Here is a 115,343-nt window from a genome sequence, read left to right on the forward strand (position 1 = left end):
CTATGAGTCGATGCCGAAAGCGGGTGGGTGGCTGCGTTATGGAATCCCCGAATATCGCTTACCTAAATCTATTCTCGACCAAGAAATAGAACTCATGTGTCGTAATGGTATGGCTATTGAATGCAATAAAAAACTTGGCGTTGATTTTTCACTCACGAGCCTGTCGCAAGACTTCGATGCCGTTTGTTTGGCGGTTGGCGCTTCTAGTGCTGTCGAGATGAACTACGTCGGCAGTGACTTAGAGGGCTGTTATCTGGGTGTCGATTACCTTAAAGATTTCGTCACGGAACAAACCTATACCACGGGCAAAAAGGTCGCTGTAATCGGTGGTGGTAACACCGCGATTGATTGCGCGAGAACCGCAGTCAGAGCCGGTGCGGACACAACGTTAATCTATCGCCGTACACGCGATGAAATGCCCGCTGAAGATTATGAAATTGAAGAAGCGGAGCATGAAGGCGTTAAGTTCCATTTCTTGACCAATCCGGCCGAAAACATTGCCAATGAAAGTGGTCGTGTAAACGCGATACGCTTGGAGCGAATGGAGTTAGGTCCACCAGATGCATCAGGGCGACGTAGCCCAAAAGCAACCGGAGAGTTTTTCACAGAAGCATTTGATACCGTAATTGCGGCAGTCTCTCAAAAGCCTGATTTGAGCTTTATGGATAACGAGTCATTAGAGATTCCACTTACTCGCTGGAATACGGCGGACGCGGATCCTGACACCATGCATACGGGGATTGGTAACATCTTTAGTATTGGTGATTTTAGAAGAGGCCCAGCGACAGCGGTTGAAGCGGTTGGCGATGGCCGGATTGTTGCGGAGGCGATAGACCGATACTTTGATGGCACCATGTCTCAAATACCAGTGAAACCTTTTAATTCACGGAAAGAGAAACAACTAAAACAGGTTGAGCGCGAACAGTATCAAGCCATTGCGCGTGTGGCTCGTAAGATCATGCCAGAACTCAGCACAGAGCAGCGAGAGCAGAGCTTTGATGAAGTGGAGTTGGGTTTCAGTAATCTTGATGCGATTGAAGAGGCTAAGCGCTGTTTGGAGTGTGGCTGCCAAGCTAACAGCCAATGTGACCTGCGAGACTACGCAACGGAATATCAAGCCGTTCAATCTTTCCCTGAATACAAACTTGATGTGTTTGACGATGCGGTTTGGCAGGCAGTCAAAGCTAAACAAAGCAGTGCCTGTGAACCAAGACATAAATATGAAGTGGATGCGAGCTCTGAGTTTATTGTTTTTGACGCCAACCGCTGCATCAGTTGTGGTCAATGCATCCAAGCGTGTCGTGAGCAAAATGTTCATGGTGTACTCAGCTTCATGAATGCCGAAAATGGCAAGCCGGTTTCGCGTCCAGAGCTTAGACCAAACTTCGGCCCCAATCAGACCTTAATGGGCGACTCTAACTGTGTTCAATGTGGCGCATGTGTTCAAGCATGCCCAACGGGAGCCATGGTCGATGCCCGCTACAAGCAACAAGGCTCTGCGGATAACTTGAAGAAAGTGGATACCATCTGCACCTATTGCGGCGTGGGTTGTAAGCTAACGATGCATGTGGATGAATCGGCGAATAGGATTCGTTATGTCGAAGGTGCCAATTCGCCAGTCAATGAGGGCATGCTATGTGTCAAAGGTCGCTTCGGATTTGATTTTGTAGGCAGTGATGAGCGCTTAACCACACCTTTAATTCGTAAGGACGGGTGGTTACAGCCCGCCAGTTGGGAAGAGGCCATCAAATTGGTAGCGGATAAATTCTCTGCTATTAAACATGGGGTGGGCAGTCAGGCACTTGCTGGTTTCTCCTCTGCTAAAACCACCAACGAAGATAATTACGCCTTCCAGAAGTTTATCAGACGTGAACTTGGTACTAACAACGTCGATCACTGTGCTCGGCTTTGTCACGCCTCGACGGTGACGGGGCTAGAAGCTTCTCTGGGCAGTGGTGCGATGACCAATGACATTCCAAGTATCAAGCATTCAGATGTTATCTTTATTATCGGTTCCGATACCACAGCAGCGCACCCAATCATTGGATCGCATATCAAACAAGCCGTAAGGCATGGGGGCGCACGCTTGATCGTAGCGGATCCGAAACGTATTGATATTGCGGACCATGCTGAACTTTACCTAGCGCATAGGCCGGGTACCGACGTGATGTTACTCAATGGTGTCATGCAGCAGATCATTAAACACGGTTGGTACGATCAAGAATATATTGAAGAACGTGTCGATGGCTTCGATACCTTACTGCAAGAGGTTATGTCACCGAGTTATTCCCTTGATAAGGTAGAGTTAGTCACCGGTGTCAAAGCGGAAGACATTTTCGCAATGGCACGATTAATCGGGACAGCTGAGCGCACCGCAGTTTATTACTCTATGGGGATAACTCAGCACACGACAGGGCATGATAATGTTCGTTCGATCGCTAACCTGCAATTATTGTGCGGAAACATCGGTATTGAAGGTGGCGGTATCAACCCACTGCGTGGTCAATCTAATGTACAAGGTGCTTGTGATATGGGCGCTTTGCCCAACAATCTACCTGGGTATCAAAAGGTCTACAATCCACTGGTTCGCAAGAAATTTGAGATGGAATGGGAAGTAGCTGAATTACCTGCTGAGAGTGGCCTGACTCTAACGGAAATCATAGACGGAGCGTGTAAGCGAGAAGTACGTGGGTTGTATGTGATGGGTGAAAACCCTGTACTGAGTGACCCGAACCAAGCGCACGTGATTGAGGGGCTTGAAGCGCTCGATTTCTTGGTTGTGCAAGATATCTTCCTTACGGAAACTGCTCAATTTGCAGATGTGGTGCTACCGTCATGTTCGTTTGCTGAAAAGTCTGGGCATTTTACCAACACTGAACGTCGTGTTCAGCGTATCAACCCAGCGGTAATGCCTCCCGGTGAAGCAAAAGAAGATTGGGCGATCATTCAGATGATTGCGAATGCGATGGGAAGTGACTGGAGTTATCAAGCGGTTGCGGATATTACCAATGAAATAGCCCGCGTTACTCCTCAATATGGCGGCTTACGCTGGGAAAACATCACCCTAAATGGTGTTCAATGGCCAAGTAACAAAAACAATCCAGACGGCACCCGTATTATGCACCAAACTCAATTTACGCGTGGGCGAGGGCAGATGGAGGCGATTCCATTTAGATACGCCGCTGAGCTACCAGATGAAGAGTATCCACTGGTATTGACGACAGGGCGTATCCTTGAGCAGTTCCATACTGGGACTATGACTCGCAAAACTAAAGGATTGGATAATCTAGCAGGCCCAAGGGCTATGGTGAGCGTGCATGATGCAGAAGCATTAGGCATCACGAACGGACAGATGCTTAAGGTGTCGACTCGTCGTGGAGAAATAGAGATCGCAGCGTTTGTAACCAAGCGTATGCAAAAGGGCGTGGTGTTCATTCCGTTTCACTTTGTTGAGTCACCAGTGAACCGACTCACAACAACAGCAACCGATCCCCATGCAAAAATCCCTGAGTTTAAAGTTGCTGCAGTGAATATTGTTCCAATCGTCGAAGAGCAAAGTGTTTCCGCGTAGTAATTGAAACTACGTGAAAATGCACGAGTAACAAAGCAAAAGGTTACGAAGAAAAGCGCTACCAAGTACAAAAAAGCCGCATAGTCTGACTATGCGGCTTTCGTTTTATTAATGGTACAAGTGTCGATGTCACTAATACCTATGGCTAGCCCTATTCAGTGTGTACACCAAACTGCTTGGCTGCGTATGCAACTCGCTCTGCCGGTTTTGGGTACTCCGCAGGCGTGCCCAGGTTTTCAATATGGTGAAGACGAGGCAATAATCCTGCACCGTTAGCAATTTGAATTGCCAATCCCGGACGAGCATTGAGCTCAAGTACCATTGGGCCTTCTTCTTCATCAAGTACCATGTCAGTACCCATGTAACCAAGGCCAGTCATCTCCCAAGCGCTTGATGCTAGGGTTAGAAGTTTCTCCCAGTGCGGTACTTGCAGTAGAGCAAGCTCTTTGCCGGTATCTGGATGGTGAGTGACGGGTTGGTCAAACTGAACGGCTCGCACGGCCTTACCGGTGGCAATATCAATGCCTACGCCTACTGCGCCTTGGTGAAGGTTAGCTTTACCATCTGAAGCAGATGTTGATAGACGCATCATGGCCATTACAGGGTAGCCCTTGAATACGATAATACGTACGTCAGGCACACCTTCGTAACTGAAGCCATCAAAGCAACTGTCGAACTTAATTAAGTTCTCAACTACCGCTACATCGTTTTTACCACCAAGCGAGAACAGACCCGCCAGTGCATTACTGATGTGGCGCTCAACGTCTTCTTTGCCGATCGTTGAGCCGGACGGTTTAGTATAAACACCATCTTTGTGAGAGGTGATAACCAAGATACCTTTACCACCACTGCCTTGCGCAGGTTTGATTACAAAACCAGGCCAGTTTTCTACCATTTTGTGAATGGTTTTCACCTCAGCTTGGTGGCCAATGACACCGATCAGTTTTGGTACAGTGGCGCCTGCTTGCTCAGCGATGATTTTGGTTTTTAGCTTGTCATCCACCAAAGGGTATTTGGAGCGATCATTGTAGCGACCAATGTAGCTATGGTTACGCTTGTTCATCCCCATGATGCCTTTGTCTTTCAACTTAAACGGCGATGTAAACTGTTCAAACATAACTTAATCCTCCGCTAGCGGTTTAAAGCGACGTAGCTCAGTTAAGCGGTAACCAGTGTAAGTACCTAGTAGTAAGATGCCGCCTAGGACAATAAGTTGTAGACCAATAAAGTTAAATGTTAAGTGCTGAATGAATGGGTTTGTCATTGCTAAGTAAACGAGTACTGCGGTTAATAGTGAACCACCACCTTGCAACACAACCTCTTTCGCGCCTTCTTCTTCCCAAAGGATAGACATACGTTCGATAGTCCAAGAAAGAATGATCATTGGGAAGAACGTAATAGACAGGCCTTCAGTCAAACCAACCTTGAATGCAACAACCGTGAAGACGGAAATAATCATGATTACGGTGATGATCACCGCTGATATCCGCGCAACCAGAAGTAGGTTGAGTTTAGATAGATAACTACGAATCACCAGACCCGTACCAACGATCAGTAGGAAACCCACGATACCTGTTACCAGTTGCGTCTGTACGAAGGCTACTGCAATCAGTACTGGCATGAAGGTACCTGATGTCTTCAGGCCGACGATAACACGTAAGAACACAACGATAAGCGCACCAATTGGAATCAGCATGATGGTCTTAAACATCGCTTGTTCTTCCAGAGGCAAGCTATGAATCGATAGGTTTAGTAGTTGGTCAGCTGAAATCTTACTGTTGGTTGCTTCAGTTGGAGACACCTCTTGAGCAATCATAGAGAAGTGAACTTTACTGTTTTGGCCACCGACAACGTCAAGCAGTGACACGTTTGATTCATCCCAGATTAATAGGTTTGGCTGAACTTGTTGTTGGCTAGATTCAGGAGAGAAAAGTACCCACTGGTTTTTATCCCAAACTTGAATCATATGTTGGATAGATTGACGACGACGACCGTCTTCTAACTCGATAACACCAACAACTTTGTTATGGATTTCAGCAAAAGAAAGTAGCTTGTGTGCTGCTTCCACTTTGTTCATGTTGTTTAAGATAAGTGCTGAGTTTTGACTGTCTGGATCGTTAAGCGTTTTGATAAGCTCACGAGTAAAGGTCAGGTTGTCTGCTGAGCGCTGTGTTGCGCGGTCGATAAGGGCTTTTGCGGCCGCTTCTTCTGGGCCATCGAAACTTGGCGTGGCGACTTCGCCTTCTGGCGGAACGGCGTTTACCTGAGCTTGAGGGTCAACGAGAAATTGGGTTTTGTAGTAAATGGTTTGCGCACCACTTGCATGGCGGATAGACCACTCTGCGCGGCGACCTGTATCAGTATTTACGTAAGAGATACCGTAACCAGGTGAAGATGCAGACTCTCCGATGAGCGTGTAATTTGATTGTGTGTGAGGTGCGGCCAGTGAAACTTTTGCTTCTTGATCCATTGCGTTGAACTCGATTCGAGCCTCAACGTCCCACACTTGTCTGGTTTCCCCTGGCGTCCATGGCACGCCGTAGGTCGTGTGTCTGAATACACTCAATGCAATGCCGGCTACGATGAGTAGCACGATCGAAATATAAAATGGGATTCTTGACGTCATAGCTTACCCTACTATTGTTATTTATCTTCCGTTTGTACGTACTTTTTACTTACATCCACTAGAGCGATATCTTTAATGAACTCACGCCCTAGTAATACAGGGTGACTCATTTGAGAGCGATCCGCCAATGTAAATTGCGCTTTTTCATGGATTTTTCCAACTTTCACCCATAATTCGATCACAGCTCGACGTTCTGTCTCGTCACTGGTCGATTGGCGAATCTTCACGTATCGTACAACGGGTGCTTCAATCCACTTTTGTTCTTCTGCAGGTTGCGATTTATCGGCTAGGTGAAATTTCACCCAGTTCTTGCCATTGCGTTCGAATTCTTTGATATCAACCGCATTCAATGATGACGTTGTCGCGCCAGTATCAACGCGTGCATCGAACTTCTGTTTAATCGATTCAATCGTCACTTTTTCAATGGCACCAAGAATGGTTTGCTGATCATTTGAAATAGCAGGGGCTTTAGTGACAACCACTTCTTCCTCTTCGATTTCTTCGACTTGTTGCTTTTCGAGGGTAGTGAGGTGGACTTCAACTTCATTGGACAGGGCAATGATTTCTTCTTCTAGACTCTCGATGTAGTCACTTTGATTACTAAGTTGAAGCTCTAAGTTTTGAACTTTATTTGCGATGTTTGTCTCTGATTTAGCGATAGCATCCAGAGTTTCTTGATGATAAGCCGCGCCATTAGTGAGAGTACAGCCAGAGAGCAAACCAACCGCCAGAATAGGCGATAATCGCTTAAACATATAAAAACCTTTGAAATTAGAAAATAGTTCAGACTATTGAATAGTTTAGCCCACAAAAAAGGATGCGTGAAGCATCCTTATGTTAGCGTCCGGTCATATTGACAGGCTATGTGAGCCAAGCGCCAATTATCATTCGACGAAATAGCTCATTCATTGAGCATGCAGTGGATTTTATCCGACCTTTAGGCTGCTTTCGTCAAATGCTTGTCAGCGTCTTGGCTTTTTCAACGCTTATGCTCGCGTCGTAATCAAAACGCTTATGGTTTTGTTGCAACTAGAACGGCACGACGTGGTGCAGGATGCCCCTCAACCGTTTTGCTTGGGTCATTCGGATCCAAGTAGTCAGGCAGTGAGTTATGAGTCATCCACTCGGTTGTGCGTTGTTCGCCTACTGTGGTTACGTTTTCGTCGACAATACGCACATCTTTGAAGCCCACTTGCTCGAGCCAGCGCTTTAGAGCACGAGCAGACGGGAAGAAGTACACGTTGCGCATTTGTGCATAACGGTCAACTGGCACCAGCACTGCATTTTCATCGCCTTCGATAACCAGAGTTTCAAGTACCAATTCGCCGCCTGAAACAAGCTGATCTTTCAGCTGGATTAGGTGATCAAGAGGAGAGCGACGGTGATATAACACACCCATGCTAAATACCGTATCGAACGCTTCCAGTTTTGGTAGTTGCTCAATACCGAGTGGCAATAAATGTGCACGTTGATCGTCACCCATCAGCTTACGAATCGCTTCGAACTGAATCAGAAACAGATGTGAAGGGTCGATACCTACAGTCAGTCGAGCACCTTCGCCCAACATACGCCACATGTGGTAGCCATTACCGCAACCAACATCGAGAACTGAGCGGTTTTTCAATGGTGTGATGTGTGGAAGAACACGATCCCATTTCCAGTCACTGCGCCACTCTGTATCAATGTGAATACCGTGAACCGTGTACGGACCTTTACGCCATGGATGGAATGTTTTCAGCAGGTTTTCCAGCTTTTTCAGTTCACCTTCATGAAAAGGAGTATCGTTCGTCAGTGTTACAGAGTTCTTAAGGTCAACTTGATCCGGTGCACCTTGTGGGATCTTGTTTAAAGCTCGAACCCAGCGGTCGAAATCACCATGTTCTGCATTTTGCCAATCCGTTAACTGTTGAGGAAGGATATTCAGCCAAGGTTGCAGGCGCGTATCTTGAGCGATGAGTTGATAAAAATTGGCAAAATTAAACATAGTTTTTCACTGAGTTAATTAGGGTCGATAACCCTAAAGTAAAAATTAAATTCGTCATTCCCTACAGTGAGGGGCGAACATGATAGGGAATCTCGGTTATATCGTATCGGGTTTGAGATCCCCAACTCGCTCGTTCCTCGCTCTTGAGGATGACGCTTTGATACGAGTTATTTGTGTTGTGCTTTCAAAATTGTAGCGCCAAATAGACAACTATTTAACCGCAAACATTGAGCCGAAGTTAAAGCATTGGAACCAAACTTCGTGGCTAGAGAAACCAATCTTATCAAAACGCTCTTTGTGGGTTTTAATAGAGTCTGGACGCATGACATTCTCGATGGCACTGCGTTTTTGGCTCACTTCTAGCTCGCTGTAACCATTTGCTCGCTTAAAGTCATGGTGCAAGTCAATGAGTAGCTCGTTGGCATTTTCATCTTCGAATACATACTTTTCAGACAAAATAAGCACGCCACCTGGACGAAGGCCTGCATAAATCTTTTCAAGCAGCGCAAAGCGATCTTCTGGAGACAAAAACTGCAGCGTAAAGTTGAGTACAACCACTGATGCGTCAGTAATGTCGATTTCACGAATATCCGCTTCGATAACTTCGACCGGAGTATCGCTGCGGTAAGCATTAACATGAAGCTTACAACGCTCTACCATGGCTTCGGAGTTGTCTACTGCGTAGATAGTGCAACCTTCTTGCTGAATATGACGACGCATAGACAGTGTCGCTGCACCCAAAGAGCAACCTAAGTCATAGATGTTTGAATGCGGTTTAACGAAACGCTCTGCCATCATGCCGATCGCCGAAATGATGTTGCTGTAGCCAGGAACGGAGCGTTGGATCATATCTGGGAATACTTCAGCAACCCTTGCGTCAAAGGTGAAATCACCAATTTTATCAATAGGAGCGGAAAAGATAGTGTCTTTGTTGCTCATAACGTTTTCTCTCGACAGTCAGCAAATTAGCGCGATTTAGCGTGCTAAATAAAAGGGGGCATATTTTACGTAAAAAATGTCACTGTGTCACGAAAACTCAGGTTTCACTATGAAGCAACGGAGCAATCCTCTTAGCTCAAGTGAGTTAGAACATGCTGATTTGTGTATCGCCTTTGCTGGCTGGGAATTCGGAGAGTGCTGGCAACTCGATGTTATGGAGCTGGTGACACTGTTCGATGAGTTGTTTATATATCGTTGCTGCCAGTTCAGGGGCGTGGTCGTTGTCAGGCGTATGAATCATCAAATAGGGCTGTTTTCCTTCTGCAATCCATGTGGGTAGCTTAGATAACCAAGGCTTGAAGAACGCAAGGTTAGGTTGCTCGTCGTGCTGACCGATAAAACGAATCATAGGGTTATCAGATGTCGCAATGGCATGAACGGGTACGCGAGGCTTCTTCTTATGCGCATCAACGATCGCTTCTGTGGTTGGTGCGGCGGCAAACACAGGGCGACTGTCCATAATGATGCGATTGATGTTCTCTTCGACCAACCATTGATTAAAGCGCTTTTCGTCGTCGCCTTTATCAAAAAATCCAAGGTGACGCACTTCAACACCAAGCTTCATCTCTTTGGGGAAAAGCTTACAAAATTGTTGCAGTACGGGCAGTGATTCTGGCTCAAATTGATGGGGCAGTTGAATCGTCCATTGACCAATTCGTTCGTGCAGTGGAGACATGATTTGCAGGAACTCTTTTAGCTCTGCTTGACAGTGCCTCAACTGTTGCTGATGAGTAATGAATTTAGGCAACTTAAACGTAAATCGAAAATCATCGTGACTTGCGCTGCGCCAGTTGGTTACAGTGGTGATAGAAGGTGTTGCGTAAAAGGTGGTATTGCCCTCAACAGTATGAAAAACATGACAATATTTCTCTAGCCTTTCAGCTGGTTTGGTTCCTTTTCCATAGAATTGGCTCTGCCACTCTGAGTGCGACCACATAGTCAGTCCGAGTCTTAAAGGTAGTCTTGTCATGGTATCTAAAAGTGCTTTGGTTGTTTGAGTCAAAAACACTCTACGAGACTTTTGCTGACTTGGGTACTTTCAATATATAATTAGCGCAATTTTTTCAGTGTTGATGAATATTTGTTCGAGAATTGTGCCGCTTTGGCTGTTTCGTGAGCTATAAAGCGTCAAGGCTGAATAAAACACAACAAATAGGCGTGGGAAAGGTCGATTTTAGACAAGTTTCCGCGTATAAATGGATCTTTGAATTGTAATTAGATTCGGTCTAGTTACAGCATAGAAATTAGTAATTATTAAGAGATTGGGAAATTCATTATGCGTACCCATTACTGTGGTAACCTGAACAAGTCCCTGGCGGGACAAACTGTAGAACTTTGCGGCTGGGTAAACCGTCGTCGTGATTTGGGCGGTCTTATTTTCATCGATATGCGAGATCGTGAAGGTATCGTTCAGGTAGTTGTAGACCCAGATATGGCAGATGCGTACGAAGTAGCTAACACACTTCGTAATGAATTCTGTATCAAACTAACGGGTGAAGTACGCGTTCGTCCAGACAGCCAAGTAAACAAAGACATGGCAACGGGTGAAGTTGAGATCATCGCTAAAGGCCTTGAAATCATCAACCGTGCTGACGTTCTGCCACTAGACTTCAACCAGAAGAACTCAGAAGAGCAGCGTCTAAAGTACCGTTACCTAGATCTACGTCGTCCAGAGATGAGCGACCGCATCAAGCTACGTGCTAAAGCTTCTAGCTTTGTTCGTCGTTTCCTAGATGACAACGGTTTCCTAGATATCGAAACACCAGTACTAACAAAAGCGACACCAGAAGGTGCACGTGACTACCTAGTACCTAGCCGTGTTCATAAAGGTTCGTTCTACGCGCTTCCTCAGTCTCCACAGCTATTCAAACAGCTGCTAATGATGTCTGGTTTTGACCGTTACTACCAAATCGTTAAGTGTTTCCGTGATGAAGACTTGCGTGCTGACCGTCAACCAGAATTCACTCAAATCGATATCGAAACATCGTTCATGAGCGCGGAAGAAGTACGTGCAACAACTGAGAAGATGGTTCGTAACATGTGGCAAGAGCTTCTAGATGTAGATCTAGGTGAGTTCCCAATCATGCCATTCTCTGAAGCGATGCGTCGTTTCGGTTCTGACAAGCCAGACCTACGCAACCCACTAGAGCTAGTTGACGTTGCTGACCTAGTGAAAGACGTTGAGTTCAAAGTATTCTCTGGCCCTGCAAACGACGAGAAAGGTCGCGTTGCAGTAATCCGCGTACCAGGTGGCGCTAAGCTGACTCGTAAGCAGATTGACAGCTACGGTGAGTTCGTTGGTATCTACGGTGCGAAAGGTCTAGCATGGATGAAGGTTAACGACCGTGCTGCAGGCATGGAAGGTATCCAATCTCCAGTTGCTAAGTTCCTAAACGAAGACGTGATCAACGGTATTCTTGAGCGTACTGGCGCAGAGACTGGCGACATCATCCTATTCGGTGCTGACAAAGCAAACACAGTGTCTGAAGCAATGGGTGCACTACGTCTGAAACTGGGTACAGATCTAGAACTAACAGACGAGTCTGCATGGGCTCCGCTATGGGTTGTTGATTTCCCAATGTTCGAAGAAGACGACGAAGGCAACCTACACGCTATGCACCACCCATTCACATCGCCTCTAGGTGTGACTGCGGAAGAGCTAAAAGCGAACCCAGCGGCTGCTAACTCAAACGCATACGATATGGTTCTGAACGGCTACGAAGTGGGCGGCGGTTCTGTACGTATCCACAACGCTGAAATGCAATCAGCAGTATTCGATATCCTAGGTATCGAAGCAGACGAGCAACAAGCTAAGTTTGGCTTCCTACTAGACGCGCTTAAGTTCGGTACTCCACCGCATGCAGGTCTGGCATTCGGTCTTGACCGCCTAGTGATGCTGCTATGTGGTACTGAGAACATTCGTGACGTTATCGCATTCCCGAAAACAACGAACGCTTCTTGTCTACTAACAGACGCTCCAAGCCTAGCAAACCCTGCTGCACTTGAAGAGCTAGCGATTGCGGTTAAAGCTGCAGAGAAAAAAGAAGAATCAGCTGAATAAGCAAATTCCACTTTGCTTTAAATGACTCTTTCTTTTGAGTGACTTTTTGTTTATGTAAATTGAAATGCCCGTTAATTTAACGGGCATTTTTTTTATGCTTCTATATACTAAGCTCATAAATAAAAGTATGTATAAATAATCAGTATTTTAAGTTATGTCTATTATTCTTGGGATTGATCCCGGCTCTCGCATCACTGGTTATGGTGTTATTCGTCAAAATGGCCGTCACCTACAATATTTAGGCAGTGGCTGTATTCGTATGTCAGAAAAAGAGCTTCCAGGCCGCTTGAAGCAAATTTATGCGGGGGTGAGTGAGATCATCACTCAGTTTCAGCCAGACGTGTTTGCGATTGAGCAGGTGTTTATGGCGAAAAATGCTGACTCGGCTCTTAAGCTCGGTCAGGCTCGTGGTAGCGCGATTGTAGCGGCGGTGAATGCAGATCTTCCTGTACACGAGTACGCAGCGCGTTTAATCAAGCAAGCGGTAACAGGCAACGGCGGCGCAGATAAATCACTGGTTCAGAATATGGTGATGAGCATGCTCAAGCTTCCAGCCAAGCCACAAGCAGATGCTGCCGATGCACTGGGTGTGGCGATCTGTCATGCTAATACCAACAAAACACTCATCGCGCTCGCAGGTAAAGCCACGACGGCGAGACGTGGCCGTTACCGCTAACTCCTTCACCTACAATCGAATCACCATCAATCACTTATCTTTGATATGAAATGAGACTTCGAAAACAGTTTTTGTTAAATGGATTCGCATTCTATTTAACATTTAACTAACATTGGTCGGAGGTCTTACAAGTCAATCAAGGATGATTATCGATGAACCCAATTACATGGTGGCGATCGCTCTTTCTACCCAAAACTCATCGTTGGGGAAGTAATGAGTCGCGACAGGCGGACATTTTACTACTGTTTACTTTCATTGCGTTTATCGTTGGGCTGTACAGCCTGATTAAATGGAGCAAGCATGGCGAGCAATTGCTGATTGCAACCTCTATTTTCCTCATTGTCCTTGAACTGGTTTCTGCCGTTGTCTTAAAACTGTCGAAAAATCCAATTTTGGCTCTTAATTTCGGTTTTGTTGGTATGGCGGTTCATGCGCTAAATATCATTTACCAGAGTGGTGGGGTAGTGGACTCTACTCAAGCTTATTGGGTTCCCTTGCTGGTGGTCGCTTTCTTCTTATCGGGCACCCGAATCATTGCTCTTACATGGAGTGCTATGGTGATAGGCGTCGCAGTAGTGATGACTTCTATGCACCTTAACGGCGCAGTATTTCCAAATATTGCTTTGAACGAACAGGCTATGGTTGTAGAGACATGGTCTGGTGTCGTAATGCCTTTAGTCGTGATCTGTATTGCTCAAGCCTTTACCGCAAAGCAAAAAGAGGTTGCGATTGAACAAGCGGAATTAGCGCGAACTCAGAGCCAAAGTGTGGCAGCGCAGGCAACGCAGAGTGAGGCGCAATTGTCCGTGGTACTGGAGCAAGCAAATACAAACTCACAGAGTTTACAAGGCGTATCTGTTCAACTCGATCAACAATCGAATGACCTCCATTCACAAGTAGAAGTGCTCAATATGAACTGTGAATCACAGGCCAGTGCTGCCGAACAGATGAGCCAACAACTGCACCAAATGACGGAAGGGTTAGAAGAGTCCAATTCGTTTGTGAATGAGCTTAAAGAACGCAGCGAAGCGGTGGGAGTTAAAGCCCAGAAAAGCTCTGAGTCTTTGGAGGCGTCGACCAATGCCATCAGCCAGATTATTCAAAGCAACCAAGAGATCATGAAAGTCGCCGATCTTATTACGTCGGTGGCTGAACAGACCAATCTACTGGCACTCAATGCTGCGATAGAAGCGGCGAGAGCAGGAGAGCAGGGCAGAGGCTTTGCTGTAGTGGCTGATCAAGTACGTGAGCTATCAGCCAAGAGTAGCCACTCAGCGATTGAGATCCGAACACTGCTTGATCGTAGTAAGGAAGAAGTTGAGCATGGGCGCACCATCATTGAAACCACGGAAGCTGAAATGAATGGCATTATTTCCGAGGTTCAGACCATCTCTTCAGACGTTAATCAGCTAACTGACATCATGACCATGCAGATGGGATCTTTGCATGAGCTTGATCAGGCGAGTACCGAAGTGGCAAAGAGTGTCGCAGAGACCAAAACCGTATCTGGGCAAGTCGCGTCAAATGGTATCCAACTGAATCAGCAAGTCGACCTTGTTAAGCAATTAGTCACAAGTCTGAACAGCGCCGTCTCAAACGCCAAACACGCCTAATTAATTCCTCAATCAAATAGAAAGAACTGGATAAGCATCCAGTTCTTTTATATTCTGTCCATCAAATAATTTTCCATCAAGAGAGTAAGTTGTGATCGGACGTCTTCGCGGTATTTTAATTGAAAAACAGCCACCAGAATTATTAATTGAAGTGAGTGGCGTTGGCTATGAAGTACAAATGCCAATGAGTTGTTTCTATGAACTACCTGCAGTAGGCGAAGAAGCGATTATCTATACTCATTTTGTTGTGCGTGAAGATGCCCAGCTACTTTATGGCTTTAACACCGTTAAAGAGCGTGCACTTTTCCGTGAAGTCATTAAGGCAAATGGTGTTGGTCCTAAACTTGGCCTTGGTATCCTTTCGGGTATGACAGCAAGCCAGTTTGTTCAGAGTGTAGAGCGAGAAGACATTTCAACGTTGGTTAAACTACCGGGCGTGGGTAAGAAAACCGCAGAGCGTTTGGTTGTTGAAATGAAAGACCGACTTAAAGGTTGGGGTGCCGGTGACCTGTTTACTCCAGCAACGGATGCAGCACCTATCGACTCAACACCGAATGCACACGATGCAGAAGAAGAGGCAGTAAGCGCGCTTCTGGCTCTTGGCTATAAACCGACTCAAGCATCGAAAGTTGTGTCACAAATTGCGAAAGACGGCATGACAAGTGAGCAGCTGATTCGTGAAGCACTGAAATCGATGGTCTAAGTCGATATAGTTATTTAGATAAACAACACTCTACAACGCTTAGCTTTAGGCTAAATATTGGAGAGTGAAATACAAAATTAAATAGATTAAGAGCTCGTCACTCTTAAGTTGGAATGACCTATGATTGAAGCGGATCGCCTAATAGCGCCGGATAACCCAGTATTTAAAGATGAAGACGTCATCGACCGTGCGATAAGACCAAAAGCGTTATCGGATTACCAGGGTCAAGATCACGTACGTGATCAGATGGAGATCTTCATCAAAGCTGCGCAATTGCGTAATGAAGCGCTAGACCATCTATTGATTTTTGGTCCACCGGGCTTGGGTAAAACCACACTTGCGAACATCGTGGCTAACGAAATGGATGTGAATATCCGAACCACTTCTGGTCCTGTGTTAGAGAAAGCCGGTGATCTAGCGGCTCTGTTAACCAATCTTGAAGAGAACGATGTACTTTTCATTGATGAGATTCACCGATTAAGCCCAATGGTTGAAGAGGTGCTGTATCCCGCGATGGAAGATTACCAGTTGGATATTATGATTGGTGAGGGCCCTGCGGCTCGCTCGATCAAAATCGACCTACCTCCGTTTACTTTAATTGGTGCGACAACCCGAGCGGGTTCTTTAACCTCGCCGTTACGTGACCGTTTTGGTATTACCCAGCGCCTTGAATACTACAAGGTGGACGATTTACAGAACATTGTTCAACGTAGCGCTGACTGTTTGGGGCTCTCTATGGACCCTGAGGGGGCACTTGAAGTGGCGCGTCGTGCTCGTGGTACACCTCGTATTGCTAACCGCCTTCTACGTCGCGTACGTGACTTTGCTGAAGTGAAGGGGAACGGTCATATTTGTGCGGATGTTGCCGACAAGGCTCTGAATATGCTCGATGTTGATGCCAAGGGCTTTGACTACATGGACAGAAAGCTACTGTTGGCGATCATGGAGAAATTTGGTGGCGGTCCGGTTGGTATCGACAATATGGCGGCAGCCATTGGTGAAGAGCGTGACACTATTGAAGATGTGTTAGAGCCGTATCTGATTCAGCAAGGTTATCTACAGCGTACTCCAAGAGGAAGAATTGCGACAGATCGTGCATATCTTCATTTTGGTATCGATAAGCCAAGTTAGCCTTTTGATGTTGCAAACGTGAAATTAGGTCACCCATTTTTGAGTACTTTTGTACTCGAGACGAAAAGGTGACTACATTGATATAAATGTAAGCAAATTCATCATCGAATTTTATAAACCCTGGTTGCATAAGCGCCGGGGTTTTTAGTTTTTTATAGAATAACAACTCTTTGAGCGAATCGATATTAGCTGTCGATATGCTACTTCAAAAATGAAAACATTGATTTCAAATTTGACGTCGATAACAAAAATTGAAATAAGTCTTCATATTTCTTGTTAATACTTTATGGGTATTTGTAATTCAAATGTTGAGTGAGTGATAGCGGCATGTCACAGATATCATGTGTCGTTATCACCAAACCGAGAATTGGTGTGATTTTAATCATAATTGGTTAAAAATAACCCTAAATTGCTCGTAGAAATTTGATACAAATCAACGCAGGGTTCTCCTATAAACCTTTTGAAACATACTGATTTTACCAGTAATATTAGCGCCAGCTATATTAGCTCATGCTTAACAATAATCTAACTATAACGGTACGTTTTTGCTACAAAATTCAACTTGTAATAACAATCACGTTAATTGTTTTAACATGGATTTTTGCGGTGAATAATCACACAAGTGTCATTCAGCCGACACAAAGGAGTTACCATGATTGATGTTGTTGATCTGTCGCGATTGCAGTTTGCATTGACAGCGATGTATCACTTCTTATTTGTTCCACTGACTTTAGGTATGGCATTCCTACTTGCCATAATGGAGTCTGTTTATGTAATGACTGGCAAGCAAATTTACAAGGACATGACCAAGTTCTGGGGTAAATTGTTTGGTATTAACTTTGCCCTTGGTGTAGCGACAGGCTTAACCATGGAGTTCCAGTTTGGTACTAACTGGTCTTACTATTCTCACTATGTTGGCGACATCTTTGGTGCTCCGCTAGCTATCGAAGCGCTTGTTGCATTCTTCCTAGAGTCTACTTTTGTTGGCCTTTTCTTCTTCGGTTGGGATAGATTGTCAAAGCGTCAGCACTTAGCGGTAACATGGTTAGTCGCATTAGGCTCTAACTTCTCAGCGCTATGGATTCTGGTTGCTAACGGCTGGATGCAAAACCCAGTGGGTGCTGAATTTAACTTCGAAACAATGCGTATGGAAATGGTGAGCTTCGCAGAAGTTGTCCTAAACCCAGTAGCGCAAGTTAAATTCGTACACACAGTGGCGTCTGGTTACACAACGGGTGCAATGTTCATCCTTGGTATCAGCTCATACTACATTCTTAAAGGTCGTGACCTTGCCTTTGCTCGTCGTTCTTTCGCGATTGCAGCATCATTTGGTATGGCGGCGATTCTATCTGTAATCGTTCTAGGTGACGAATCAGGTTACGAGCTAGGTGAAGTTCAGAAAGTGAAGCTAGCAGCGGTAGAAGCTGAATGGCACACAGAAGAAGCACCAGCAGCATTTACTGTGTTTGGTATTCCAAACCAAGAAACAATGCACACTGACTACGCAATTAAGATCCCTTACGTAATGGGTATCATTGCAACGCGTTCTTTCGACAAAGAAGTAACAGGCCTACGTGACCTACGTGATGAACACGTTGATCGTGTCCGCACGGGTATGTACGCATACGAACTTCTAGAAAAACTGCGTGCAGGCGATAAGTCTGAAGAAAACATGACAGCATTTGATGAAGTGAAAGGTGACCTAGGTTACGGCTTACTTCTTAAGCGCTACACAGAGAACGTGGTTGACGCAACAGAAGAGCAAATCCAAATGGCAGCGGATGATTCTATCCCGACTGTTTGGCCTCTATTCTGGTCGTTCCGTATCATGGTTGCGTGTGGCTTCATCATGCTATTCGTATTTGGTGCTGCGTTTGTACAAACATGTCGCCAGAAAATCGAACAGAAACCATGGATTCTTAAAGCGGCTCTATTCTCAATCCCACTTCCTTGGATTGCGATTGAAGCAGGTTGGTTCGTAGCAGAATACGGTCGTCAGCCTTGGGCAGTAGGTGAAATCCTACCGACCAACGTTGCTGCTTCTGCACTAACTCTTGAACAGCTGTGGACTTCTCTATTCGCTATCCTTGCACTGTACACAGTGTTCTTGATTGCAGAAGTTTACCTAATGCTTAAATTTGCTCGCAAAGGCCCAAGTAGCCTTAAGACAGGCCGTTACCACTTCGAACAAAACGACAACTCTGTTGAAGACAAAGTTAGCCGTTCAGTAGAAGTATAAGTGAGGGAATATTATGTTTGATTACGAAAGCTTACGACTTATTTGGTGGGTTCTAATCGGTGTTCTACTGGTAGGTTTCGCCGTGACTGATGGCTTCGATATGGGTGTTGCTGCTCTGTCTCCTGTTATCGGTAAGAGCGACACTGAACGTCGTATTATGCTGAACACCATTGCTCCTCACTGGGATGGTAACCAAGTTTGGTTAATCACAGCTGGTGGTGCTCTGTTTGCTGCATGGCCTCTAGTTTACGCAACGTCGTTTTCTGGATTCTATCTAGCAATGTACGTAACACTAGCCGCACTTTGGCTACGTCCACTTGCGTTAGACTACCGTTCTAAGATTGAAGAGCCAAAATGGCGTAAAGCTTGGGACTACGCACTTTGCTTCAGTGGCACAGTTCCACCAATCATTTTTGGTGTTGCTTTTGGTAACCTACTACAAGGTGTTCCATTTGAACTAAACAGCCTGCTGATGTCTGAGTACAAAGGTTCGTTCTTCGCTCTGTTGAACCCATTTGCTCTACTGTGTGGCGTACTAAGCCTGATGCTGTTTGTTATGCAAGGCGCTACTTGGCTACAAATGAAGACCACTGAGTCACTACACGAGCGTGCTCGCGGTGTTGCTCAAATCACAGGTCTAATTGCTGTTGCGCTATTCGTAGCCGGTGGTTTCTGGGTTCAATCTATCGATGGCTACGTGATTACAAGTACGCTAGATACAATGGCGGATTCAAACCCACTAAACAAAGAAGTCGCTGTTCAAGCGGGTGCTTGGATGACAAACTTTGAAACTTACCCAGCAATGTGGGCAGCACCTGTCTTAGGTGTGGTAATGCCATTGCTAGCGGTTGTCGCGTCTCGTTTGGAGCGTGGTGGCTTTGCATTCTTGTTCTCAAGCTTGTCGAACGCAGGTGTTATCCTAACGGCTGGTTTTGCGATGTTCCCATTCGTGATGCCATCAAGCCTAATCCCAAGCCACAGCTTAACAATGTGGGATTCAACGGCGAGTGAATTAACACTTGGCCTGATGACTGCGGTAGCGGCGGTAATGGTACCTGTGATTCTTGCTTACACGACTTGGACTTACTACAAAATGTTTGGTCGTCTAGATAAGAAACACATCGAAGATAACGACGTTTCAGCTTACTAAGCTAGAAGTTAAATAACTTAGGAGAAATTTTATGTGGTATTTCGCATGGATTTTGGGTGTACTTCTAGCATGTGCATTCGGCATCATTAATGCTCTTTGGTTAGAGCACTCTGAAATGATGGATAAAGACAGTGAGTAATCTCACTGAGCAAGTGACTAAGCTGCACCAACCTATGGACAAGACTCTTCTGCGAGTTTTGTCCCTAGTACTGGGTTTCGTGCATGTTGGCTTGGTTATGTGGGATCCTGAAGCCTACGCTGAAAGCATTGGCGGTTTTAATGCCGTTATTGGCCCAATGTTGATTTGGGCAGTATGTTCAAGCATGGTTTTCGGGGTTGGTTTTAAGCCTAGAGCATGGATATGGCAGTTGCTGTTTAGCCCTTATGCTTCACTCACAATTTTGCTCTACCTAACAGTGTTAAGGTTCATATAGTGGCGTCAATGCCCGTGAATACTGGCTTTATAGCATTGTTTGGTTTTTAGCCGAAAAGAGGTCATCTTATACAGATGGCCTTTTTTTTCACCACACAAATCAAATATTTCATGCCGTTATACTATTAATGTCAAAGAGTTGAGTTATAGTGATATCTTTAACGTTTTTGTATTGTGGTATGAGTTTGCAGGGATCATCTAAGCCATTTACGTGGCCTGTTACCGTCTATTATGAAGACACAGATGCAGGTGGCGTTGTCTATCATTCCAACTACCTGAAGTTTTTTGAACGCGCTCGAACCGAGATGCTGCGCTCAATTGGGGTATCTCAGCAAGTCCTTTTAGAACAAAACATCGGTTTTGTTGTCCGACACATGGATATCGATTTTATCCAAGGTGCGCGCCTTGATGATGCTTTACAAGTCATTACAAAGATTTATGAACTGAAACGTGCTTCCTTAGTATTCTGTCAGGAGATCGTAAATCCTGATGGCAAAGCATTGTGTAAAGCAATGGTTAAGGTAGCATGTATCGACAATCAGAAAATGAAACCTAAGGCTATGCCGACTTTTATTCTTACGGAGCTGACAAACAGTGACTGCTGAAATCTCAATTTTAGGCCTTATTTTAGAAGCCAGCTTACTGGTTAAACTGGTAATGCTTACCCTAATGGGTATGTCGGTCGTCTCTTGGGCGATGATCATAAAAAGAAGTAAAGTGCTTTCTCAAGCAGCGAAACATACGGAGACCTTTGAAGATAAATTCTGGTCAGGTGTTGATCTGTCTAAGCTCTATCAAGAAAGCAACAAGCGTAAAGATGAACTGTCGGGCACAGAAGAGATCTTTTACGCTGGTTTCACCGAATTCGCACGCTTGCGTAAATCTAACGCGGCGTCACCAGATTTCATTATGGAAGGAACAGGCCGTGCGATGCGTGTTGCCGTTGCTCGTGAAGTCGATGAACTTGAAACCAACTTGCCGTTTCTTGCAACGGTTGGCTCAATCAGTCCATACATTGGCCTTTTTGGTACCGTTTGGGGGATCATGCACTCATTCATCGCGCTAGGTGAAGTGAAGCAAGCTACATTAGCAATGGTTGCTCCAGGTATCGCAGAAGCACTTATCGCAACCGCGATGGGCCTATTTGCGGCAATTCCAGCAGTAATGGCGTACAACCGCTTCAGTAGCCGTGTAAGTAAGCTTGAGCACAACTATGCGACATTCTCGGAAGAGTTCCACAGCATTCTTCACCGTCAAGCGATGGCTGGCAGGGAATAATCAATGGCAGGATACCAACCTAAAAAACGCAAAATGACCGCAGAGATTAACGTTGTACCTTACATCGACGTTATGCTGGTTTTGCTGATTATTTTTATGGTGACCTCTCCGTTCGTTACTCAAGGTGTGGACGTAGAGTTGCCACAAGCATCAACGGCTAAATCGGCTCAAGATCTTCTTGGTGACGACAACGCCAGCTTTATCATCGTTGAGGTGAATAAAGAGGGCGAACTCGGTTTAAGCGTGAACAATGAAGAAGTTCAACGTGGCTTATCACTAGAAGAGATCATTGTGCGAGTGAAAGCGGAACTTTCGATTAAACCAAACTCACCAGTGGCTGTTGGTGGCGATGCTGCAACGCCTTATGCTGAAGTTGTTTTACTACTTGATGAATTGAGCCGAGCAGGGGTGCCTAAGGTTGGCCTACTGACGGACATAAGGGAATAACTCCGTAGCATTCATGAAAACAAAAAAGACTAAATCGAATAGCTTAAGTACACCACTTATCGTGTCGCTCGCGCTGCACGTGGTGTTATTCGTTGTGCTGATTGTGGGTGCAGATTTTACCATGTCTGAGCCCGAGCCAAGTGGCCAAATGGTTCAAGCGGTTGTTATTGATCCACAATTGGTTCGCCAACAAGCGCAGCAGATTCGTCAACAGCGTGAAGCTGCGAGTAAAAAAGAGCAAGAACGTCTTGATAAATTGCGCCGTGAAAGTGAACGCCTAGAGCGTAACCGTAAGGCGGAAGAAGAGAACATTCGCAAGCTGAAAGAGAAGCAAGCCAAAGAGGCAAAAGCCGCTCGTGAAGCGGAGAAGCGACGCGTTGAACAAGAGAAGCAGCGCAAAGCGGAAGAAGTTCGACTTAAGCAAGAGAAAGAGCGCGCTGCCAAAGCTGAAGCGGATCGTAAGCTTAAGGAAGCTGCCTTAGTAAAAGCGGAACAAGAGCGTAAAGCGAAAGAAGAGGCGATTGCTAAAGCAGAACAGGAACGCTTGGCAAAAGAGCAGGCTGCTAAAGAAGCCGCTGAAAAAGCACGTAAAGAGAAAGAAGCCGCTGAACGAGCTGAAAAAGAGCGTTTAGCAAAAGAGAAAGCGGCAAAAGAAGCGGCAGAGAAAGCTCGTAAAGAGCAAGAGCGTTTAAGACGACTTGAAGAAGAGCGTAAGCAGCAAGAAGCCGCACTCAACGATATTTTTGCAGGTCTTGAAACTGAAGCTTCACAAAACTCTTCAGCAAGACAACAATTTATTGGTGATGAAGTTCAGCGATATGGAGCGATTTACACCCAGCTAATACAGCAAAACCTGCTGTTGGAGGATAGCTTTAGGGGAAAGTCGTGTAGGGTTAACCTTAAACTGATTCCTACGGGATCAAACGCGATTTTAGGTAGTCTTTCGATTTTAGAGGGTGACAGCCGTCTGTGTGCTGCGACAAAACGAGCAGTGGCACAAGTGCAATCTTACCCATTACCGAAAGACCCAGACATCGTAAGCTCGTTGAAAAACATTAACCTAACAGTATCACCAGAGTAAAAGGACGAACCCGTGTTAAAGAAACTATTACTGAGTTTTATGTTTGTAATAGCGACCAGCAGTCAGCTTGCGCACGCTGCTTTGGAGCTCGTTATTACCGATGGTATCAACTCGGCACGACCAATTGCGATTGTGCCATTTAAATGGGAAGGCAAAGAGAAACTGCCACACGATGTTTCTGCTGTTATCGCATCAGACTTACAGCGCAGTGGTAAATTCAGCCCAGTAGCAACTAGCAAAATGCCACAAACGCCGTACAACGAAGCGAATGTAGACTTCGATGCGTGGACAAACCTAGGTGTTGATTCTCTGCTGACCGGTAGCATTACTCAGGATGCGCAAGGTCAGTACGTAGTGAACTACCAACTGGTTGATATTGTTCGTGGTCAGCTAACTAACGGCCAAAGCCGCGCTTTGAGCGATGAAGGTCAGCTGGTTCTTTCGAAAGACCACGTTCTTTTCAATAAGAAAGCAACTGTACCAGGTCCGCGTTTACGTGAATACGCACACCGTATTTCAGACCTTGTTTATGAAGAACTAACGGGTGAAAAAGGCGCATTCCTGACACGTATTTCTTACGTTGTGGTGAATGACAAAGACAAGTACCCGTACCAACTGCGCGTAGCGGATTACGATGGTTACAACGAGCGCTTAGTGTTGCGTTCTAAGCAGCCTCTTATGTCACCAGCTTGGTCGCCAGACGGTAAGAAACTCGCCTATGTGAGCTTCCAGAACGGTCAAGCGGAAATCTTCATCATGAACATCTACACCGGTGAACGTGAAAAGGTGACGTCATACCCTCGTCATAATGGTGCGCCAAGATTCTCTCCTGATGGTAAGAAACTTGCGCTCGTGTTGTCGAAGACAGGCAGCCTTCAGGTTTATACGCTTGATCTACAAACTCGCAAATTGACGCAAATTACGCGCGGACGTGCCAACAATACAGAACCTTTCTGGCATCCGGATGGCAAGTCTCTCATTTTTACGTCTGATCGCGGTGGTAAACCCCAGATTTATAATGTAAATTTGTCAAATAATTCTACCCAACGAATTACATGGCAAGGCAGCCAGAACTTAGGTGGTCAAATTACCCCTGACGGTCGATTCCTAATTATGGTGAATCGCAGCAACTCTGGATTTAACTTGGCTAAGCAAGATTTGGAAACCGGCGCAGTACAGGTACTAACAAAGACCTTACTGGACGAGTCTCCAAGTATCGCTCCAAATGGAGGTATGGTTATCTATAGCTCTATTTACAACCAAACAAATGTACTGTCGATGGTTTCAATCGATGGTCGTTTTAAAGCTAGATTACCGGCAACTAACGGACGCGTAAGAGCGCCAGCCTGGTCGCCGTTTCTGTAGCCACGCTTAAAATTAGCTATTGATAGTAATCACTATTGTAGCAAGTAACTATCTATAGCAATTTATCGGCTGTAGAAACTAAGTTTGATAACGTAAGGAAAATAAGATGCAACTTAATAAAGTTCTTAAAGGCTTGATGATTGCACTACCAGTGATGGCAGTAACAGCATGTAGCTCAAGTGATGATGCAACATCTGCGACTTCTGGTACTGAAACTAACCAAGCAACTTCAGGTACAGAAAACAACGTAGACACAACTGTTGTGACACCAATTGACGCGAACGGTCAACTGTCAGAGCAAGAGCTTAAAGAGCAAGCACTACGCGAAACTCAAACTATCTACTTCGCATTCGACAACTCTACAATCGCGGGTGATTACGAAGAGATGCTAGCAGCTCACGCAGCTTACCTAAGCAAAAACGTTGACATGAAAGTGACTATCGAAGGTCACGCTGACGAACGCGGTACTCCAGAGTACAACATCGCTCTAGGTGAGCGTCGTGCACAAGCTGTAGCTAAGTACCTACAAGCGCTAGGTGTTCAAGCTGACCAAATCTCTATCGTAAGCTACGGTGAAGAGAAGCCACTTCTTCTAGGTCAATCTGAAGATGTGTACGCTAAAAACCGTCGTGCAGTACTAGTTTACTAATTAGTAGACTTTTTAATTGAGGAATAGCCTCATGTTCAGTAACAAAAAGCGTGTCATTATGCTTTCGTTACTGGCAAGTGCAGCGAGCACCGCGCTCGCTGCACCAGCTCCAGTATCCGATCTTAATAGCACCGTAACCAATTCAACTTCCTCTTCTACTCGAGCGGCTTCAAACGAATCCGATATCGAGCGTCTAGAGCGCTTGCTACAAAACCGCAATCGCGTTCAACTTCAAATGCAGCAACAAATGGATGACATGGCTCTTGAAATCAGTGAGCTACGTGGCCAACTTGAGCGCAACAGCTACGACATGAAACAGATGTTAGAGCGTCAGCGCGAGTTGTTTATTGAGCTTGATAAAGTACGAAGTGAAGTGAAAACATCAGGGTCTGCTGCCGCTGCAGTTCCAGCAGCCGAAGCGAAGGGCGCTGAAGGTACTTTCAGTACTGATGTTGATGAGCAAACTGCTTATCAGAACGCTGTGGATATGATCCTAAAACAGCGAGACTACACGGGTGCAATCTCTGCATTCCAGAAGTTTCAAACAGACTTCCCAGATTCTACGTTCACACCTAATTCACACTATTGGTTAGGTCAGCTCTATTTTGCTAAGAAGCAAGATAAAGAGGCAGTGAAGAGTTTCGCAGCTGTTGTGTCTTACAAAGACTCAAACAAGCGCGCTGATGCGTTAGTGAAGCTTGGTGATATTGCTGCACGTAATAACAACTCTGCGCAAGCGAAAAAGTACTACGAACAAGTGGTTGCCGAATACCCGAACAGTGCATCGGCAAAAGTAGCCAAGACTCATTTATAGTTCTTTAGTAAAAGAGGCGCATCAGCGCCTTTTTTTATGTCCAATCCTTTTTGATCCCAATCGTTGTACTGTGTAGAATGCTCTAATTCTCGGAAGAAGTTGCGTAGAGCAAGAGCAATGAGCCATATATTAGATAAAATCGACACTGTTTACCCATTCCCACCGAAGCCAGTTCCATTGAACGATGCTCAAAAGCAGGCTCACATAGCGAACATCAAAAAGCTATTAAAAGAAAAAGATGCTGTTTTGATCGCTCACTATTACACGGACCCTGAAATCCAAGCTCTTGCAGAAGAGACGGGTGGTTTCGTAGGTGATTCGCTAGAGATGGCTAAGTTTGGTAACCGTCACCCAGCGAGCACACTGATCATCGGTGGTGTTCGATTCATGGGTGAATCTGCGAAAATTCTGACACCTGAAAAGCGCATCTTAATGCCGACATTAGAGGCAGAGTGTTCACTGGATCTAGGTTGTCCGGCCGATAAATTCACAGAGTTCTGTGATGCACACCCAGACCATACTGTTGTTGTTTATGCCAACACATCTGCGGCAGTAAAAGCACGCGCCGATTGGGTTGTAACATCGAGTATTGCACTTGAGATTGTTGAAAGCCTAGATGCTGAAGGCAAGCCGATCATCTGGGGTCCAGACCGTCACTTAGGCTCATACATTGCTAACCAAACTGGTGCAGACATGCTTCTGTGGCAAGGTGAGTGTATCGTACACGATGAGTTCTCTGCTGACGCCTTGAGAAAAATGAAGTCTGTTTACCCGGAAGCTGCAATTCTTGTGCACCCAGAATCTCCAGCAAGTGTGGTTGAGTTAGCGGATGCGGTTGGTTCTACAAGCCAACTGATTAAAAAAGCTAAAGAGTTACCACACCCACAAATGATTGTGGCGACCGATAAAGGTATCTTCTTCAAGATGCAGCAATTGGTTCCTGAGAAAGAGCTAATTGAAGCTCCAACAGCGGGTGCTGGCGCAACATGTCGTAGCTGCGCACACTGTCCTTGGATGGCGATGAACGGTCTAGAAGCGATTGAGAACGCACTAGAGAACGGCGGTGAGCAACATGAAATCTTCGTTTCTGACGAGCTACGTGTGAAGTCTCTTATCCCACTGAACCGTATGCTTGATTTCGCAGAGCAGCTGAACATGCAAGTGAAAGGCAACGCGTAAGCAAGTCCTTCACTTTAATTTTTAAAACCAGCATTCGTGCTGGTTTTTTTGTACCTATTCCTCGGGTTTTGCACCAGATATCTTGTTGATAAGGCAAATTTTTCCTAGCATGTAATTAACAAAATAGTTAATTGAGGTGCCGATGGTTATCTGGTTACAACTCAAGCGTTGGCTTCAGGCGAACTTATTCGTACTAGATGGCAAGAATTTGTTGTTCGCTTTTGCTGGGTACGTGGTAACGGCATGGCTGCTGTTACTCATAGCGGGCGAGCACGATTTGACTTCTTCCTTGACGACTTTCGCGTATTACTTGGTCGTGACGGCGTCTACGGTGGGCTATGGTGATCTGTCGCCAACCACTGAGTTTGGGCAGTGGGTTGTGATTCTATTTGTGATCCCTGGAGGTTTAAGTTTGTTTGCTGCTCTATTGGGTAAAGTGGCGACTGAGGGGGTTGAGTATTGGCGTGCTGGTCTATTGGGCAAAAGGAGAATTCGAGTGGAAAACCACATTTTAATGCTAGGTTGGAATGAGCAAAGAACAATTCATCTCATAAGAATGCTGCAACACGAAGAGACGGGTAAGCGCCCAATTGTGTTGTGTACTCGTTCAGATATCGAAAACCCACTTCCAGGCGAGATTAACTTCGTTAGAGTGAACAGTTACACCGATGGCAAAGAGATGGAAAAGACAGGCATCGAATCGGCAAGCTGTATTTTGATTGATAACCCAGAAGATGACATTACGCTTTCTGCGGCCCTTTATTGTGCAAACCGAAACCCTGATGCCCACTTATTGGTTTACTTTAAAGACGAAGCCTTGAGTGACCTGCTCCATAAACATTGTCCAAATTCAGAGTGTATTCCGGCCGTAGGAGCGGAAATGCTGGCTAAAGCGGCGGTTGACCCGGGCTCAAGTGCCTTGCACCAAGAGTTGCTTAGTTCGACACGTGGTATGACTCAGTATTCGACCTATTACCCAGAGGGTGCAGAGCCGATAACGGTAGCGCCGATCTTTAGTGTTTTCAAAGAGCGTTATCAAGCGACGTTGATCGCTATCGATCATGGTAAAGGGCAGGGGATTGAGCTTAACCCTGAGTTAGATGTTGAAGTCGCTGGAGGATCAAAACTCTTTTATATCGCGGATGAGCGAATCCCAGAGTTTAACTGGGCAACCATCAGTGACCGATAACGGTTTCTCGCTTACATTCTTTTCTAAAGAGATCAAAAAAGGCTTCCGATGGGAAGCCTTTAACTTTTTCGTTCAGGGTGTCATCAAGTGATGCATGAACGAAGAAGAGCCTACTGAACTTCAGCCAGTGCAATACCACGCTGTGTTAAGCCACATAGCATCACAGGTACAGCATTGAAGATCTCTTCAAACTGCTCTAACCCCTCAACGCCTTGTTCCGCTAATGTCGCGATAGACGTCTCTGGATCATAAAGCATGCTGATTGATAGGAGAACGCCGCCAACTAGTGCATTGTCTTCACTGTTTTCAGGCATCAAGGTTTCCCAATCATCGCGAGCAATCTGCCAGCCTTGCAGTAGGCCTTCACAGAAGTCACGAGTTGCTTCGTTCACTACTTCTTCTTCATCGAGTTGGCAAGCCTCAGGCCAAGTCCAGTTGCCTTCCATTAAATCTGGGCGTGTTTCATTCCACAGAGCAATGATTGCTTCAATGTAGCTTTCGAGTTGTTCGCCATCAGCGAAAGGAGCAACTTCTTCACCACCCCATAAGAATGGAAGCCATTCGTGCGGCGTTAACACGTTTGGCGCAGCTGCCATTGCAGTTACAAAGCCAAGAGTTTTGTGTTCTGTGATGAGTTTTCCTTCCAACTCAGGAAGCGCAAGAATTTCTTGTAGTGTCAAACTGAAGTACCGTAGTAGGTGAAACAAATTGACGCTTATAGTACCAATGTTGTTGCCGCAATCAAAACCCAATCTAAAAAGGCTTGATGTAACTGAATATAATCGCTAGCTTAAATAAAAAAGCAACAACACAATAATATGCAGATACGTTCATCTCTTAAGAAAAAAAGTAAGGTTGCACTTGGATTGTACCTTGCCACCTTCATTGCCATTATTGGTAGTGTGACCTATTTCGTTGTTGAATCCCCGGTACGTGCAAAGCTCCAACAAAATTTGGACTTACGAGCAGAGATCCTTTCTTCATTGATTGAAGCGCCGCTCAATAGCTCTGAGGGCTTCTTGCATAGTATTGTTGGCCTAGCACAAGCTCAACCCGACTCCAATTTACTTGCTCGCCATTTTAAGTCGGTTCTGGCAACTAGTGACGAGACCATTATCAGTGCTGGTATTTGGCCGGAACCTTATGTATATGGGGCCGACCGAGAACGAGACAGTTATTTCTTTAATAAAGCTGATGATGGAAAAATAGATCAGCTTTTCTCTTACAATAACCCTAAGTCTATGCTGTACCACCAAGAGGCTTGGTATACGTCCGTTGTCGATAAACCTATTGGCACAGTGTCTTGGAGTGATGTCTACCTTGATCCATACACACACATTCAAATGATCACGGCCTCAGCCCCGTTTTATTTGGACGGTAAGTTCTCGGGCGTCGCGACCGTCGATCTGTCCTTAACTGAGCTACTCAACTTTATTAAGAGCCACGCAGAAGAGTACGATCTAGGTATTACACTGCGAGATCAGCATCAGCAAATTTTAGTGTCGCATAACTTTAACTTGGTTGAAGGTATCTACATCAGTAACCATAAATTTGGCCAGTTTGATTGGCAGGTTGATGTGGTTAACTCTAAGTTGTTAGTGTCTGATGAAGTGTTTAGGCAGGTGATGAGTATTGAAGGGGGGATTGTCCCGTTTCTACTTTTGTGTGTCATGGCCGGTTACTACCTTCTGAATCGGTATCTCATTAGCCCAATTACGACCATCGCAGCCAAGGTCGACGGCTCGAAAGCGGGCGGTATTATCGATGTTAATTATCATAGCCAAGATGAAATAGGGCACCTGATAAAAGCCTTCAATGAAAAAACGGTATACCTTGAAGCGGAAAAAGTGAAGGCGCAGGCTTCGACTAATGCGAAGACGGCATTCTTAGCGACACTTTCTCACGAGATAAGAACGCCAATGAATGGGGTTTTGGGAACTGCGCAGATCCTATTAAAAACACCATTAAACAAAGAGCAAGAGAAACACCTGCGCAGCTTATATGAATCGGGTGATCATATGATGACCTTGCTTAATGAGATTTTGGACTTCTCGAAAATAGAGCAGGGCAAGTTGGACTTAGATAACACCCGTTTCCCACTCGATTCTCTAATCGGCAGCATTAACAGTGTCTATTACACACTCTCTACTGAGAAAGGCCTTCAGTTCAAGGTTTATACAGAAGTGCCTGCAGGTCGCTGGTATTTCTCTGATAAAGCGCGCCTGCGTCAAGTACTGTTCAACTTACTTAATAACGCCGTTAAGTTTACGTCTCGTGGTTTTGTTGAGGTGTATTTCAAAGAGATAAACCAAAATGGTCACACCTACTTGAACATTCGAGTCCGTGATACGGGTATTGGTATCTCTAAAGAAGCTCAGAAGCGAATCTTCAACCCATTTGAGCAAGCGGAATCTTCAACGACGCGACGTTTTGGTGGTACTGGCCTTGGGTTAGCGATAGTCAAAAAAATCACTGAGTTAATGGAGGGCGATATTCAGGTAACCAGTGAAGAGGGTATTGGCACCAGTTTTGACGTGAATTTGAGAATTGAGCCAACAGAGCCCGGAGAGATAGAGAGCTTACCTCACTCCAAGCTAAACTATTCGGGGTTAAAAGTGCTCATTGTTGAAGATAACCGCACCAATACCGTAATTATTGAAACCTTTATGAATAATAAAGGCTTCAGTTGTAAGAGCGTGGAAAACGGTGAGCTTGCTATTCAAGCCGTGGCATCAGAGCGCTTTGATTTAATTCTGATGGATAACCACATGCCTGTCATGGATGGCGTAGAGTCAACAACCGCGATACGCGCTCTGGCTGATGAGATGTCCTCAGTGCTTATTTTTGGTTGTACTGCAGACGTCTTTAAAGAGACTCGAGAGCGAATGGCTGGGGCAGGGGTCGATTACATCATCGCTAAGCCAATTGACGAGCGAGAGCTCGATGACGCCCTGTTTAGATTCTCGAATAAGCTATACCAATACCATGATTCTCAGCCGGAAGCGAATAAAGAGCCTGTGATTAAAGCACCAGACAACGCTGAGGAATTACTGGTGACCTTGTATATCGCTCTTGAGGATCAGAGTATTGAATTGGCGACATTTGCGCTAGAGAACCTACTGATTCACATTGAACCGACGGATGATTCTTTGCTTCCATCGTTACTGACCCAAGCTATCCAAGAGCTTTCTAAAGGGCGTTTCCCTTCGCAAGAGCTCATCAATTCAATAACCGTCAATATTCCCGTAGAGTAGCTGTATTTTAATTACAGTAAGTAAAGTACGATTTGGGTAAAATTTGAACTTGATCTGCTTTTCTGGTGGAAGTAACTGGTTTTACTGTAAATTCTGGTTGTAAATTTACAACTTCATTTTAAATTTGAAATCTATCACTGCAAGTCTTGTGGTTTAATAGTGGCATAATCTGGATGGGTAAGGATTTACCCTTTTTATATGTTACTAAATCGCTGGATTGGCAGTGATATATTTTGAGTTTTAATCAATGAAATCTCGTGGACCATTCTGTATCCGTAACGCAGCAGCGGACACTTTTGCTATGGTAGTTTTCTGTTTTATTTCTGGCATGATCGTTGAGATCTTTATCTCGGGCATGTCTTTTGAACAGTCTCTTGCATCACGAACGCTCTCTATTCCTGTCAATATTGCAATCGCATGGCCTTACGGTGTTTTTCGTGATTGGGTTTTGCGTAATGGCGCAAAGCTATCAGACAGTTCATTGGCGAAAAATCTTTCTGATCTAGTTGCATATGTTCTGTTTCAGTCTCCGGTTTATGCGGGTATCTTGTTCGCGGTAGGTGCGTCAACGGATCAAATCATTACAGCGGTAACCAGTAATGCCGTAATTTCATGCGGTATGGGCGTGCTATATGGCTACTTCTTAGATATGTGCCGCAAGTGGTTCCGTGTACCGGGTTACTATCAACAAGCGTAACCCTGTTGATATTTGGTCTGTTTTCAAACGAATGAGTTAATTTGTAAGCGAACAGACCAGTTAAGCTAACTTTTTTGACAATGCCCCTTGACCAGAGCAAGCAGAATCAATAAAGTAGCGCCTCGTTGAGCAACATAGCTTAACAACAAAATTTGGTGAGGTGTCCGAGTGGCCGAAGGAGCACGCCTGGAAAGTGTGTATACGGAAACGTATCGAGGGTTCGAATCCCTCCCTCACCGCCATATTCTAGAAAGCCTAGCAGCAATGCTAGGCTTTCGTCGTTTTAGGCCGTTCTGAAAGACGAATTTAGAATTGTGTTAGCCAAAATCCAACGTCAACAGTAGTCGATTCTCTTGAGCAGAAACCATTGGTGATCTATGTACTAATGCTGTTTCTTCATTGCCAATCCACGCTCCACCTTTTAACAACGCTACGTCGCCGCACGACAACTGTTGAACATCACTTTCATCTTGGTATAAGCCTGATAGATGGTCAGGTTGCCCGTTACTACCGTGACCAAGCTTAGATCGATCCAATACATGATTAGGTAGCCATTGTGTTGCTGTTCCGTAGAAGGTGGTGACTAATCGACATGGAACGCGATCTACGTGGAAGCGTGGGCACATGGCGCGGTCTAACGTGGCAAGGCGCACACCCGCATCTTTGAGATCGAATAAACAACAGAACATATCGACAAGCTCTGCAATATTCTGAACTAAAGCTGGCGGCAAGTCGTCGAGTGTTCTCTGTAACTCTTGATAAGCGCTTTCAGAAGACACATTCACTGACTTGCTGAAATCAGGGTTATTGGCAACAAACTCCTCGATAGCTTGTGTTAACTCATCACTGAATGTGCGCTCCCAAACCACCATATTGATATGGTCTTGATAGATATCTGTCAGCACTGTTGACGATTCCCCTGTGCTGTACGAAGGTGTATTGCTCGTTTCGGTAGCCGCAGAAAGTCGTTCAGTAGTCGCAGTGTTCATGGTGTCATCCCCAGTGTCTAAATCCGTTAAAGCGTGTATTGCATCTCGCAGTATTAATACAAAGCTAGCAATGAAACGTTATATCATAACAATTGTTGCAATCAAAATGCTGCGATTGAATAGAGTTGGAAACGCTTTGGGATAGGAATAGAGATAGGTGATTTCAAGCACAGATTTTCCACCTTACATCAATAACAGGAATATTTGTCGAGATTAGGTAGCAGTATGTATGAGACCCTTAGCGAATAGCTGTAGTACAAGGATTAGTTATGCATCATTTCAATATACGCGCTTTGGAGTACCTCAACGGACTGTCGAAATACGGTTCATTACGTAAGGCCGCGAAAATGCTCAATGTCGACCCAGCCGCTATGAGTCGTATGTTGGGGCAACTGGAAGCTCAGGTTGAAATGAAAGTGTGGGAGCGTAATAACCGTCAATCGTATTTGACTGAGGCTGGCAATGAGTTGCTCAATCACTATCGCAACATAATTCGAAGTGAAGCGGCGGTACTTTCTCAGCTAACGAAATTGAAAAACTTAACGGGTGGTAGTGTTAGTATCGCAATCGGAGAGGGCTTCATTACGAACTTGGTTTCTAAGCCGATGGAAACCTTTATGACTCGTTACCCAGATATTAACCTATCGATTGAAATCGCTGGCGCACTAGACGCAGTTAAACTTCTTGAAGATCAGCAGATCGATTTTGCTATAACGTACGCTGCTGCACCACATCCCAAGTTACATACTCATGTTGAGCGAAGTCACCCATTAGAGCTCATTGTTCCCAAGGGACACCTATTAACTTTAAAAGATGAACCGACAACACTGCAAGATCTGCAAGCTTTACCTCTAGCGCTCATCGATAATTCGACCGGTATGGGGAGGCTTGTCCATCACGCGCAACAGGTGTCTCACGTGAGCCTATCACCAAAGCTACAGACTAATTCAGTGAGTGCATTGAAGAACTTTGTATCAGCTGGGCTGGGTGTCACGTTTATGCCTAAGCTAACGGTTTTAGATGAGGTTGAATCGGGTGAGATTGAGGTCGTGCCAACTGATCTTGAGATTTTGTCTAAAGCTCGAGTTAAAGTTCAGTCACTAAAAGGTCGAGCGTTAAGCCCTCAAGCGAGTACACTGCTTGATTTCTTAGTTGAAAACACCCACTTCCTTCGAAGCGATGCAAGTGGGTTGGTCCGATAGTATCTAAGCTGAAGTTGTGTCTTCGATGAGGTGCACGCTTAGTTCTTCTGGAAGATTACGATTATTGGTATAGACGCGATCAAAGCTATCTAGAGATGCGACTTTTAGAGCTGCGCAGCGGTCCCATTTGCTTGCATCGGCCACTAGCCAGCTTTCACGACAGTTGGTGATAATGGCTTTGGAAAGATCTGCCTCTACTTGCTCATGCTCCATCGCATAGTGGCTACTTGTTATAGAGCCACAACCACAGATGCCAATGTCGGCTTCAAAATCTGAGAAGAATTTAACCACACTACTGCCAACCAAGTCTTGATGCTCTCGTCGCAAAAGTCCGCCTGCCAAGTACACTTCAATCTGCTCATTGGCTTCTAATATACGTGCAACTTGCAGGTTGTTGGTAATAACACGCAGTGAGGGCTTAGCAAGCAAATATTGAGCAATTCGGGTGACCGTTGTTCCAATGCCCATCATTATGGTAGCGCCTTCCGGAATCGCTTTAGCGACAGCCATCGCGATGCTGTCTTTACTCTCTGATTCGACACCAGTACGGAAACGATAACTGGTATTGGTGAGTGCTGTTGGGAGGCTCACACCACCATGAACACGTCGCGCTAACCCTTGCTCACAAAGTTGGTTTACATCGCGTCTAATCGTTTGTGTCGTGACTTCAAACTGCTCCGCAAGATGGTCAATCTGAACATCTTGATTGGTTTTAAGAGTGGCAAGTATCAGTTTTTGGCGCTGGTTTAATTCCATATCGTTTCACTAAAATTGGTTTGGCATGTCGGTAATGATGTTATCGACACCCATCTCATAGAATCCTTTCGCTTTTGATGGCTCGTTGAGTGTCCATATCTTTAGAATTATACCCGATTCTTTTATCTCATTGGCGATAGAAATATCGAGTAGATGGTGGTCGATATGAATACTATAAAGCTCCAAACTTAAAAGGTTATTTAGGCTTTGTTGATCCCATTTATCGCAGATAAAACCACGTCTTACTTCGGGATAGTGTGTTTTACATTGTGCCAATACGTCCTGATTGAAACTAGAAAACAGCAATTTGCCTAACGGATAATTGATACGTTCAACGGTCGCAAGTACTTCATCGGTTAGAGCTTGAGTTGAGTGTTGGTTATAGACTTTTAATTCAAGGTTTAAAGTTACTTCAAGCTCCATACACTTGAGCATGGCTTCTTCCAAAGTGGGGATGGTGGTTCCCACAAACTCGCTATCAAACCAACTACCTGCGTCTAACTTCTTAATTTCGTCTAGTGTGAGGTCCGAAAGCTTACCCTCGCCATCGGTACAACGGTCAACGGTTTCATCATGGATAACGACTGGGATTTTATCGGCGGTTAGTTGCGTATCAATTTCTATCCACTTTGCACCTGCTTGAGCTGCGCGTTCAATACTGATGATTGTATTTTCCGGTGCTAAAAGGGCTGCACCTCGATGGCCAGTGATCATATCAATGTCTAATTGTTCATTTGAAATTTGAGTGAACATTATCGTTCTCTCGTTACAGATTTATTACTATCCAGATGAAATTTCGAACACAAAAGTCGCATTTTATGGACAAGATCATATTTCCTGCAATGTTCAAATAAACATTTTTATGTTCATATGAATGTAATAATTGAATCGCATACTCAACCAAAATTTAGCCTTCTATACTCAATTGAAGTAACACATCCAAAACAAAGGATTCAAAATGAAAAAGCTAATAGGAACAGTAATGACGGCTGCAGCGCTTCTTGTCGGTTGTGGTCAAGCAGATGAAGCCACAACAGAAGCAAAGCTTGAACCGATTGATATCAATATGAGCTTGGTGTTCACACAGAATGAGCTTCTAACGCAGGAGCTAGTAAAGGTAACGGACAAAATTCGTGAGCGTACGGATGGGTCGGTTAACATTAAAGTCTTCCCTGGAGGCCAACTGCCAGTTTACAAAGATAACTTGGAGCAAGTCGTCAACGGCGCGAACTGGATTGCTGTTGAAGATCTGACTTATCTTGGTGACTACGTTCCTGACTTTGCGGCACTTGCTGGCCCGATGTTGTACAACTCTTACGATGAATACCTAGCGATGATGGACACCGAGTATGTAGCAGGCCTTAAACAGAAAGCTGAAGAGAAGGGCATCAAGGTATTAAACGCGGACTATATGTTTGGTTTCCGTCATATGATCACGAATAAAGAGATCGTTAATTCTGCAGACATGGCGGGGATGCGTATTCGCGTACCACAAAGTCAACTGTTCATTAGTACACTCTCAGCAATGGGGGCAGCACCTGCTTCTCTTCCTTTCCCAGAAACATACGCTGGTGTTCAACAAGGCGTGGTTGATGGTCTAGAAGGTTCTATTCTGACGATGTACTCAACGAAGATCTACGAAGTTGCTAAGAACATGTCGCTCACTAAGCACTTCCTTGGCTCTGTTGGCATCTACATTTCCCCAACTTTGTGGGACAAGTTTACGCCAGAGCAACAAGCGATTATCAACGAAGAGCTAGAAGCGGGTGTTGAATCTAATACTCAAGAACTGGTTAAGCTTGATGAAGAGTATAAGCAGAAACTGGAAGAACTGGGTGTGACGTTCAATGAGGTGAACTCTGAAGAGTTTAACCAGCTGACGGCAGACGTTTACAACCAGTTCCCAACTTGGAGTGAAGGCGTTCACGCGACCATCATGAAAGAACTTGAGACGATTCGTGCGGCTCAATAACGACTAGAATTCCATTTGTTAATACTAGCGCCCTAATGGTTTGGGGCGCTTTATTCCTGTGTGCTCGTAGTATTTATGGTGAGCATATCTAGGAGGGGCTTTTGTTTTTATTAAGAAACCTTGAAGAAATCTTAGCGTCGATCTCCATTTCAATCACAGTGCTTGTGGTGATTGTAAACGTAGTTTTGCGTTATGGATTCGGCTTTGTTGTACCTTGGAGCGAAGAGCTCTCAGTGATCTGTTTTATCTGGGCTGTGTATCTAGGCATCAGCTCATGCTACAAGCACAAACTTCACATGGGCGTAGATGTCATAGTCGCCATGTTACCTACGCGACCTAAGCGCATTTTTAAGTTGGGAGTCTCTGTATTTCTATTAGGTATCAACATTTTAATGTCAGTGCTTAGTTACCAGTATTTGATGCTTTCTAGCAAAGTGACGCCAGTGATGGGCATGTCTTACTTTGCAATCAATGGGGTATTAGTGCTCAGTTTTTCCTTGATGGCTATCCACACAGTTAAGTTTATTGTGGACGATGTAGCTTCTCTAAAAAGTTCTAAGCAGTAGGTAATCTCAATGGAAAGCTATCTTCCAATTATTATTCTTTTTGTTCTTTTCCTACTAAATATTCCAATTGCATTTTCTTTGATATCGTCGGCAATGGTTTATTTCTTGTTTATCAACAACTCGATTCCCGTAACCTTGGTAATGCAAAGGTTCATCAGTTCGGCGGAGTCGTTTCCACTGTTGGCGATCCCTTTTTTCATCATGGTGGGATCGGTGATGAACTACGCGGGTATCAGCAAAAGTTTACTCGCGTTTGCCGACTCAATGATTGGCCATAAGACGGGCGGCTTGGCTCAGGTTAACGTGGCATTGAGTACGCTGATGGGTGGTATTTCCGGTTCTGCGAACGCCGATGCCGCAATGCAGTCAAAAATCTTAGCACCTGAGATGACCAAGCGCGGCTACGACTTACCGTTTACTGCGGCTGTGACCGCCGCATCTTCAAGTATTAGCCCAGTGATTCCACCTGGTATCAACTTGATTATTTTCGCGCTGTTGGCGAACGTTTCGGTTCATCAAATGTTTATCGCAGGTTATGTCCCCGCGTTTTTGATGGCTCTGTCTTTGATGGTCACGATTTGGTTTATTTCTCGTAAGCGCAACTACAAACCTTCACGCTCGAAACCAGCGACAGCAAAAGAACGTCTTCATTACTTCTTTAAGGCTGTACCCGCTCTGTTGATCCCGTTCGGCATCATTCTTGGTATGCGCTTTGGACTCTTTACACCGACGGAAGCTGGCGCTATTGCGGTTCTACTTTGCGTCATCATTGGTGCATTTATCTACCGTGAGTTGAGCTTCAAACACATTCCACAAATTATGCGAGAGACGGTTCAAGGCACCAGTAGTGTAATGTTCATCATCATTGGTGCGATGGTCTTTGGCTATTACATGACGCTGGAGCAAATCCCACATAACGTCGCATCGGCATTGATAGAGCTAACAGATAACAAACTGGTACTGCTGCTATTGATCAACGTGTTGCTGCTGGTGGTCGGTATGTTCATCGAAGGCGGTGCAGCAATGATTATCCTGACGCCTTTATTACTTCCTGCTGTATTGAATCTGGGGGTGAATCCGGTTCACTTCGGCATTATCGTGATCGTGAACATTATGATCGGTGGTGTAACTCCGCCATTCGGCTCCATGATGTTTACGGTGTGCTCGATATTGAAAGTCCGTATGGTCGACTTCGTTAAAGAAGTGGCTCCCCTGTTGCTAGCACTATTAGCGGTATTGATGTTACTGACGTTCTCTGAGAGCGTGGTGATGTTCCTGCCGAATTTGCTTTAACACTGTTTCGTTAATCATTATTTAGAGGTGTAAAAATGAATTCGGTCACGAATGAATTAAACCAGAGTTGGAAAGATGTAGATTGGGTTTTGACAGATGTCGATGACACATTGACGTGGAAAGGCGAACTGCCGCCAGAAACCCTCATCGCACTAAAAAAGCTTCGAGATTCGGGAAAAAAAGTGGTTGCTGTAACCGGTGCCTGCGCAGGGTGGTGCGATCATATTGCACAGCTTTGGCCTGTCGATGCGGTGCTTGGTGAAAACGGCGCGTTCATTATGGAAAAGAAGGGGGGGTATTTAACACTGCGCTCAGATGTTCCAATGACAGTCATCAGTGAGAAACAACAACAACTGAAGCAACAAGTTTTGGACATATTGAAAGACTACCCAGACTTGGAATTAACATTGGATCAGTCTTATCGATTGTGTGAAGTAGCAATTGACATTGGTCAGAATAGAGCGCGTGTCAGTGAGTGTGTTATTGAAGACGTCGTTGCCAAAATCCATGCATTAGGAGCGCATGCCACCGCTAGCTCGATACATATCAATGCCTGGTATGGCGAACACTCTAAAAAAGCGACCGCGACGGCTTTCCTCAAGCAGAAAGGGCTGTCAGCCGAGGAGATACTCAAACACAGCTGTTATGTGGGAGATTCTATGAACGACCAATACATGTTTGAAGCCTTACCAAACAGCGTCGGTGTCGCAAATATTCAACACTATTGGCAACGCCTTGAACATCATCCTGTCGTTGTGATGACTCAACCTGGCGGTTATGGTTTTGCGGAGTTTACGGACAAGTTACTCGCGCTAAAATAGTAGATAGACATGCTCACCCCTTCATAGGCAAAAGTAAAACTACCCTTAAGGTGGTATCTGTAATTTCTGTCTATGAAGGAATATTTAGCTGAAAAGTTCATTTTCTATTGGTGTTTTACCAGGTTGCTTGTCTCGATTTAAATAGAACTTACTGATGATTAACCTTCTCACAAGAACCATATTCCCTTCTAAATTTATTATTACGCATACTTATTTTAAATGTCATTTGGTTTGATATTAATTTCATTTATATCATTAATAGGTCAAAAAATAGACATCACGTTCTCATAAAACCCACCACACCAATTATTTATAAAGTTGTAAGTAGTGATGTTTTTTTAAACATTATCGTGTTCATGTTGATCATTATTTTAATCAATGGTGCCAAATCAGCTGTCAATAGCTAAGTTGTTATTGAGTTGTATGTCTCATTTTAATTGAATAAATATCACGTATTTAGTTAAAAATATGTGATTTTTCTGAACTGATATTCAATTTTTTTAAGACTTTGTTCACGTTTTTATCAATGAAAATTAAAGGGTTATTGTGTGATTTATAATTTAAACTAACTGTTTCAAAATCAAGACTTTGTATTGTTTGTTTTATTAATTACTGGAAATTTTGTGTGTTTTTGATACTGAAAATCTATAAAAAATAAACATATTTCGCTTGAAAATGAATCGAAATATAAATTTGGTCATTTGAATGTTTAATTTTGTAGATATAACATTGCGACAAAATTTTTCGATATTGGTTCCAAATGTCTTCAAATAAAAAAATAGTTCGCTTTTTCATAGCGCTATTCGCGTTGCTTGTTCTTTCTGGCTGTCAATCGACAAAGCCTGAGTGGTACCTGAAGCCTCAGGCTGACAGTGGCGAGTACATTTATGCGGTTTCTCAAGCGCGAACTCTGTCTCATGCCAAGAAAATTGCTGTAAACAACATCAACGAAAAGTTATGGACCCAAGTTGAGTCATCTTTCTACATGAGAGACACAGTTCGAGAAACCAACGGTAAGGGTTTTTCAAATAGCCTAGTTGACAACAAAGTTAATACTAAGACTGAGTCATTGACGCTTAACGGTATTGAATATGTACAAATGGAAGAGAACGATCTTGGTGCATTTGTCGAAGTGCGTGTTAAACGTTCTCTCGTAACTCAACAGTTGATTCGCGAAATCAATGATCTTAACCGTAAGGCTCAAATAGAGCTTGATGCGCTCTCTCACGAAGATAAATTACTTTGGTGGTTAGACAACCGTAGTGTTTATCAAACCGAGCACGATGCTTCAGTGCGTATTGCAATGCTTTCATCTCTGAAGCCTAGTTATAAAGCTGACATCAACGCAATTGAACAGCTGACTATTACGCACCAAAAGCTAAGCAGTCAAATTAACATCCGCCTCTCGTCTGACAGAGAGTCAAGAAAAGCAATTGAACTTTTAGGGAATCAACTATCAGAGTTCAACATTGCGACATCTACTTCAAAGAACAAAAACCAAACGCATGTGTTGAAAGTGGATTCTGAGCGTCGAAGAAACAAAGTCGGTGATGCTTATATTTCAACCTTGGTCTCTAATATCAAAATTGTAAATAAGAAATCCAAAACAGTGTCACGTAGTGAAATTATCTCTACGGGTAACTCTGTTACTAGCTACAAATATGCCGACGAAGGGGCAGCTCGCCACTTTGATGAGCAAATAAAAGAGAAAGGGATTTGGACTGCGCTAGGCTTACTCAAATAGCGATCTTCTAGTCCTAGAAAAATAAATAAAATAAATATATTCGGAGCGAATAGATGTTAAAGAAAACGTTAATGGCTAGTGCAATAATTACTGGTTTGAGTGGCTGTGTTATTAAGGAGGATGTTGTTTGTACTCCTGACACGCGCGTTGAGATTGAAACTGCGGAAATCCAGTTACCGTCTTCAGATAACTTGAAGGTTGTTGTGCTTCCTGTTGATCTTGAATTTAAGAACTCTGCATCGAAAAAAATGCAGTCTGCTATGCGTAATGCATTAGAGACACAAATTGATGAAACAGGTGCAAACCTTGTTGATCGTAAAATTGCCAATAAAGCGAAAAGCGAGATTAAATTGGCTGAACAGAGCGGTCGTATGAGTACCAAAGGTGTGCCAATTGCTGATTTCGCGATTATTACCGAGATTACTCACGCTGACTTAACTACGAAATTCAGTGAGCGCGATACCTATAAAAATAAAGACGGTGAAACTAAAGAAATTCCACCGTCATGTAGCTACGACTTTGATGTTGAAGCTGTAGCAAAAGTTGTGGCACTGCCTAGTATGGAAGTGATGAAACGCATCAAACTAGAGGGCGACTTTTACTCATCAACAGAGACTAGTAACTCTCGCTGTCCTGTGAGCGAATCAGGTTATGGTTCGATGGCGGCTAAAGCTGCAGCGGAAGCGGTAAATCACTCGACTGAACTTAACAAAATGTTAGCTGCAAGTGCTCCGGTTTTAGAGATGCGCCAATGTGAAGTGGGTACTCAGGTACGCATTGCGATGGGTAAGCAGCACAAAATTAAACCAGGTGCAGATATTATATTCTCAAACGCTGTTAAGTCTTTAGAAGGTGAAACAGAGATTTACCCAATTGGTGAAGGCTACGTTGTAAACAACGAAATCAATGCTGTAACTGACAAGTATTCTTGGGTAATGATTGATGAAGAAGTCTCACTAAAAGTTAAGAGAGGCACAATGAGTAAGGTGGATGCATCAAGTCTTCAATGCGATATCACTGATTTAGAGTGTCATGAACAAAACCTTAGGAATAGCTTTTAATTTATGAAAAAACTACTTATTGCAACCTCATTGGTAACAGTACTGGCTGGTTGTCAGAGCAACAATGCAACGGTTAAAGAAGCGCAAAACTTTGCACCATGTACTTTCCCAGATGCTCCTACCGTATCAGCACCGGGTTGGATCTGTGATGTAATTCCTAGTGATATCGCTGTTGCCGCTAAAGGGTACTCTAAGAAGAGTGCTGCAGGCATGAGCGTAATGCGCAAAATTGCTGTGAATGATGCTCGCGTAAACCTAGCTGCCGAGTTTGAAACTGACGTGAGTAACCTATTCCAAGCAGCGACTGAAGGTGTGACTTCTACATCAGCTGCAGAAGGTGTAACGCTAGTGACTGAAGATGTTCAAGAGACATTCGAAAATATCACTAAGACAGTCGTGAATAAAACGCTAACTAACAGTCGTGTTATCGTAAGTCAAGCAAGCCCAACCGGTGGTTTATACGTTCTAGTGGGTATGGACCAAGCCGCATACGACGCGAACATGAATAAAGTAATCGATGAAGTTGGTGGTGAAGATTCTGCTCTTTGGGATCAATTCAACAACGAAAAAGCGGCAGCGGACCTTGCTGCAGCGTTCGATGCATTGAAAAAATAACCGCGAACGGAACCGCGATTAGTATTAGTGAAAAAGGCCGCCATTTGTGTGGCCTTTTGTCTCTATACACTCTGGGAGTGAACTATGTATAAAATGATCAATAAGACTGTTTTAGCTGTCGTTATCTCAGCAGCTATCAGCTCTCAAGCATTTGCTGTATCAGAAGATCAAAAGCAGCAGCTAAACAGCGCTATTGCTAAGGCGAGCCAGTCTCAAGAAGACAAGATCAAAGAGTTTCATGCTTACGTTAATGCCTACTTGGATGAATACGAAGCGTGGCGTGATGAATACACCAATAATCTTGATGAACGTCGAAGCGATCTCATCAAGACATGGGGTGAGGGGGAAGTTTCATCTCAAACTAAACAGGTGGATTATTCTCAAGACGATCAAGTAAAAACGGCTGTCGATTACGAAACCAATACAGCAACAGTCTCTGTGTTGGTGGATGAAGATAGTACTCCGGAAGAGATCGAAGCACTGGTAAAAAATATCCCTGTTGAGGTTGCGGGTCAAAATGTTGAACTCGCCAAACTCAAGGCGGAAGACCACGCCGTGCTTTATTCGTTGGAGAAAGAGCAAGAAGAGAAAAATTTCGTTATCCAGCAGACGCAGAGCCAGATGAATGAGCTGGATGTGCAAGCTGAGCGACTGATTTTGTCTGATACCGGCATTCCTGATTCTTTCATTTACCAGCGTGCTCACAACAAGAAAATGGCACTACTGGCAAAAGCTCAGGAGCGTATTGCTGCGCAAACCAAACTGTATGATGAAATGCGTGCAAAACATGGTATTGAAGTGAAGCGACCAGAGCCGGCCGTTGAGTTGGTGAAACCCGTTGAAAAAGTCGAAGTACCAAAAGAGGTCGCCAAGCTAGAGCCAACGCCTACAGAAAAGCAGCCAACGAAAGTAGTTGAAAAGGTCGTTGAAAAATCGCCACAGCCAGAAGTTGTAAAACCTAAACCTATTGTTGAAGTTGCAGCAGCTCCGGTTAAACCGAAAAAAGTCATCAGCTATAAAGTTAAGCTTCCTGAAAACAGCCTTAAGGCACGTGCGAGCAAGTACAGCACCTTAGCAGAGAAAGAGAGTAAAAACTGGGAGATTGATGCGGCGTTGATCATGGCAATCATGCACTCGGAATCGGCTTTCCGTCCGGATGCTAAATCACATGTGCCTGCGTTTGGTTTGATGCAAGTAGTCCCGACGAGTGCTGGTCACGACGTGAATAAACAAGTTCGCAACATCGATGCGCCGATGAAAGTGGCAGACCTATATCAGCCGGTTATCAACGTAGAAACGGGTACGGCTTACTTAGATATCTTGAACAGTAAGTATCTTCGCAAGATCAAGAATGACGAGAGTCGTTTGTATTGTGTCATTGCGGCTTACAACACTGGTGCGGGTAATGTAGCAAGAGCGTTTAACAAAGACCGTTCTACCAGTATTGGCAAAGCTTCGAAGGTCATCAACCAGATGACTCCTCAACAAGTTTATGACCATCTCGTGGTGAATCTACCGTACGACGAAACCAAAAATTACTTGAAGAAAGTAAACAGTCGTATCGCGTTATATAAGTAATAAATCAGGTAAGTAAAACAACAAGGTACATGTCACCCGGCATGTACTTTGTCTACCATTTAAGAATTGAGAGTAACAATGTTTAAAATTTTCGCTTTAGTATTTATCTGTTTCGGCATTTATTTAGGTCTTAATTACAGCGATGAAATTGAAAGTATCATGGATACCGATGCGTTTGAGCGAGTACAAGAGAAAGCTGAAGACGGTACAGATGCGTTAATGGACAAAATCGATGAGATCAAAGGTTAAAAATGTCTGAAGAACAAAACAAGGAAATTCAAAAAGATATTCAGGAAGAGTTACAAGAGCTTCAAGACACTCAAGAGTCTCTGTTGGAAGAGCAGAAGAAGGGCGGTATAGCTCGCACTATTGGTCTAGTGTCGGTGATTTCCATTGCTTTGGGCGGCTTCAATGACAGTTTTGATGCATTGGAGAAGATGTTCGATTTTGGTCTGTCTCAAATGACAGATATCCCGTCACATAGAAAGCTAGATAAAATTTATATTCGTTCATCTGCTGAGACGTTAGATCAAACATTTGGTGCGCCAGTTTATATTAAACGAGCGTCAACGGATGACGTCATCAAGTACTACCAAGACGATAATTTCATCCTTTCTGCCATTACCCGAGACAATGCGATCGTCGCTTATCTTGTTTTCCCAAATGAAGGCTTCGCGCCAGAAACGCTAGAGCATGCGGGTGGTTCGGAGTTCTTTGCTAAAACGTTTAGTTCAATCGAGAGTGTGAATGAGATCCGCGCATCGTTTGCAAGAACAGGTAACTACTACATTGAAGAGAATAATGGTGGCGAATTTGGCTACTTGTATTCTTCTATCAGTGGTGCAAGTGAGTTTATCTCACCTATGTCACAAGAAAACAGGAAGTTACTTTCTGAAGTGGTGGATGCACTGACAATGGATGATAACATTGTCGAAAGCGTACAATCTTTGCGCAAAAATGCGAAGCCGAATTTTTATGGATACAGCACCTTAGGTGTGGGTGCTTTAGAAGAAGCAATTCTATCTAATACTGAGTACCGACTAATTCATAAGATTTAGAACCTCTTATTTTCTCTAGCCTCTTCTGAGGCTAGTTTTCAATGGGCGATTTCAAAATGGCAAATATTGAATTTGAAGCTTTCTTAGACAAGCTGAAAGCGAATAAAAGAGTGATTGTGCAGGCTCATGATTTTCCAGACCATGACGCGATCTCCTCTGCTTATGCGCTGGCTTACCTGCTTAAAAACCAAGGCTTGAATCCGTTCATCACCTTTAAAGGGCACATCGATAGAGTGTCACTGAGAAATCTTATCGATTGGCTCGAAATACCAGTATATAAACCCGAAGATCTACGTTTGAAGCCGGACGATAAAATCATTGTGGTTGATGGTTGTATTGGTGAGAAGAACATTACTGATTTCACTGGTGAGGAAGTCGGTGTTATCGACCATCATCAGGTGGAAGCGCCGGAGTCGGTTTGGTATAGCGATATTCGATCTAATTATGGTGCTACTGCCACTATCATGGTTGAGTACTATCAATATTTTTCCATTGATATGCCTAAGCGTGTGGCGACTGCATTGTTGGTCGGTTTGAGTTTTGATACCGCCAACTTCACCCGAAGCGTAGGGGCTTCAGATCTTAAGGCGCTTGCGTACCTGCAAGCCAAAGCCGACAACGCGATCGTGAATAAGATTTGTCGAAACCAAGTTCAATTTGAAGAGCTGAAGCTGTTCAATTCAATGCTTGCCGGTATGCGTCGCGAGAAAAATGCTGCTTTTGCTGTACTTCCTGAAGGATGTCCTAAAAACATGCTAGGTGTACTGGGTGACTTTCTTTTGAGCGTTGATGAGCTTGATATTATTGTGCTTACCGCGAGAACGAGCGATAAAACGTTTATTTCACTTCGCTCGGAGTGCTCTGAAAATAATGTCGCCAAGGTTATTCAAAAAGCCTTGAATGAAAAAGGCATTGGTTTTGGTGGTGGACATCCACATATGGCTGCGGGGATGATTCCAAGGAAGTTTCGAACAGGAGAAGAGCTTGATTGCCTGTATGAGCTAATTCGTCCGAGCCTTGTTCTGGATGCCGCTAAAGCATCATAATTTTACGTTCTTTACCGTCTTTATTGTTACCTTACTAAGTTTGTTGACACCGCTGATAACATAAACTTCAGCGGTGTTTTTGTATTCTGAAACCGTAATTTTGCGTAGGAAAAAGCCACATAATCAGTGTATTAGGTGGTTAAGATCTCTAAATGACTTTTAGTCAACGCTCTCAAGCTTGTCAAGTCAACACCTGATTCATAAAGTGTCCCCAAGTTACGAAAATGTTGCTAAAACAGGGGCAGGGCAATGGAAGTGATTGTAATTGGTAGTGGTGTAATTGGATTGACCAGTGCTTGGTACTTGGCCAAAGAAGGGCACAAGGTAACGGTGATCGATCGTCAAGATAGCAGTGGTAAAGAGACCAGTTTTGCCAATGCAGGTCAAATCTCTTATGGCTATTCTTCTCCTTGGGCTGCACCTGGGATTCCCGTTAAGGCTCTCAAATGGTTGACGCAAGAGCATGCACCGCTGAAAGTGAAACCTTCACTCTCGCCCGCTTTGATTCAATGGGCAACTCAGATGTTGTCCAACTGCAGCCCAGCCAAATATGCGATCAATAAAGCTCGCATGTTACGCATTGCGAATTACAGTCGAGATTGTTTAACTGAGCTGCGTGAAACTGAAAACCTTGACTATGAAGGCCGTCAGCAAGGAACGCTGCAAGTGTTCCGTGATGCTAAGCAGCTAGAAGCGATTCAACAAGACATGAAACTGCTCAAAGAGAGCGGCATTGAGCACTCTTTGTTAAGTGTTGAGGAGTGCATTAAGGTCGAACCGGGGCTTGAATCCGTTAAAGATAAGCTTGTAGGTGGGTTGTATTTACCGGGAGATGAAACGGGTGATTGCCACAAGTTTTGTATTGAGCTGACTGAAAAAGCCAAAGCCTTGGGTGTTGAATTTAAGTTTGATACTGAAGTGCACTCGCTGAACCGTCAAGGCTCATCGTTAACCAGCATTAACACCAGTGCTGGCGAGTTGAAAGCGGATGCTTTTGTTTTGGCGACGGGAAGCTATTCGACCGAGCTTTTGAAACAGATCGATATTGATGTGCCTGTTTACCCTGTGAAAGGTTATTCGTTAACACTGCCGATCATCAACGCAGACAAAGCGCCAACCTCAACCGTGATGGATGAAACCTACAAAGTCGCGATGACACGCTTTGATGATCGCATTCGTATTGCAGGGACTGCCGAGCTGGCTGGTTTCAACTTCGATATACCAGAGAAACGTAAAGCCACCATTGATATGGTTATTAAAGATCTCTTTCCAGAGGCTGGCGATCACGCGAAAGCCGAATACTGGACTGGGTTAAGACCTATGACGCCAGATGGCACGCCAATCATAGGTAAGACGCCGGTAGGCAACCTGTACACCAACACCGGTCATGGGACTTTGGGTTGGACCATGGCATGTGGTTCAGGAAAAATTCTTGCGAGTGTGGTGAGTGGAAAAGTACCAGAAGTTGAAAGTGGCGATCTGAGTGTATCTCGATATCAGTAAAATCTTGTAGATACGCGATTCGAAAAACTCGGTGAAACAATGAGATATAAAAAGCGCCTTCAATATATTTGAAGGCGCTTTTCGTATTTTGGGGCTCTTTAATTGAGTTATTGTGTAGCGGAAGCAAGCACTTCGGTAAAGCGAGCCCAAGACTTTTGGTCGGCTTCGAGCTGATAGTTCATAGAGCCAAACACTGTGAATGCATGAGGAGCGCCGCTGTACGTCAGCATTTCATGTTCGACATTCGCCGATTCCAGTTGCTCAGCCAGATTTCCGAAATCCGCCATTGAGATCATAGCATCCGCAGTTCCATGGAAAATGACAACCTGAGATGGTGTTTGGGAGTAGTCTTGTCCCTCGGGTGTTGATAGCCCACCATGAAAAGAGACATAAGCCTTAGATGGAATGGCGGCTCGGGCAGCTTCTAATACAGCAGCACCTCCAAAACAGTACCCCATCATGACATTGTTATCGAGGTTGCCACCTAGTTTCTCTGCTTGAGCGGCCGCACCAATGAGCAATGAACGCATCTTTTCACGGTCTTTGTAGAGCTCACCTGTGTGTTGTTTCTTGTCTTTCACTTCGGTAGGACGAATGCCTTTGCCGAAAAGGTCTACAGCAAATACGTTGTAACCAAGTTCATTGAGCATCTCTGCTCGCTTTTTTTCATAGTCAGTCAAGCCATCCCAATCATGCACAAGTAGCACCAATGGTGCGTTGTCACTGGATTCACTCCAATAGCCTTCGTATTCAAGACCATCCACCGTATAAGGTATATTTTCTCCGGCCATTAGAGGGGCACAAAGAGCTGCACTGAGTAAAGATAGAGCGGTTCGAATTTGCATAGTTCCTTCCTGTCGGTATTTTCCTATTGGAAAGTATAGGAAAGAACTATATTGCTGCATGAAGGATGAGATAAAAACGAGATATTACTTCTACCGCTAAGCCTAGAACGACTACCAATCTAGCGTCTGACTGGCCGTGATATCTGGGTATTTACGCTGATAGCGGGGCAACATAGATTCATTGCCGAGCAAGCCGCCTTGATGAATATAGATAAGTGTTTTTTCTGGATTGTTTTGTTGCCACTGTTCCAAACATTGCCACATCAAAGGGTCGTAGAGTAGATCAAACTCCACATCGGTCTCTTCTAGAAGGTCGAGCCACATTTGGTAATCTCGTTGATAGAGTTTTCCAAAGTGATGTTTAGATTCTAAAGGTAGAATCTCAGGATGGTCGTCTTCACCTAACTCGTCAAACTGTTTTGTCAGGTAGTCATTACCGCCAACACAAGCACAAGTGATGACCGGAATATTGTGTACTTTAAGGTGTTTATGAAGATAAAGGGCAGTACTCCCAGTACCAGCTGGTAGCGCAACGACAAAATCGTGTTTCGGCTCGAAGCGTGTCCAACTTAAGATCTCCATAGCGAGCTGTTTGACGCCATATTCAGACATTTTGCTGCGTCCGCCTTCTGGCAATACGATACATTCAGGTCCTGGCTGTCTGATTTGCTCGATGTACGCTCTTGGATGAAGATCGCTAGCGACCACTTGCATGCTGATCACTTTGGCACCAAGGTCTAATGCACCTCGGTAGTTTCCTATCGGTTTATCAATGAGCCATTGGGGTAAATGGTCAACGTAAAACTCCAGCTTCCACCCCTTAATTTTCGCTAATGCCGCCAACGATAATAGCGAGTTTGCTTGCGCTGAACCGTAACAGATCAAGGTATCTATGTTTGAGTGCTCTTCTTCGAGTAATTGCATGAATTTGCGAGCTTTGTTGCCGCAGAAATGTGAGTGCAATTGGTCATCACGCTTTAAGAAGAAAGTGCGGCCATTAAACTGGTGTTGGGTGATAGGGCTGTTGTTGAGTTTCATGTTGAGTAGGTGCCAAGGGACACTTGTTGAACATTTGGGACGCGCAGTATCCGGCAACTGATTGAGCAAGTAAACCGATTGAATCAAAGTTTGGGTGGATGAGCTACCCAAACATTGAAACTTGTGTTTATTCTAAGTGAGACGAGGTGTTCGCAGGTTGGTCAAACACTACCAGTGCCACACAGCCACCGTTTTGATGATTGATGAGTTCAAAGTCCCAGTTGTATCGACTACATAAATCATCGACGATCAGTAGACCTAGGCCATGTCCACTTGGGTTGTATTGTTCGGTGAGACCTTCTCCTTGGTCATGGATACTGATCAAATGTTGGGTCAGAGTGATTGTAACTTTGCCATGGTTGGTGGCAGCAATGGCATTTCTCAGCAGATTGCCAATCAACATGTTAAGAATCGCACTGGTGGCACGAACACTCGGTTCGCCTTCCACTTCTAGTTCAACATTAATTTGTTTTTCATTCGCTTGTGCGGAGTTTTTAGCGATGATCTGCTCTAACTCTTGCTGAGTAAAGAGTCGAATTGGTGCGTCATCCTGATTGCGTTCATAGCGTACCAACCCTAAAAGGGCGTCGACCATTTCTGACATCTGAGCAACGGCATCGTCAACGCGTTTTACTTGGCGATGTTGGAACTCAGTCATTTGGCTGCGTAGAAGTAGTTTGTTAGAGCCTCGCGCAACCGTAAGCGGCGTGCGCAATTCGTGGCTAGAGTAGCGAGCAAAAGCTTGTTCTCGTTTTACTAGTGCATTGATTTCACTTCGATAATCATTAAGTTGATTGGTGAGCTGACGAAACTCAATGGCTGCACTGTCTTGAACTTTAAACTCTTGGTTTAGGTTACTCTTGTTGCTCTCTAGTTGTCTTGCCAAAGAGTTGAAGGGCTCAATGAGACGTTGAGACAGTCGGTATAAAAGAGCGCCGAAGCTGAAGATCAAAACCGCTAACAAGGTGAGAACAAGAGTGGTTGCATAAAATAACTCTGTGACATCAAATTCAATACGATCAATCTCTGAGAGTAATATAAGAGGGTAGGTAACGCCTTCATGCGAATACTCGCCCACATAGACCATACGCGAATGGGGTTCGTCACCCACTTCACCAAGAAATGTATCTTTATCTCCGATAAAACGCTGATAGCGTTCAGGAATGAGACTGCGGTCATTGTAAGCAATGGTTAGGTCGTCAATGCGTATTTTTCCATTCGCTCCCGCTTCAAATAAACTCACTGCATAATTACGGTCAATTAGGATACGTCGTTCACCAACGCGGTCTTCCGATTGGTACATAGCAACAAGAAAAACCGCATAGACGAAGGCGGTGATGATTACGGCCATCAACCCAAAGAAAAGCGCTAAACGACCAGTTAGACTTTTGGTGCTATTGAGTACATTGAGGATCACGAATTCGACTCCAATCTAAAACCGACTTTAGGCACGGTAATCAGCATTTGTTGGTCAAAGGGTTTGTCTAACTGATTTCTTAATTGGTAGATGTGGCTACGCAGTACGTCATTGTTTGGCTCGTCTTCTTCCCAAAGTTTATAAGAGATGTCTTCGCGAGTAACGACATCCGGTGCACGCTTACACAGCATCTCAAGGATGGTGTAAGTGGTTGGATTGAGGGCTAATAATTTGTCCTGTCGATAAGCTTTACGTGTCTTTTGATCAATGCTGATTTCACCAAATACCAACTTGCTGGATGCCACCGTGCCGTGGTACCTGCGAACCAAGGCTTTCATTCTCGCTTCAAGAATATCGAGGTCGAACGGTTTGGTGAGGTAATCATCGGCCCCATGTTCAAAACCTGCGAGCATATCGTCTCGGCTGTCTAGGGCTGTCAGCATTAGAATCGGGGTCGTGTTTCCGTTCTCACGCAGTTTATTACATACGGTTAGGCCATCCATGCGCGGTAACATCAGGTCTAGGATAATGATGTCGAACGAGTTATCTGTGGCGAGTTGTAATCCAAGCTCACCGTTATCGGCGTAATCGAGCTCCATACCAATGCACTCAAAATAGTCGAACAGCACACCAGCGATTTCACGGTTATCTTCAACCAACAGAACACGTTTCATTTTATTACCCATAAGCACTTATTTTGTTATAGCGATCATCCTGAATTGACGTGAAAAATATGTCAACAACATAACTTTCATGGATGGGAAGCTAGTCTGCTACGGAATCAAAAAATAGAAGACCGTATTATGACTGAACTTCATATCAACTCGCGCCGCTCACGCGAGCCTCAAATTAGCCCAGCAATTTCGCTGTCTATTATTGTGCCTTTCTTCAATGAAGAGGAAGTGTTGCCCGAATTCCACTCACGCTTAACCAGAGTGCTTGATGAGTTACCTATCTCTAGCGAGATTGTTTATGTCGATGATGGCAGCAAAGACAATAGCTTGGCTCTGGTGGAGTCGTTCAAGTCAATTGCGAGCTCGATTTCAGTGATCGGTTTATCACGTAACTTTGGTAAAGAGTCGGCGATGAGTGCAGGTTTAGAACACTGTCGTGGCCAAGCGGTAATTTTATTGGATGCGGATCTACAAGACCCACCGGAACTGATTCCAGATATGGTTTCTAAATGGCGAGAAGGCTATGACGTGGTCAATATGCAGCGCAGTCAACGTGACGGCGAAACCTGGTTTAAGAAGTTTTCTGCAGCAAGCTTTTATCGTGTCATGAATGCCGCAGCGAAGATCGATGTTCCTGAAAATGTTGGCGATTTTCGTTTACTAAGCCGTGAGGTTGTTGACCATATTAATCAACTACCAGAGCGTAATCGATACATGAAAGGTATTTTCTCGTGGCCAGGATTCAAGCAAACCACCGTCCAATTTAAACGTGATGCGCGCTTTTGTGGTGAGACCAAGTGGAACTATCTCAAGCTACTTGGCTTGGCAATGGATGGCATTACCTCATTTTCAATTCGACCACTGCGCATTGCAACCGCGCTCGGCAGCATGGTCGCTCTGAGTGCCTTTGTTTACGGCATGTTTATCATCTTTAAAACATTGATGTTTGGTGAGCCGATTACTGGTTACCCGTCGATGATGGTTGTCCAACTTGCACTTGGCGGTATCCAGCTTCTTAGTATCGGTCTTATGGGTGAATACATTGGCCGTATCTTCATCGAAACCAAGAATCGTCCTTTGTATCTCATCCAATCTGTTGTCGATAAACCGGCACTGAAAACAACGTATAAATTAGAGGAATCAGCATGAGCCTGAACAGAACGCACCTGTGGTATTTATTAGCCTTTGCGCTAATTCTTAGGTTGCTGTCACTGGCGACGTATCCGTTGATGGATACCACCGAGGCACGCTACGGCGAAATGGCTCGCTTGATGGTCGAAACCGGAAACTGGCTCACACCCCAGTTTGATTATGGCGTACCTTTTTGGGGCAAGCCGCCACTGTTTACGTGGATGAGTGCTGCGGGCATTGAGCTATTTGGCCTGAGTGAGTTTGCAGTTCGTGCTCCTCACTGGTTAGCGGGTGTATTCACTATTTTATTGATTGCGTATTTCGCTAAACGTACCGGGAAGAGCGCATTAGTTGCAGCTGTAGTTCTTGCAACGTGCGGTATTTTCTCGATTGCGGCAGGTGCCGTGATGACGGATATTGCCCTAACGTTGGCGATGACTATTGCTATGTTGGGCTTCTACCTGTGTTGGAAAGGGGAAGGTAGTCAGCGTACGAATAATGCTTGGGGTTATGTTGGCTTTGTTGGTCTTGCTTGCGGTTTACTTGCGAAGGGGCCTGTCGCGATTGTGATCATGGGGATCGCGGTTTTCCCGTGGCTTGTTCTACAACATGGTTTGATTGGCGCATTCAAAGCACTGTGGCAGCGTTTTCCAATTGTCTCTGGTTTAGCGTTAATGCTGGCGATTGCTCTGCCTTGGTACATCATGGCTGAAATGGCGACACCGGGCTTCATTGATTACTTTATCGTGGGTGAGCACTTTAAGCGTTTTGTCGTGAGCGGTTGGGAAGGTGATCTATATGGTTCAGCGCACGATGAAGCCAGAGGCATGATCTGGGTATTCTGGATTCAGGCTGCAGCGCCTTGGTCGATTGTATTGCCGATATTAGCATTTGCTCGTCGTCAAAAGATCAAAGAGCAGAATCAAACCCACAGCGGCTTATTCTCGTTTCTAATCTGCTGGCTAATATCACCACTGCTGTTGTTCACTATGGCGGGAAATATACTGCCAGCTTACGTATTGCCGGGTATTCCTGCATTAGGCTTGTTGGTGGCGATGCTGGTGGTTGAGAAAGACAAGAAATGGTTCTCAAGTGTGGCGTTGGTTCTGCCCGTACTTCTGATGATTGCGATGGTTTATTTGAACTTGGGCAAGGCGAATGAAAAGAGTGACCGTATTATTTTCAACCATATCGAGGATGATGCGCCAAGTTATTATATTGGTAAGCGTCCTTTCTCTGGTCAGTTCTATAGTTTAGGGCAAGCCAAAAAGATCACTGATATCTCAGAGGCCGACACTAGCAGCAAGTTTTATCTGATTGGTAAGAAGGCTCAAGTTGAGTCGGTCATTGCAGAAAATGCATTGAGCTGTCTTCTAGAGCCCGTTGATAAGCAGAAACGAGCACTATTTAGCTGCAAACCACTGAGTCAGAACGTTAATGTTGAACCGGTCGCAGTAAAGATTCTTGATGAAAACGCGATTTCACTTTAGAACAATGGCCTCAAGTGTGGAGAGATTATTGAGGCCTCATCATCAACTGATTAAATTCGCCTGTGTGGGAGCGGGTGGATTCGTCGTAGATTGTGCCGCTTTCGCGTTGTTTCATTTTGTTGGTGATGTGTCAGTGATGTGGGCGAGGGTATTGGCTTTTTTTGTCGCAGCAACCAGCACTTGGCTTGGTAACCGAGTCTTGACGTTCGAGTACCAAGGGACAGGGGCACGTAGAGATGACCTCAAACAATGGCAAAAATTCATGGCCTCTGCGATGTTATCAGCCGCACCCAACTTAATCTGCTTTAAGGCTCTCACATTAATACTGCCTGAATTCAATGGTTCGCTGTTTTTGGCGATGGCGATTGGGGTATTGATTGGGATGGTCAGTAACTACTTACTTAGCAAAGCTTGGGTGTTTAAACAGACTCAAGCTTAGTGCTTCAGCTTCGTCAGAGAAACAAAAAAGTCCAAGTGGGGAATCACTTGGACTTTTGTTGTTTAAGGTGAGCGGTTCTCGGTCAGTTACTGAGGCCTAACGTTGCGCAGCACGTTGGCGGTTCTTCCCGTTACCTGCAGGCTTGCCACCTTGACCATTGCCCGCTTTGTTGCGGTTCGGTCTGCCGTTACCTTGTGACTGTCCGCCCGGACCTTTCTTGGTGAAGCCACTTGCTGGCTTACGACCATTGCTGTTACCGTTTGCATTACTTTGGTGAGCGTTACCTTGGCCGTTATTGCCGTTTGGTTTCTTACCGCCAGGCTTATTGCTACCAGATTTGGAGTAGTTACGTGGCTTCTCGCCGCCTAAACCCGGTTGCGACTTACTGTGTTTCGTCGCGAAACGGTGAGCACCGTGACGGCCAGACTTACGACGCTGAGCAGGTGTTTGTGCATCAAAGTCATCTTCTGGAACCAAGCAACCCGGTTTATCACCAATTAGGTGCTTCTTACCCATATCGATAAGCGCTTCACGGATCAGTTTCCAGTTCTCTGGATCGTGGTAACGCAATAATGCTTTGTGCAGGCGGCGTTGACGGTCACCTTTTGGCACTGGGATATCTTCACGCTTTTTGTACTTAACGCGTTTCAGAGGGTTGGTCTCTGAGTAGTACATCGATGTCGCGTTACACATTGGCGATGGGTAGAAGTTCTGAACTTGGTCACACTCATAGTTGTGCTTCTTCAACCAAAGCGCAAGGTTCAGCATGTCTTCATCTTCAGTACCTGGGTGAGCTGAGATGAAGTAAGGGATCAGATACTGTTTTTTACCTGCTTCAGCGCTGTACTTCTCGAACATCTCTTTGAAGCGATCGTATGTGCCCATACCTGGCTTCATCATCAGATCCAGAGGACCTTTTTCAGTGTGCTCTGGTGCGATCTTCAGGTAGCCACCTACGTGATGTGTTACAAGCTCACGAACATATTCTGGCGACTCAATCGCAAGGTCATAACGAACACCAGAAGCGATCATAATCTTCTTCACGCCTTTCACTTTTCGTGCAGAACGATAAAGGTCGATGGTGTGTTTGTGGTCTGTGTTTAGCTTCTCACAGATTTTAGGGAACACACACGAAGGACGACGACAGTTCACTTCTGCTTTCGGGTCTGAACAACCTAAGCGGTACATGTTCGCTGTCGGGCCACCTAAGTCAGAGATAGTGCCGGTAAAGCCAGGTACTTTCTCTTTAATATCTTCGATCTCATCTAAGATAGATTCTTTCGAACGGTTCTGGATGATGCGACCTTCGTGCTCGGTAATAGAACAGAAAGAACAGCCACCAAAACAACCACGCATGATGTTAACCGACGTTTTGATCATGTCGTACGCAGGAATCTTCGCTTTGCCGTACATAGGGTGAGGCACACGCTTGTACGCAAGGCCGAATACGTAATCCATCTCTTCTGTGGTCAGAGGGATCGGCGCTTGGTTTACCCAAAGCTCGCGGTCACCGTGACGTTGAATCAGAGCGCGACCCGAGTATGGGTTAGTCTCTAAGTGCAGGATACGACTAGCGTGAGCGTAAAGAATACGGTCGTTGTTTAGCTTTTCAAACGCAGGGATACGAACCGCCGTGGTTTTCGCGTCGTGGCGAGAAGGGCGAATAGTAATTGGCTGTGCTTTAGGTTCTTCGTCTTTCTTAGTATCACACTGGGTTTCAACCTCATACGGGTTAACCGGCACGTAAGCCTTACCCGGCTTTTCGATACGTGAAGAGTCGATGATTTTGAAGTTCTCAGGTGCAGCAGGCAAGTTGACAGCAGTACCGCGAATGTTTGTCAGGTTCGCGATCTCTTCACCATCGGCTAGGCGGTGTGCCACTTCAACCAGTGCTCGCTCTGCGTTACCAAAAAGAAGAATGTCTGCTTTCGCATCGAAAAGAACAGAACGACGAACTTTGTCAGACCAGTAATCGTAGTGAGCTACGCGGCGAAGACTTGCTTCAATACCACCAAGAACAATCGGCGTTCCTTTGTATGCCTCACGACAACGTTGAGAGTAAACCAGAGTTGCACGGTCAGGGCGCTTACCACCTTCATTATTTGGTGTGTAAGCATCATCGTGGCGTAATTTACGATCAGAGGTATAACGGTTAATCATGGAGTCCATGTTACCCGCGGTGATGCCGAAGAATAGGTTAGGTTTACCTAGCTTCATGAAGGCGTCTTTATTGTCCCATTTTGGCTGAGCAATAATACCTACGCGGAAACCTTGCGCTTCAAGCAAACGACCGATGATCGCCATACCGAAACTTGGGTGATCGACATAAGCGTCGCCCGTTACGATGATAATGTCGCAGCTGTCCCATCCAAGAGCATCCATTTCCTTTCTACTGGTCGGTAAAAAGGGAGCTGTACCGTAGCATTCGGCCCAGTATTTTTTGTGTTCGTGAATAGGAGTGATATCGCTGTACATATTTCGACCTCTGATTTTTGAGGCGGGAATTATAGCGGCATGCGCCCAGACTAGCCAGTAGAACATGCCCCTGATAGTTCTAGTGTCTTTCCCCAATAAGCGATGCAAAGCTGTATTGAGAAGTGATTCTTGGAAACAGCATAGACCAAGGATACGAGACAGTGAGCAAATTGATGATTTTGATTAGTGTTCCAAGCAGTTTTTGATATCATTCTGCGAAAATAAGTCCATATAAGTAGATCCCGATGATCGAATCTGTATTACTTCAATTCGCACCTATGTTATTGGGTGCACAACTCGTACTAACGCTGATCTTAGTGAAAGGTGATATCTGCCCAGGCCAGCGCGGTCGTATTCATAAGGTATTACCAGCTATTGGTGTACTCTGGTTGGCAGTGGCGTCACTTAAGGTCGAAGCTTTCTTAGTCGTATTTGCCATTTTCTATTTCTTCTCTCAAGTTCAGACGAAGAAGACTCGCGATGCCGGACCGATTTGGGTGATGTATTTAGCCTGTGGTTTGGCGCTCTCTTATGTTGGGATTCAAGCAAGCGAGAAGGCGACTCTAGTTGGCCTAATCTCATCATTGCTTCTAACAGCCTTACTCGGTAGCGCGTTCTCACATCTACTTCTGACCATTGCACGAACACGTCTTCAGGCATTCCACCGAATCTTGCCTGTTGCGGGTATTCTAAGCGGAATGCTGGTGGTGTTGACCACAGTACTGGGCGTCTACTCGCTTTCTGAAGAAGTATTGGAACCTATGGTGCCGTCGCTATTGTTTAGCTTTGCGCTTCTAATCTCATCGATTGTGGTTTGGTGTTGGCATTTGCTCTTCGCAAAAACGCCTGAAAAAATCCAGCTTGCGGTTGCTTTGCTAATGCTGATTGCTTCTGTTGTTGGCTTAGAGCCAATTTGGGCGCTATAGCTATTTAGGCGCCATCGCTATTTAGGCGCCATCGCTATTTAGACACTATAGCAATTTGGGAATTTCAGAAAGCTGCGAATTGTGCTGTGATTGAGCGAGAAATGTGATCTATTAGTAAGCGGGCTTACCATTGTCGTTCTAAACTTAAATCAGTCGATGTGTTCGTAAGGAGTACGAGATGGATTTAAGCAACGTCAAAAGCCTAGATAGCATTATTCTATTGGGAATCGTCAACGAAAAGTTGCGTCTTGAGTGTGATAGTTTTGAAGAGCTTGTCAGCATGTATGAAATGGATATCGAAAGTGTGGTGGGCAAACTAGATATGCTCGGTTACCAGTACGATCCATTGACCAATCAATTCAAATCCTATGCCCGATAGCTGTTTAGCAGAAGCTTAAAGGATTTAAATATCACAGTTAAAGCCACAGATTAACAGTCTGTGGCTTTGTTGTTTTTGGCACTTCTAAATCTGGTGCATCTTTAAAATAGGGTTGCTACTGCTAGACAACCTTGATTCCATCGAGATGACTTTTACTCTGCTGTCTTGCGGTACTGAAGAAAGCTTGTAAATAGCGCTTATCTTTATCCGAGTTCCTTACAGCTGCAAACAGTCGACGAGATAAACCTTTCCCTAGCGGCTTGCTAGCAATCAAGCCTTGTCTTGAAAACTCACTGATTGCCCAGTTGGGCAGAGCTGCTACGCCCAAACCTGCAGATACCATTTGTACTAACATCAATGTGTTATCAGCTTGCTTCCATTTTTTAGGCTCGATGCCAGCAGGTTGAAGGAAGTGTTTCACTACATCGAGGCGCTGTTTCTGAACAGGATAAGAGAGCATGGTCAGATCGAACAAATCTTCCGGCTGGATTGCTTCTTTTTCTGCAAGAGGCGAGTTAATTGCCGTGATCAGTCGCATCTCGAAGTCAAACAGTGGTTCGTAATGAACTTCCGATCGAGGCTGGATGTCCGAAGTGATCACGAGATCCAGCTCTCCTGCCATCAGTGCCGGTAAAGGCTCAAAGCCAAAGCCAGATGAGAAATCGAGGGTCACGCTTGGCCAAGTGACCTGATACTCCTTGAGAGCAGGCATCAACCATTGAAAACAGGAGTGGCACTCTATCGCCATATGAAGTCGGCCGTTCACATCCTCTTTGAGACTGGCTAATTCGTTCTCTGCTTTGGCCAGTTTAGGCAACACTTCATCCGCCAATCTGAGCAGGATTTCACCCTCTGACGTGAACTTCACTGGGCGAGTTTTACGCAAAAACAGTTGCCCACCCACACGAGCCTCGAGATCCTTTAGTTGGTGCGATAACGCAGACTGCGTCAGGTGTAGTGATGTCGCCGTCGCTGTTAAAGATCCACTATCACGCAATGTGGTCAGTGTTCGCAGGTGTTTGAGCTCTATCATGAGTGATCCTCATAGTTCCTAAGCTGATGTTTAATATTTCTTAATAACTACCCTACGTCGTTTTTGTGGATGTGTAAACATCTGGACGTCTAAATGTTTTCGGTTTTCTCATATGTGAATTCACCAACATGAGGTTTTCTAATAAACAAGTTGAATATTTGGAGATTGTTCACAAAGGCGTTTGGCGAGATAGTTTAGCCATCCAGACGCCTTTGAATGAAATTAATCAGCGTCTGACCGGATTTAAAAATAGTGATTAAGGAATAGGCTCATGACAACAACGACTCATATTTTAGGCTACCCACGTATCGGCGAAAAACGAGAACTCAAATTTGCATTAGAAAAGTATTGGCGTGGGGAAATCGACCAAACTGAACTGAAAGCAGTCGGTAGCGAACTGCGTCAGCGTAACTGGCAAGCACAATCCGACGCTAATCTGAGCTTTGTTACTGCAGGGGACTTTGCTTGGTACGATCACGTTCTTGCCACTACGTTACTACTGGGGCATGTACCAAAACGCCACAACAATGGCTTTCCAGATTTAGATACGCTTTTCCGTGTAGGCCGTGGTCAATCTCAGAGCACTTGCTGCGGCTCGAATCACCACCACGATCAGGACGGAGCGGCAGCGTCAGACATGACCAAATGGTTTAACACCAATTACCACTACATCGTGCCTGAATTCAGCAAAGACGATTCATTTGAGGTGAGTTGGCCGCAACTATTTGATGAAGTGAATCAAGCGATAAAAGAGGGGCACAAAGTAAAACCTGTACTGCTAGGGCCGCTGTCATACCTCTACTTAGGCAAAGAGGTAGAAGAAGGTTTTGACCGTTTGAGCCTATTACCTCGCTTGTTAACCGCGTATCAGGGAATATTAGTGAAATTGGCGAAGCTTGGTGTGGAGTGGGTGCAAGTTGATGAGCCTATCTTATCGCTAGAGCTTGAAAAACCGTGGGCAGATTCATTCAAACTTGCGTATCAAGTCATTCAGGGAGATGTAAAGATCCTCTTAACGACTTACTTTGATTCAGTGAATGAAACACTTAATAAGATCATCGAACTTCCAGTTAACGGCTTACACATTGATTTAGCAGCGGCTCCACAGCAGTTGAATGAGGTTGTCGAAAAGCTCCCTCAAGACTGGGTACTGTCTGCAGGTGTTATCAATGGGCGCAACGTATGGCGAGCGGATTTAGCGACACAACTTGCATTGCTGCAACCTGTAAAAGAGGCGTTAGGAGAAAGGCTGTGGGTCGCGAGCTCTTGTTCACTGTTACACAGTCCTGTGGACTTGGATCTTGAAGAAACACTAACAGAAGAAGTGAAGAGCTGGTTCGCCTTTGCTAAGCAAAAAGTCACGGAAGTAAGCCTGTTGGGAGCTGCGCTAGATGGGGACGATAACGCTATCTTAGCGTGTGAAACTTATAGTCAACCGATTGAGGCTCGCAAACAAGCGACCCATGTGAACAAGCCACATGTTCAAGCACGATTGAAAACGCTGACGAAAGCGATAGGGGAACGAAGCGCGCCTTATGCCGAGCGCGCTGCTCACCAGTCTGAGGTGTTAGGTTTGCCATTACTACCAACAACGACGATTGGGTCGTTCCCTCAAACGGGTGAGATTCGTGTACAACGCAGTGCTTATCGCGCAGGGAAACTTAATGAGAGTGAGTACAAACAAGCATTGAAAGGGCACATTGCCGACGCTGTAAAACGTCAAGAAGCGCTCGATCTTGATGTGCTGGTGCACGGAGAAGCCGAACGTAATGACATGGTTGAATACTTCGCTGAGAACTTAGCGGGTTTTCAAACCACCAAGTTCGGTTGGGTGCAAAGCTACGGTTCTCGCTGCGTAAAACCTGCCATTGTGGTTGCGGATATTGAGCGAGAAAAACCAGTAACCGTTGAGTGGTCGACCTACGCACAGTCACTTACCTCAAAACAGATGAAAGGCATGTTAACAGGGCCGGTAACGATTTTGTGTTGGACGTTCCCACGTGAAGACATCTCTCGCAAAGAGATAGCTAACCAATTAGCTTTCGCGCTGCGTGACGAGGTTTCAGATTTGCAAGATGCAGGCATCAATATTATTCAGATCGATGAACCTGCGATTCGAGAAGGATTACCTTTAAAGAAAGCAGCTCATGCAGAGTACTTAGAATGGGCGGTTGATGCGTTTAAAGTTGCTGCCGCAAGTGCCAAGCCTGAAACGCAAATCCACACCCACATGTGTTACAGCGAGTTTAACGAGATCATTGAATCTGTTGCGGCACTTGATGCAGACGTGATTACGATTGAAACCTCTCGCTCGAATATGGAGTTGCTCAAAGCGTTCGAAGAGTTTAACTATCCAAATGAGATTGGACCGGGTGTGTATGATATTCACTCGCCAAACATTCCATCAGAAGAGTGGATTGTAGGACTTCTTAAGAAAGCAGCAGAAAAGATCTCGGCAGAGCGTCTTTGGGCGAACCCTGACTGCGGCCTTAAAACACGCAATTGGTCAGAAACCGAAGCAGCACTAGCCAACCTTGTCTCGGCAACCAAAACACTGCGTAAAGAGTGGGAAGCTGAGGGAGTGTAAGATAAGTAAAGCTTGAGTAAGGCTTTGTATCTAATGCCTTACTGGCATAAAAAAGCCTCGCACTCGCGAGGCTTTTGCTTTTCATCTTGCTCGAATCTCGAACTAGCTGCCGCTTTCGCAGGTCTGCTTGCTTATGAGCTGCTCAACCATCAATTGACCACGAGTATTACGTATCTTGATGTTGTATGCCAAGCCCATGTCTAAGTTGGCACGTACTTCAGAGTTGGTACAGTAGCTATTAACGCTGGTTTTCAATACTTGATTGAGTGGCTTTGCACCTTGAGCATCTTGGTTGTAGATCATCATGATTTCAATCACGGTGTTCTTTGCCAAGACACGCATGACTTTCAACGGGCCGTATTCGATCGGTAGTCCCGCTGATAGAACACCTGCTCGGTGTTGCGCCATCATCTCTAATTGACGTTGTTGGTCTTGGTCACTTGAACTACAACCCGCAAGAACGAGTGCAGCCAGTGATCCGATAATCCACTTTTTCACTTTAAAATACTTTCTTAAATGGTTTTACAATCACATTAGCATAGACGCCAGCTTCAATATATGGGTCTGCATCAGCCCAAGCTTGCGCTTCTTCTAGTGAGTTAAATTCTGCAATGACTGTCGAGCCAGTAAAACCCGCTTCGCCAGGGTTATCTGAATCGATAGCTGGCATTGGTCCTGCTGTTAATAAGCGGCCTTCATCGTGAAGTGTTTGTAGGCGTTCTAGGTGTTGAGGGCGAACGCTCAGGCGCTTTTCCAATGAGTTTTCGACGTCTTGAGAAAAAATCACGTACCACATATTGGTATATCCTTATTTATACTTCACAAAAAAGAGGCTCGGTGAGCTATGTAGCTAATTTACGCGAACTAATCGTATTTGGAAGGGGGAAAAACAAGAAAGTGTGAATTGGTGCGCGTCGAAGAGGCTGGGTCTTTAAAAGCTGAGTGGAAAACGCTCTAAAGACCCGAAATTAGAAGGCTATTCGTCTGTTTAGCGAATGGCTTATTTGGCAATAGCGCGAGGTTTACCTTCAGAATCAATGGCAACATAGTTAAAAGTTGCGTCACATACCATGAAACGGTCTTCGATTCCGTGGTCACGAACCGGCTTAACCCATACCGCTAAGTCAATGCTCATTGAAGTGCGACCGATTTTTGTGCACTCACCGTAAACACATACTACGTCACCTACCTTCACTGGCTTTTTGAACGTGATACTTGAAACCGATACGGTTACGATGCGGCCGCATGAAATTTCTTTCGCTAAAATACCACCCGCTAAATCAAGTTGAGACATGATCCAGCCACCGAACACGTCGCCATTGGCATTGGTGTCGGCAGGCATAGCAAGGGTGCGAAGAAGAAGTTGGCCTTTTGGCGCATCAGAAGTGTGACTCATTATAAGGGATTCCCAAAACATCAATAAGTCAGTGGCCAGCGTTTATCCTATTGGCCACTGTGAACGAAATTATGTGCAAGATTGTAACAAAAAATGAGATTGAGATCTCATTCGACCATTACTCATCGTCTCTATTTTTTTCAGACACTGAGTGGTGTTTTTCTTCAGGTAGGTTTTTGTAAATGTATAGGCCAGTTAATAGTGTGAATGTGATCGTGGCGATCAACAAACCGAACACTTTGAAGTTCACCCAAGCATCGAGCGATAAGCTGAACGCGACATAGATGTTCAGGGCGGCACATAGTGTGAAAAATGCCGTCCATGCCCAATTAATCTTGCTCCATACAGAATCAGGTAGCGTGAGCTCTTTTCCAAGCATTCCTTTAATCGCCGGCTTACCCATCAATTGGCTGACGGTTAACCCAATAGCGAACAGCGCATAGACAATAGTGACCTTCCATTTGATAAAGTCATCGTCATGCAGGAAGATTGTCATACCACCAAACACCGCCACCATAGCGAAAGTGATAACTTGCATTTTTTCTACTTTTTTATATAGCAGGTAGGTGAGTGCTATTTGAATGGCGGTTGCAGCAATCAATGCGCCAGTGGCCGTATAGATGTCGTACATCTTATACAGGGCGAAGAAGATGATGAGTGGGATAAAGTCGATGATTTGCTTCATTTTGAACCGAACATCCTGTTGAGATACCTCCATTCAGTCTAGCCAAAAGTGCTTCGATTCAAAATAGAAGGAAGCACTTGAAAAATGAAATGTTTGATTGAGCGGCTTGTCACCGAGTGCATGAAGTTTGGTAGCGTGGGATAAGCTGCTTAATGTCTTCCAAATAACCTTCACTTTTAAGGTTATCAAGGGTTTGCTCCAGCTCTTCTTCACTCATTGTGAAGCATGTCGACTTACCTGTCGTTAGGTCTAAATACTCGTGATATTCACGTTCTGTGAAGTGGCCGATACGATCCATGAGTAGTGTTTTGATTCCATGGTGAATTAAGCCGTAATACGTGTGTCTTTGTAAGGTCATAGCCTATCCTCCGGACAAGCTGCAGTGAGAAAAAATGCAACCTGCTTAATATTGGTTGGGTTGTCTATGACAAAGCAATTCGAATGCCATTTTCATATAGAAGGTGGAATTTTCAACTCAGAGCAGTAATTTGTCCCACCTTTTCATTCAGTTAAAAGAATGCTTAGTCTGCTTTCACCAAAACAATACGTGTTGTGAGAAGAATAGTTTTATTTTGAGAGGCAATTTTGCACATCAATTTAGGAATAACTTGATTCTCAAATTGATAATTGTGGTTGCCGTGCACGGAAAAGCTTTGCCTCAAAGGTATTTGGCTTTCCATTGGTGGCTAATCCACCAACCAATCAACCAGAGTTGATAATGACGTATTTTGACGATTCTTGGGTTGTAGAAGGAAATAACCATTCCCCGAGAACACACTGCCTTCACTCACTTTTACTAATCTGCCTAAATCGATGTCTTGCTTAGCAAGGGTGATATCACCGATGGCGATGCCGAAGCCTTGCATCGCGGCGTTCATTGCTTGATCGAGCGTTGCAAATTGCTGGTTGTTCTTGCTTGAAAGCTCATTACTGCCGATATGCTCAAGCCATAGTCGCCAATCACTCTGCTCATTATTGGCGTGCAACCAAGTGTACTGGGACAGCTTGTGTGGCTTGATGAGGTTTGACTCGGAGTCTATGAGATGCTCGTTCACAATGATCTGCGATTGGCATATCGGAGCCAACTGCTCGTTAAACAAGAGCTGGCTAACAATTGAGTGTTGGTTTGGCTTTTTACCATAGGTAATGACAGCATCAAATGGGTCAAAACTAGGCTCAAAAACATGCTTGATAGTCGATGTTAGCTCGACATCAATCTCAGGGTAAGCCTGTTGAAATGACATGAGTTTGGGTAACAGCCAGGAGGTAATACAACTCGGGGCATTGAGTTTGATCTTCGAGGGCGAGCTCGACACCTGATTGAGAGCCGACTGCAGTTGTTGAATGGTTGCTTGAATAAGCGGAACTAACTCTTCGCCTTTTGGTGTTAACGACAGCCCACGAGCATGACGATAAAAAAGATCACACCCCAAATTATCTTCGAAAGACAAAACCTGACGACTAACAGCACCTTGAGTGACATTTAGCTCTTGAGCAGCACGTGTAAAGTTTAAGTGCTTTGCCGTAGATAGAAAGGCAAGCAAGGTTTTGGTTGAAGGGAGTGCGTGGTTCATATGTTTACCTATGATTTTTTATCATGGCTATTATGTAAATATTTCGATTCATTTATCAATAGTGTTCTGTTTGAATGTAAATACTTAATCATCATTTGTGATTCAATATGTGTATATGTCACATAAATTGAATATGAAAGCGATGGTGAAGATATTTTGATTATTTGGAAAGGATCGCCTCTTGATATCTTTTATCGATAACTTAGTGCCTCAGGCCGTAAAAAAATTAATACCTTATCAATCAGCAAGAAGAATCGGTGGTGACGGGCGTGTTTGGTTAAATGCAAACGAACTAGAGAGCACTCTGTTTCCGGGGGAAGTAGGGCATAACCGTTACCCAGACTTTTTGCCGCAAGATATCGCGAAGGCATACCAAGCGTATTGTGAAACTGATGCGGCGGCGGTTGCCGTGCGCGGTGCTGATGAAGCGATTGATTTAATAATCAGAACATTCTGCAAGCCCGCTCAAGACAAAATACTGATCTGCTCGCCAACCTACGCAATGTATGAGTTTTGTGCCGATGCGCTGGCGATTGAAACGCTCGATTCACCTCTGAAAGAGGATTTCTGTCTAAATGTTCCTGATGTGGTGAACAAAGCGGAGTTGGCGAACATCGTTTTTCTATGCTCTCCCAACAACCCTACCGGCAATGTGATTCCTAAAGCGGATTTGATCGAGGTACTAGAAGGGACTCAAGGAAAATCGCTGGTGGTCGTAGATGAAGCGTATATAGAGTTCGAACCTCAAACATCGGCTGTGAGCTTGATTGAGCGTTACCCTCATTTAGTGGTGATTCGTACTTTGTCCAAGGCGTTTGGGCTTGCTGCAGTACGTTGTGGGTTTATCATAGCGAGCCCAAATGTAATGCAGTATGTAGCCAAACTGATACCGCCGTATCCAATGCCAGATTGCTCATCACAAATCGTATTAGAGGCGTTATCAGATGAACGCGTTTCAGTAATGCAAGATGCCGTACGACAGTTGATTGAAGTGCGTAACCATTTCGCAGCTCAACTGGCGCAATTCGATTTCGTTGAGAAGGTTTACCCGTCGTCGACCAACTTTGTATTGTTAAAGCACAAGCCTGAACACCAATTGTTTAGTGTGTTGGCAAAAAATGGCATTGTGACGAGGAACCAACATCATGAGCCAGCGTTACGTAATTGCGTTCGCATCAGTATTGGCAGCCAAGAGAGTATGGATGAAGTGATCGCGTCACTTAATCACTACCAAAAAGAATTACATCAGAGACAACAAGCTCAAACTAAAGAACCTCAATTTCAACTTGATAAAAATCATATCTAGGATGGCAATGATGAAAAAGATATTACTAGGACTCACTTGCGCTGCAGCTTTACTTGGTACCACCGTACAAGCGAAAGAGATTCGTTTGGCGTCAGACTTTACTTATCCGCCATTTAATTACAAAAACAGTGAAGGTGTGCCGGTGGGCTTCGACATCGAAATTGCTGATGCCCTATGTGAACAAGCAAAACTGGATTGTACTTGGGTATCTCAAAGCTGGGATTCACTTATTCCTAGCTTGTTGGCCAGAAAATCAGACGTGATCATGGCATCAATGCGTATTACAGAAGAGCGCAAGCGTAAGATCCTGTTTACTGATAAGTACTACCAAACCCCAGCAGTATTCGTTGCTGCTAAAAGTGCGACATTCGATATTAACCAAGATGGCTTAGCGGGTAAGACCATCGGTGTGCAGCAAGGCACTATTCATGATCGATATGTGACGGATAAGTTCGGCAGTGTCGCAACCATTAAGCGCTACACTGGCCAAGATGAAGTCTACCTTGATCTTCAGAACGGTCGTTTAGATGTTACTTTTGGTAACTCAGATCAGTTATCGCTCGCTTTCTTGGATAAGGCAGAGGGTGCAGATTTCGAATTTAAAGGTAAAGCGGTAACCGATAAAGCCTATATCGGTGAAGGCACGGCACTCGCGTTAAGAAAACAAGACGCAAAGTTAGCAGAACAGTTTAACAATGCTATCGAAGAGATACGAGCAAACGGCACCTACGATAAGATCGCTGCTAAGTATTTCTCTTTTGATATCTATGGTAGTGATTTGTAAATTCGAAGCACCGATGTTGAAAAATAAATTAAACGACGAATTATGAGCACAATAGAAATGCTATTCGTTTAATATTGATTAATAATAAACCCCTAGATCTTAAGTTCTAGGGGTTTTTGTTTAGTAGCCAGGTAAACAAGGTTATAGAGGAATATATTTATTAGTTGAGCCATGTTTAAACATAACGTGTCATTTGTTTAGTGAATCCATTCACCAAAAAAATGATCTAACGGTAACATAATTGTCAATTTGCGATAATTAAATAGAACATTATGCTGCTGTCTCGTTATATCAATATAAAAGTACAATTTGTTGTTCTTTTATCAATTATCTCGCTCAGTTTAGCGGCGATAATTACCATCAATGTATTTATCCACCGTGATAATAGCCAACGACTCACCCAGTTAGAGTTAAGTTATTACCCTGCGTTAGAGCACGCCACTAAAATAAATTCTCTGTTGCCAAATGTGCGACAGCAATTTGAAGCCGCTGTGATCATGGAAGATGAACAGGCCATCGATTACGCACGCCAAATATCCGATGATCTACAAGTTGAAGCCAATGAAGGAGCGAAGGTCCTACCTTCACAGGCTTATTCGTTTAATCAATTGTCACTTGCATTAAAGAAATACACGGAATCTGCGTATGCGCTAAGTCTGGATTTCATTAATTTAAATGACTCCTTTGACAACCTCACTGCTAGGTCAAATAAGTTAAGTGCTGAATACGATTCATTGCTCGCGTTAAGTGATGCGTTGCGTTCTTCAGCGAGCCAAAACGTTGTTGACACTATTTTTCACTCAGAGAACGCTGCAAATGATGCTGCCCAACAATCAGTATGGCTTGGCATTTTCTTTATCTTGTCTGTATTTGCCGTCGGCTATGCAATCTTCAAGTCCGTTATCAATTCAATATCCTTGGTAACCGAAAAAATGCAAGCCATCGCGACGGGTGATGGCGACCTGACTGTTCGTATCGATTATTCCGGTAAAGATGAAATCGCTATTTTAGTACAAAGCGTTAATCAGTTTATCGAGAAGCTTCAGGGGATCATCGCAAGCACCTTGAGCATTGGTCAGGAGCTGGAAGTTGTTAGCGATAAGATTCGCAGTGAATCCCATCAAACCTTGGCGTTAAACAGCACTCAACGTGACCATATCGAAGAAGTTACGGAAGCGGTTAACAACATCATAGCTCTCATAGAGCAAGTTGTCGGCTTTGCATCACATGCTGATTCACAAGCACAGAAGGCGAATACAAGTGCACAAACGGGTACTCAAGTTGTATTGAAAACAAGCCAAGAAATAGAAGAGTTGGCAAGTAACATTCGTGATACGGCGACCAAATTAAAACAGCTAGACAAAAATGCGAGCAACGTTGGCTCAATATTGAGCACGATACAAAGCGTTGCGGAGCAAACCAACCTACTTGCACTAAACGCTGCCATTGAAGCCGCTCGAGCGGGTGATCATGGACGTGGCTTTGCTGTTGTTTCAGATGAAGTTCGTGTCCTAGCCAATAATACCCAGCAATCTGCAACAGAGATTAATGCACTACTTGGTGAGCTCAAGTCTGGCTCTAATGCTGCAGTAGGTGCGATGGATCAAGGTCTTGCAAGCTCCTCTCAAGCTGTTGGAGATGCACAGAACGCAGGGGACTACCTACTAGAAATCAGCGGCCAGGTTGAGGAAATCACCGAACTTAATCGCCAAATAGCGAGTACGACTGAACATCAGGCTCGCGCTTCAAAACAAATTCATACCCATATGGATGATTTTAGACAGTGCTCTCACCAAGTATCTCAGTCTACCGATCAATTAGAAGCTCTGAGTCACCAACTCAGTGACATCGTTACAGAGCTAAGCAAATCAACTTCACAATTCAAAGTATAACGGAGAACAATAATGACTAACTCCCCATTTCGCTTATTGCCTGTAGCAGTAGCGCTTGCGACGTCGTTCGCAACACATGCTGCAGATGAGCAAAAATTGGCAGAGCTAGAGAAAAAGGTCGCGATCCTTGAAGCGAAAGAACAAAACTCAATTGCTGATAAATTTAGTTTCAATGGCTTCGCGTCTTTAAACATGCAATTAGGTAATCAAAACCATGGTTTTATGAAGTCGGAAAACAAAGTGCGTTTTGATGAAGGTTCTTTGTTCGGTTTACAAGGTGAGTTCGAAGTCAACGATTCAACTTCAGCAGTAGTTCAAATGGTCGCTCGTGGTAATAAAAAAGAGAACTGGTCTCCAGATATAGAGTGGGCATTCCTAAGCCACAAAGTGACACCTAACTTGACGGTTCGCGGCGGTAAGCTGCGTTTGCCACTGTTTATGTACTCTGACTACTTAGAAGTTGGTTATGCGCAAGTTGGCGTGAGAGTTCCTAATGAAGTATACGGCTCAGTGGTTTTAACCTCTCTTACAGGTGGTGACTTCATTTACGATATGGAACTGGAAGACAGCACGCTTTCATTCCAAGGCTTTGCTGGCTCACAGAAGCTGTCGGCATCAAAGCATAGCTACAACGCTGATACTCAGTTTGATGACATCGCTGGTGGTGTAGTGAATTGGACTGATGATACTTGGACGCTCCGTGCCGTGTACGCTCAGTCGGTGATTAGCTCTTCTACAAACTGGAATGAAAACAACCAGTCAGTGCTAAATTCAACGTTTGATGATGACAAAGCTAAGTTCTATGGTGTGGGTGGTCGATACGAAAATGGCAATCTAATGCTGGTTTCTGAAGTCACTCGCACAACTGTTGAAGGTTTTTACTACGACGTGGATGCTGCTTACCTAACAGCGGCATACCGTCTGGATGAAGTAACGCCATATGTGACAGTTTCACATATGGAAACACAGGACGATGACGAGAGAAATGCAACGGCAAACCGTCAGCTTGCAAATCTACTTCAAAATCCTAGTAGCATCCAAGCTCGATACGCATACGGCTCCGCGAAAGCGCTGGCTGATAAGCTAAACACACAACGCACTACCTATAGCATTGGTGCGCGTTGGGACTTCTTACCAAATATTGCGCTAAAAGGTGACATTAGCTATCTAACTGGCTTTGGTTCAACCTATGGTGGCGTGGCATCGGAATATAAAAACGACGACAACATCTTGTACACAATAAAAGTTGACGCAGTATTTTAAGGAAGAGAGTCATGTTGAAAAAAACATTAGTAGCAGCTGCTCTTCTTAGCAGCGTAAACGCGTTCGCAGGTATAGTTGTGGTCGGAAGCCCTTCGATGAGCGAACTTGATGCATCGACAGTGAAGAAGTTGTATTTAGGTAAGGCTAAATCGCTTCAAATTGAAGCCGTAGAGTTGGAGGATGGACACCCAATGAAAAGTGAGTTCCACCAAGCCATCACTCAAAAGACAGAAGCACAATTACAAGCATACTGGGCTAAACGAGTATTTACAGGTAAAGGCCAACCACCTAAAGCGGTAGGGCAGGAAAGTCTAGCAAAAGATATGGTTGCTAGTTCTTCGAATACGATTGCTTATATCGATGAATCTTTGGTTGATAGCTCTGTTAAAGTCATCTTAAAACTCTAGATTTATATGTGGCGCTCAACATGAGCGCCACTCTTACATTAGCTTACGTACGGCTAGCGGCTCTTACTGAACCCTTACATGATATCGCAAACTTCTATGTTATTGTTTGTTTGAGTAATTACTCAGTTCGATCTAGTTACATTTCAAGAACACCTATTAATTGTAGCCTTCATCTTGCCGGTTATTTAGCAGTGTCCTAAATGTGTTTGTTCCATATTGAGATTGTTTATTCGAGTTATAAGATGTGTTGTATATGTAAACAAGCGGGTGGAATACAATCTGATGCCAAATGAGAAAAGAGAAGAAATATTAAATTCAGCAGAAAAATTATTTATTTCTCAGCCTTATAATAAAGTATCAATTCGCTCTATTGCAAAGTCAGCAGGAGTAAGTCCTGCATTAATTCTGTATTACTTCAATAATAAAGAACAGCTTTTTGATCAGCTCATTGAAGAGCATACGAATCGTTTTGAAGAACAATTTTCAAAGTACCAAAGAGCAGAAGGGGTTCAACTACAACAGTTAATCTCTGAGCTTATTGATTTTTGGGAAAGCGCACCCAATGTTTTTTTGTTTTTTACTCTCGGTGGCAGTTCGTTTAATCACGAAAATGTACAGAGACTAAAAGAATCAAAGTTTGGCTTCATCTATCACAAAACCCTTGAAAACCTCCTTTATTTAGTTGATGGCTGTAACGAATCCAACTTTCATTATTACCAAATGTTGATGAACTCACTGGTTTCTCAACCTTATTTAGAGTCAAGGAAGAAGAAACTTAATTCTGAAAGCTCAAATTTTAATTTAAATCAATATCAGGAAGTGATAGCGAACTTACTAAAGAACGAAAGTAGCTATTCATATTAAGCCACTTCGAATGGCAAGGCGCAAAATCTATTAAAGTCGTTCTCGCAAAGCTCTTCTATAGAAAACGAAAAAGCCACTCATTGAGTGGCTTTTTGCTTATCGATGGAATCGAAATTACGCTTGCTGCTTCTGTAGCTCAGCTTCTTTCTCTTCGTCTTTGATCAGAGAGTCAACGATTACTGCACATGCTGCATCACCAGTGATGTTCAGCGCTGTACGAATCATGTCGAAGATACGGTCAAGAGCGAACAGTAGTGGTAGACCTTCGATTGGAATACCAGCCGCTAGCAGTACTGCTACAACTAGGAATGATGGACCTGGAACACCAGCTTGACCGACAGCGCCAAGAGTTGATGTTACGATGATTGCGATGTACGCGCCCATTGATAGGTCGATGTTGAATAGTTGTGCAAAGAAGATAGCAACTAGGCCGTAGTAAATCGCATTACCAGACATGTTGATCGTTGCGCCTAGAGGCAGAACGAATGATGCCGTTGAGTTACGAACACCTAGCTCGTTCTCTACTGTATCCATAGTTACAGGTAGAGTTGCCATTGAAGAGGCTGTTGAAAGCGCAACTGCTTGAGGCTTCTTCATTGCTGTCAGGAATTTCTTCGCTGATGTCTTTGTGAAGATTTGAATCATCAGTGGGTAAGCAACGAAGCCAAATACTAGGATTGCAGCAACGTAAACAACGAATAGCTTGAACACAACCATTAGTGCGCCGAAACCAAACGTACCAACCGCTTCAGCCATTAGGCCAAATACGCCAAGAGGAGCGATGATCATTACTTTGTTGATCATCCAAACCATAGCGTCAACGATCGCATTTACACCGTTGATGATTGGCTCACGCTTCTCTTTCGCTTGCTTAGAGATTGCGATACCAAAGAATAGGCAGAATACAAGGATTTGAAGAATGTTTGCTTCGTTTAAAGACTGGAAAACGTTGGTTGGGATCATACCAGTGATGGTAGCCCAGAAAGTTGGAAGTTCGCCTTTCGATGCATACTCAGATGAGAACATACCTTCAACACCAGAAACGTCGATACCGCGTCCTGGTTCGAATACTTCACCCATGATCAATGCAAGGGCAACAGCCAGTGCAGAAGTCATTGCAAAGTAACCCAAAGTAGTGATACCTACTTTACCTGCTGATGAGCTATTACCTAGGCCAGCTGCACCAGAGATCAGTGCAACAGCTACCAATGGGATAACCAGCATCTTGATCAAATTAATAAAGATCGCACCTAGAGGAGCGAACATGGTTGCGCTCTCGCCCATCATGGCACCCACTACAGTACCTACGATCATAGCAATAACGACTTGAATGCCGATATTGCCTAGTAAACTCTTTTCTTTTAACACTTCCGTTACCTCTGTGCTACAAAATGTAAAATTCCTAGAACTACATGCCAATGTACGTCGTACCATTGGATGAATATTTCGTGAAGAGTTTTACACGTATCTGTTACATTTATCAATATGAGCAGGGATGAAAGTCCGTCAAAATACGTGACGAGAATGTTGTTTGGCGATCTTTTGCACTAAAGCAAACGTTTGCTTTGGTTTTTTGAAGTAATGCTATTTGTTTAATTTATAAAACCATTACAGGTGTGTGTTTTGTGAATGCTTTCAAACTTCGGTACCTGACACACGTTTATTAACATTTGCTTTTCATTTTTGCGCTTTTTTTACTCGTTATGGTTCGAGGAGATGCCAGCATGTTTGTTGTGCGAAATTTAGCCTGAACTATGCTTAAGGTATCGAGTTATTACCAAGATGTTACCTCTGCGCTTTCAATAAAACGTCTATCTAGCATCTCAGTTGTAAGGAGAGAGGCATGACTTTTATATTAAAGTGCCTGTTTGCGTTTCTTCTGCTGTTCAGCTCTGCATTTTCTCAAGCTGATGAGGTTTGGGTTATAGAGGTGAATGGAGGCATAGGTCCTGCGACCAGTGATTACCTCACGAGAGAAATAGAACAAGCTCATGATGAGCAAGCCAAGCTCGTCATATTGAAAATGAACACGCCCGGCGGGTTGGACTCGTCAATGCGTGACATTATTCGATCTATTACCACTTCACCAATTCCGATCGCGACTTGGGTTGGTCCTGCAGGGTCGCGAGCCGCCAGTGCCGGAACCTATATTTTACTCGCCAGCCATATCGCTTCTATGGCACCCGGAACGAATCTAGGCGCCGCTACACCGGTATCTCTTGGTGGCGGGAAAGCGCCTTCTGATCCTCTATCCCCGCAAGATGACTCGAATCAAGACGATAAAGCGAATGAGAGCGAGCAGGGTGATATAAACCAAGAGAACTCTGAACAAGTAAAAGCCACGACGGCGATGGAGAAGAAAGTCATTAATGATGCTGCTGCTTATATTGTGAGTTTGGCTAAACTGCATAATCGCAATGAAGAGTGGGCAGAGAAGGCAGTTAGAGAAGCCGCGAGTTTGGACTCTGAAAATGCACTTGCCCTTAACGTGATTGATTTCATGGCGAGTGATTTACCGCAATTAATCGAGATGACCAATGGACGTAATGTCACTATTAATGGTGTGAGTCAGGAAATACAGCTGAACGACGTTGCCTTTGTAGAACGTGAGCAAGATTGGCGCTTTAGTTTACTCTCGGTGATCACCAACCCGAATGTGGCTTACATTCTCATGCTTATAGGCATCTACGGTTTGCTTCTCGAATTTTATAATCCCGGAGTGGGTCTGCCGGGCGTACTTGGGGGTATTTGCTTGCTGTTAGCGATGTACTCTTTGCAAATGCTGCCTGTCAGTTACGCTGGACTTGCGTTAATACTGCTCGGGATTGCTCTGATGATTGCTGAAGCTTTCAGTCCAAGCTTCGGTATTTTCGGTTTAGGTGGTGTAGCGGCGTTTTCACTTGGCTCAATCATGTTGATGGATACTGAGGTACCGGGTTATCAAATTGCTCTGCCATTAATCATCGGTATTAGTTTGTTCTCTGTCGCGTTTATTGTAATGACAATATCTATGTTAGTTCGAGTGAGGAACAAACCTGTCACAACAGGGATGGAAGCGGTTGTGGGGGAAACTGGCAAAGTGGTTAGCGGTTTCCCTGGCTCTGGAAGAGTTTTAGTTGAAGGAGAAATCTGGCAAGCCAAATGTGCCAGTGAACTGCAAGTAGGACAGAGCATTAGAGTCACTAAGCTAGACGGGCTTTTGTTAGATGTAGAAGCGTTGGACGTTGAAGACCATGTTGGAGGATCGTCGACTAAGTCTTGATATCTGCAATACCAAGCTCGACGACTTAGTTGAAATCTCCTTCGTTATCGTTACCAGTAAGGGGGCGGTTATGTTTATACACACAATAGGTATTGTTGTTGTGCTCGTTATCTTATTAATAGCGAGCATGTTTAAAGTGCTGCGCGAGTACGAGCGTGCAGTGGTCTTTTTCCTCGGGCGTTTTTATCGCGTCAAAGGGCCGGGTCTGATCGTCATCATCCCGTTTATCCAACAAATCGTAAGGGTCGATCTACGAACCATCGTCTTGGATGTCCCTACACAAGATTTGATCACCAGAGACAACGTGTCGGTGAAGGTGAATGCCGTGGTCTATTTCCGCGTATTAGATCCTAAGATGGCGATCAACAATGTTGAGAACTATCTGGAAGCGACAAGCCAACTCTCTCAAACGACGCTGCGTTCGGTGCTAGGGCAGCATGAGTTGGATGAGCTTTTATCAGAGCGGGAAGAACTCAACAAAGACCTTCAAGCGATATTGGATCAGCACACCGACAATTGGGGCATCAAAATAGCCAATGTAGAAATTAAACATGTCGACCTTGATGACAGCATGGTGAGAGCGCTCGCTAAGCAGGCGGAAGCAGAACGTGCTCGTCGTGCTAAGGTGATACATGCCACGGGTGAGCTGGAAGCATCGACTAAGCTCCAAGAAGCAGCAGATGTATTGAATAAGTCACCGAATGCGATTCAATTGCGATATATGCAGACGTTAACAGAAGTGGCGAACGAGAGAACCACAACGATTGTGTTTCCAATGCCAGTCGACTTAGTGGACAAAATTACCGATCCCCTTAAAGCAACACTGAATGAAGCCGCTATTAAAAAGGCGATGAAATCTGACGACTAGTTGCTTAGCGGTAAGAGAAAAAATACGTGTTGAGAATAACGAAAAAAGCGCCCAAAGTCGGGCGCTTTTGCTTGTTAAAGGGGGGTTAACCAATACTGGCGACTACTTTTGTGTTGCCGCTTTCATTGGTGTGATGAACTCAGCCAGCTTCTCAAGCATTAGCTCTGGTTGCTCAATATTCTGCTCGATGATCTTAACAACCGCTGAACCAGAAATAGCACCTGCAGCGCCTGCTTCAATCGCTTCTTTCACTTGCTCAGGTGCTGAAATACCAAAACCGAGTAGTGCTGGTGGCGCGTTGAATTGGTTTAGGCGATCAAGCATGTGTCCAACTGGCATGTTTGCTTTTGTCTCTGCACCCGTTACACCGGCACGTGATAGTAGGTAAGTGTAGCCACCGCCAAGCTCAGCCACTTGCTTCAGTGTCTCATCGCTTGCCGTTGGTGGTGCGATGAAGATAGGGTGAATTCCGAACTTCTCTGCAGCCGCAACAAACTCTGCGCTCTCGTTAGTTGGAACGTCAGCAATCAGAACAGAATCGATACCAGCTTTTGAACAGCGCTCGTAGAAGTCTTCAATACCGCGGGAGTAGACAAGGTTTGCATACATTAGAAGGCCGATAGGCAAATCTGGGTACTTCGCTCGAATCTTACCAATCTGCTCAAAACAGATATCTGGGGTAGCACCTGAATCTAGCGCACGAATGTTTGCACCTTGGATGGTTGGGCCATCTGCCAGCGGATCCGAGAATGGAATGCCTAGCTCTAGTGCGTCAGCACCAGCTTCGACTAAGGTTTCCATAATCTTGTAAGACTGCTCTGCGTTTGGATCGCAAACCGTTACGAACGGTACAAATGCGCCTTGGTTTTTATCGTTTAGGCGCGCAAACATCTTCTCATAACGGTTCATTAGATAGCTCCTTTTTCTTCTAAGATGGCGTGTACGGTGAAGATGTCTTTGTCACCACGACCTGATAGGTTAACAACTAGAAGTTGTTCTTTTTCTGGGTTCTCACGAGCCATTTTCAGTGCGTGTGCTAGTGCGTGAGAAGATTCAAGCGCAGGGATGATACCTTCGTTGCGCGCGATCTCTTGGAAAGCTTCTAGTGCTTCATCGTCGGTTACGTTGTCGTATTCTGCACGGCCAATCGCATTAAGGTGCGCGTGTTGAGGGCCAACAGATGGGAAGTCTAGACCTGCTGATACCGAGTAAGACTCTTCAACCTGACCGTTAGAGTCTTGCATTAGTGGCGCTTTCATACCAAAGAAGATGCCCGTTTTACCGTGTTTAAGCGGTGCACCGTGCTGGTCGGTGTCGATACCTTTACCTGCTGGCTCAACACCGATTAGGCGAACGCTCTCTTCTTCGATGAAATCAGCAAACATACCGATTGCGTTTGAACCGCCACCTACACAAGCGATAACCGCATCAGGTAGGCGACCTTCACGAGCTAGGATTTGATTCTTAGTCTCTTCGCCAATCATACGTTGGAAATCACGAACGATAGTTGGGAATGGGTGAGGACCTGCAGCGGTACCTAGTAGGTAGTGCGCGTCTTCGTAAGTTGCAGACCAGTCACGTAGCGCTTCGTTACATGCATCTTTTAGGGTTGCAGAACCTGAGTGCACAGGGATAACCTCTGCACCCATTAGCTTCATACGGAATACGTTCGGGCTTTGACGCTCAACGTCTTTTGCACCCATGTAAACGCGACACTTAAGACCAAGCAGTGCACAAGCCAGCGCTGTTGCTACACCGTGTTGACCTGCGCCAGTTTCAGCGATGATCTCTTCTTTACCCATACGCTTTGCAAGCAGAGCTTGACCAAGCACTTGGTTGGTTTTGTGCGCACCACCGTGAAGTAGGTCTTCACGTTTTAGATACAGTTTAGTTTTTGTACCTTTCGTTAGGTTACGAGTAAGCGTCAGCGCCGTTGGACGGCCAGCGTACTCTTGAAGCAGCGTCATGAACTCACTGCGGAATTCTGGGTCAGCTTGAGCGTCGATAAACGCTTGTTCCAGTTGCTCTAGGGCTGGCACTAGAATCTGCGGTACGTATTGACCACCGTATTCACCAAAGTAGGCATCAAGTTTAGCCATCGTGTTATTCCTTCAATTTGCTTGGTATGTCTGCATACCAATATCTTTAATCGTGTAGAGCACCTCAATGCAATGCTCTGAAATAGGGTCTGTAGTCTGTCTACAGTGAGTTTTTAACTCTTAAGCTTGGGTGCTAATCGCTTAGTAGTGGCGAATTGCAGCAAATGCTTGATTAAGTTTCTCGGCGTCTTTTTTGCCCGGAGCAGTCTCAACACCAGAATTGAGATCAAGCCCTAAGCAACCTAAAGCGGCGGCTTGCTGTGCGTTGTCTGGGTTCAAACCACCCGCTAACATCACAGAGCTCTGATCGTTAATCAGTTTCCAGTCGAATACTTGACCTGTTCCACCCGTTTGAGTACCGACTTTTGCATCAAGTAGATGGCGAGATACGTGACTATCAAGCAGTGCTGGTAGTGAGTCTTCGACACCGTAGGCTTTCCAGATTTCGACATGTTCTGGCAACTGGCCTGCAAGCTCTGTGACGTATTGTTGTGACTCATCACCATGCAGTTGAACACCATATAAACCAAGCTCTTTTACGGCTTTGATAACGCTAGGTTGGTCATGGTTTTGGAATACGCCAATGTATTTCAGAGGCGCACCACTCATGGTTAAGCGTGCTGCCTCTAGGTCGACACAACGCTTAGACGCTTCAACAAAAATGAGACCGCCAAAAACTGCACCTGCTTGGTAAGCCTTAGCGGCGTCGTCAGGGTGCGTTAAGCCACAAACCTTGTTTTCACCTAGTGTTACTTTGCGAACTGCAAGCTCTAGGTTTTCTTCAGCCATTAATGAGCTACCAATAAGGAAGCCGTCAGCAAATGTCGCTAGGTCTCGCACTTGCTGGTGAGTGTAGATACCAGACTCTGAAATCACGACCGCGTTTGGTGCCAGTTCACGAAGCAGAGGTGCCAGCTCTTTGGTACGGTTTAGGTCGGTGCTTAGGTCACGAAGGTTACGGTTGTTGATACCAATTACTTTCGCATCTAATCCCACAGCGCGGTGCAACTCTTCTTCATTACTGACTTCAGTTAGCACGCCCATGCCTAGTGAATGAGCAACTTCAGCTAGTTCACGGTACTCATCATCGTTCAGTACAGACAGCATCAGTAGGATAGCGTCTGCTGAGTAGTGACGAGCTAAGTAAACCTGATAGGTATCGACCATGAAGTCTTTACATAGGATTGGTTGTTTAGCAATGCTACGTACTTTAGGTAAGAATTCGAAATCGCCTTGGAAGTACTTCTCATCAGTGAGTACTGAAATCGCGTGTGCATGGTTGTTGTATACCGATGCAATGTATTCAAGATCGAAGTCGTCACGAATCAAGCCTTTAGAAGGCGACGCTTTTTTACACTCGGTGATGAATACGGTTTGCTCTTGGGTTAGTGCATCATAAAAGCTGCGGTCTGAAGCCGTTAGCGCATCTTTGAACTCATTTAGCGGTTGCTGCTGTTTACGCGCTTCCACCCACTGGTATTTGTCGCGAACGATCTTTGCTAATACTTCGGCCATTTCTGCTTCTTTGACAGAAACGTGAGTTGATAACTTTTCGTTTGTCTGTGTCATCTTTCTAGTCTCAAATCTCGTTCGTTATGCGTGGTCGGCAAGTTGTTGTACAAGCTCATACGCCTTGCCTGAGTTCATCGCTTCTAGTGCTGTCGCTGCGTTAGCTTTTAGGTCTTCATGGCCAAACAGGCGCATCAATAGAGCAACGTTCACTGCAACAGCACCAGCTTGAGCTTCAGTCCCTTTACCTGTAAGGATATCGGTTGTGATTGCTTTGTTCTCTTCCGGCGTGCCGCCCTTGATCGCTTCTAACGGGTGCTGATTGAGACCGAAATCTTCAGGCGATACCGTGTACTCGTGAATCTGACCATCTTTGATCTCTGCAACAATCGTTTCGCCGTGAATCGCCACTTCATCTAGGCCACTGCCGTGAACAACAGCTGCGCGCTTCATGCCCATTTGCAACATGGTTTCAGCAATTGGTCGAACCAACTCTTTGCTGTAAACACCCATCAGTTCGATGTTAGGGCGAGCTGGGTTAATCAGGGGACCAAGGATGTTAAAGATGGTGCGAGTCTTCATGGTTTGACGAACTGGCATCGCGTGACGCACACCGCCGTGATATTGCGGTGCAAACAGGAAAGCAACACCAAGCTTATCAACGGCAGTGCGAGTGTCTTCTGCACTCATTGCTAGGTTAATGCCGAACTTGTCGAGAAGATCCGATGAACCCGATTTGCTTGAAACGCTGCGGTTACCGTGTTTTGCGATCTTTAGACCACAAGCCGCTGCAACAAAAGCAGAAGTCGTAGAGATATTAATTGTGTCATGTCCGTCGCCACCTGTACCTACGATGTCAGCAAAGTCGTAATCAGGGCGAGGGAAAGGGTTGGCATTGGCTAGCAGTGCTTTTGCTGCACCTGCGATCTCTTCTGGCGTTTCGCCTTTAATTTTGAGTGCGGTAAGCACTGACGCCATCAAAATAGGGTCAAGTTCGCCTTTAATGATGATGTCGAAAAGCTGTTGGCTTTCTTCTTGAGTAAGAGATTGTTGGTCGTAAAGCTTATTAATAATCTGTTCCATGATCGTGTCCTATTTTCCATTCTTCTCAAGAGTCGTGTTCTTTTCTAACGCCCACTCAATGGCATTTGCCAATAGAGTTGCGCCGTATGTGGTCATGATGGATTCAGGGTGGAATTGGAAACCACACACCTTGTCTTGCTCTTGAACCACTGACATCACCAAATCGTCTACTTCTGCAGTGATGGTTAGGCTTTCTGGTACGTGTGTCGCAACCAAAGAGTGGTAACGTGCAATCGCAAGTGGAGATGGCAAGCCGTGATAAGTAGCGTGATTGTCGTGTTCCATCATCGACACCTTACCATGAATGATTTCGCCAGCGCCTGCAACTGTACCGCCATACGCTTCGACAATTGCTTGGTGACCAAGGCAGATACCAATCATCGGCACTTTGCCTTTTAGGCGTTGAATCAGCTCTGGCATGCAGCCTGCATCAGCAGGAGCCCCAGGACCTGGAGAAAGCAGGGCGACAGGGTTCTCTAGCTCATTGATCGCAGCTTCTACCGCTTCTGCAGGGATGTTGTTGCGGTAGATTTTTACGTTGTGGCCCAATGAACGGAACTGGTCAACAAGGTTGTAAGTAAACGAGTCAAAGTTATCAATAAATACGATATCAGCCATGATTAAGACTCCTGCTTACTTGATGTTTGCTTAGGTGCACTATGCGCCGCTTGAATTGCGGAGATGACTGCTTGCGCTTTACCGCGCGTTTCATCTGCTTCTGCTTGTGGGTCTGAATCGAAGACCACACCTGCACCAGCTTGAACTTGTGCAATACCATTTTCTACATAAGCAGAACGAATCACGATACAAGTATCTAACGTGCCTTCACCGGTTAGGTAGCCTACTGCGCCGCCATAGCTGCCACGACGAGTCTGTTCAACATCGCGAATCAGCTGCATAGCACGAATCTTAGGTGCGCCAGTTAGTGTGCCCATGTTCATACAAGCTTGGTAAGCGTGCAGGGCATCAAGGTCTTCACGAAGTTGGCCAACAACTCGAGAGACTAAGTGCATCACATGGCTGTAGCGGTCCACCTTAAGAAGGTCGGCTACGTGGCGAGTGCCAGCTTCAGAGATTCGAGCAACGTCGTTTCGCGCTAGGTCAACCAACATCATGTGCTCGGCATTCTCTTTTTTGTCGGTACGTAGCTCTAATTCAATTCGGCTGTCTAGGTCGAAGTCGATTTGTCCATTAGGGCGTTTACCGCGACGACGAGTACCCGCGATGGGATAGATCTCAACTTGGTTGGTCTCTTTCTCATATTTCAGGGCACTTTCTGGTGAGGCACCAAACAGAGTAAATAGCTCATCTTGCATGTAGAACATGTAAGGACTTGGGTTGCTCTGTTTTAGCTCTTTGTATGCCGCGAGTGGTGCAGGGCAAGGCAGAGTAAAGCGGCGAGAAGGAACCACTTGGAATACGTCGCCTTTCACTACGTACTCTTTTAGGTCACGAACCGTTTGGCAGAAATCTTCGTCAGAGACACTTGGCACAGCTTCAACGTTATCAAGAGGGGTGACTTCGGCAATCTCTTTTAGCGATTTGCATTGAGTTTGGATATCAGCCAAGCGCTCAGTTAGGCGAGTCTTGATTGCTTGGTCTTCTGAGAAAACGCTCGCGTGAAGTAGGCCTTCATTTTGTTGGTGGTCAAAACGCAGCAGTGTTTCGGCTACATAGAAGACAAAGTCAGGGCAGTTGTTTGTCGCTTCTGCGTCGCCAAGTGGTTCGAAGTTTGCCACGATGTCGTAAGCAAACAGACCAGCCATAAATAGCGCGTGTTTATTGTTTGGGTCTTGCTTGAAGCTGTGTTGAACCAAGCGAAGTGCATCAAATGAAGATGCTTCTCTTAAACGAGAGTCTTCGTCTAGGTTAATGCTTGGTTGGGTAAAGGTTAGAGTCAGTACATTGTCTTTTAGTTGAGATTCAATGTCTGATTTCACGTTTGCGTTTAGATGTTCGATCAGGTGTTGACCGTTGTCTGTTAGAGCTTGGAAAGTGACCTGATGGCCTTCGCATACGATACGCACGGCAGAATCGATAAGCAGTAGGCTAGTGAGGTTTTGCTTTGACTCAATCTCGGCAGACTCTAGCAACAAGCTGTCTGTTTTATTTTCACACAGTGTGTGGAATACGCTTGTTGGATCTTGCGAGTAAGGAACGGTCGCATTGATGACATCAATCGTTCCCAGCTTTTTGATTTCAATGGCCTTGTTCACAAGACCTCCTTTATGATTCTTTAAATTTCCTGCCGTACATAGTCGCATAAAGATACCGTTCGCCCAATCTAGAATCTGGTCAATTCGTTGATTTGTTAGTCAGTTGAATGTGAGATGTCCGACAAATTAAAAAGCCCGCTATGAAAGCGGGCTTAGTGATAAACTTTTTATAAACAAACTGTTTAATTAGAAGTACACGTTAGCCCACCAAGAACTTGTCCAAGTGCGCCACCAATTAAGCTCTGAACTTGCTTCTACTGAAGAAAGTTCTAAAACTTTATCTTTATGGTGCTGGTTAAATTCTTGTAACATAGTGAGCCTATAAATAAAGGTACTTCGTATTTGTGTACTAGTTAACTAGTTCAGAGCTCGCAAGTCAAGCCCAATAAAGCAAATATCGTGTTAAATGCAAAAATAATGAACAGAAAATATGAGAATTGATCTACATAGCCATACCACAGCTTCAGATGGACGACTGACACCACCTGAGCTGATTGACCGTGCGTTAAGCTTCAATATTGAAGTTCTGGCTATTACCGATCATGACACAGTTGATGCACTTGAAGAGGCGCATCGTTATATCCTTGATAATAAGCTGCCGATCCAATTGATTAACGGTATCGAAATTTCGACCGTTTGGCACAACAAAGACATCCACATCGTGGGTTTGAATGTCGACCCAGAATCACCAGAGCTCAATGCGTTGATTGAACAACAGAAGCAGCACCGCATTGGACGCGCGGAATTGATCGCTCAGCGACTTGAGAAAGCGACGCGTGAAGGCGTGTTAGAAGAAGTGAAAGCGATAGCGGGCGATGCGCCTATTACTCGTGCTCATTTTGCTAAATGGCTGGTGGATAATGGTTATGCGAAAACCATGCAGCAAGTGTTTAAGAAGTTTCTGACTCGCAATAACCCAGGTTACGTGCCACCAACGTGGTGCAGTATGAGCGATGCGGTGACGGCTATTCATGCAGCCGGTGGACAAGCGGTGCTCGCTCATCCAGGGCGTTATGGTTTTACCGCTAAGTGGGTAAAACGTCTATTGACTGCATTTGTTGAAGCAAATGGTGACGCGATGGAAGTTGCCCAGCCACAACAAGCGCAACAAGAAAGACGCACTCTTGCGGATTATGCTATACAATACAAACTATTAGCCTCTCAAGGCAGCGATTTTCATTACCCGTCTCCGTGGATGGAGTTAGGGCGCAATCTTTGGCTGCCTTCTGGGGTCGAAGAAGTATGGAAAGATTGGGAGTTTCAAACGGATTCGTCACCTGAAACATTACCAGACGAACAAGCTCCTTCTGAAGATAGAGTCGAGAGACTCGATAATGAGGAAAAATAATGAGCCAGTTTTTTTATGTACACCCAGATAACCCACAAGCTCGTTTGATTAATCAAGCCGTAGCTATCGTTCGTAACGGTGGTGTTGTGGTTTATCCAACAGACTCGGGTTATGCTCTTGGCTGTCAGCTTGAAAATAAACAAGCGTTAGATCGTATCTGTCAAATTCGTAAAATCGACGATAAGCACAACTTCACGTTACTATGTCGTGACCTTTCTGAGCTTTCTCTTTATGCACGTGTTGATAACACCGCATTTCGTCTATTAAAAGCGCATACGCCGGGCCCATACACGTTCATTTTTAAGGGAACGAAAGAGGTACCACGTCGTCTAATGAACTCGAAGAGGAAGACAATTGGTATTCGTGTTCCAGACAACAAAATTGCCTTAGACCTTTTAGATGCTTTAGGTGAGCCTTTGATGTCAACATCGTTGATTTTACCGGGAAATGAGACGACAGAGTCTGATCCTGAGGAGATCCGCGATCGTCTAGAACACGCAGTTGATGTGATTCTAAACGGGGGCTACTTAGGTGAGCAGCCAACAACGGTTATTGACTTTAGCGATGACGATCCTGTGGTACTTCGAGTAGGCTCAGGCGACCCAGAACCGTTCGAATAAGCCGGATACTCGTTCACATCATGTTACTGTGTGTTCTACGGTAATGTGTAAATAACGAGTGATTTTTCAAAGGTTCTTTGCGATAATGCGCGACCGCGATTTTGGTCGCGTATATTTCATTCGACGTCTGTGAAGACGACAATTAGGTAGAAAAGAGTAAATGAGCGAAAAATTACAGAAGGTTTTAGCGCGAGCTGGTCACGGTTCTCGTCGCGAGCTGGAAGCTTTAATCAGAGCAGGTCGTGTTAGTGTTAACGGCCAAGTCGCGAAATTGGGTGAGCGTCTAGAAGACGAAAACTCAGTGATTCGTATTGATGGTCACACTGTATCAGGTAAAGCGTCTGAAGAAGTGGTTTGTCGCGTACTTGCTTACTACAAGCCAGAAGGTGAGCTTTGTACTCGCCACGACCCAGAAGGTCGTCGTACTGTGTTTGATCGTCTACCTAAGATCCGTGGTTCTCGTTGGATCTCGGTTGGTCGTCTTGATGCAAACACATCAGGTCTACTGCTGTTCACTACTGATGGTGAATTGGCGAACCGTCTAATGCACCCAAGCCGTCAAGTTGAGCGTGAATACCTAGTTCGTGTATTCGGTGAAGTGACAGAGCAGAAGGTTAAGAACCTTGTTCGCGGTGTTGAGCTTGAAGATGGTATGGCTCGCTTCGAAGATGTTGTTTACGCGGGCGGTGAAGGTATGAACCATACTTTCTACGTAGCGATCAACGAAGGTCGTAACCGTGAGGTTCGTCGTCTTTGGGAATCTCAAGAAACGACAGTAAGCCGTCTAAAACGTGTTCGTTACGGTGATATCTACCTAGATAAGAAACTGCCTCGTGGTGGTTGGAAAGAGCTAGACCTTCAAGAGGTTAACTACCTACGTCAATTGGTAGAGCTGAAACCTGAAAAAGAGACGCTACTGGATCTTGATCCATCAAACACATCACGTAAACGTGAGCGTTCTCGTAGCCAGAAGATTCGTCGCGCAGTTAAGCGTCACGAAGAGCGCGCAAATGCGCCAAAAGGTCGCAGTAACCAGCCTAAGCGTAAGAAGCCAGCGACTCGCGGTACAACGACGCCAGATGCAGGTCGCAGCGCACCAAGCAGCAAGGGCAAGCCAAGTAACTCTCGCTCAGGCAACGGTTCTCGTGGCAACAACACAAACCGCCCGAACAAGCCAGCTAAGCCAAGAACTCGTCAGTAATTAACGACTTCTTTTGAATACTAAAAAACCTGCTAACTTAGCAGGTTTTTTTACATCTAGAAGAAGGTGAAGGTGCTGGATTCGAGTAATCGAGTAACGAAAACATATTGCTGTAATCGACAGTAAGCGTGCTTTTCGCATCTCTTATCTCGTTTACGCGCATCTAAAAATCTTTTCGTATCCGTATCTCGTCTCTTAGGCTATTTATGATTCGAGAAGTTATCGCCTTTTGCCATGCGATCATAAAGAATCACGTTCACTGCCGCTGCGAGGTTCATACAACCATTGGTTGGAACATAAATCGTCTCACGACAGAAGTCGGTGACCTCTTTTTTCAGCGTGCCGTCTTCAGGTCCGAAAATGTAGAAAGCGCGGGGAGGGTGTTTGTACTCAGGCAGAGGCTTGGCACCTTCAATCAAATCGACAGCTACAGGTACACACCCAACAGGAATAATGTCTTTGAGGTCTTCAACACCAATCAGTGGAAGCTCTAAGTGTTTCTCTTTTGTGTCGGTGTGGAATTGACGCGCGTGGTCGTAACGTGTACCTGTGTAAAACACAGAATTTGCACCGTAGCAGCCAGCGGCACGCATAACGGAGCCAACATTTTCAGGTGTCTTTGGGTTTACTAAGCCAATACAGGCATAGCCTTTTGACTGAGTATCAGTTTTAGCTTTGGTCATAATGTATCGCGGTGAAATCGGTGACAAAAATTAGCCGAGCACAGAGCTCGGCTAAGATATTGGCCTGCTCGTTAAATAGAGCAGCACAAGCTTAAGTTCTAGTCACGCTTCCAAAGAATGTGGCAGAACTTATGGTCTGGGTCGCGGCTGATTAGCATACGAGCGAAAACGTCATCAAGTACATCGTCTTCTTCGTTCACTAGACCAATGCGAATTTCAGCGTAGATCTCTTTGTCGACTTCAAAGCCAACATGACCGACCCAATCGTCACCCGTTTCAACAAGTTCAGCAGCACCACGGTCTTCGAACTGTGCAGTGAATAGAATCACGTCTGCAGGCTCTAGGTTATCCGGTGCCATCTCAAGGAAGATGTCGTATGCAGTGTCGATTGCATCATCATAAGACATTAAGTCATTAGCTTCAGTCATATCAGTATCTTAGCTTGCGCGGTTCATGTATTTACGTTCAGCAGTGTTGATCACAACTTTATCACCTGTTGCGATGTACTCTGGAACTTGAACTGTTAGGCCTGTAGCGAAACGAGCTGGTTTAGTACGAGCTGATGCAGAAGCGCCTTTGATTGACGGGTCTGTTTCTTCGATAACCAGTTCAACAGAAGTTGGTAGTTCAAGTGTTGCAGCGCTGCCGTCGATTAGGATAGCGTACATGCCTTGAGTCTCTTCATTGATGAACAGTAGCTCGTCTTCGATCATTTCACCGTTGAAGATGTATTGCGTGTAATCTTCGTTATCCATGAAGATGTACTCGTTGCCGTCAACGTAAGAGAACATAACTGCACGCTTAGTTACGTCGATAGTTTCAACGATCTCATCAGCCTTATGACGAACTTCAGCTTTTACGCCAGTTGCTACGTCGTTACCACGGAAACGGTAGATCTTCTGACCACCACGACCACCTGGTGTCGTGATTTCGATGTCTTTAACTAGAAGTGTTTTGCCATCAACGTCGATCGCAAAACCTTTTTTAATTTCACTTGCTCTAGGCATTTTGTGTTTATCCTTATTGGTTCTATCCCCTGATTATATCTCGGAGAACCTATAAATAGGAATAGCTTGAATCATAAAGTCTCCTAAGCGATCATAGGGAAATAGTTAAATCACTCAATTTATTGACGAACTCACTTATGCAGTTACCTGTTATTGACCCGAAAGTGCCTTTCCAACCTGAGTTTCAACCTGTGGTAAACGACCTGATTACTTTTTTAAAAAGTGGTTTAGGTTCGAATCTTCACAGTATCTACATCTATGGGAGTGTGGCAAAGAAAACGGCAACGCCAGGGAAATCCAATCTTGATGTTGTTGTCGTTACACACCGTTCGTTTTCTGATCAAAGAACGACACTGCTTAACACCATTAAGTGGCGCTTCCAAAAAAGTTTTCCTCAGGTAACTCAAGTCTCTATCAAGACGGCTCTAGTCAGTGAAATTGTCGATTTCGAGAACATCTTCACTTGGGGTTTTATGCTTAAACACCTCGCTGTTTGTGTGCATGGTGAGGACCTGTCTGACTGTTATGGTGATTTTGAAACCAGCTGGGAGATCGCTAAACACTGGAATATGGATGTTGAAAACTGGCTAGCGGTCTATCGCAATAAGATTGCCAGAGCTGCGACGCTTGAAGAACAGATTGCCGCACAAGTCATCATCACTAAAAAGCTACTCAGAGCCAGTTACTCGCTGATCATGTACCGAGATAAATATTGGTATGACGATCCACTAGAGTGTGGTCAACAGTTTTTGAAATACCACCCAGACAGAGAAGTAGAAATTCAGCGTTTGGGGATCTTGCTTGCAGGCAGACCTGTACCGAAACGCTCCGTGATTGGCATATTAGACGGCTTTGGCGAATGGTTGGTTAAACAGTACCAAAAAACTGAATTTAGAATCGGCTAGTTTTTACGTTCCAGCAGATAGCAGATAGCAGATAGCAGATAATAGAAAGCAGAAGTCTGAGGCTTCTGCTTTTTTGCGTTTGGTTTGTTGGCAGTAGTTTTTAGAGCGAATCTAACTTTTAGAGCAAGCCTAACTTTTAGAATAACCCTAGCTGTTGACCGCTGACTTGCTCAAAATCGAGTCCGATAAACGGCAATATGGCTTCTGCGACGGGTTTTAGCTGCTTATCAATGTAATGTTGATAGTCGATTCCGCTTTTCAAATACTCTTTCGGTTCAGGGCCGTTCAGGGTGATCAAATATTCAATTCGCCCTTTGTTTTGATATTGAAGAGGGCGGCCTAATTTATCGTTTATCTCATCCGCCATGCGTGCCGCTCTTACTTGAGGCGGAATGTTCTTTTGATATTCGTGGAGCTTACGTCGCAAGCGTTTTTGATAAACTAGTAGGTCGTCGTGTTCTCCAGCAGCCGTTTCATCAACAAAACGACGAACATAGTCGGTTGGGTCTTGGTCATGGAAAACCATCTCATACAAAGTCTGCTGAAAACGCTGCGCTAGTGGAGTCCAGTCGGTGCGGGCACTTTCGAGCCCCTTGAATACGATTTTTTCGTTACCCACTTCACCAATCAGTCCTGCATAACGTTTCTTTGAGCCTGTTTCTGAACCGCGAATGGTCGGCATCAAGAACTTGCGATAGTGAGTCTCGTACTCCAGTTCGAGTATAGAAGTTAGGTTGTATTTGTCTTTGAGATGCTGGGTCCACCATTCGTTAATGTAAGCCACCAGTGATTGGCCTATCTCATCCGCATCTTCTTGGCTGTAGCTGCCATTTAGAGATACGAAGGTAGAGTCAGTATCCCCATAGATAACTTGATAGCCCTTATCCTCGATGAGAACTTTGGTCTGTTTCATGATCTCGTGCCCACGCATGGTAATCGAAGAGGCCAAACGCGTATCGAAGAAGCGGCAACCGGACGAGCCTAAAACCCCATAGAACGAGTTCATGATGATCTTGATGGCTTGGGAGAAAGCTTTCTCATTGTTCTTTTTAGCGACATCACGTGCTGCCCATAAGGTCTCGATCATCTCAGGTAGAAAGTGTTTACTACGATGGAACTGACCACCGCGAAAACCTTCAACAGCCTGATGCTCTTCGCGACCGATGTCTTGTTTTAACCCTTCGATTAAACCCATCGGGTCAATTAGGAAAGAGCGGATAATAGAGGGGTAAAGGCTCTTGAAGTCGAGAACCAATACTGAATCATAGAGATTCGGGATGGAGTCCATCACATATCCACCAGGGCTGGCAATCCAGTTTTCTGGCTGTAGATTGGGCGCGATGTAACCAGCTCTATGAATTTGAGGCAAATATAGATTAGTAAAGGCTGCCACTGATCCACCAACACGATCAAGCTCAACACCGGTTAGGCGAGAACGTTCGATAGCAAACTCTATTAAGTGGGTTTGCTCAAATATGCGATTAACCAAAACACAATCTTGAAGGTTATATTTGGCCAGAGAGGGCTTATCGAACTTAAACATTCGATTTATCTCATCCATGCGGTCGTGAACGTTGTGGATGTCTTTACCTTCACCAAGTAGCTCTTGGGAAACGGATTCTAGAGACCAAGATCTAAAGTGATAGGTTGCGGTTTTGAGCATATCGATGCCGTCCAAAACCACACGCCCAGGGATAGTGATAAAACCTTGCTGACTTTGAGCTGAACTGCGGAAAAAACTCGGTTGATTGTCACGGCCGATATTGAGCTTGATTTTGTTCCATTCAGCCCGCTTATGAAGCAAACGAAAGTCAAAATCGATCACGTTCCAACCGATAATGACATCTGGGTCGTAGCGTTTAAACCAATCAATCATCGCTTCTAATAGGGCGGCTTCATCCTTTACCCATTGAATAGCCGTATCGGCTTCTTGCTCTGGGCCGACCATAATGACGCGACTGTCCATTGGGCTGTCGAGGCCGATAGAGTAGAGAATTCCCTTCTCTGAACACTCTATATCGAGTGAGACGACGGAAAGGGTAGGTAAGTAGTCACCCGCTCTACATTTGGTGTTAGTAACACGCTGATGCTGAGCTCGAGAAGTGACGTTTCCAGTAAATTCGATGCTGCCTTTGATGAACCTTTCCATTAAGAAGCGATCGGCAAGACGAATATCGGCTTCGAACGTAGTGATTGATTCTTGATTGAAGGCTTGGTTTAATGCGTTGCTTTCACGGACTAGTTGAGTGTAGCAACCTGCGAGTGGTGTGTGCGAGAAGTTAGTGAGCTCCAAAGCTTTTATCTCGCACTCAATCCCGGCTTCTTTCGCGAGCGCGCGGCAAATCTCGATATTAGACTGCTCGATGAAGAAAATTGGGCGTTCACCTTTTACGGTGAGTAGGGTGGGTCCATTCGGGGTGCTGACCCAAATATCAATTTGAGTCTGACCTGAGAAGTCCCTTGCTTGTCTTGTCAGCACAAAGCCTTGCTGAATATCCAATATCGTCGCCTGTAATATTTACTGCTCTTGAAACAAGATGCGATTCTAGCACTTAGTGCCGATGCTGATACAAAAGTCGTTAAAAATAGCCAGTTTTTTTTGCTTTTAGCGACTCGATAACGGGACTTATAGAGCAAAAAGGTGAATTTGTAACAATTGTTCAAATCGCGGTATTGAAAATATATTTATCTTGTGTAAATTAAATGGTCGGCATCTTAACTGATTGTTTTTTAATAAAGCTTAGTCGAATAACTGTGGTTCTTGTAAATAAGTACTTGCTAAAGTTCGTGTTTCAGCACATATTCAACAGAGCTTTTTTTAACGATCTACGTTAAGATGTACAGCAATGCTGCGATCCACTGTTCCTTTATTCAATTGTTTCAATTAGATGAATCAATGCGGTGGTTGCAGAGCCAATTAATAGTGTGGAGATACAAGTTTGATAAATGTTTTCCTTGTAGATGATCACGAGCTGGTTCGCACAGGGATACGACGTATTATTGAAGACGTCCGTGGAATGAACGTAGCAGGGGAAGCTGAAAGCGGTGAAGAAGCTGCAAAATGGTGTCGTACTAACAATACAGACGTCATTTTGATGGATATGAATATGCCTGGTATTGGTGGCTTAGAAGCAACCAAGAAGATTTTGCGCTTTAACCCAGACATTAAAATCATCGTTTTAACTGTTCATACGGAAAATCCGTTTCCAACTAAAGTGATGCAAGCTGGGGCTGCTGGTTACCTTACTAAAGGAGCAGGTCCGGACGAAATGGTTAATGCAATTCGCGTGGTAAACAGCGGTCAGCGTTACATTTCACCAGAAATTGCGCAGCAGATGGCCCTAAGCCAATTCTCGCCTGCCTCTGAAAACCCATTCGCTGATCTCTCTGAGCGTGAACTTCAAATTATGATGATGATCACCAAAGGTCAGAAAGTAACGGACATTTCAGAACAACTTAATCTAAGCCCTAAGACAGTGAATAGCTACCGCTACCGACTGTTCAGTAAGTTAGACATCAGCGGTGATGTGGAGCTTACTCACTTAGCGATTAGACACGGAATGCTAGACACCGAGACCCTCTAGCACTGAGATTATATAGTGACATCCTCATTTGACTCAGTCTCATTCCTAAAGACCGTAACAGAGCAGCCTGGCGTTTATCGTATGTATAACGCCGAGGCTGTTGTTATTTATGTCGGCAAAGCAAAAAACCTCAAGAAGCGCCTTACTAGCTACTTTCGTAAAAAAGTAGATAGCGAGAAAACGCGCGCCTTGGTCAGCAACATTGCCAAGATAGACGTAACGGTCACACATACCGAGACAGAAGCCCTAATCCTCGAGCACAACTACATTAAGCAGTACTTACCTAAGTACAACGTTTTGCTGCGCGATGATAAATCTTACCCTTATATCTTCATCAGCGATCATAAGCACCCAAGACTCTCAATGCACCGTGGTGCAAAGAAGAAAAAGGGTGAGTATTTCGGACCTTATCCTGATTCTGGGGCCGTGCGAGAAACCTTGCACTTACTGCAAAAGATATTCCCAGCTCGACAGTGTGAAGATACCGTCTATGCCAATCGTACTCGTCCTTGTCTGATGTATCAGATTGGCCGATGTGCCGCGCCTTGTGTCAGTTCAATCATCTCTGATGAAGAGTATGCAGAATTGATTGGCTACGTGCGTTTGTTTTTGCAAGGGAAAGACAATCAGGTCTTGGAAACTCTGGTCCAGAAAATGGAACAAGCGAGTCAGCAACTTAAGTTTGAACAGGCCGCAACATTCCGTGACCAAATTCAGGCTATCCGCCGTGTGCAGGAGCAGCAGTACGTATCTGACGACTCAATGGAAGATATGGATGTACTTGGCTTTGCGCAAGAAAATGGCGTCGCATGTATTCATATTCTGATGATTCGTCAGGGGAAAGTCCTTGGCAGTCGTAGTCATTTTCCAAAGATCCCCAATAACACGGTTAGAGAAGAGGTCTTTTCGAGCTTTTTGAGCCAATACTATCTTGCACACAATGAAGCGAGAACCATTCCAACTCGTTTGATCCTCAATGCTGATTTGATGGAAGACGTTACGCCAATTCAACAAGCTTTGTGTGAAGTAGCGGGGCGAAAGATCCACTTCAATACTAACCCTTCCGGCACCCGGGGTCGCTATCTTAAATTGTCGAACACCAATGCGTTGACGGCGATTACCACCAAGATTAATCATAAGATGACGATTAATCAACGCTTCAAAGAGCTTCAAGATGTCTTGTCTATGGACGTCATCAAGCGCATGGAGTGTTTTGATATCAGTCATACCATGGGTGAGAGCACCATCGCGTCTTGTGTGGTGTTCAATCAAGAAGGGCCCGTAAAGCAGGAATACCGTCGCTACAACATCACGGGTATAACCGGAGGCGATGATTATGCAGCAATGGGGCAGGCGTTAGAGCGTCGTTACTCCAAGCAACTCGATGTGGACAAGATTCCAGACATCATCTTTATCGATGGCGGTAAAGGCCAACTGAACCGTGCTCACGAGATTATCTCTCAATATTGGGGGGATTGGCCTGTTCGACCAAGAATGATGGGTATTGCGAAAGGGGTCACTCGTAAACCTGGTCTTGAAACCTTAATCACTCTAGAAGGTGAAGAGTTTAATCTGCCGACAGATGCGCCGGCTTTACACCTGATTCAGCATATCCGTGATGAGAGCCATAGCCATGCAATTGCCGGTCACCGAGCGAAGCGTGGCAAAACACGTCGTACGAGCGCACTTGAAGGAATTGAAGGGGTAGGGCCGAAGCGTCGCCAAGCACTTCTGAAATATATGGGTGGATTGCAAGAGCTTAAGCGTGCAAGTGTAGAAGAAATAGCCAAAGTGCCGGGCATTAGTCATTCTTTGGCAGAAAACATTTATCAAGCATTGAAACAATAGTAAAAATCCCGCACCATAAACGCGCAATGGATAAGAGCCTAATAATATGCGTTTGAATATACCCAACATTTTGTCCCTACTGAGACTTTTCTTAATCCCAGTATTCGTTATCGTTTTCTACCTACCTTATCAATGGGCTCCTTTTGCAGCTGCGATGGTTTTTTGGGTGGCCGGATTTACTGACTGGCTCGATGGTATGCTAGCGCGTAAGCTAGGCCAAACTTCCCGTTTTGGTGCCTTTATCGACCCTGTTGCAGATAAAGTTCTGGTGGCGACGGCACTGATTTTGATTACTGAACACTATCATTCAATCTGGGTGACAATTCCTGCTGTCACTATGATTGCTCGCGAAATTATCATTTCAGCACTTCGAGAGTGGATGGCTGAAATTGGCAAGCGCGCAAGTGTCGCCGTTTCTTGGGTCGGCAAGGTAAAGACCGTTTCTCAAATGTTTGCTTTGTGGGTACTCATTTGGCGTTACGATGACTGGATGATTTGGGTTGGTTACGCTGCGCTTTATATCGCAACCATTCTGACATACTGGTCAATGGCTCAATACTTAATGGCTGCCAAAGATGATTTGTTGGATGAACAATATCATTAATTGAGAAAAGCGAGCTTAGGCTCGCTTTTTTGATCTTTGAATTTCACTATCAATGTAACCATATGACGTGACAGTGTGATGGTGATCAACTTTAATCGCCTATTCCTTAGGCCTTTTTGTACATTAAGTTAGCTATTTAGCCCTTTTCGTATAAATTCTATTCAAACGAATTAAAAATACAAAAATAGTGTTGACTCAATCGTGTGATTCCGTAGAATGCATCCCGTACCCAAGAGGATGGCAATGAGCGATTCGATTGGAGTTACTAAGGCGCCTTGGCAGAGTGGCTATGCAGCGGATTGCAAATCCGTGGACCTCGGTTCGACTCCGGGAGGCGCCTCCATTCAAACTTTGAGTTTGAATACTATGCGACACTAGCTCAGCTGGTAGAGCGCAACCTTGCCAAGGTTGAGGTCACGAGTTCGAACCTCGTGTGTCGCTCCAAATTTTGTAATGTTGATTGGCATCGACATTAAGATGGTGTTTACGAATCGTAACGGCATCGCAATAAAGAATTGCGTGCCCTGGTGGTGGAATTGGTAGACACAAGGGATTTAAAATCCCTCGGCGTTCGCGCTGTGCCGGTTCAAGTCCGGCCCGGGGCACCATCTATAAAGTCTAAACATTGTTTAGCAAATGCGACACTAGCTCAGCTGGTAGAGCGCAACCTTGCCAAGGTTGAGGTCACGAGTTCGAACCTCGTGTGTCGCTCCAAATCAAAAAAAGCTCATCGGAAACGATGAGCTTTTTTGCATCTGGAATATCGTAAAACTATTTGAGCCATTAGGTCACGAGTTGACCCCGTGTCCTAGCCGGCCGCGTCGCTCCAATTTAAAAAACGCTTATCAAAAGTGATGAGTCTTTTTTGTATCTGGAACATCGTAAAGCCCGAACAGAAATGTTCGGGCTTCATTGTATTCGGATGTTTGAAAATTCACGAGCTGTTTGAGATTCCCTATGAACTCGTTTCTCGCTCTAAGGAATGACGGTTGAGTGAGGTTATCTTCGTCATCCTCGCTCTAGGGAATGACGGATTGATTGGGAGTTTAGTTCGTCGCCTTCGCTCTACGGAATGATGGCTGAAATTGTGAGCTATTTTCGTCATCCTCGGGCGTGAGGGACGAACGAGCCGGGGATCTCTTCAAGCGTGTGACTCTCATCCTATCCCTCGTATTTATAAAGCTGATATTAAAAACTATTGATAGTGTGTTAAAAACTATGTTACCTTCCCGCCCAATCTCGGAATGGGCAACGATTGCTTCTGGGGGATACGCGCAGTGACCATTCAGGCTGATTGTGACATTGCGTAGGGTAGGTATCAGTTAGTTCTTTAACTGATAGACGGGATACTTATGGCGCTTGATGCCATGTTAATGGGAAACCCAACATTGAACTCACTTAACACAACACTGCGAATCAGCTTTTCACATCCAATTGGGCCGGTACTCCACCTTTGCCCGATCCTTCAAAACAGTAGCATTACTGAACCTTGATTTTACGCTAAGTAAATTTTGCTGTCGTTAGACGGCGCTTTGTCGTGTTTGTCATTTGACTTACGCGGGCGTACAGCTATACCTCACTTCTAACAATGTGCTGTTAGGAGGGAGTATGAATACATTCAAGGGATTTTTTATGACTACCGCCTTTGAAGTCGATACAAATACTATCGCACACACGTTTTCAACTTCAGTCCCTGTTGTTGAAGGCACTTATGATCTTACTCCAGATGCTATCTTGCTTGAACAAGAGCAGAACGAATCGGCAGTGCGCTCTTACCCAAGACGTCTACCGATTGCAATAAAGCGTGCATATGGCGCTCTGGTTGAAGACACGCGTGGACAAATCTTCCTAGATTGTCTTGCTGGAGCAGGAACGTTAGCTCTGGGTTATAACCACCCAGAGATTAACCAAGCACTAAAAGCTCAGTTGGATTCAGGTCTACCTTATCAAACGCTGGATATTACGACTCAAGCCAAAGAGACGTTTATTAATCGCGTTAAAGCATTTTTACCACAGGATTTTGCTGAGAACTCAGTGATTCAATTCTGTGGCCCTTCTGGTGCCGATGCGGTTGAAGCCGCGATAAAATTAGCAAAGCAAACAACAGGTCGTAACACCATGTTTGCGTTCCGTGGTGCTTACCATGGTATGACTAACGGTACGATGGGCATGATGGGTAACTTAGGCACAAAAGCGCGCCGCAGCGGCTTGATGTCTGATGTTCACTTTATGCCATTCCCATACAACCTGCGCTGCCCATTTGGATTAGGTGGCGAGCAAGGTGCCCAAGCAAGCCTTCGTTATATTGAACGTCTACTTGCTGACGATGAAGCAGGCATCATGAAACCTGCAGCAATGATTGTCGAACCTGTTCAGGGCGAGGGCGGTGTAATTCCTGCTCCAGCATCTTGGTTACGTGGTTTAAGACGTATCTGTGATGAACACGGCATCCTACTTATCTTTGATGAAATCCAATGTGGTGTTGGTAAAACTGGACACCGATTCGCATTTGAAGAGTCAGGAATCAATCCAGACATTCTATGTCTATCGAAAGCGATTGGTGGTGGCTTACCAATGTCACTGCTTGTATTCGATAAAAGCATTGATACATGGAAAGCAGGTGAACACACCGGTACTTTCCGTGGTAATCAGCTAGCAATGGTATCTGGCGCGAAAGCACTAGAAATTATCGAGCGAGATAACCTTGTTGAACACGCGAATATTGCGGGTCAATACCTTCGCCACGGTTTAGAAAAGCTTCAGCAACGTGTTGATTGTATTGCTGAAGTTCGTGGTAAAGGCTTGATGTTAGGTGTTGAGATTCAAAACCCTAACGGTGAGAAGAACAGCTTTGGTGAGCCAATTGCTGATGGTGACCTAACCCTTAAAATCCAGCGTGCGGCACTTGAACGCGGCTTGATGGTAGAAAAAGGTGGACGTGAAGGCTCTGTTGTTCGTTTCCTTCCTCCGATGATCATTACTTTCGAACAAATTGATTTTGCTCTGCGCGTGATGGAAGAAGCGATTCTTGCAGCGGGCGGCAGTCATGTCGAAAGTGATAGTGCGAAAAGTGAGTGGAAGAAACACTTCATCCATACTGGCGTAGGTGGTAGCGACGAGTTTGAGAAGGTTTTAAATCAAACCACTCAAGCGATGAAGTCAGTATTTGAGCAAGTCGACGCACCATACTCTGGGCTAGAACCTAAACGACTAGAAGCTGCAATTAATGCGGTGGATCTTGATAACGTTCAAGGTTCATTGATTGATGTGGTGGAAGATACAGCCGACTTAGTTGCTAAAAACTCCATCTTTGTACAACACCCTGACTGTATTGCACATCTACATACTCCGCCATTAATGGCTTCTGTCGCTGCTGAGTCTATGATTGCAGCGCTTAACCAGTCTATGGATTCATGGGATCAAGCATCGGCTGCAACCTATGTTGAGCAAAAGGTCATCGACTGGATGTGTGGCAAGTACGAGCTAGGTGCGGATAGCGATGGTATTTTCACTAGTGGCGGCACTCAAAGTAACCTAATGGGACTGTTGCTAGCACGAGATTGGATCGCCGATAAAGTCGATAACCACTCGATTCAAAAGCTTGGTCTTCCAGAGTATGCGAAAAAGTTGCGTATTCTATGCTCTAAAAAGTCTCACTTCACTGTCCAAAAATCGGCTTCTTTGCTAGGATTAGGCGAGAATGCAGTACGCTGTGTTGATGCTAACGATAACGGTACCATAAAAACGGAACTGCTTGAGCGAGCAATTACTGAGCTGAAACAAGAAGGTTTGATCCCGTTTGCTGTTGTAGGCACGGCAGGAACGACGGATCACGGCGCGATTGATGACCTAAACTCTATTGCTCAGATCGCTCAGCAACAACAGCTTTGGTTCCATGTTGACAGTGCGTACGGTGGTGCTCTTATCTTGAGCAGTCATAAAGCACGTCTTAAGGGCATTGAAAAAGCAGATTCAGTAAGTGTCGACTTCCACAAACTGTTTTATCAAACAATCAGTTGTGGTGCATTGCTGCTTAAAGACAAACAGAACTTCAAGTTCCTACTGCATCATGCTGATTACTTGAACCGTGAGCACGATGAGCTGCCTAACTTAGTTGATAAGTCGATTGCAACAACCAAACGATTTGATGCACTCAAAGTCTTTATGACGATGCAAAGCGTAGGGCAGGAACAATTGGGTGAGATGTATGATCACCTATTGGCACAAACACTTCAGGTCTCCGACCTTATTCAAAACCACGAAGGTTTTGAGCTATTAGCTGAGCCAGCATTGTCGACAGTGCTGTTTAGAGCCGTTAATAGCCATGTCACGGATTTAGACACATTTAACCAAACATTAAGATTAGAGGCATTAACTCGCGGTGTCGCTGTTTTGGGCGAAACTGTGGTTGATGGAAAGAGCGCATTAAAGTTCACCATCCTTAATCCGTGTTTAGATATGGCGGATTTCGAGTCTCTCATTGCAAAAATTCAGAATCTAGCGGCTGAGCTAGCAGAACAACAAGGGTAATAAATATTATGGCAATTCTACAAATTGGTGCAGGCGGCGTAGGTTGGGTTGTTGCACATAAAGCAGCACAGAACAACGACGTACTGGGTGGCATCACTATTGCATCTCGAACTATCGCGAAGTGTGAGAAGATCATCGAATCTATCAAGGGCAAAAACAACCTAAAAGATTCAACTAAGAAACTAGAGGCGCGCGCTGTAAACGCAGATGACGTTGATGCGCTTGTTGCTCTAATTAAAGAAGTTCAGCCAGACCTAGTGATCAACGCGGGTCCTCCGTGGGTAAACATGGCTATCATGGAAGCGTGTTACCAAGCAAAAGTATCTTACCTAGATACATCAGTAGCGGTTGACCTATGTTCTGAAGGTCAGCAGGTACCACAAGCGTACGATTGGCAATGGGGCTACCGTGAGAAGTTTGCAGAAGCAGGCATCACAGGTATTCTTGGCGCTGGTTTCGATCCTGGTGTGGTTTCTGTATTTGCTGCTTACGCGGTTAAACATCTGTTCGATGAGATCGATACTATCGATGTGATGGACGTTAACGCTGGCGACCACGGTAAGAAGTTTGCAACTAACTTCGACCCAGAAACGAACATGCTTGAGATTCAAGGTGATTCTTTCTACTGGGAAAACGAAGAGTGGAAACAGGTTCCTTGTCACTCACGCATGCTAGAGTTTGATTTCCCGAACTGTGGTTCTCACAAAGTATATTCAATGGCACACGATGAAGTTCGCTCAATGAAAGAGTTCATTCCAGCGAAGCGTATCGAGTTCTGGATGGGCTTTGGCGACAAGTACCTAAACTACTTCAACTGCATGCGTGACATCGGTCTACTAAGCCCAGACCCGCTAACATTGCATGATGGTACTGTGGTTCAGCCTCTACACGTACTTAAAGCCTTGCTACCTGACCCAACATCACTAGCGCCGGGCTACACGGGTCTAACGTGTATCGGTACTTGGGTTCAAGGTAAGAAAGATGGCAAAGAGCGTAGCGTATTTATCTACAATAACGCTGACCACGAAGTGGCATACGAAGACGTAGAGCATCAAGCGATCTCTTACACAACTGGTGTTCCTGCTATTACGGCTGCACTTCAGTTCTTCCGTGGCGAGTGGGCAGACAAAGGTGTATTCAACATGGAACAGCTAAATCCAGACCCATTCCTAGAAACTATGCCGGGTATCGGTCTTGACTGGCATGTTCAAGAGCTTGAAGCAGGCCAAGGCCTTCCTGTGATTCATGAGCTGAAAAAATAAGAACTGATTTCTTGTTTTGATTGCTAGTTAAAGGGGACATGGATTGTTCCCTTTTCGATGATGATCTCCTTATAGCTTTGGTATCATTTATTTTGATTTTGTAACTCACTGCGTTCGAACAGGACAAAATCAAAATAAATCACACCAAACTTGTTTAATTTACCTTTCCATCTTTAGATGCTGCTTGAGCGCGTATAGAAAATGACATTTAAGAAAGAAGAACTTAAAACCCCATACTTTATGATCAACGAAGATAAGTTGATTGAGAACCTAGAGAAAGCTAAACAGCTTAAAGAGATTTCAGGCGTTAAGCTTGTATTAGCCTTGAAGTGCTTCTCTACTTGGGGCGTATTCGACATCATTAAGCCTTATCTAGACGGCACGACAAGCTCTGGTCCGTTTGAAGTAAAGCTAGGTCATGAAACCTTTGGTGGTGAAACGCATGCATACAGCGTTGGTTACAGCGAAGATGATGTACGTGAAGTAGCAGATATTTGTGACAAGATGATCTTCAACTCACAGTCTCAGCTAGCAGCTTACCGACACATTGTTGAAGGCAAGGCATCGATTGGCCTGCGTCTTAATCCAGGAGTTAGCTATGCTGGTCAAGACTTGGCAAATCCAGCGCGTCAATTCTCTCGCCTAGGCGTTCAAGCTGACCATATCCAACCAGAAGTCTTTGAAGATATTGATGGTGTGATGTTCCACATGAACTGTGAGAACAAAGATGTGGATGCTTTTATTGGTCTACTTGACTCTATCTCTGAGCAGTTCGGTGAATACCTAAACAAGCTGGATTGGGTGAGTATGGGTGGTGGCGTATTCTTTACATGGCCGGGTTACGACATTGAAAAGCTCGGTTTGGCACTAAAAGCTTTCTCTGAAAAGCACGGTGTTCAAATGTACCTTGAGCCGGGTGAAGCGATCATCACTAAGACTACGGATCTTGTTGTGACCGTGGTTGATATCGTAGAGAACGTGAAGAAAACGGCGATTGTTGATTCAGCGACAGAAGCACACCGTTTAGATACTCTGATCTATGACGAGCCAGCATCGATTCTGGAAGCGTCGGAAAATGGCACGCATGACTACGTGATTGGTTCTTGTTCTTGCCTTGCTGGTGATCAGTTCTGTGAAGCAAGCTTTGATGAACCACTAGAGATTGGCCAACGTCTGCATATCTTAGATAGTGCTGGCTATACCATGGTGAAACTGAATTGGTTCAATGGCCTGCGTATGCCTTCTGTCTACTGTGAGCGCTCAAGTGGCGAAGTACAGAAGCTAAACGAATTCGATTATTCAGACTTTAAACGCTCACTGTCACAGTGGTCAGTAAAGTAGATTGAAATAAAAAGAGCAACCGATGGGTTGCTCTTTTTGTATGCGACTATTGAGTCTTAGTTAAACTCTTTTACCAGGCGAATTAACGGACTAGGAACGTCGCTTGGAGCTGTAATTACTTCGAGCGCTTCCCCGAAATCGATGACTAACCCATCGTAATTTACATTTATTTGCTTGGCATCTGGTGTGTTGGTCCAATATGGTTCATTAGTCGTTGTAGGGAAGTAAGTCAGGTTTATTGCTGGCATTGTGCAGCGATAGTCTACGATTGAGCTTAATTCTTTTATATTCGGTAACCTAAAATTTGATTGACCAGCGATTGTCGTTAAACTCGAATCCTGCGTCGCAATTAACGCATCTTCCCAATTTGCATATTCTGCTGCAGTACCGTCACATTTGCCCGTACCTATATTATAACTTTCACCTACGTTGCATTTAGACCAGAGTAAATTTGTACTCACGTCTAACAGCGTGCCATCATTTCGGTCAATAAACTGGCCATCTTGGTGAGAGGCTGGTTGGTTAGTGACACACGTTTGAGCGAGCAAATCAGTGCTAAAAAGGACAATGATTGTCCCGATGTACAAGTTGAATTTCATTATTCAATTCCTCCACTCACTGCAACAATACCAGTCACGCCAGCGATGTTTTTATTACAAAGTTGTAGTTTTCCTGTTTGTGTATCAATACATCGAGCACTACCATCTTGTTTTACCGAAGTAGAGTTAGTAAAGAATCTGGAACCAAGGTTTTGGAAGAGCGTAGTCTCAGTGACTGGTTGAGGAACTACATTGAAATTAATGAATGAACGCGCCTCAACTGGAGAAGGGAGGCGCCAATCGGTGATACCGCATACAGAGCGGCTGTTCAAACTGCTGATATAGCTGCTCGTGTTGCAATAATGACTGCCGGCCCCATCATTTATGTATGCACATTCTGATGAGATCGTTCCTTGACTATATAGAAGATCATTACGAGCTCCTGTATACCCACCATTTGTATTGGTATCTGCATCATACCAAGTGTAATTGTAGGATGAACTACGCCATGAGTTTGAATGATCATCCCACAGGCTTGGATATGGGTTATTGTCTGGGTCGTTCTTGTGCTTTTCGATCCAGTCATCGATTTCTGATTGGGTTGGTAGAGTGCGAGATGCTTCTTTCTCTTCAATATATAAGCCAGTATGTTCATCTTTCACACAAACCCAGTTAGTTGCACTCGGTAACAGCGGATTTCCGTCAGCATCATATTTTGTGTAACGAAATCCATATTCGCCGTCAGAGTGCTCGATATCATCTGCTTTATCTAAACCATAGTCCGCATCTTGGTTTGGATGACTCGCTGGTGGAGTTGTGCTATCAAAAGCAGTTCCGTCGTAATAGGTTACGTAGCCTGTGTCGTTGAAATTCTTCTGGCCAGGAATATAGAAGGCTAGCGTGTTTTTTGCTGAGTCTATCGTTGCATTCCCGACTTCAGTCATGGTGTAGATGACCGATTCACCACCTTCGTTAAAGTCATCATCCTTAGCTGAGAAAGTAATGTCTGACGTTAGGGTTTCTGCAGAGAGCGTAACGTTGAGGCTCGCCATATCAACTGTGTAGTCATCTGATGCCGCAATACCGGTTTGAACCAAGGTAATCGTGACATCTTGGCTCGAATAGTTACTTAGCACCATTTGTTGCACCACACTGTCACCCTCAACGACGGTACTTAGGTTGTTGCTAAATCCGATAGTTGGTTGAGCATTGGCATCATTGATAGTAACAGTCGCCTGGTTGTTGGTAATGGTGTACGACGAACTTGAAGGGGCTGTAATCGAGTATTGGAGCGTCTTAGCGCCTTCAAAGACGTTATTGTGTAGAACATTAAGTGGCAGTGTGGCTGTTGTTGAGCCTGCCGGAATAGTTACCACGGAGCTACTTAGCGGGTCATAATTTCTAAAGTCACCAGCAGAACGAGTGGTGACATTGGAAGTCGTAATCGTTAGGTTTACGTCGCTAGTGAGCGCTTCTGAAAGTGTAACCGTGACGGCTTCTGTACTTGAACCTGACGTTGGTTCATTGATACTGAGAGTTTCTGGAATTGATATGTTGATCGCTGAAGAAGAACTTGTACTGCTTTCACTACTTTCATGACCACTCTGGCATCCGCTAAGCAGTGCGGTACAACTGAATACTAAACAAGCTTTACTACGCCATTCCGTGTTAATTTTGTACATTCAAGACCCTAAGCCATTAAATTATATAAATATATTCATATGGTAACAAAAATAATATGATTACATTTTTATAAATAATGCTTTTAAGCCTAAATATAAGGGATTTTTGTAAGTTATGTAAGAATTGCGAGCTAACTTTGATCTTAAGGCTCTGATATCAACAAGTTAATCAATAAAAGAGCCGTTGTATGTCAGCGAATTAACTCTCGATCATGACGCGTGTATCTTCACTCAGCGTCTCAAGTTCGTTGGCTACGTCTTGGATTGGTAGCTCTAGTGGGAGTTTTACGGCAATTTTGGCGGTAAATAGGCTGGAGCTGACACCTCCACCTCCTGCGATGAAGACTCGATGACAATCCATATCCAGAATCGTGATGCCTTGTCCATCTAATACATGCGTGACTTCATTGACGATACCAGCGCGATCATTCGAATCTAGACGAAGGTGATGGATAGTATCTTGTACTTGTGGAGAGTGGTCGGCATCAACGAATTGTACAGTTAGGTCTATATTGGCACTAAATGCTTCTTTAACTGTGGACTCATTAATCGCAGGGAGTTCTATTTTGATGACTCCGGCAACTTGGTCCTCAATGAAGTTCACTTTACTTATAAGCCATTTGCCACCGTTTTCATGAGTGACTGCAGCGAGTTGTTTAATGGTTGCAGGCGATGCTTTACCAATAAAGTTAACGATAAATGTACTATTCATATCAGCCCCCAAAGATTCAATTGAACGCCATTAATAAGCGTTTGAAATAACGAGATAATCTGTCTTACATACAGTTTAGAAGCTGGATAAGAACAATATTTGACCTGCGTCAATTTTTGAAACTAAGCTGCAACGCAAAACAAGTTAATGAAGAGTCGGGCACAAAAAAAGCGACTCGAGAGTCGCTTTTTAGAAAGAATTACATCTATTGAGTGATTTAGAAGGTCACTTTGAAGTTCATACCCACAAATTGAGAGTCGTAAGGCGCGCCAGCATCGTATGCAAACTTAGCCGCGTCTTGGTTACTCCACCAAGGGTTAGTGTTCAGATTTACTTCCGCATCGCCACCCCAAGCATCACTTACCCAGTAGTGAATATGGCCAACAGGGTTCAAGAAGAACAGAGACACATCACCCATGGTTTTTGAGCCCATTACTTCACCGCCAGTCATAACGATGTCTTGTTCGGCCTCTAACATCAGTTCACCGACAACCGCACCGAAGAATGGTGTGATGAAAAGGTCTTGCCAAGATGGGATTTCTGCAAATGCTTCAACACCGTATTCCCAGAAGAAAGTCGACATAGTCCAAGAGTACATGAAAGATTCAAACTCATTGTAGCCAGCGTGTCGCGCTGCCGTGTAGTAAACACCACCAAAGTACGGGTGCATTACGTAGTTCAAGAAGTGCTCATCGCGGTCCCATACTGGGCCACTAGATACGTTGTCTTTCCATTTTTGACCAAGCTTACTTAAGTCACGTTGGTCATCATCCCACTTCGTGATGGATTCAGGAAGAAATGTCATTAAACCTACAGTCGCAACACTTAGACCGAGAATGGTATAAGTTTGGCCCATTAGGTAATCCCAATCTTTCTCTTCACTCATCAAAAGGTGCTTTGGTTGCTGGATTGAGAAATCGTACTCTTCGTTTGACTCGCTCAGTGCGTAATTGATACTAGGCTTGTAAGTGTACAAGTTTTCATTTACGCAGTACTCTTGAGTACAATCATCCGCATATGAAAGGTTGAATGGTTGGTCGAAATCGTACTGGCTTGCAACCGAGTTCGCTGACATTAGTAGTGAAAATGCAGCAGTAACCTTTGCTAATAACGGTGATTTGGCCACAAGGGTCTCCATAAGAGTTGGTAGGTTGAGCAAAGTCACAATTATCCATTAATTACCTGATTTATGGAACTAATAATTGTGCGCTTTCAGAAAGATAATATTAAATTTCACATCATTAATACTTGTGAAATGAGTTAAACGCCTAAACATAGAAGATAGACCACTTTAAAAATAATGCAGCGTCTTTATATGACAGCAAGGGATGAAAATATGACCAAAATCGCAATGTTAAGTACAGGTGAAGAAGTTCTTCACGGAGACATTGTAGACACAAATGCCGCTTGGATGTCCGCTGAGTTTTATCAACATGGTTTCGTTTTGGCAAAGCGCTCTACTGTCGGTGACCAAATGAGTGCGCTGGTGGAAGAACTTTTGATGCTGAGCTTTAACTACGACGTGGTCATCGTTAATGGCGGTTTAGGGCCAACGACGGACGACATGAGTGCCGCAGCGGCTGCAAGTGCTGCTGATCAAAAGCTGGTTCTTTTCCCTGATTGGTTACAACGTATGGAGAGTATGTTTGCAGCTCGTGGCGCTAAGATGCCAGACAGTAACCTCAAACAAGCTATGCTGCCGGAACATTCACAAATCGTAGATAACCCTGTTGGTACCGCTTGTGGTTTCAAACTTAAAATCAACGATGCGACATTTTACTTTACTCCTGGTGTTCCGAGTGAGTTTAAAAAGATGGTTAAAGACCAAATTTTGCCTGACTTAGCTCGAAGCTATCCGGAAATCAGTGCCTTTGAGTGCAGCCGCCTCTACACCTTTGGCCTCTCTGAGTCGGGGATCTCCGATATTCTAGACCAGCTTAAACTGCCTGAAGGTTATGAATTAGGCTACCGCTCTTACTTGCCCTTTATTGAGGTAAAACTGTTTGGGCCTAAATCGGGTCTCGAGGTTCGCGTGAAGCTGCTTCAGATGGTGCATAAGCTGCTAGAAGGCAATGTTGTGAGTGTTGATGAGCCGATGGTTGAACATTTAGGGCACTTGTTGAGCGAGAAGCACAAAACCTTATCGGTATCAGAAGTATCGACCAAGGGCGCGCTGTCCGCATGGCTGCAGTCGGATGAAAACCTTGAAAATTGCTTTGGGCATTCTTGGGTAATGGCCGAGAGCAAAGGCAGTGAGATTGATAAGAGCGATCCTTTAGCGGCGACATTAGCTTTGGCAGGAGCAACAAGAGAGAAATGTTCCACGGACCTGGCTCTCGTCACTGGCAAACTTGAGGATAAAACCTTTAGTGTTGCACTATCGACGCCAGCAGGAGAGTGGGGGCAAGTGTTTGAGTTCCATCGTTCATATAACCGGGAAGACTCTAGAACGGTGATAAAAACAGTGGCCGCAGACATGCTTCGAAGACATCTAGAAAACAAACCGATGTTTGGCCAGTTCACCTCACTTAAACGCATTAAAGAGCTGTTCATTCCCAACGCTGTCTTATAACAAACGCTCAGTGACCCACAGCATCTAAAACGAATATCAGTATGTAAAAAAGGGCCCGATAATATTAATTATCGGGCCCTTTGAATTTTGCTATCGGTGCTGAGTTATTTCATCTTTAAGCGCGTTTTTGCTTATTGCGATGGATAACATTACTCAACGACAATTCTGTCTTAGCCTTACAAATACAAGGCAAGATTTCGTTGCTCTGTGTGTAAGCCATAGCAAAACCAACATACTCGACTTCACCTGAGTCTAACGTGCAACGACAAGCGCCGCAGTGACCATCACGGCAGTTGTATTCAGGCTCAAGGCCTGCTTGCTCCATGGTCTCCAACAAAGTGTTAGAAGGATTAGACTCAATACTGATGAGTTTGTTGATTTTGAGAGTCGGCATTACAGTTCAAAACCTTCGAAGTCGTCAGCACTTACTTCGTTGTCGATTTGACCAACTAGGTAAGATGAAATTTCTGCTTCTTGCGGTGCAACTTGAACGTTATCTGAAGACAACCAAGCGTTGATCCACGGAATAGGGTTAGACGTTGCTTCTGGGTAAGCAGTACCTAGACCCACCGCTTGCATACGGATGTTGGTAATGTACTCAACGTATTGGCACAGGATGTCTTTATTTAGACCGATCATAGAGCCATCTTTGAACAGATATTCTGCCCACTCTTTCTCTTGCTCAGCCGCATCTTTAAATAGGTCGAAACACTCTTGCTTACACTCTTCAGCGATTTGCATGAATGAGAAGTCATCTTGGCCGTTACGCAGCAAGTTGATCATGTGCTGAGTACCCGTAAGGTGCAGTGCTTCATCACGAGCGATTAGCTTGATGATTTTCGCATTACCTTCCATTAGCTCGCGCTCTGCAAATGCAAACGAACATGCAAAACTTACGTAGAAACGGATAGCTTCCAGAGCATTTACAGACATCAGACATAGGTACAGTTTCTTCTTCAACTCGTATAGAGATACTTTGATCTCTTCTCCGTTGATGTTGTGTGTACCTTCGCCGTAGCGGTGGTAGTCAGACGTCAGCTTGATTAGCTCATCGTAATAGTGTGCGATGTCTTTTGCACGCGCTAAGATGTGCTCGTTTTCAACGATGTCGTCAAATACAACGCCTGGGTCATTCACGATGTTACGGATGATGTGCGTGTATGAACGAGAGTGAATCGTTTCAGAGAAAGACCAAGTCTCAATCCAAGTTTCTACTTCTGGAAGAGAAACTAATGGCAGAAGCGCTACGTTCGGGCTACGGCCTTGAATTGAGTCAAGAAGCGTTTGGTATTTCAGGTTTGAAATGAAGATGTGCTTCTCGTGCTCTGGCAACTTGTTGTAGTCGATACGGTCGCTAGATACGTCAACTTCTTCTGGACGCCAGAAGAAAGACAGTTGTTTCTCGATTAGCTTTTCGAAGATTTCAAATTTCTGTTGGTCGTAACGCGCTACGTTTACAGATTGACCAAGGAACATAGGTTCTTTTAGTTGGTCATTTTTTGTTTGGGTAAAAGTACTGTAAGCCATGAATGCCTCAAATCCTTTCCAGACCTATCTAACAGGCCTCGTTAATGCTTTAGACCCAGAGAAGAAGGCTTCTCTGGGTTCTTATGTTTGTTACTTATGCTTAGATCTTACAACCGCCGCCTGCACAATCGTCTTCTTGTGCTACTGCGCCTTGCTCATCTTTCGCGCCATCACGAGTGTTATGGTAGTAAAGCGTCTTCACACCGTACTTGTAAGCAGTCAGTAGGTCTTGAAGAAGTTTCTTCATTGGTACTTTACCGCTTTCATATACGTTTGGATCATAGTTTGTGTTGGCTGAAATCGCTTGGTCGACAAACTTCTGCATGATACCTACTAGGTGCAGGTAACCATCGTTAGAACCGATGTTCCAAAGTAGTTCGTAGTTGTCTTTTAGATTTAGGAAATCAGGCACAACCTGCTTCAAAATACCGTCTTTTGATGCTTTAACAGAAACGAAACCACGTGGTGGCTCAATACCGTTAGTCGCGTTAGAAATCTGAGAAGAAGTCTCAGAAGGCATTAGCGCTGTTAGTGTTGAGTTACGTAGACCGTGTTCAACGATCTCTTCACGTAGTGCATCCCAGTCGTAATGAAGAGGTTCTTCACATACAAGATCAATGTCTTTCTTGTAAGTGTCGATTGGCAATAGGCCTTTCGCGTAGTTCGTTTCGTGGAACGAAGGACACTTACCTTGTTCTTTCGCAAGCTCAACCGATGCTTTCAACAAGTGGTATTGGATAGCTTCGAATGTACGGTGAGTTAGACCGTTTGCGCTGCCATCTGAGTATTTAACACCGTTTTTCGCTAGGTAGTATGCGTAGTTGATAACGCCAACACCCAGAGTACGACGGTTCATTGTTGACTTGTAAGCCGCTGGAAGTGGGTAGTCTTGGTAATCAAGAAGTGCATCAAGTGCACGAACCACTAGGTCAGAAAGCTCTGCTAGGTCATCAAGAGATTCAATCGCGCCAAGGTTGAATGCAGAAAGCGTACATAGTGCAATTTCACCTTCGTCATCTTCTACGTTTGTAAGCGGCTTAGTTGGAAGCGCGATTTCAAGACATAGGTTTGACTGGCGAACTGGTGCTACTTCAGCATCAAATGGGCTGTGAGTGTTACAGTGGTCAACGTTCTGAATGTAGATACGACCAGTAGAAGCACGTTCTTGCATGAGTAGAGAGAATAGCTCTACCGCTTTCACTGTTTCACGCTTGATTGATGGATCGTTCTCGTACTTCACGTACAGCTCTTCAAAACGTTCTTGGTTTTCGAAGAATGCATCGTATAGGCCAGGTACATCAGATGGTGAGAATAGGCTGATGTTACCGCCTTGAACTAGGCGAGAGTACATAAGCTTGTTCAGCTGTACGCCGTAATCCATGTGACGAACACGGTTCTCTTCTACACCACGGTTGTTTTTCAGTACAAGTAGAGACTGAACTTCACCGTGCCATAGTGGGTAGAACACTGTTGCAGCACCACCACGCACACCACCTTGAGAACAACACTTAACGGCTGTTTGGAAGTACTTGTAGAATGGGATACAACCTGTGTGGAATGCTTCACCACCGCGAATCTCAGAACCTAGAGCACGGATACGACCAGCGTTGATACCAATACCAGCACGTTGAGAGACGTAACGTACGATTGAGCTCGCCGTTGCGTTAATTGAATCTAGGCTGTCACCACACTCAATCAGTACACAAGAACTGAATTGACGGGTAGGCGTACGTACGCCAGACATGATCGGCGTAGGAAGGGAAATCTTAAATGTCGACGCTGCATCGTAGAAACGCTTGATGTAATCAAGACGCGTCTCTTTCGGATATTTAGCGAATAGACAAGCAGCAACCAAGATATATAGGAACTGAGCACTTTCGTAGATCTCTTTCGTTACACGGTTCTGCACGAAGTATTTACCTTCAAGCTGCTTAACCGCTGCGTAAGAGAAATCTAGGTCGCGTTTGTGATCGATGTATTGATCCAGTTCAGCAAACTCAGCTGGCGTGTAGTCTTCCAGTAGGTGACTATCGTATTTACCCATATCAACCAGTTTTGCAACGTGGTCGAACAGTGCTGGCGGCTCGTATTGACCGTACGCTTTCTTACGTAGGTGGAATACCGCTAGACGTGCTGCAAGGTATTGGTAATCAGGAGTCTCTTCTGAGATCAGATCCGCAGCTGACTTGATGATTGTCTCATGGATGTCAGTCGTGGTGATGCCATCATAAAATTGAATGTGAGCTTTCAATTCTACTTGTGATACAGAAACATTGTGCAAGCCTTCTGCTGCCCATGTGATCACGCGGTGGATCTTTTCTAGATCAATCGTTTCTTTGCGACCGTTACGCTTAGTAACAGTAAGTTGTTGGTTCATTCTGCTTAATTTCCCTAACAAAACTGATTAAAGCCGTGTTTTTGTCTATTTCTGTGTAATTTTTGTAAATTACATGGCGGCTTTGTGATCTTGGTCTACCCATATATTGTAGTTCAAACACAACATATAGGGGTCATTTGTTTGTTGGGTTACAAGATAGTGCTAGGCCGGAGATTTTTCAAGGCAAAGAAATGGGAGTTCTTGTGGATAACTACTAAATTGAAAAAAAACTGTAAGTGACCACTAACTGATGAGGATAGCTCTCACTTGATTGTAGAAAATTGGCTTTTTAATGATGGTTTAATTTTGCGCGCTCATAAAAAAAAATTCCTTGATCTTTGGGCAAAAGAGGAGGCGGATTTTCAAAGGTCAAAATTGAATCTAGATGGTCAAAATGGAATCGGGAGCACGAAATTTAGACTGAAAAAAGTCGCAAACTTATGGTAATTGCAACCTTTTTCATTGGTCTAAATTAAATTATTTTTTATGGGGTTATTGGCAGGATTTACACAAAATTCTTTGTATGAACAATATAGTTAACATCTACGTTACTTCCCAAACGGTACGTGTCCGTTAGTGGGTTGTAATGCAAGCCAGTGATACCGAGTTCTTGAAGCGGCGTGTTATCGATCATCTTGATGAGCTCAGCAGGACGAATGAACTTTTCGTGCTCGTGAGTACCTTCTGGGACGATCTTCAATAGCTTCTCTGCACCAACAATAGCGAACAAGTAAGACTTAAAGTTGCGGTTCAGCGTTGAAAAGAAGACATGTCCGTTAGGCTTCACTAACTTAGAGCAAGCTGTGATCACTGATTGAGGGTCGGGAACGTGCTCAAGCATCTCCATACAAGTGACTACGTCATAAGCTTGTGGATTTTGCTCTGCGTGATCTTCGATGGTGCTTTGAATGTAATCAAGCTTAGTGCCAGTCTCAAGGGCGTGTAGACGAGCAACCTCTAAAGGCTCTTTACCCATGTCTAGACCGGTTACAACCGCACCTTCTTTTGCCATGCTCTCAGCAAGAATGCCGCCACCACAACCTACGTCGAGAACTTTTTTTCCAAACAGGCCTTCTGTTTTTTCTAGCACGTAGTTAAGGCGTAAAGGGTTGATTTGGTGAAGAGGCTTAAACTCGCCTTCGAGATCCCACCAGCGTGACGCCATGTCTTCGAATTTTTTGATTTCTGCTGGGTCGACGTTCTGTGATTTGGTCATAATCGGCATTTCCAAGTTAAATAATGCATCCATGAAATTGAGAGCATTATAACTTGGCTTTCGTCTCTGACCAGAAGATCTACAATTTTGCGAATTTGTTGGATGCAAAGTAACCATCTTTCAGCAAGATATGATGATGACGTGCAATTTCTCATCAATTGATTGGCTACAAGGCTCACAAGATGATAAAAGGATAGGGAAAGTGATGCCTCACAAGGTAAATTTGTGTTATATTTTTCGGTCTTATACGTATTCAAAAATACGATCTGACTATAGAGGGAAAATGGCTCTATGAGCGATCTAGCGAAAGAGATCACGCCCGTAAATATTGAAGATGAGCTTAGAGGTTCATACCTAGACTACGCGATGTCCGTCATCGTTGGTCGTGCCCTTCCTGATGTGCGTGATGGCCTAAAGCCAGTACACCGCCGCGTTCTATTCGCGATGAATGTACTAGGTAATGATTGGAACAAACCATATAAAAAATCTGCTCGTGTAGTAGGTGATGTAATCGGTAAATATCACCCGCACGGTGATAGCGCTGTATACGACACTATTGTTCGTATGGCTCAGCCGTTCTCACTGCGTTACATGCTAGTTGATGGCCAAGGTAACTTTGGTTCTATCGATGGCGACTCCGCGGCTGCAATGCGTTATACCGAAGTTCGTATGGCGAAAATTGCTCACGAGCTTTTGGCTGACCTTGATAAAGAAACGGTGGACTACGTACCTAACTACGACGGTACAGAACAGATCCCAGCGGTTCTACCAACGAAAATTCCTAACCTACTGGTAAACGGTGCTTCTGGTATCGCGGTAGGTATGGCGACCAACATCCCACCTCATAACCTAGGTGAAGTTGTTGATGGCTGTTTGGCTTACATCAATAATGAAGAGATCACGATTGATGAGCTAATGGACTATATTCCTGGTCCAGATTTCCCAACAGCAGCGCTGATCAGCGGTCGTAAAGGCATCGTAGATGCTTATAAGACAGGTCGCGGCAAGATTTACATGCGTTCAAAAGCGGATATTGAAGTAGAGAAGAATGGTAAAGAGACCATTATCGTTACTGAGATCCCTTACCAAGTAAACAAAGCTCGTCTGATCGAGAAGATTGCTGAACTGGTTAAAGATAAGAAAGTAGAAGGCATCAGTGCACTACGTGACGAGTCTGATAAAGACGGTATGCGTATTGTTATTGAATGTAAGCGTGATGCAGTGGGCGAAGTGGTTCTAAACAACCTATACGCACAAACTCAACTGCAAACGACTTTCGGTATCAACATGGTTGCTCTAAACAACGGCCAACCACAGTTGTTTAACCTGAAAGACATGCTTAAGTGCTTCGTAGATCACCGCCGTGAGGTTGTGACTCGTCGTACTATCTACGAACTAAGAAAAGCACGTGATCGTGCACACATCTTAGAAGCGTTATCTCTGGCTCTAGCGAACATTGATGAAGTTATCGAACTCATCAAGAACGCGCCAACGCCAGCAGAAGCAAAAGTTGGCCTAGTTTCGCGTGGTTGGGACTTAGGTAACGTTGCTTCAATGCTTGAGCGCGCAGGTACTGACGCGGCTCGTCCTGATTGGTTGGAAGATCAATACGGCATTCGTGACGGTCAATACTTCCTAACGGAAACGCAAGCGCAAGCAATTCTAGAACTTCGTCTTCACCGCCTAACTGGCCTTGAACATGAGAAGATTCTAGACGAATACAAAGCACTTCTAGAAGAAATCGCTGAGCTAATGCACATCCTTGCAAGCACTGAGCGTCTAATGGAAGTGATCCGTGAA

General features: G+C 44.7%; 102 protein-coding genes, 5 tRNA genes and 1 other annotated feature (2 of these 108 only partly in view). Of the genes, 65 read left to right on the top strand and 42 right to left on the bottom strand.

Features of this window, described 5'->3' with window-relative positions; translation table 11 throughout:
• Window positions 1–3,571, top strand: partial view of a formate dehydrogenase subunit alpha gene (gene fdhF / locus OCV50_RS05230; protein ID WP_261903883.1) — the 3' portion only. 653 nt of this gene lie to the left of the window's left edge; only the last 3,571 of its 4,224 coding nucleotides appear in the window; the start codon falls outside the window, past its left edge; its stop codon occupies window positions 3,569–3,571.
• Window positions 3,572–3,722: 151 nt separating this feature from the next.
• On the opposite strand, the gene OCV50_RS05235 is transcribed toward fdhF, so the two are convergent.
• From OCV50_RS05235 to OCV50_RS05260, 6 genes are all read right to left on the bottom strand, one after another.
• On the bottom strand, window positions 3,723–4,688 hold the full coding sequence (locus tag OCV50_RS05235; protein ID WP_239840606.1) for an alpha-L-glutamate ligase-like protein: 966 nt from the start codon (window positions 4,686–4,688) through the stop codon (window positions 3,723–3,725).
• 3 nt (window positions 4,689–4,691) lie between these two features.
• Complete coding sequence (locus tag OCV50_RS05240; RefSeq protein ID WP_239840607.1) at window positions 4,692–6,197, bottom strand: inactive transglutaminase family protein; 1,506 nt, start codon at window positions 6,195–6,197, stop codon at window positions 4,692–4,694.
• A gap of 17 nt (window positions 6,198–6,214) precedes the next feature.
• Entirely contained in the window at window positions 6,215–6,952 is a 738-nt protein-coding gene (locus OCV50_RS05245) for an ATP-dependent zinc protease family protein (protein ID WP_239840608.1), read from the bottom strand.
• A 257-nt stretch (window positions 6,953–7,209) separates the two neighbouring features.
• The gene (gene cmoB, locus OCV50_RS05250; protein ID WP_239840609.1) at window positions 7,210–8,181 is read right to left on the bottom strand and encodes a tRNA 5-methoxyuridine(34)/uridine 5-oxyacetic acid(34) synthase CmoB; all 972 of its coding nucleotides are present in this window, start codon (window positions 8,179–8,181) and stop codon (window positions 7,210–7,212) included.
• A 210-nt stretch (window positions 8,182–8,391) separates the two neighbouring features.
• Window positions 8,392–9,120 carry a carboxy-S-adenosyl-L-methionine synthase CmoA gene (gene cmoA, locus OCV50_RS05255; protein ID WP_239840610.1) on the bottom strand — a complete coding sequence of 243 codons (729 nt, stop codon included), beginning with the start codon at window positions 9,118–9,120 and terminating at the stop codon, window positions 8,392–8,394.
• A gap of 145 nt (window positions 9,121–9,265) precedes the next feature.
• Window positions 9,266–10,150: a DUF72 domain-containing protein gene (locus tag OCV50_RS05260; protein WP_261904125.1), complete on the bottom strand. Its 885-nt coding sequence runs from the start codon at window positions 10,148–10,150 to the stop codon at window positions 9,266–9,268.
• A gap of 306 nt (window positions 10,151–10,456) precedes the next feature.
• Between OCV50_RS05260 and aspS the strand changes: the two genes are divergently transcribed.
• The 18 genes from aspS (at window position 10,457) to OCV50_RS05350 (ending at window position 28,188) form a co-directional block, all read left to right on the top strand.
• Entirely contained in the window at window positions 10,457–12,241 is a 1,785-nt protein-coding gene (gene aspS / locus OCV50_RS05265) for an aspartate--tRNA ligase (RefSeq protein WP_261903884.1), read from the top strand.
• Window positions 12,242–12,395: 154 nt separating this feature from the next.
• Window positions 12,396–12,917: a crossover junction endodeoxyribonuclease RuvC gene (ruvC, locus tag OCV50_RS05270; protein WP_032549418.1), complete on the top strand. Its 522-nt coding sequence runs from the start codon at window positions 12,396–12,398 to the stop codon at window positions 12,915–12,917.
• A 152-nt stretch (window positions 12,918–13,069) separates the two neighbouring features.
• A complete protein-coding gene (locus OCV50_RS05275; protein WP_261903885.1) occupies window positions 13,070–14,530 on the top strand; it encodes a methyl-accepting chemotaxis protein in 1,461 nt (486 codons plus the stop codon).
• Between the two features lie 91 nt (window positions 14,531–14,621).
• Window positions 14,622–15,233, top strand: a complete 612-nt coding sequence (gene ruvA / locus OCV50_RS05280; RefSeq protein WP_032549415.1) for a Holliday junction branch migration protein RuvA — start codon at window positions 14,622–14,624, stop codon at window positions 15,231–15,233.
• Window positions 15,234–15,353: 120 nt separating this feature from the next.
• The gene (ruvB, locus tag OCV50_RS05285; protein ID WP_239840613.1) at window positions 15,354–16,364 is read left to right on the top strand and encodes a Holliday junction branch migration DNA helicase RuvB; all 1,011 of its coding nucleotides are present in this window, start codon (window positions 15,354–15,356) and stop codon (window positions 16,362–16,364) included.
• A gap of 652 nt (window positions 16,365–17,016) precedes the next feature.
• Window positions 17,017–18,603 (top strand): cytochrome ubiquinol oxidase subunit I, encoded by a 1,587-nt coding sequence (cydA, locus tag OCV50_RS05290; RefSeq protein ID WP_239840614.1) that lies wholly within the window; start codon window positions 17,017–17,019, stop codon window positions 18,601–18,603.
• A gap of 13 nt (window positions 18,604–18,616) precedes the next feature.
• On the top strand, window positions 18,617–19,753 hold the full coding sequence (cydB, locus tag OCV50_RS05295) for a cytochrome d ubiquinol oxidase subunit II (protein WP_261903886.1): 1,137 nt from the start codon (window positions 18,617–18,619) through the stop codon (window positions 19,751–19,753).
• A gap of 31 nt (window positions 19,754–19,784) precedes the next feature.
• Window positions 19,785–19,892 (top strand): cytochrome bd-I oxidase subunit CydX, encoded by a 108-nt coding sequence (gene cydX, locus OCV50_RS05300; RefSeq protein ID WP_000270284.1) that lies wholly within the window; start codon window positions 19,785–19,787, stop codon window positions 19,890–19,892.
• Window positions 19,885–20,187, top strand: a complete 303-nt coding sequence (gene ybgE, locus OCV50_RS05305) for a cyd operon protein YbgE (RefSeq protein WP_261903887.1) — start codon at window positions 19,885–19,887, stop codon at window positions 20,185–20,187. Before cydX ends, ybgE begins: the two co-directional genes overlap by 8 nt.
• A 166-nt stretch (window positions 20,188–20,353) precedes the next feature.
• The gene (gene ybgC, locus OCV50_RS05310; protein WP_150872871.1) at window positions 20,354–20,791 is read left to right on the top strand and encodes a tol-pal system-associated acyl-CoA thioesterase; all 438 of its coding nucleotides are present in this window, start codon (window positions 20,354–20,356) and stop codon (window positions 20,789–20,791) included.
• Window positions 20,781–21,464, top strand: coding sequence for a protein TolQ (tolQ, locus tag OCV50_RS05315; RefSeq protein WP_239840616.1), 684 nt, complete (start codon window positions 20,781–20,783; stop codon window positions 21,462–21,464). Before ybgC ends, tolQ begins: the two co-directional genes overlap by 11 nt.
• A gap of 3 nt (window positions 21,465–21,467) precedes the next feature.
• Window positions 21,468–21,911 (top strand): protein TolR, encoded by a 444-nt coding sequence (gene tolR, locus OCV50_RS05320; RefSeq protein WP_239840617.1) that lies wholly within the window; start codon window positions 21,468–21,470, stop codon window positions 21,909–21,911.
• A 13-nt stretch (window positions 21,912–21,924) separates the two neighbouring features.
• A complete protein-coding gene (tolA, locus tag OCV50_RS05325) occupies window positions 21,925–22,992 on the top strand; it encodes a cell envelope integrity protein TolA (RefSeq protein WP_261903888.1) in 1,068 nt (355 codons plus the stop codon).
• 12 nt (window positions 22,993–23,004) lie between these two features.
• A complete protein-coding gene (gene tolB / locus OCV50_RS05330) occupies window positions 23,005–24,357 on the top strand; it encodes a Tol-Pal system beta propeller repeat protein TolB (RefSeq protein WP_261903889.1) in 1,353 nt (450 codons plus the stop codon).
• 106 nt (window positions 24,358–24,463) lie between these two features.
• On the top strand, window positions 24,464–25,006 hold the full coding sequence (pal, locus tag OCV50_RS05335; protein ID WP_239840620.1) for a peptidoglycan-associated lipoprotein Pal: 543 nt from the start codon (window positions 24,464–24,466) through the stop codon (window positions 25,004–25,006).
• A gap of 31 nt (window positions 25,007–25,037) precedes the next feature.
• Window positions 25,038–25,820 (top strand): tol-pal system protein YbgF, encoded by a 783-nt coding sequence (gene ybgF / locus OCV50_RS05340; RefSeq protein WP_261903890.1) that lies wholly within the window; start codon window positions 25,038–25,040, stop codon window positions 25,818–25,820.
• Between the two features lie 117 nt (window positions 25,821–25,937).
• Entirely contained in the window at window positions 25,938–26,999 is a 1,062-nt protein-coding gene (gene nadA / locus OCV50_RS05345) for a quinolinate synthase NadA (RefSeq protein WP_032549402.1), read from the top strand.
• Between the two features lie 142 nt (window positions 27,000–27,141).
• Window positions 27,142–28,188 carry a potassium channel protein gene (locus OCV50_RS05350; protein ID WP_261903891.1) on the top strand — a complete coding sequence of 349 codons (1,047 nt, stop codon included), beginning with the start codon at window positions 27,142–27,144 and terminating at the stop codon, window positions 28,186–28,188.
• Between the two features lie 110 nt (window positions 28,189–28,298).
• Here the strand turns inward: OCV50_RS05350 and OCV50_RS05355 are convergent, their stop codons facing one another.
• Window positions 28,299–28,868, bottom strand: a complete 570-nt coding sequence (locus OCV50_RS05355) for a YecA family protein (RefSeq protein ID WP_261903892.1) — start codon at window positions 28,866–28,868, stop codon at window positions 28,299–28,301.
• A gap of 138 nt (window positions 28,869–29,006) precedes the next feature.
• Here OCV50_RS05355 and OCV50_RS05360 point away from each other — a divergent pair, with 138 nt between their 5' ends.
• From OCV50_RS05360 to OCV50_RS05370, 3 genes are all read left to right on the top strand, one after another.
• Window positions 29,007–31,442, top strand: a complete 2,436-nt coding sequence (locus OCV50_RS05360) for a hybrid sensor histidine kinase/response regulator (RefSeq protein WP_261903893.1) — start codon at window positions 29,007–29,009, stop codon at window positions 31,440–31,442.
• A gap of 247 nt (window positions 31,443–31,689) precedes the next feature.
• Entirely contained in the window at window positions 31,690–32,139 is a 450-nt protein-coding gene (locus OCV50_RS05365) for an L-alanine exporter AlaE (protein WP_261903894.1), read from the top strand.
• 154 nt (window positions 32,140–32,293) lie between these two features.
• A tRNA-Ser gene (locus OCV50_RS05370) sits at window positions 32,294–32,381 on the top strand.
• A 75-nt stretch (window positions 32,382–32,456) separates the two neighbouring features.
• Here OCV50_RS05370 and OCV50_RS05375 read toward each other — a convergent pair.
• Window positions 32,457–33,128 (bottom strand): DUF1826 domain-containing protein, encoded by a 672-nt coding sequence (locus tag OCV50_RS05375; RefSeq protein WP_261903895.1) that lies wholly within the window; start codon window positions 33,126–33,128, stop codon window positions 32,457–32,459.
• Window positions 33,129–33,397: 269 nt separating this feature from the next.
• Between OCV50_RS05375 and OCV50_RS05380 the strand changes: the two genes are divergently transcribed.
• Window positions 33,398–34,330, top strand: a complete 933-nt coding sequence (locus tag OCV50_RS05380; protein WP_239840627.1) for a LysR family transcriptional regulator — start codon at window positions 33,398–33,400, stop codon at window positions 34,328–34,330.
• A 3-nt stretch (window positions 34,331–34,333) separates the two neighbouring features.
• Here the strand turns inward: OCV50_RS05380 and OCV50_RS05385 are convergent, their stop codons facing one another.
• Both OCV50_RS05385 and OCV50_RS05390 read right to left on the bottom strand, forming a co-directional pair.
• Complete coding sequence (locus OCV50_RS05385; protein ID WP_261903896.1) at window positions 34,334–35,086, bottom strand: DeoR/GlpR family DNA-binding transcription regulator; 753 nt, start codon at window positions 35,084–35,086, stop codon at window positions 34,334–34,336.
• A gap of 9 nt (window positions 35,087–35,095) precedes the next feature.
• Window positions 35,096–35,800 (bottom strand): glycerophosphodiester phosphodiesterase family protein, encoded by a 705-nt coding sequence (locus tag OCV50_RS05390; protein WP_261904126.1) that lies wholly within the window; start codon window positions 35,798–35,800, stop codon window positions 35,096–35,098.
• 244 nt (window positions 35,801–36,044) lie between these two features.
• Here OCV50_RS05390 and OCV50_RS05395 point away from each other — a divergent pair, with 244 nt between their 5' ends.
• From OCV50_RS05395 to OCV50_RS05450, 12 genes are all read left to right on the top strand, one after another.
• Complete coding sequence (locus tag OCV50_RS05395) at window positions 36,045–37,058, top strand: C4-dicarboxylate TRAP transporter substrate-binding protein (protein ID WP_239840629.1); 1,014 nt, start codon at window positions 36,045–36,047, stop codon at window positions 37,056–37,058.
• Between the two features lie 101 nt (window positions 37,059–37,159).
• A complete protein-coding gene (locus OCV50_RS05400) occupies window positions 37,160–37,624 on the top strand; it encodes a TRAP transporter small permease (RefSeq protein ID WP_239840630.1) in 465 nt (154 codons plus the stop codon).
• A 9-nt stretch (window positions 37,625–37,633) separates the two neighbouring features.
• Complete coding sequence (locus OCV50_RS05405) at window positions 37,634–38,917, top strand: TRAP transporter large permease (protein WP_261903897.1); 1,284 nt, start codon at window positions 37,634–37,636, stop codon at window positions 38,915–38,917.
• 35 nt (window positions 38,918–38,952) lie between these two features.
• Window positions 38,953–39,738: an HAD-IIB family hydrolase gene (locus tag OCV50_RS05410; protein WP_261903898.1), complete on the top strand. Its 786-nt coding sequence runs from the start codon at window positions 38,953–38,955 to the stop codon at window positions 39,736–39,738.
• 760 nt (window positions 39,739–40,498) lie between these two features.
• Complete coding sequence (locus OCV50_RS05415; RefSeq protein WP_261903899.1) at window positions 40,499–41,482, top strand: hypothetical protein; 984 nt, start codon at window positions 40,499–40,501, stop codon at window positions 41,480–41,482.
• A 71-nt stretch (window positions 41,483–41,553) separates the two neighbouring features.
• Entirely contained in the window at window positions 41,554–42,543 is a 990-nt protein-coding gene (locus OCV50_RS05420) for a hypothetical protein (RefSeq protein ID WP_239840634.1), read from the top strand.
• Between the two features lie 3 nt (window positions 42,544–42,546).
• Window positions 42,547–43,158, top strand: a complete 612-nt coding sequence (locus tag OCV50_RS05425) for a lipoprotein (RefSeq protein WP_239840635.1) — start codon at window positions 42,547–42,549, stop codon at window positions 43,156–43,158.
• Between the two features lie 84 nt (window positions 43,159–43,242).
• Window positions 43,243–44,736, top strand: a complete 1,494-nt coding sequence (locus OCV50_RS05430) for a transglycosylase SLT domain-containing protein (RefSeq protein ID WP_261903900.1) — start codon at window positions 43,243–43,245, stop codon at window positions 44,734–44,736.
• A gap of 78 nt (window positions 44,737–44,814) precedes the next feature.
• Window positions 44,815–44,985 (top strand): hypothetical protein, encoded by a 171-nt coding sequence (locus OCV50_RS05435; RefSeq protein WP_239840637.1) that lies wholly within the window; start codon window positions 44,815–44,817, stop codon window positions 44,983–44,985.
• Between the two features lie 2 nt (window positions 44,986–44,987).
• Entirely contained in the window at window positions 44,988–45,794 is an 807-nt protein-coding gene (locus tag OCV50_RS05440) for an ETEC_3214 domain-containing protein (RefSeq protein WP_261903901.1), read from the top strand.
• A gap of 56 nt (window positions 45,795–45,850) precedes the next feature.
• A complete protein-coding gene (locus OCV50_RS05445; protein WP_261903902.1) occupies window positions 45,851–46,840 on the top strand; it encodes a DHH family phosphoesterase in 990 nt (329 codons plus the stop codon).
• Window positions 46,841–47,089: 249 nt separating this feature from the next.
• Window positions 47,090–48,343: a D-amino acid dehydrogenase gene (locus tag OCV50_RS05450; protein WP_261903903.1), complete on the top strand. Its 1,254-nt coding sequence runs from the start codon at window positions 47,090–47,092 to the stop codon at window positions 48,341–48,343.
• 107 nt (window positions 48,344–48,450) lie between these two features.
• Here OCV50_RS05450 and OCV50_RS05455 read toward each other — a convergent pair whose 3' ends face one another.
• The 4 genes from OCV50_RS05455 to OCV50_RS05470 all read right to left on the bottom strand — a co-directional run bounded on the left by OCV50_RS05455 (window position 48,451) and on the right by OCV50_RS05470 (window position 52,317).
• Window positions 48,451–49,188 (bottom strand): dienelactone hydrolase family protein, encoded by a 738-nt coding sequence (locus tag OCV50_RS05455; protein ID WP_261903904.1) that lies wholly within the window; start codon window positions 49,186–49,188, stop codon window positions 48,451–48,453.
• A gap of 111 nt (window positions 49,189–49,299) precedes the next feature.
• On the bottom strand, window positions 49,300–50,226 hold the full coding sequence (locus tag OCV50_RS05460; protein WP_261903905.1) for a pyridoxal-phosphate dependent enzyme: 927 nt from the start codon (window positions 50,224–50,226) through the stop codon (window positions 49,300–49,302).
• A 127-nt stretch (window positions 50,227–50,353) separates the two neighbouring features.
• Window positions 50,354–51,643 carry a sensor histidine kinase gene (locus tag OCV50_RS05465; RefSeq protein ID WP_239840643.1) on the bottom strand — a complete coding sequence of 430 codons (1,290 nt, stop codon included), beginning with the start codon at window positions 51,641–51,643 and terminating at the stop codon, window positions 50,354–50,356.
• Entirely contained in the window at window positions 51,640–52,317 is a 678-nt protein-coding gene (locus OCV50_RS05470; protein ID WP_239840644.1) for a response regulator transcription factor, read from the bottom strand. The genes OCV50_RS05465 and OCV50_RS05470 overlap by 4 nt, the downstream gene beginning before the upstream one ends.
• Before the next feature lie 129 nt (window positions 52,318–52,446).
• Here OCV50_RS05470 and OCV50_RS05475 point away from each other — a divergent pair, with 129 nt between their 5' ends.
• The 3 genes from OCV50_RS05475 to OCV50_RS05485 are packed head-to-tail and all read left to right on the top strand — an operon-like array spanning window position 52,447 to window position 55,377.
• Entirely contained in the window at window positions 52,447–53,466 is a 1,020-nt protein-coding gene (locus OCV50_RS05475; protein ID WP_261903906.1) for a glycosyltransferase family 2 protein, read from the top strand.
• Window positions 53,463–54,938 carry an ArnT family glycosyltransferase gene (locus OCV50_RS05480; protein WP_261903907.1) on the top strand — a complete coding sequence of 492 codons (1,476 nt, stop codon included), beginning with the start codon at window positions 53,463–53,465 and terminating at the stop codon, window positions 54,936–54,938. Before OCV50_RS05475 ends, OCV50_RS05480 begins: the two co-directional genes overlap by 4 nt.
• Complete coding sequence (locus tag OCV50_RS05485) at window positions 54,916–55,377, top strand: GtrA family protein (RefSeq protein WP_261903908.1); 462 nt, start codon at window positions 54,916–54,918, stop codon at window positions 55,375–55,377. Before OCV50_RS05480 ends, OCV50_RS05485 begins: the two co-directional genes overlap by 23 nt.
• Before the next feature lie 96 nt (window positions 55,378–55,473).
• Here OCV50_RS05485 and OCV50_RS05490 read toward each other — a convergent pair whose 3' ends face one another.
• Window positions 55,474–57,852, bottom strand: a complete 2,379-nt coding sequence (locus OCV50_RS05490) for a YgiQ family radical SAM protein (RefSeq protein WP_261903909.1) — start codon at window positions 57,850–57,852, stop codon at window positions 55,474–55,476.
• Between the two features lie 245 nt (window positions 57,853–58,097).
• Here OCV50_RS05490 and OCV50_RS05495 point away from each other — a divergent pair, with 245 nt between their 5' ends.
• Together OCV50_RS05495 and OCV50_RS05500 are read left to right on the top strand one after the other, a co-directional pair.
• Complete coding sequence (locus OCV50_RS05495) at window positions 58,098–58,778, top strand: hypothetical protein (RefSeq protein WP_261903910.1); 681 nt, start codon at window positions 58,098–58,100, stop codon at window positions 58,776–58,778.
• A 178-nt stretch (window positions 58,779–58,956) separates the two neighbouring features.
• Entirely contained in the window at window positions 58,957–59,157 is a 201-nt protein-coding gene (locus OCV50_RS05500; RefSeq protein ID WP_239840649.1) for a DUF4250 domain-containing protein, read from the top strand.
• A gap of 121 nt (window positions 59,158–59,278) precedes the next feature.
• On the opposite strand, the gene OCV50_RS05505 is transcribed toward OCV50_RS05500, so the two are convergent.
• Window positions 59,279–60,190: a LysR substrate-binding domain-containing protein gene (locus OCV50_RS05505; protein ID WP_261903911.1), complete on the bottom strand. Its 912-nt coding sequence runs from the start codon at window positions 60,188–60,190 to the stop codon at window positions 59,279–59,281.
• A 271-nt stretch (window positions 60,191–60,461) separates the two neighbouring features.
• On the opposite strand from OCV50_RS05505, the gene metE reads away from it, so the two are divergent.
• A complete protein-coding gene (gene metE, locus OCV50_RS05510) occupies window positions 60,462–62,777 on the top strand; it encodes a 5-methyltetrahydropteroyltriglutamate--homocysteine S-methyltransferase (RefSeq protein ID WP_261903912.1) in 2,316 nt (771 codons plus the stop codon).
• A gap of 102 nt (window positions 62,778–62,879) precedes the next feature.
• On the opposite strand, the gene OCV50_RS05515 is transcribed toward metE, so the two are convergent.
• The 6 genes from OCV50_RS05515 to OCV50_RS05540 form a co-directional block, all read right to left on the bottom strand.
• A complete protein-coding gene (locus OCV50_RS05515; RefSeq protein ID WP_239840652.1) occupies window positions 62,880–63,275 on the bottom strand; it encodes a GspS/AspS pilotin family protein in 396 nt (131 codons plus the stop codon).
• Between the two features lies 1 nt (window position 63,276).
• Complete coding sequence (locus OCV50_RS05520; RefSeq protein WP_032549334.1) at window positions 63,277–63,573, bottom strand: YciI family protein; 297 nt, start codon at window positions 63,571–63,573, stop codon at window positions 63,277–63,279.
• 204 nt (window positions 63,574–63,777) lie between these two features.
• Window positions 63,778–64,173 (bottom strand): acyl-CoA thioester hydrolase YciA, encoded by a 396-nt coding sequence (gene yciA, locus OCV50_RS05525; protein ID WP_150871970.1) that lies wholly within the window; start codon window positions 64,171–64,173, stop codon window positions 63,778–63,780.
• Between the two features lie 118 nt (window positions 64,174–64,291).
• Entirely contained in the window at window positions 64,292–64,858 is a 567-nt protein-coding gene (locus OCV50_RS05530) for a septation protein A (RefSeq protein ID WP_261903913.1), read from the bottom strand.
• Window positions 64,859–64,967: 109 nt separating this feature from the next.
• The gene (locus OCV50_RS05535; RefSeq protein WP_239840654.1) at window positions 64,968–65,216 is read right to left on the bottom strand and encodes a hypothetical protein; all 249 of its coding nucleotides are present in this window, start codon (window positions 65,214–65,216) and stop codon (window positions 64,968–64,970) included.
• 328 nt (window positions 65,217–65,544) lie between these two features.
• On the bottom strand, window positions 65,545–66,432 hold the full coding sequence (locus OCV50_RS05540) for a LysR substrate-binding domain-containing protein (RefSeq protein WP_261903914.1): 888 nt from the start codon (window positions 66,430–66,432) through the stop codon (window positions 65,545–65,547).
• Window positions 66,433–66,613: 181 nt separating this feature from the next.
• Between OCV50_RS05540 and hisC the strand changes: the two genes are divergently transcribed.
• The 6 genes from hisC (at window position 66,614) to OCV50_RS05570 (ending at window position 72,948) form a co-directional block, all read left to right on the top strand.
• Entirely contained in the window at window positions 66,614–67,738 is a 1,125-nt protein-coding gene (gene hisC / locus OCV50_RS05545) for a histidinol-phosphate transaminase (RefSeq protein ID WP_261903915.1), read from the top strand.
• Between the two features lie 10 nt (window positions 67,739–67,748).
• Window positions 67,749–68,522 carry an ABC transporter substrate-binding protein gene (locus OCV50_RS05550; RefSeq protein WP_261903916.1) on the top strand — a complete coding sequence of 258 codons (774 nt, stop codon included), beginning with the start codon at window positions 67,749–67,751 and terminating at the stop codon, window positions 68,520–68,522.
• A 272-nt stretch (window positions 68,523–68,794) separates the two neighbouring features.
• Window positions 68,795–70,414, top strand: coding sequence for a methyl-accepting chemotaxis protein (locus tag OCV50_RS05555; RefSeq protein ID WP_261903917.1), 1,620 nt, complete (start codon window positions 68,795–68,797; stop codon window positions 70,412–70,414).
• A gap of 12 nt (window positions 70,415–70,426) precedes the next feature.
• The gene (locus OCV50_RS05560) at window positions 70,427–71,677 is read left to right on the top strand and encodes a hypothetical protein (RefSeq protein ID WP_261903918.1); all 1,251 of its coding nucleotides are present in this window, start codon (window positions 70,427–70,429) and stop codon (window positions 71,675–71,677) included.
• Window positions 71,678–71,688: 11 nt separating this feature from the next.
• Window positions 71,689–72,084: a phosphate ABC transporter substrate-binding protein gene (locus OCV50_RS05565; RefSeq protein ID WP_239840660.1), complete on the top strand. Its 396-nt coding sequence runs from the start codon at window positions 71,689–71,691 to the stop codon at window positions 72,082–72,084.
• Between the two features lie 282 nt (window positions 72,085–72,366).
• A complete protein-coding gene (locus tag OCV50_RS05570) occupies window positions 72,367–72,948 on the top strand; it encodes a TetR/AcrR family transcriptional regulator (RefSeq protein WP_261903919.1) in 582 nt (193 codons plus the stop codon).
• 114 nt (window positions 72,949–73,062) lie between these two features.
• Here OCV50_RS05570 and OCV50_RS05575 read toward each other — a convergent pair whose 3' ends face one another.
• Entirely contained in the window at window positions 73,063–74,262 is a 1,200-nt protein-coding gene (locus tag OCV50_RS05575) for a dicarboxylate/amino acid:cation symporter (RefSeq protein WP_239840985.1), read from the bottom strand.
• A gap of 529 nt (window positions 74,263–74,791) precedes the next feature.
• Here OCV50_RS05575 and OCV50_RS05580 point away from each other — a divergent pair.
• The gene (locus tag OCV50_RS05580) at window positions 74,792–76,210 is read left to right on the top strand and encodes an NfeD family protein (protein WP_261903920.1); all 1,419 of its coding nucleotides are present in this window, start codon (window positions 74,792–74,794) and stop codon (window positions 76,208–76,210) included.
• A 70-nt stretch (window positions 76,211–76,280) separates the two neighbouring features.
• Window positions 76,281–77,078 carry a slipin family protein gene (locus tag OCV50_RS05585; protein ID WP_239840663.1) on the top strand — a complete coding sequence of 266 codons (798 nt, stop codon included), beginning with the start codon at window positions 76,281–76,283 and terminating at the stop codon, window positions 77,076–77,078.
• Window positions 77,079–77,180: 102 nt separating this feature from the next.
• Here OCV50_RS05585 and trpA read toward each other — a convergent pair whose 3' ends face one another.
• From trpA to OCV50_RS05620, 7 genes are all read right to left on the bottom strand, one after another.
• Window positions 77,181–77,987: a tryptophan synthase subunit alpha gene (gene trpA, locus OCV50_RS05590; protein ID WP_239840664.1), complete on the bottom strand. Its 807-nt coding sequence runs from the start codon at window positions 77,985–77,987 to the stop codon at window positions 77,181–77,183.
• Window positions 77,987–79,177: a tryptophan synthase subunit beta gene (gene trpB / locus OCV50_RS05595; RefSeq protein ID WP_239840665.1), complete on the bottom strand. Its 1,191-nt coding sequence runs from the start codon at window positions 79,175–79,177 to the stop codon at window positions 77,987–77,989. The genes trpA and trpB overlap by 1 nt, the downstream gene beginning before the upstream one ends.
• 141 nt (window positions 79,178–79,318) lie before the next feature.
• Window positions 79,319–80,746 (bottom strand): bifunctional indole-3-glycerol-phosphate synthase TrpC/phosphoribosylanthranilate isomerase TrpF, encoded by a 1,428-nt coding sequence (gene trpCF / locus OCV50_RS05600; protein WP_261903921.1) that lies wholly within the window; start codon window positions 80,744–80,746, stop codon window positions 79,319–79,321.
• Between the two features lie 24 nt (window positions 80,747–80,770).
• Complete coding sequence (gene trpD / locus OCV50_RS05605) at window positions 80,771–81,769, bottom strand: anthranilate phosphoribosyltransferase (protein ID WP_261903922.1); 999 nt, start codon at window positions 81,767–81,769, stop codon at window positions 80,771–80,773.
• A gap of 9 nt (window positions 81,770–81,778) precedes the next feature.
• Window positions 81,779–82,387, bottom strand: a complete 609-nt coding sequence (locus OCV50_RS05610; RefSeq protein ID WP_261903923.1) for an aminodeoxychorismate/anthranilate synthase component II — start codon at window positions 82,385–82,387, stop codon at window positions 81,779–81,781.
• A 2-nt stretch (window positions 82,388–82,389) separates the two neighbouring features.
• Window positions 82,390–83,985, bottom strand: a complete 1,596-nt coding sequence (locus OCV50_RS05615; RefSeq protein WP_239840669.1) for an anthranilate synthase component 1 — start codon at window positions 83,983–83,985, stop codon at window positions 82,390–82,392.
• Window positions 83,986–84,110: 125 nt separating this feature from the next.
• Window positions 84,111–84,225, bottom strand: a sequence feature (Trp leader region).
• Complete coding sequence (locus OCV50_RS05620; protein ID WP_239840670.1) at window positions 84,172–84,297, bottom strand: Trp operon leader peptide; 126 nt, start codon at window positions 84,295–84,297, stop codon at window positions 84,172–84,174. (Overlaps the previous feature by 54 nt.)
• A 118-nt stretch (window positions 84,298–84,415) precedes the next feature.
• On the opposite strand from OCV50_RS05620, the gene rnm reads away from it, so the two are divergent.
• The 3 genes from rnm (at window position 84,416) to rluB (ending at window position 87,154) form a co-directional block, all read left to right on the top strand.
• Window positions 84,416–85,333: an RNase RNM gene (rnm, locus tag OCV50_RS05625; RefSeq protein WP_261903924.1), complete on the top strand. Its 918-nt coding sequence runs from the start codon at window positions 84,416–84,418 to the stop codon at window positions 85,331–85,333.
• Entirely contained in the window at window positions 85,333–85,953 is a 621-nt protein-coding gene (locus OCV50_RS05630) for an L-threonylcarbamoyladenylate synthase (RefSeq protein ID WP_239840672.1), read from the top strand. Before rnm ends, OCV50_RS05630 begins: the two co-directional genes overlap by 1 nt.
• 160 nt (window positions 85,954–86,113) lie before the next feature.
• Complete coding sequence (rluB, locus tag OCV50_RS05635) at window positions 86,114–87,154, top strand: 23S rRNA pseudouridine(2605) synthase RluB (RefSeq protein ID WP_032549307.1); 1,041 nt, start codon at window positions 86,114–86,116, stop codon at window positions 87,152–87,154.
• Window positions 87,155–87,354: 200 nt separating this feature from the next.
• On the opposite strand, the gene OCV50_RS05640 is transcribed toward rluB, so the two are convergent.
• The 3 genes from OCV50_RS05640 to efpL all read right to left on the bottom strand — a co-directional run bounded on the left by OCV50_RS05640 (window position 87,355) and on the right by efpL (window position 88,844).
• Window positions 87,355–87,837 (bottom strand): RNA methyltransferase, encoded by a 483-nt coding sequence (locus OCV50_RS05640; protein ID WP_261903925.1) that lies wholly within the window; start codon window positions 87,835–87,837, stop codon window positions 87,355–87,357.
• 98 nt (window positions 87,838–87,935) lie between these two features.
• Window positions 87,936–88,265 carry an HI1450 family dsDNA-mimic protein gene (locus tag OCV50_RS05645; protein WP_261903926.1) on the bottom strand — a complete coding sequence of 110 codons (330 nt, stop codon included), beginning with the start codon at window positions 88,263–88,265 and terminating at the stop codon, window positions 87,936–87,938.
• A gap of 9 nt (window positions 88,266–88,274) precedes the next feature.
• A complete protein-coding gene (efpL, locus tag OCV50_RS05650; protein ID WP_239840674.1) occupies window positions 88,275–88,844 on the bottom strand; it encodes an elongation factor P-like protein EfpL in 570 nt (189 codons plus the stop codon).
• 137 nt (window positions 88,845–88,981) lie between these two features.
• Here efpL and OCV50_RS05655 point away from each other — a divergent pair, with 137 nt between their 5' ends.
• Complete coding sequence (locus OCV50_RS05655) at window positions 88,982–89,749, top strand: nucleotidyltransferase domain-containing protein (protein ID WP_239840675.1); 768 nt, start codon at window positions 88,982–88,984, stop codon at window positions 89,747–89,749.
• Between the two features lie 136 nt (window positions 89,750–89,885).
• On the opposite strand, the gene OCV50_RS05660 is transcribed toward OCV50_RS05655, so the two are convergent.
• Entirely contained in the window at window positions 89,886–92,249 is a 2,364-nt protein-coding gene (locus OCV50_RS05660; protein ID WP_261903927.1) for a DNA polymerase II, read from the bottom strand.
• Window positions 92,250–92,688: 439 nt separating this feature from the next.
• On the opposite strand from OCV50_RS05660, the gene uvrY reads away from it, so the two are divergent.
• The 10 genes from uvrY to nspC all read left to right on the top strand — a co-directional run bounded on the left by uvrY (window position 92,689) and on the right by nspC (window position 102,918).
• Window positions 92,689–93,333: a UvrY/SirA/GacA family response regulator transcription factor gene (gene uvrY / locus OCV50_RS05665; RefSeq protein WP_032549301.1), complete on the top strand. Its 645-nt coding sequence runs from the start codon at window positions 92,689–92,691 to the stop codon at window positions 93,331–93,333.
• A gap of 15 nt (window positions 93,334–93,348) precedes the next feature.
• The gene (uvrC, locus tag OCV50_RS05670; RefSeq protein ID WP_261903928.1) at window positions 93,349–95,181 is read left to right on the top strand and encodes an excinuclease ABC subunit UvrC; all 1,833 of its coding nucleotides are present in this window, start codon (window positions 93,349–93,351) and stop codon (window positions 95,179–95,181) included.
• A 46-nt stretch (window positions 95,182–95,227) separates the two neighbouring features.
• On the top strand, window positions 95,228–95,785 hold the full coding sequence (gene pgsA / locus OCV50_RS05675) for a CDP-diacylglycerol--glycerol-3-phosphate 3-phosphatidyltransferase (RefSeq protein WP_261903929.1): 558 nt from the start codon (window positions 95,228–95,230) through the stop codon (window positions 95,783–95,785).
• Window positions 95,786–96,054: 269 nt separating this feature from the next.
• Window positions 96,055–96,128: transfer RNA gene (locus OCV50_RS05680), tRNA-Cys, on the top strand.
• Between the two features lie 25 nt (window positions 96,129–96,153).
• A tRNA-Gly gene (locus tag OCV50_RS05685) sits at window positions 96,154–96,229 on the top strand.
• A gap of 77 nt (window positions 96,230–96,306) precedes the next feature.
• A tRNA-Leu gene (locus OCV50_RS05690) sits at window positions 96,307–96,393 on the top strand.
• 30 nt (window positions 96,394–96,423) lie between these two features.
• A tRNA-Gly gene (locus OCV50_RS05695) sits at window positions 96,424–96,499 on the top strand.
• An 894-nt stretch (window positions 96,500–97,393) separates the two neighbouring features.
• Window positions 97,394–100,315 carry a pyridoxal phosphate-dependent class III aminotransferase gene (locus tag OCV50_RS05700; RefSeq protein WP_261903930.1) on the top strand — a complete coding sequence of 974 codons (2,922 nt, stop codon included), beginning with the start codon at window positions 97,394–97,396 and terminating at the stop codon, window positions 100,313–100,315.
• A gap of 8 nt (window positions 100,316–100,323) precedes the next feature.
• The gene (locus OCV50_RS05705) at window positions 100,324–101,577 is read left to right on the top strand and encodes a carboxynorspermidine synthase (protein WP_261903931.1); all 1,254 of its coding nucleotides are present in this window, start codon (window positions 100,324–100,326) and stop codon (window positions 101,575–101,577) included.
• A 201-nt stretch (window positions 101,578–101,778) separates the two neighbouring features.
• Entirely contained in the window at window positions 101,779–102,918 is a 1,140-nt protein-coding gene (nspC, locus tag OCV50_RS05710) for a carboxynorspermidine decarboxylase (RefSeq protein ID WP_261903932.1), read from the top strand.
• A 56-nt stretch (window positions 102,919–102,974) separates the two neighbouring features.
• Here nspC and OCV50_RS05715 read toward each other — a convergent pair whose 3' ends face one another.
• The 4 genes from OCV50_RS05715 to OCV50_RS05730 form a co-directional block, all read right to left on the bottom strand.
• A complete protein-coding gene (locus OCV50_RS05715; protein WP_261903933.1) occupies window positions 102,975–103,517 on the bottom strand; it encodes an Lcl C-terminal domain-containing protein in 543 nt (180 codons plus the stop codon).
• Window positions 103,517–105,139 (bottom strand): DUF1566 domain-containing protein, encoded by a 1,623-nt coding sequence (locus OCV50_RS05720; protein ID WP_261903934.1) that lies wholly within the window; start codon window positions 105,137–105,139, stop codon window positions 103,517–103,519. Before OCV50_RS05720 ends, OCV50_RS05715 begins: the two co-directional genes overlap by 1 nt.
• Window positions 105,140–105,338: 199 nt before the next feature.
• Window positions 105,339–105,851, bottom strand: coding sequence for a glycine cleavage system protein R (locus OCV50_RS05725; protein WP_152468528.1), 513 nt, complete (start codon window positions 105,849–105,851; stop codon window positions 105,339–105,341).
• A gap of 217 nt (window positions 105,852–106,068) precedes the next feature.
• Window positions 106,069–106,977, bottom strand: coding sequence for a DUF3943 domain-containing protein (locus OCV50_RS05730; protein ID WP_261903935.1), 909 nt, complete (start codon window positions 106,975–106,977; stop codon window positions 106,069–106,071).
• Window positions 106,978–107,187: 210 nt separating this feature from the next.
• Between OCV50_RS05730 and OCV50_RS05735 the strand changes: the two genes are divergently transcribed.
• A complete protein-coding gene (locus tag OCV50_RS05735; protein ID WP_261903936.1) occupies window positions 107,188–108,423 on the top strand; it encodes a CinA family nicotinamide mononucleotide deamidase-related protein in 1,236 nt (411 codons plus the stop codon).
• Window positions 108,424–108,538: 115 nt separating this feature from the next.
• Here the strand turns inward: OCV50_RS05735 and yfaE are convergent, their stop codons facing one another.
• From yfaE to ubiG, 4 genes are all read right to left on the bottom strand, one after another.
• A complete protein-coding gene (yfaE, locus tag OCV50_RS05740) occupies window positions 108,539–108,817 on the bottom strand; it encodes a class I ribonucleotide reductase maintenance protein YfaE (protein WP_239840685.1) in 279 nt (92 codons plus the stop codon).
• Window positions 108,817–109,950, bottom strand: coding sequence for a class Ia ribonucleoside-diphosphate reductase subunit beta (gene nrdB / locus OCV50_RS05745; protein ID WP_032549288.1), 1,134 nt, complete (start codon window positions 109,948–109,950; stop codon window positions 108,817–108,819). The genes yfaE and nrdB overlap by 1 nt, the downstream gene beginning before the upstream one ends.
• A 100-nt stretch (window positions 109,951–110,050) precedes the next feature.
• Complete coding sequence (gene nrdA / locus OCV50_RS05750) at window positions 110,051–112,327, bottom strand: class 1a ribonucleoside-diphosphate reductase subunit alpha (RefSeq protein WP_239840686.1); 2,277 nt, start codon at window positions 112,325–112,327, stop codon at window positions 110,051–110,053.
• 505 nt (window positions 112,328–112,832) lie between these two features.
• The gene (gene ubiG, locus OCV50_RS05755; protein WP_239840687.1) at window positions 112,833–113,576 is read right to left on the bottom strand and encodes a bifunctional 2-polyprenyl-6-hydroxyphenol methylase/3-demethylubiquinol 3-O-methyltransferase UbiG; all 744 of its coding nucleotides are present in this window, start codon (window positions 113,574–113,576) and stop codon (window positions 112,833–112,835) included.
• 258 nt (window positions 113,577–113,834) lie between these two features.
• Between ubiG and gyrA the strand changes: the two genes are divergently transcribed.
• On the top strand, window positions 113,835–115,343 hold the 5' portion of the coding sequence (gyrA, locus tag OCV50_RS05760; RefSeq protein ID WP_261903937.1) for a DNA topoisomerase (ATP-hydrolyzing) subunit A. It continues 1,137 nt past the right edge of the window; 1,509 of the gene's 2,646 nt are visible here — the first part of the coding sequence; it begins with the start codon at window positions 113,835–113,837; the stop codon falls past the right edge of the window.

The organism is Vibrio fortis (genome assembly GCF_024347475.1).
In the GTDB taxonomy this organism is placed as follows: Bacteria; Pseudomonadota; Gammaproteobacteria; order Enterobacterales; family Vibrionaceae; genus Vibrio; species Vibrio fortis.

Coding starts and splice junctions, on each gene's coding strand:
- OCV50_RS05235 (WP_239840606.1), bottom strand. CDS start 4,688: ATGTTTGAACAGTTTACATCGCCGTTTAAGTTGAAAGACAAAGGCATC.
- OCV50_RS05240 (WP_239840607.1), bottom strand. CDS start 6,197: ATGACGTCAAGAATCCCATTTTATATTTCGATCGTGCTACTCATCGTA.
- OCV50_RS05245 (WP_239840608.1), bottom strand. CDS start 6,952: ATGTTTAAGCGATTATCGCCTATTCTGGCGGTTGGTTTGCTCTCTGGC.
- cmoB (WP_239840609.1), bottom strand. CDS start 8,181: ATGTTTAATTTTGCCAATTTTTATCAACTCATCGCTCAAGATACGCGC.
- cmoA (WP_239840610.1), bottom strand. CDS start 9,120: ATGAGCAACAAAGACACTATCTTTTCCGCTCCTATTGATAAAATTGGT.
- OCV50_RS05260 (WP_261904125.1), bottom strand. CDS start 10,150: ATGACAAGACTACCTTTAAGACTCGGACTGACTATGTGGTCGCACTCA.
- aspS (WP_261903884.1), top strand. CDS start 10,457: ATGCGTACCCATTACTGTGGTAACCTGAACAAGTCCCTGGCGGGACAA.
- ruvC (WP_032549418.1), top strand. CDS start 12,396: ATGTCTATTATTCTTGGGATTGATCCCGGCTCTCGCATCACTGGTTAT.
- OCV50_RS05275 (WP_261903885.1), top strand. CDS start 13,070: ATGAACCCAATTACATGGTGGCGATCGCTCTTTCTACCCAAAACTCAT.
- ruvB (WP_239840613.1), top strand. CDS start 15,354: ATGATTGAAGCGGATCGCCTAATAGCGCCGGATAACCCAGTATTTAAA.
- cydA (WP_239840614.1), top strand. CDS start 17,017: ATGATTGATGTTGTTGATCTGTCGCGATTGCAGTTTGCATTGACAGCG.
- cydB (WP_261903886.1), top strand. CDS start 18,617: ATGTTTGATTACGAAAGCTTACGACTTATTTGGTGGGTTCTAATCGGT.
- cydX (WP_000270284.1), top strand. CDS start 19,785: ATGTGGTATTTCGCATGGATTTTGGGTGTACTTCTAGCATGTGCATTC.
- tolR (WP_239840617.1), top strand. CDS start 21,468: ATGGCAGGATACCAACCTAAAAAACGCAAAATGACCGCAGAGATTAAC.
- tolA (WP_261903888.1), top strand. CDS start 21,925: ATGAAAACAAAAAAGACTAAATCGAATAGCTTAAGTACACCACTTATC.
- pal (WP_239840620.1), top strand. CDS start 24,464: ATGCAACTTAATAAAGTTCTTAAAGGCTTGATGATTGCACTACCAGTG.
- ybgF (WP_261903890.1), top strand. CDS start 25,038: ATGTTCAGTAACAAAAAGCGTGTCATTATGCTTTCGTTACTGGCAAGT.
- nadA (WP_032549402.1), top strand. CDS start 25,938: ATGAGCCATATATTAGATAAAATCGACACTGTTTACCCATTCCCACCG.
- OCV50_RS05350 (WP_261903891.1), top strand. CDS start 27,142: ATGGTTATCTGGTTACAACTCAAGCGTTGGCTTCAGGCGAACTTATTC.
- OCV50_RS05360 (WP_261903893.1), top strand. CDS start 29,007: ATGCAGATACGTTCATCTCTTAAGAAAAAAAGTAAGGTTGCACTTGGA.
- OCV50_RS05365 (WP_261903894.1), top strand. CDS start 31,690: ATGAAATCTCGTGGACCATTCTGTATCCGTAACGCAGCAGCGGACACT.
- OCV50_RS05375 (WP_261903895.1), bottom strand. CDS start 33,128: ATGAACACTGCGACTACTGAACGACTTTCTGCGGCTACCGAAACGAGC.
- OCV50_RS05380 (WP_239840627.1), top strand. CDS start 33,398: ATGCATCATTTCAATATACGCGCTTTGGAGTACCTCAACGGACTGTCG.
- OCV50_RS05385 (WP_261903896.1), bottom strand. CDS start 35,086: ATGGAATTAAACCAGCGCCAAAAACTGATACTTGCCACTCTTAAAACC.
- OCV50_RS05390 (WP_261904126.1), bottom strand. CDS start 35,800: ATGATCACTGGCCATCGAGGTGCAGCCCTTTTAGCACCGGAAAATACA.
- OCV50_RS05395 (WP_239840629.1), top strand. CDS start 36,045: ATGAAAAAGCTAATAGGAACAGTAATGACGGCTGCAGCGCTTCTTGTC.
- OCV50_RS05405 (WP_261903897.1), top strand. CDS start 37,634: ATGGAAAGCTATCTTCCAATTATTATTCTTTTTGTTCTTTTCCTACTA.
- OCV50_RS05410 (WP_261903898.1), top strand. CDS start 38,953: ATGAATTCGGTCACGAATGAATTAAACCAGAGTTGGAAAGATGTAGAT.
- OCV50_RS05415 (WP_261903899.1), top strand. CDS start 40,499: ATGTCTTCAAATAAAAAAATAGTTCGCTTTTTCATAGCGCTATTCGCG.
- OCV50_RS05420 (WP_239840634.1), top strand. CDS start 41,554: ATGGCTAGTGCAATAATTACTGGTTTGAGTGGCTGTGTTATTAAGGAG.
- OCV50_RS05425 (WP_239840635.1), top strand. CDS start 42,547: ATGAAAAAACTACTTATTGCAACCTCATTGGTAACAGTACTGGCTGGT.
- OCV50_RS05430 (WP_261903900.1), top strand. CDS start 43,243: ATGTATAAAATGATCAATAAGACTGTTTTAGCTGTCGTTATCTCAGCA.
- OCV50_RS05435 (WP_239840637.1), top strand. CDS start 44,815: ATGTTTAAAATTTTCGCTTTAGTATTTATCTGTTTCGGCATTTATTTA.
- OCV50_RS05440 (WP_261903901.1), top strand. CDS start 44,988: ATGTCTGAAGAACAAAACAAGGAAATTCAAAAAGATATTCAGGAAGAG.
- OCV50_RS05445 (WP_261903902.1), top strand. CDS start 45,851: ATGGCAAATATTGAATTTGAAGCTTTCTTAGACAAGCTGAAAGCGAAT.
- OCV50_RS05450 (WP_261903903.1), top strand. CDS start 47,090: ATGGAAGTGATTGTAATTGGTAGTGGTGTAATTGGATTGACCAGTGCT.
- OCV50_RS05455 (WP_261903904.1), bottom strand. CDS start 49,188: ATGCAAATTCGAACCGCTCTATCTTTACTCAGTGCAGCTCTTTGTGCC.
- OCV50_RS05460 (WP_261903905.1), bottom strand. CDS start 50,226: ATGAAACTCAACAACAGCCCTATCACCCAACACCAGTTTAATGGCCGC.
- OCV50_RS05470 (WP_239840644.1), bottom strand. CDS start 52,317: ATGAAACGTGTTCTGTTGGTTGAAGATAACCGTGAAATCGCTGGTGTG.
- OCV50_RS05475 (WP_261903906.1), top strand. CDS start 52,447: ATGACTGAACTTCATATCAACTCGCGCCGCTCACGCGAGCCTCAAATT.
- OCV50_RS05480 (WP_261903907.1), top strand. CDS start 53,463: ATGAGCCTGAACAGAACGCACCTGTGGTATTTATTAGCCTTTGCGCTA.
- OCV50_RS05485 (WP_261903908.1), top strand. CDS start 54,916: ATGAAAACGCGATTTCACTTTAGAACAATGGCCTCAAGTGTGGAGAGA.
- OCV50_RS05490 (WP_261903909.1), bottom strand. CDS start 57,852: ATGTACAGCGATATCACTCCTATTCACGAACACAAAAAATACTGGGCC.
- OCV50_RS05495 (WP_261903910.1), top strand. CDS start 58,098: ATGATCGAATCTGTATTACTTCAATTCGCACCTATGTTATTGGGTGCA.
- OCV50_RS05500 (WP_239840649.1), top strand. CDS start 58,957: ATGGATTTAAGCAACGTCAAAAGCCTAGATAGCATTATTCTATTGGGA.
- OCV50_RS05505 (WP_261903911.1), bottom strand. CDS start 60,190: ATGATAGAGCTCAAACACCTGCGAACACTGACCACATTGCGTGATAGT.
- metE (WP_261903912.1), top strand. CDS start 60,462: ATGACAACAACGACTCATATTTTAGGCTACCCACGTATCGGCGAAAAA.
- OCV50_RS05520 (WP_032549334.1), bottom strand. CDS start 63,573: ATGTGGTACGTGATTTTTTCTCAAGACGTCGAAAACTCATTGGAAAAG.
- yciA (WP_150871970.1), bottom strand. CDS start 64,173: ATGAGTCACACTTCTGATGCGCCAAAAGGCCAACTTCTTCTTCGCACC.
- OCV50_RS05530 (WP_261903913.1), bottom strand. CDS start 64,858: ATGAAGCAAATCATCGACTTTATCCCACTCATCATCTTCTTCGCCCTG.
- OCV50_RS05535 (WP_239840654.1), bottom strand. CDS start 65,216: ATGACCTTACAAAGACACACGTATTACGGCTTAATTCACCATGGAATC.
- OCV50_RS05540 (WP_261903914.1), bottom strand. CDS start 66,432: ATGAACCACGCACTCCCTTCAACCAAAACCTTGCTTGCCTTTCTATCT.
- OCV50_RS05550 (WP_261903916.1), top strand. CDS start 67,749: ATGAAAAAGATATTACTAGGACTCACTTGCGCTGCAGCTTTACTTGGT.
- OCV50_RS05555 (WP_261903917.1), top strand. CDS start 68,795: ATGCTGCTGTCTCGTTATATCAATATAAAAGTACAATTTGTTGTTCTT.
- OCV50_RS05560 (WP_261903918.1), top strand. CDS start 70,427: ATGACTAACTCCCCATTTCGCTTATTGCCTGTAGCAGTAGCGCTTGCG.
- OCV50_RS05565 (WP_239840660.1), top strand. CDS start 71,689: ATGTTGAAAAAAACATTAGTAGCAGCTGCTCTTCTTAGCAGCGTAAAC.
- OCV50_RS05570 (WP_261903919.1), top strand. CDS start 72,367: ATGCCAAATGAGAAAAGAGAAGAAATATTAAATTCAGCAGAAAAATTA.
- OCV50_RS05575 (WP_239840985.1), bottom strand. CDS start 74,262: ATGATCGTAGGTACTGTAGTGGGTGCCATGATGGGCGAGAGCGCAACC.
- OCV50_RS05580 (WP_261903920.1), top strand. CDS start 74,792: ATGACTTTTATATTAAAGTGCCTGTTTGCGTTTCTTCTGCTGTTCAGC.
- OCV50_RS05585 (WP_239840663.1), top strand. CDS start 76,281: ATGTTTATACACACAATAGGTATTGTTGTTGTGCTCGTTATCTTATTA.
- trpA (WP_239840664.1), bottom strand. CDS start 77,987: ATGAACCGTTATGAGAAGATGTTTGCGCGCCTAAACGATAAAAACCAA.
- trpB (WP_239840665.1), bottom strand. CDS start 79,177: ATGGCTAAACTTGATGCCTACTTTGGTGAATACGGTGGTCAATACGTA.
- trpCF (WP_261903921.1), bottom strand. CDS start 80,746: ATGACACAGACAAACGAAAAGTTATCAACTCACGTTTCTGTCAAAGAA.
- trpD (WP_261903922.1), bottom strand. CDS start 81,769: ATGGAACAGATTATTAATAAGCTTTACGACCAACAATCTCTTACTCAA.
- OCV50_RS05610 (WP_261903923.1), bottom strand. CDS start 82,387: ATGGCTGATATCGTATTTATTGATAACTTTGACTCGTTTACTTACAAC.
- OCV50_RS05620 (WP_239840670.1), bottom strand. CDS start 84,297: ATGTTACAAGAATTTAACCAGCACCATAAAGATAAAGTTTTAGAACTT.
- rnm (WP_261903924.1), top strand. CDS start 84,416: ATGAGAATTGATCTACATAGCCATACCACAGCTTCAGATGGACGACTG.
- OCV50_RS05630 (WP_239840672.1), top strand. CDS start 85,333: ATGAGCCAGTTTTTTTATGTACACCCAGATAACCCACAAGCTCGTTTG.
- rluB (WP_032549307.1), top strand. CDS start 86,114: ATGAGCGAAAAATTACAGAAGGTTTTAGCGCGAGCTGGTCACGGTTCT.
- OCV50_RS05640 (WP_261903925.1), bottom strand. CDS start 87,837: ATGACCAAAGCTAAAACTGATACTCAGTCAAAAGGCTATGCCTGTATT.
- OCV50_RS05645 (WP_261903926.1), bottom strand. CDS start 88,265: ATGACTGAAGCTAATGACTTAATGTCTTATGATGATGCAATCGACACT.
- efpL (WP_239840674.1), bottom strand. CDS start 88,844: ATGCCTAGAGCAAGTGAAATTAAAAAAGGTTTTGCGATCGACGTTGAT.
- OCV50_RS05655 (WP_239840675.1), top strand. CDS start 88,982: ATGCAGTTACCTGTTATTGACCCGAAAGTGCCTTTCCAACCTGAGTTT.
- pgsA (WP_261903929.1), top strand. CDS start 95,228: ATGCGTTTGAATATACCCAACATTTTGTCCCTACTGAGACTTTTCTTA.
- OCV50_RS05700 (WP_261903930.1), top strand. CDS start 97,394: ATGAATACATTCAAGGGATTTTTTATGACTACCGCCTTTGAAGTCGAT.
- OCV50_RS05705 (WP_261903931.1), top strand. CDS start 100,324: ATGGCAATTCTACAAATTGGTGCAGGCGGCGTAGGTTGGGTTGTTGCA.
- nspC (WP_261903932.1), top strand. CDS start 101,779: ATGACATTTAAGAAAGAAGAACTTAAAACCCCATACTTTATGATCAAC.
- OCV50_RS05715 (WP_261903933.1), bottom strand. CDS start 103,517: ATGAAATTCAACTTGTACATCGGGACAATCATTGTCCTTTTTAGCACT.
- OCV50_RS05720 (WP_261903934.1), bottom strand. CDS start 105,139: ATGTACAAAATTAACACGGAATGGCGTAGTAAAGCTTGTTTAGTATTC.
- OCV50_RS05725 (WP_152468528.1), bottom strand. CDS start 105,851: ATGAATAGTACATTTATCGTTAACTTTATTGGTAAAGCATCGCCTGCA.
- OCV50_RS05735 (WP_261903936.1), top strand. CDS start 107,188: ATGACCAAAATCGCAATGTTAAGTACAGGTGAAGAAGTTCTTCACGGA.
- yfaE (WP_239840685.1), bottom strand. CDS start 108,817: ATGCCGACTCTCAAAATCAACAAACTCATCAGTATTGAGTCTAATCCT.
- nrdB (WP_032549288.1), bottom strand. CDS start 109,950: ATGGCTTACAGTACTTTTACCCAAACAAAAAATGACCAACTAAAAGAA.
- nrdA (WP_239840686.1), bottom strand. CDS start 112,327: ATGAACCAACAACTTACTGTTACTAAGCGTAACGGTCGCAAAGAAACG.
- ubiG (WP_239840687.1), bottom strand. CDS start 113,576: ATGGATGCATTATTTAACTTGGAAATGCCGATTATGACCAAATCACAG.